At 62.0% G+C, this 115343-nt stretch carries 98 protein-coding genes, 3 tRNA genes, 2 rRNA genes and 3 pseudogenes (1 of these 106 running past the window's edge); 54 read left to right on the plus strand and 52 right to left on the minus strand.

Going from position 1 to position 115343, the window contains the following annotated elements; translation table 11 throughout:
• From WA145_RS03555 to WA145_RS03575, 5 genes are all read left to right on the plus strand, one after another.
• Positions 1-116 (plus strand): 23S ribosomal RNA (locus tag WA145_RS03555); the annotation flags it as partial.
• Between the two features lie 141 nt (positions 117-257).
• Positions 258-373 (plus strand): 5S ribosomal RNA (gene rrf, locus WA145_RS03560).
• Between the two features lie 146 nt (positions 374-519).
• The gene (locus WA145_RS03565; RefSeq protein ID WP_422580245.1) at positions 520-1179 is read left to right on the plus strand and encodes a paraquat-inducible protein A; all 660 of its coding nucleotides are present in this window, start codon (positions 520-522) and stop codon (positions 1177-1179) included.
• Complete coding sequence (locus tag WA145_RS03570; RefSeq protein WP_422580246.1) at positions 1166-1786, plus strand: paraquat-inducible protein A; 621 nt, start codon at positions 1166-1168, stop codon at positions 1784-1786. Before WA145_RS03565 ends, WA145_RS03570 begins: the two co-directional genes overlap by 14 nt.
• Positions 1779-4082 (plus strand): MlaD family protein, encoded by a 2304-nt coding sequence (locus tag WA145_RS03575; RefSeq protein ID WP_422580247.1) that lies wholly within the window; start codon positions 1779-1781, stop codon positions 4080-4082. The genes WA145_RS03570 and WA145_RS03575 overlap by 8 nt, the downstream gene beginning before the upstream one ends.
• Positions 4083-4209: 127 nt before the next feature.
• Here the strand turns inward: WA145_RS03575 and mksF are convergent, their stop codons facing one another.
• Genes mksF through mksB form a run of 3 tightly spaced genes read right to left on the minus strand, consistent with a single transcriptional unit; the run spans position 4210 to position 8980 of the window.
• A complete protein-coding gene (gene mksF / locus WA145_RS03580; RefSeq protein ID WP_422580248.1) occupies positions 4210-7044 on the minus strand; it encodes an Mks condensin complex protein MksF in 2835 nt (944 codons plus the stop codon).
• Entirely contained in the window at positions 7041-7736 is a 696-nt protein-coding gene (mksE, locus tag WA145_RS03585; RefSeq protein ID WP_422580249.1) for an Mks condensin complex protein MksE, read from the minus strand. Before mksE ends, mksF begins: the two co-directional genes overlap by 4 nt.
• Positions 7733-8980: an Mks condensin complex protein MksB gene (gene mksB / locus WA145_RS03590; RefSeq protein WP_422580250.1), complete on the minus strand. Its 1248-nt coding sequence runs from the start codon at positions 8978-8980 to the stop codon at positions 7733-7735. The genes mksE and mksB overlap by 4 nt, the downstream gene beginning before the upstream one ends.
• A gap of 270 nt (positions 8981-9250) precedes the next feature.
• Here mksB and WA145_RS03595 point away from each other — a divergent pair, with 270 nt between their 5' ends.
• The 11 genes from WA145_RS03595 (at position 9251) to WA145_RS03645 (ending at position 21978) form a co-directional block, all read left to right on the plus strand.
• The gene (locus tag WA145_RS03595) at positions 9251-10357 is read left to right on the plus strand and encodes a DUF6160 family protein (RefSeq protein WP_422580251.1); all 1107 of its coding nucleotides are present in this window, start codon (positions 9251-9253) and stop codon (positions 10355-10357) included.
• A gap of 2 nt (positions 10358-10359) precedes the next feature.
• On the plus strand, positions 10360-11922 hold the full coding sequence (locus WA145_RS03600) for a hypothetical protein (protein ID WP_422580252.1): 1563 nt from the start codon (positions 10360-10362) through the stop codon (positions 11920-11922).
• 11 nt (positions 11923-11933) lie between these two features.
• Positions 11934-12434, plus strand: coding sequence for a DUF6160 family protein (locus WA145_RS03605; protein WP_422580253.1), 501 nt, complete (start codon positions 11934-11936; stop codon positions 12432-12434).
• Between the two features lie 299 nt (positions 12435-12733).
• A complete protein-coding gene (locus WA145_RS03610) occupies positions 12734-13831 on the plus strand; it encodes a carboxynorspermidine decarboxylase (RefSeq protein WP_422580254.1) in 1098 nt (365 codons plus the stop codon).
• 136 nt (positions 13832-13967) lie between these two features.
• Positions 13968-15212, plus strand: coding sequence for a saccharopine dehydrogenase family protein (locus tag WA145_RS03615; protein WP_422580255.1), 1245 nt, complete (start codon positions 13968-13970; stop codon positions 15210-15212).
• A gap of 247 nt (positions 15213-15459) precedes the next feature.
• Entirely contained in the window at positions 15460-17007 is a 1548-nt protein-coding gene (locus WA145_RS03620) for a 2-isopropylmalate synthase (RefSeq protein WP_422580256.1), read from the plus strand.
• Positions 17004-17822, plus strand: a complete 819-nt coding sequence (locus WA145_RS03625) for an energy transducer TonB (RefSeq protein WP_422580257.1) — start codon at positions 17004-17006, stop codon at positions 17820-17822. The genes WA145_RS03620 and WA145_RS03625 overlap by 4 nt, the downstream gene beginning before the upstream one ends.
• The gene (gene rimI / locus WA145_RS03630; protein ID WP_422580258.1) at positions 17819-18271 is read left to right on the plus strand and encodes a ribosomal protein S18-alanine N-acetyltransferase; all 453 of its coding nucleotides are present in this window, start codon (positions 17819-17821) and stop codon (positions 18269-18271) included. The genes WA145_RS03625 and rimI overlap by 4 nt, the downstream gene beginning before the upstream one ends.
• Positions 18272-18411: 140 nt before the next feature.
• Complete coding sequence (locus WA145_RS03635) at positions 18412-20322, plus strand: bifunctional metallophosphatase/5'-nucleotidase (protein WP_422580259.1); 1911 nt, start codon at positions 18412-18414, stop codon at positions 20320-20322.
• Between the two features lie 87 nt (positions 20323-20409).
• Positions 20410-21054: a carbonate dehydratase gene (gene can / locus WA145_RS03640; RefSeq protein ID WP_422580260.1), complete on the plus strand. Its 645-nt coding sequence runs from the start codon at positions 20410-20412 to the stop codon at positions 21052-21054.
• Positions 21055-21057: 3 nt separating this feature from the next.
• Entirely contained in the window at positions 21058-21978 is a 921-nt protein-coding gene (locus tag WA145_RS03645) for a DMT family transporter (protein WP_422580261.1), read from the plus strand.
• Positions 21979-22257: 279 nt separating this feature from the next.
• Here the strand turns inward: WA145_RS03645 and WA145_RS03650 are convergent, their stop codons facing one another.
• The 3 genes from WA145_RS03650 to WA145_RS03660 form a co-directional block, all read right to left on the minus strand.
• Positions 22258-22842: a hypothetical protein gene (locus tag WA145_RS03650; protein ID WP_422580262.1), complete on the minus strand. Its 585-nt coding sequence runs from the start codon at positions 22840-22842 to the stop codon at positions 22258-22260.
• A 92-nt stretch (positions 22843-22934) separates the two neighbouring features.
• Positions 22935-23011: transfer RNA gene (locus WA145_RS03655), tRNA-Met, on the minus strand.
• Positions 23012-23407: 396 nt separating this feature from the next.
• Positions 23408-24112, minus strand: a complete 705-nt coding sequence (locus WA145_RS03660; RefSeq protein WP_422580263.1) for a DUF6901 family protein — start codon at positions 24110-24112, stop codon at positions 23408-23410.
• Between the two features lie 156 nt (positions 24113-24268).
• Here WA145_RS03660 and WA145_RS03665 point away from each other — a divergent pair, with 156 nt between their 5' ends.
• From WA145_RS03665 to WA145_RS03705, 9 genes are read left to right on the plus strand one after another with little or no spacing between them, the layout of a single operon-like run.
• Complete coding sequence (locus WA145_RS03665) at positions 24269-25564, plus strand: ATP-binding protein (RefSeq protein ID WP_422580264.1); 1296 nt, start codon at positions 24269-24271, stop codon at positions 25562-25564.
• Positions 25561-26907 carry an HD domain-containing phosphohydrolase gene (locus WA145_RS03670; protein WP_422580265.1) on the plus strand — a complete coding sequence of 449 codons (1347 nt, stop codon included), beginning with the start codon at positions 25561-25563 and terminating at the stop codon, positions 26905-26907. The genes WA145_RS03665 and WA145_RS03670 overlap by 4 nt, the downstream gene beginning before the upstream one ends.
• Entirely contained in the window at positions 26908-27453 is a 546-nt protein-coding gene (locus WA145_RS03675) for a response regulator (protein ID WP_422580266.1), read from the plus strand.
• On the plus strand, positions 27446-28114 hold the full coding sequence (locus WA145_RS03680; RefSeq protein WP_422580267.1) for a GTP-binding protein: 669 nt from the start codon (positions 27446-27448) through the stop codon (positions 28112-28114). Before WA145_RS03675 ends, WA145_RS03680 begins: the two co-directional genes overlap by 8 nt.
• Positions 28107-29240 carry a sensor histidine kinase gene (locus WA145_RS03685; RefSeq protein WP_422580268.1) on the plus strand — a complete coding sequence of 378 codons (1134 nt, stop codon included), beginning with the start codon at positions 28107-28109 and terminating at the stop codon, positions 29238-29240. Before WA145_RS03680 ends, WA145_RS03685 begins: the two co-directional genes overlap by 8 nt.
• Positions 29241-29249: 9 nt before the next feature.
• On the plus strand, positions 29250-31490 hold the full coding sequence (locus WA145_RS03690) for an ATPase, T2SS/T4P/T4SS family (protein WP_422580269.1): 2241 nt from the start codon (positions 29250-29252) through the stop codon (positions 31488-31490).
• Between the two features lie 3 nt (positions 31491-31493).
• The gene (locus WA145_RS03695; protein WP_422580270.1) at positions 31494-35267 is read left to right on the plus strand and encodes a PAS domain S-box protein; all 3774 of its coding nucleotides are present in this window, start codon (positions 31494-31496) and stop codon (positions 35265-35267) included.
• On the plus strand, positions 35264-35722 hold the full coding sequence (locus tag WA145_RS03700) for a response regulator (protein WP_422580271.1): 459 nt from the start codon (positions 35264-35266) through the stop codon (positions 35720-35722). The genes WA145_RS03695 and WA145_RS03700 overlap by 4 nt, the downstream gene beginning before the upstream one ends.
• Positions 35719-38925: an EAL domain-containing protein gene (locus WA145_RS03705; RefSeq protein WP_422580272.1), complete on the plus strand. Its 3207-nt coding sequence runs from the start codon at positions 35719-35721 to the stop codon at positions 38923-38925. The genes WA145_RS03700 and WA145_RS03705 overlap by 4 nt, the downstream gene beginning before the upstream one ends.
• A 144-nt stretch (positions 38926-39069) precedes the next feature.
• Here WA145_RS03705 and ychF read toward each other — a convergent pair whose 3' ends face one another.
• The 9 genes from ychF to WA145_RS03750 all read right to left on the minus strand — a co-directional run bounded on the left by ychF (position 39070) and on the right by WA145_RS03750 (position 46031).
• Complete coding sequence (gene ychF, locus WA145_RS03710) at positions 39070-40170, minus strand: redox-regulated ATPase YchF (protein WP_422580273.1); 1101 nt, start codon at positions 40168-40170, stop codon at positions 39070-39072.
• Positions 40171-40203: 33 nt separating this feature from the next.
• Complete coding sequence (gene pth, locus WA145_RS03715; RefSeq protein ID WP_422580274.1) at positions 40204-40794, minus strand: aminoacyl-tRNA hydrolase; 591 nt, start codon at positions 40792-40794, stop codon at positions 40204-40206.
• A gap of 69 nt (positions 40795-40863) precedes the next feature.
• A complete protein-coding gene (locus WA145_RS03720) occupies positions 40864-41472 on the minus strand; it encodes a 50S ribosomal protein L25/general stress protein Ctc (protein WP_422580275.1) in 609 nt (202 codons plus the stop codon).
• Positions 41473-41586: 114 nt separating this feature from the next.
• Positions 41587-42528 carry a ribose-phosphate pyrophosphokinase gene (locus tag WA145_RS03725; RefSeq protein WP_090251437.1) on the minus strand — a complete coding sequence of 314 codons (942 nt, stop codon included), beginning with the start codon at positions 42526-42528 and terminating at the stop codon, positions 41587-41589.
• Positions 42529-42573: 45 nt separating this feature from the next.
• A tRNA-Gln gene (locus WA145_RS03730) sits at positions 42574-42648 on the minus strand.
• A gap of 50 nt (positions 42649-42698) precedes the next feature.
• Positions 42699-42773, minus strand: a tRNA-Gln gene (locus WA145_RS03735).
• A 38-nt stretch (positions 42774-42811) separates the two neighbouring features.
• Positions 42812-43687, minus strand: a complete 876-nt coding sequence (gene ispE, locus WA145_RS03740; RefSeq protein WP_422580276.1) for a 4-(cytidine 5'-diphospho)-2-C-methyl-D-erythritol kinase — start codon at positions 43685-43687, stop codon at positions 42812-42814.
• Positions 43684-44301 (minus strand): lipoprotein insertase outer membrane protein LolB, encoded by a 618-nt coding sequence (gene lolB, locus WA145_RS03745; RefSeq protein WP_422580277.1) that lies wholly within the window; start codon positions 44299-44301, stop codon positions 43684-43686. The genes ispE and lolB overlap by 4 nt, the downstream gene beginning before the upstream one ends.
• On the minus strand, positions 44301-46031 hold the full coding sequence (locus WA145_RS03750) for a tetratricopeptide repeat protein (RefSeq protein ID WP_422580278.1): 1731 nt from the start codon (positions 46029-46031) through the stop codon (positions 44301-44303). The genes lolB and WA145_RS03750 overlap by 1 nt, the downstream gene beginning before the upstream one ends.
• 183 nt (positions 46032-46214) lie before the next feature.
• Between WA145_RS03750 and hemA the strand changes: the two genes are divergently transcribed.
• The 6 genes from hemA (at position 46215) to WA145_RS03780 (ending at position 51631) form a co-directional block, all read left to right on the plus strand.
• Positions 46215-47510 (plus strand): glutamyl-tRNA reductase, encoded by a 1296-nt coding sequence (hemA, locus tag WA145_RS03755; protein WP_422580279.1) that lies wholly within the window; start codon positions 46215-46217, stop codon positions 47508-47510.
• A gap of 9 nt (positions 47511-47519) precedes the next feature.
• The gene (gene prfA, locus WA145_RS03760) at positions 47520-48602 is read left to right on the plus strand and encodes a peptide chain release factor 1 (protein ID WP_422580280.1); all 1083 of its coding nucleotides are present in this window, start codon (positions 47520-47522) and stop codon (positions 48600-48602) included.
• 13 nt (positions 48603-48615) lie between these two features.
• Positions 48616-49449, plus strand: a complete 834-nt coding sequence (gene prmC / locus WA145_RS03765; protein ID WP_422580281.1) for a peptide chain release factor N(5)-glutamine methyltransferase — start codon at positions 48616-48618, stop codon at positions 49447-49449.
• Positions 49450-49468: 19 nt separating this feature from the next.
• Positions 49469-50224 (plus strand): molybdopterin-synthase adenylyltransferase MoeB, encoded by a 756-nt coding sequence (locus WA145_RS03770; RefSeq protein WP_422580335.1) that lies wholly within the window; start codon positions 49469-49471, stop codon positions 50222-50224.
• Complete coding sequence (gene murI / locus WA145_RS03775; RefSeq protein WP_422580282.1) at positions 50214-51026, plus strand: glutamate racemase; 813 nt, start codon at positions 50214-50216, stop codon at positions 51024-51026. The genes WA145_RS03770 and murI overlap by 11 nt, the downstream gene beginning before the upstream one ends.
• Positions 51027-51115: 89 nt before the next feature.
• Positions 51116-51631: an acyloxyacyl hydrolase gene (locus WA145_RS03780; RefSeq protein ID WP_422580283.1), complete on the plus strand. Its 516-nt coding sequence runs from the start codon at positions 51116-51118 to the stop codon at positions 51629-51631.
• A gap of 3 nt (positions 51632-51634) precedes the next feature.
• On the opposite strand, the gene WA145_RS03785 is transcribed toward WA145_RS03780, so the two are convergent.
• From WA145_RS03785 to WA145_RS03845, 13 genes and pseudogenes are all read right to left on the minus strand, one after another.
• Complete coding sequence (locus tag WA145_RS03785; RefSeq protein WP_310289193.1) at positions 51635-51946, minus strand: YkgJ family cysteine cluster protein; 312 nt, start codon at positions 51944-51946, stop codon at positions 51635-51637.
• A 127-nt stretch (positions 51947-52073) separates the two neighbouring features.
• Complete coding sequence (locus tag WA145_RS03790) at positions 52074-52601, minus strand: DUF2878 domain-containing protein (protein WP_422580284.1); 528 nt, start codon at positions 52599-52601, stop codon at positions 52074-52076.
• The gene (locus tag WA145_RS03795) at positions 52594-53868 is read right to left on the minus strand and encodes a class I SAM-dependent methyltransferase (RefSeq protein WP_422580285.1); all 1275 of its coding nucleotides are present in this window, start codon (positions 53866-53868) and stop codon (positions 52594-52596) included. Before WA145_RS03795 ends, WA145_RS03790 begins: the two co-directional genes overlap by 8 nt.
• Positions 53855-54655 (minus strand): DUF1365 domain-containing protein, encoded by an 801-nt coding sequence (locus WA145_RS03800; protein ID WP_422580286.1) that lies wholly within the window; start codon positions 54653-54655, stop codon positions 53855-53857. The genes WA145_RS03795 and WA145_RS03800 overlap by 14 nt, the downstream gene beginning before the upstream one ends.
• Positions 54655-54960, minus strand: a pseudogene (locus WA145_RS03805) (FAD-dependent oxidoreductase); the annotation flags it as partial. The gene WA145_RS03800 and the pseudogene WA145_RS03805, both read right to left, overlap by 1 nt.
• Positions 54961-55101: 141 nt before the next feature.
• Positions 55102-56043 (minus strand): annotated as a pseudogene (locus WA145_RS03810) (NAD(P)/FAD-dependent oxidoreductase); the annotation flags it as partial.
• Positions 56040-56819 carry an SDR family NAD(P)-dependent oxidoreductase gene (locus WA145_RS03815; protein WP_422580287.1) on the minus strand — a complete coding sequence of 260 codons (780 nt, stop codon included), beginning with the start codon at positions 56817-56819 and terminating at the stop codon, positions 56040-56042. The pseudogene WA145_RS03810 and the gene WA145_RS03815, both read right to left, overlap by 4 nt.
• Positions 56816-57238: a nuclear transport factor 2 family protein gene (locus tag WA145_RS03820; protein WP_422580288.1), complete on the minus strand. Its 423-nt coding sequence runs from the start codon at positions 57236-57238 to the stop codon at positions 56816-56818. Before WA145_RS03820 ends, WA145_RS03815 begins: the two co-directional genes overlap by 4 nt.
• The gene (gene phrB / locus WA145_RS03825) at positions 57235-58674 is read right to left on the minus strand and encodes a deoxyribodipyrimidine photo-lyase (protein WP_422580336.1); all 1440 of its coding nucleotides are present in this window, start codon (positions 58672-58674) and stop codon (positions 57235-57237) included. The genes WA145_RS03820 and phrB overlap by 4 nt, the downstream gene beginning before the upstream one ends.
• Before the next feature lie 14 nt (positions 58675-58688).
• Positions 58689-59627, minus strand: coding sequence for a MerR family transcriptional regulator (locus WA145_RS03830; protein WP_422580289.1), 939 nt, complete (start codon positions 59625-59627; stop codon positions 58689-58691).
• A complete protein-coding gene (locus tag WA145_RS03835) occupies positions 59624-60589 on the minus strand; it encodes a YbgA family protein (protein ID WP_422580290.1) in 966 nt (321 codons plus the stop codon). The genes WA145_RS03830 and WA145_RS03835 overlap by 4 nt, the downstream gene beginning before the upstream one ends.
• 125 nt (positions 60590-60714) lie before the next feature.
• Positions 60715-60960, minus strand: a complete 246-nt coding sequence (locus WA145_RS03840) for a TIGR02450 family Trp-rich protein (RefSeq protein ID WP_422580291.1) — start codon at positions 60958-60960, stop codon at positions 60715-60717.
• Positions 60957-61949 carry an NAD(P)/FAD-dependent oxidoreductase gene (locus tag WA145_RS03845; RefSeq protein ID WP_422580292.1) on the minus strand — a complete coding sequence of 331 codons (993 nt, stop codon included), beginning with the start codon at positions 61947-61949 and terminating at the stop codon, positions 60957-60959. The genes WA145_RS03840 and WA145_RS03845 overlap by 4 nt, the downstream gene beginning before the upstream one ends.
• 195 nt (positions 61950-62144) lie before the next feature.
• Here WA145_RS03845 and WA145_RS03850 point away from each other — a divergent pair, with 195 nt between their 5' ends.
• From WA145_RS03850 to WA145_RS03860, 3 genes are all read left to right on the plus strand, one after another.
• Positions 62145-63050 carry a TIGR01777 family oxidoreductase gene (locus WA145_RS03850; protein WP_422580293.1) on the plus strand — a complete coding sequence of 302 codons (906 nt, stop codon included), beginning with the start codon at positions 62145-62147 and terminating at the stop codon, positions 63048-63050.
• 8 nt (positions 63051-63058) lie between these two features.
• Positions 63059-64081, plus strand: a complete 1023-nt coding sequence (gene hemH, locus WA145_RS03855; protein ID WP_422580294.1) for a ferrochelatase — start codon at positions 63059-63061, stop codon at positions 64079-64081.
• Between the two features lie 156 nt (positions 64082-64237).
• Positions 64238-65569, plus strand: a complete 1332-nt coding sequence (locus tag WA145_RS03860; RefSeq protein WP_422580295.1) for a spinster family MFS transporter — start codon at positions 64238-64240, stop codon at positions 65567-65569.
• A 19-nt stretch (positions 65570-65588) separates the two neighbouring features.
• Here WA145_RS03860 and sstT read toward each other — a convergent pair.
• A pseudogene (gene sstT, locus WA145_RS03865) lies at positions 65589-66803 on the minus strand (serine/threonine transporter SstT); the annotation flags it as partial.
• Between the two features lie 273 nt (positions 66804-67076).
• On the opposite strand from sstT, the gene WA145_RS03870 reads away from it, so the two are divergent.
• Complete coding sequence (locus tag WA145_RS03870; protein WP_422580296.1) at positions 67077-67736, plus strand: YceH family protein; 660 nt, start codon at positions 67077-67079, stop codon at positions 67734-67736.
• Between the two features lie 52 nt (positions 67737-67788).
• Here the strand turns inward: WA145_RS03870 and WA145_RS03875 are convergent, their stop codons facing one another.
• On the minus strand, positions 67789-68181 hold the full coding sequence (locus WA145_RS03875; protein ID WP_422580297.1) for a phage infection protein: 393 nt from the start codon (positions 68179-68181) through the stop codon (positions 67789-67791).
• Between the two features lie 446 nt (positions 68182-68627).
• On the opposite strand from WA145_RS03875, the gene WA145_RS03880 reads away from it, so the two are divergent.
• From WA145_RS03880 to WA145_RS03895, 4 genes are read left to right on the plus strand one after another with little or no spacing between them, the layout of a single operon-like run.
• Positions 68628-69869 carry a glutamine synthetase family protein gene (locus tag WA145_RS03880; RefSeq protein ID WP_422580337.1) on the plus strand — a complete coding sequence of 414 codons (1242 nt, stop codon included), beginning with the start codon at positions 68628-68630 and terminating at the stop codon, positions 69867-69869.
• A 54-nt stretch (positions 69870-69923) separates the two neighbouring features.
• Positions 69924-71252 (plus strand): MFS transporter, encoded by a 1329-nt coding sequence (locus tag WA145_RS03885; RefSeq protein WP_422580298.1) that lies wholly within the window; start codon positions 69924-69926, stop codon positions 71250-71252.
• Complete coding sequence (locus WA145_RS03890) at positions 71252-71941, plus strand: TIGR04283 family arsenosugar biosynthesis glycosyltransferase (RefSeq protein ID WP_422580299.1); 690 nt, start codon at positions 71252-71254, stop codon at positions 71939-71941. Before WA145_RS03885 ends, WA145_RS03890 begins: the two co-directional genes overlap by 1 nt.
• Positions 71938-72549, plus strand: coding sequence for a TIGR04282 family arsenosugar biosynthesis glycosyltransferase (locus WA145_RS03895; protein WP_422580300.1), 612 nt, complete (start codon positions 71938-71940; stop codon positions 72547-72549). Before WA145_RS03890 ends, WA145_RS03895 begins: the two co-directional genes overlap by 4 nt.
• On the opposite strand, the gene WA145_RS03900 is transcribed toward WA145_RS03895, so the two are convergent.
• The 4 genes from WA145_RS03900 to flgA all read right to left on the minus strand — a co-directional run bounded on the left by WA145_RS03900 (position 72546) and on the right by flgA (position 75184).
• The gene (locus tag WA145_RS03900; protein ID WP_422580301.1) at positions 72546-73295 is read right to left on the minus strand and encodes a flagellar brake protein; all 750 of its coding nucleotides are present in this window, start codon (positions 73293-73295) and stop codon (positions 72546-72548) included. The two genes, WA145_RS03895 and WA145_RS03900, sit on opposite strands and share 4 nt — an antisense overlap.
• An 81-nt stretch (positions 73296-73376) precedes the next feature.
• Positions 73377-73844: a flagella synthesis protein FlgN gene (locus WA145_RS03905; RefSeq protein WP_422580302.1), complete on the minus strand. Its 468-nt coding sequence runs from the start codon at positions 73842-73844 to the stop codon at positions 73377-73379.
• 85 nt (positions 73845-73929) lie between these two features.
• Complete coding sequence (flgM, locus tag WA145_RS03910; RefSeq protein WP_422580303.1) at positions 73930-74274, minus strand: flagellar biosynthesis anti-sigma factor FlgM; 345 nt, start codon at positions 74272-74274, stop codon at positions 73930-73932.
• Positions 74275-74425: 151 nt separating this feature from the next.
• The gene (gene flgA / locus WA145_RS03915; protein WP_422580304.1) at positions 74426-75184 is read right to left on the minus strand and encodes a flagellar basal body P-ring formation chaperone FlgA; all 759 of its coding nucleotides are present in this window, start codon (positions 75182-75184) and stop codon (positions 74426-74428) included.
• A gap of 73 nt (positions 75185-75257) precedes the next feature.
• Here flgA and WA145_RS03920 point away from each other — a divergent pair, with 73 nt between their 5' ends.
• Positions 75258-76190: a chemotaxis protein CheV gene (locus WA145_RS03920; RefSeq protein WP_422580305.1), complete on the plus strand. Its 933-nt coding sequence runs from the start codon at positions 75258-75260 to the stop codon at positions 76188-76190.
• A gap of 43 nt (positions 76191-76233) precedes the next feature.
• Complete coding sequence (gene cheR / locus WA145_RS03925) at positions 76234-77061, plus strand: protein-glutamate O-methyltransferase CheR (protein ID WP_422580338.1); 828 nt, start codon at positions 76234-76236, stop codon at positions 77059-77061.
• 72 nt (positions 77062-77133) lie between these two features.
• Here the strand turns inward: cheR and WA145_RS03930 are convergent, their stop codons facing one another.
• Positions 77134-80217, minus strand: a complete 3084-nt coding sequence (locus tag WA145_RS03930; protein WP_422580339.1) for a transglycosylase domain-containing protein — start codon at positions 80215-80217, stop codon at positions 77134-77136.
• Positions 80218-80518: 301 nt separating this feature from the next.
• On the opposite strand from WA145_RS03930, the gene WA145_RS03935 reads away from it, so the two are divergent.
• Positions 80519-81205 carry a class I SAM-dependent methyltransferase gene (locus tag WA145_RS03935; protein ID WP_422580306.1) on the plus strand — a complete coding sequence of 229 codons (687 nt, stop codon included), beginning with the start codon at positions 80519-80521 and terminating at the stop codon, positions 81203-81205.
• 31 nt (positions 81206-81236) lie between these two features.
• Here WA145_RS03935 and WA145_RS03940 read toward each other — a convergent pair whose 3' ends face one another.
• The 4 genes from WA145_RS03940 to WA145_RS03955 form a co-directional block, all read right to left on the minus strand.
• Positions 81237-81977: a glutathione S-transferase family protein gene (locus tag WA145_RS03940; RefSeq protein ID WP_422580307.1), complete on the minus strand. Its 741-nt coding sequence runs from the start codon at positions 81975-81977 to the stop codon at positions 81237-81239.
• A 316-nt stretch (positions 81978-82293) separates the two neighbouring features.
• Complete coding sequence (locus tag WA145_RS03945; RefSeq protein WP_422580308.1) at positions 82294-85440, minus strand: efflux RND transporter permease subunit; 3147 nt, start codon at positions 85438-85440, stop codon at positions 82294-82296.
• 1 nt (position 85441) lies between these two features.
• Positions 85442-86524 (minus strand): efflux RND transporter periplasmic adaptor subunit, encoded by a 1083-nt coding sequence (locus WA145_RS03950; protein ID WP_422580309.1) that lies wholly within the window; start codon positions 86522-86524, stop codon positions 85442-85444.
• 5 nt (positions 86525-86529) lie between these two features.
• Positions 86530-87186 (minus strand): TetR/AcrR family transcriptional regulator, encoded by a 657-nt coding sequence (locus WA145_RS03955; protein ID WP_422580310.1) that lies wholly within the window; start codon positions 87184-87186, stop codon positions 86530-86532.
• A gap of 330 nt (positions 87187-87516) precedes the next feature.
• Between WA145_RS03955 and WA145_RS03960 the strand changes: the two genes are divergently transcribed.
• From WA145_RS03960 to WA145_RS03985, 6 genes are all read left to right on the plus strand, one after another.
• The gene (locus tag WA145_RS03960) at positions 87517-87846 is read left to right on the plus strand and encodes a hypothetical protein (RefSeq protein ID WP_422580311.1); all 330 of its coding nucleotides are present in this window, start codon (positions 87517-87519) and stop codon (positions 87844-87846) included.
• Positions 87847-87943: 97 nt separating this feature from the next.
• Positions 87944-89194 (plus strand): TolC family protein, encoded by a 1251-nt coding sequence (locus tag WA145_RS03965; protein ID WP_422580312.1) that lies wholly within the window; start codon positions 87944-87946, stop codon positions 89192-89194.
• Positions 89191-90714, plus strand: a complete 1524-nt coding sequence (locus WA145_RS03970) for an efflux RND transporter periplasmic adaptor subunit (RefSeq protein ID WP_422580313.1) — start codon at positions 89191-89193, stop codon at positions 90712-90714. Before WA145_RS03965 ends, WA145_RS03970 begins: the two co-directional genes overlap by 4 nt.
• On the plus strand, positions 90711-93842 hold the full coding sequence (locus WA145_RS03975; protein WP_422580314.1) for an efflux RND transporter permease subunit: 3132 nt from the start codon (positions 90711-90713) through the stop codon (positions 93840-93842). Before WA145_RS03970 ends, WA145_RS03975 begins: the two co-directional genes overlap by 4 nt.
• An 83-nt stretch (positions 93843-93925) precedes the next feature.
• Complete coding sequence (locus WA145_RS03980; protein WP_422580315.1) at positions 93926-94663, plus strand: helix-turn-helix domain-containing protein; 738 nt, start codon at positions 93926-93928, stop codon at positions 94661-94663.
• A gap of 137 nt (positions 94664-94800) precedes the next feature.
• Positions 94801-95691, plus strand: a complete 891-nt coding sequence (locus tag WA145_RS03985; RefSeq protein ID WP_422580316.1) for a sterol desaturase family protein — start codon at positions 94801-94803, stop codon at positions 95689-95691.
• A gap of 36 nt (positions 95692-95727) precedes the next feature.
• Here the strand turns inward: WA145_RS03985 and WA145_RS03990 are convergent, their stop codons facing one another.
• Both WA145_RS03990 and WA145_RS03995 read right to left on the minus strand, forming a co-directional pair.
• A complete protein-coding gene (locus WA145_RS03990) occupies positions 95728-96279 on the minus strand; it encodes a DUF2231 domain-containing protein (RefSeq protein ID WP_422580317.1) in 552 nt (183 codons plus the stop codon).
• Positions 96276-97706, minus strand: a complete 1431-nt coding sequence (locus WA145_RS03995) for an ethylbenzene dehydrogenase-related protein (protein ID WP_422580318.1) — start codon at positions 97704-97706, stop codon at positions 96276-96278. The genes WA145_RS03990 and WA145_RS03995 overlap by 4 nt, the downstream gene beginning before the upstream one ends.
• Positions 97707-97892: 186 nt before the next feature.
• On the opposite strand from WA145_RS03995, the gene WA145_RS04000 reads away from it, so the two are divergent.
• Positions 97893-98777 carry a prenyltransferase gene (locus WA145_RS04000; RefSeq protein ID WP_422580319.1) on the plus strand — a complete coding sequence of 295 codons (885 nt, stop codon included), beginning with the start codon at positions 97893-97895 and terminating at the stop codon, positions 98775-98777.
• A gap of 94 nt (positions 98778-98871) precedes the next feature.
• Here WA145_RS04000 and WA145_RS04005 read toward each other — a convergent pair whose 3' ends face one another.
• The 7 genes from WA145_RS04005 to metR form a co-directional block, all read right to left on the minus strand.
• Positions 98872-100011, minus strand: coding sequence for a cytochrome D1 domain-containing protein (locus tag WA145_RS04005; protein ID WP_422580320.1), 1140 nt, complete (start codon positions 100009-100011; stop codon positions 98872-98874).
• 201 nt (positions 100012-100212) lie between these two features.
• Positions 100213-100647: a hypothetical protein gene (locus tag WA145_RS04010; RefSeq protein WP_422580321.1), complete on the minus strand. Its 435-nt coding sequence runs from the start codon at positions 100645-100647 to the stop codon at positions 100213-100215.
• Positions 100648-100666: 19 nt separating this feature from the next.
• Positions 100667-103054, minus strand: coding sequence for a heavy metal translocating P-type ATPase (locus WA145_RS04015; RefSeq protein ID WP_422580322.1), 2388 nt, complete (start codon positions 103052-103054; stop codon positions 100667-100669).
• On the minus strand, positions 103051-103722 hold the full coding sequence (locus WA145_RS04020) for a methyltransferase family protein (RefSeq protein WP_422580323.1): 672 nt from the start codon (positions 103720-103722) through the stop codon (positions 103051-103053). The genes WA145_RS04015 and WA145_RS04020 overlap by 4 nt, the downstream gene beginning before the upstream one ends.
• Positions 103723-103738: 16 nt before the next feature.
• On the minus strand, positions 103739-104005 hold the full coding sequence (locus WA145_RS04025) for a DUF2933 domain-containing protein (protein WP_422580324.1): 267 nt from the start codon (positions 104003-104005) through the stop codon (positions 103739-103741).
• A gap of 51 nt (positions 104006-104056) precedes the next feature.
• Positions 104057-104428, minus strand: coding sequence for a hypothetical protein (locus tag WA145_RS04030; RefSeq protein WP_422580325.1), 372 nt, complete (start codon positions 104426-104428; stop codon positions 104057-104059).
• Between the two features lie 231 nt (positions 104429-104659).
• Positions 104660-105577, minus strand: coding sequence for a transcriptional regulator MetR (metR, locus tag WA145_RS04035; RefSeq protein WP_090248427.1), 918 nt, complete (start codon positions 105575-105577; stop codon positions 104660-104662).
• 150 nt (positions 105578-105727) lie between these two features.
• Between metR and metE the strand changes: the two genes are divergently transcribed.
• Both metE and WA145_RS04045 read left to right on the plus strand, forming a co-directional pair.
• Positions 105728-108034 (plus strand): 5-methyltetrahydropteroyltriglutamate--homocysteine S-methyltransferase, encoded by a 2307-nt coding sequence (metE, locus tag WA145_RS04040; protein WP_422580326.1) that lies wholly within the window; start codon positions 105728-105730, stop codon positions 108032-108034.
• Between the two features lie 147 nt (positions 108035-108181).
• Positions 108182-109171, plus strand: coding sequence for an alpha/beta fold hydrolase (locus WA145_RS04045; protein ID WP_422580327.1), 990 nt, complete (start codon positions 108182-108184; stop codon positions 109169-109171).
• A gap of 14 nt (positions 109172-109185) precedes the next feature.
• Here WA145_RS04045 and WA145_RS04050 read toward each other — a convergent pair whose 3' ends face one another.
• Positions 109186-110184, minus strand: coding sequence for a GlxA family transcriptional regulator (locus WA145_RS04050; protein WP_422580328.1), 999 nt, complete (start codon positions 110182-110184; stop codon positions 109186-109188).
• 136 nt (positions 110185-110320) lie between these two features.
• On the opposite strand from WA145_RS04050, the gene WA145_RS04055 reads away from it, so the two are divergent.
• Positions 110321-111151, plus strand: a complete 831-nt coding sequence (locus WA145_RS04055) for an alpha/beta hydrolase family protein (RefSeq protein WP_422580329.1) — start codon at positions 110321-110323, stop codon at positions 111149-111151.
• A 37-nt stretch (positions 111152-111188) separates the two neighbouring features.
• Positions 111189-111983, plus strand: a complete 795-nt coding sequence (locus WA145_RS04060; RefSeq protein WP_422580330.1) for an acyl-CoA thioesterase — start codon at positions 111189-111191, stop codon at positions 111981-111983.
• A 79-nt stretch (positions 111984-112062) separates the two neighbouring features.
• On the opposite strand, the gene WA145_RS04065 is transcribed toward WA145_RS04060, so the two are convergent.
• From WA145_RS04065 to WA145_RS04075, 3 genes are all read right to left on the minus strand, one after another.
• A complete protein-coding gene (locus tag WA145_RS04065; RefSeq protein WP_422580331.1) occupies positions 112063-112569 on the minus strand; it encodes a DUF1993 domain-containing protein in 507 nt (168 codons plus the stop codon).
• A gap of 157 nt (positions 112570-112726) precedes the next feature.
• Entirely contained in the window at positions 112727-113197 is a 471-nt protein-coding gene (locus WA145_RS04070; RefSeq protein ID WP_275961166.1) for a MaoC family dehydratase, read from the minus strand.
• Complete coding sequence (locus WA145_RS04075) at positions 113194-114156, minus strand: alpha/beta hydrolase (protein ID WP_422580332.1); 963 nt, start codon at positions 114154-114156, stop codon at positions 113194-113196. Before WA145_RS04075 ends, WA145_RS04070 begins: the two co-directional genes overlap by 4 nt.
• 272 nt (positions 114157-114428) lie before the next feature.
• On the opposite strand from WA145_RS04075, the gene fadD2 reads away from it, so the two are divergent.
• A protein-coding gene (gene fadD2 / locus WA145_RS04080; RefSeq protein ID WP_422580333.1) for a long-chain-fatty-acid--CoA ligase FadD2 crosses the window boundary here: on the plus strand, positions 114429-115343 show its 5' portion. It continues 774 nt past the right edge of the window; the window shows 915 of its 1689 coding nt (coding positions 1-915); it begins with the start codon at positions 114429-114431; its stop codon lies beyond the right edge, outside the window.

The following is a 115343-nucleotide window of genomic DNA, read 5'->3' on the forward strand; positions in this document are numbered from 1 at the left end:
CTGGAACCTTGAGTTCCCTAAAGGGCCGTCGAAGACTACGACGTTGATAGGTTGGGTGTGTAAGCGCTGTGAGGCGTTGAGCTAACCAATACTAATTGCCCGTGAGGCTTGACCATATAACACCCAAACAATTTGATGTTTGCGTGTCTCTATGAAGACTGCAACAGCCGAAAATTTGCACAACTACAAGCCAACACATCACATACCCAATTCGAGGTAGCGAGCCGCGCAAGCAGCACGACATCTCTGCTGAATCGCTTGACGACCATAGAGCATTGGAACCACCTGATCCCATCCCGAACTCAGTAGTGAAACGATGCATCGCCGATGGTAGTGTGGGGTTTCCCCATGTGAGAGTAGGTCATCGTCAAGCACCTATACCAAAACCCCCGATCGTGAAAACGGTCGGGGGTTTTACTTTGTATCGCGAAAAACAAGCCGGCCTGGGATGAGCCTTTGATAGGCAACTAAACAGCGCGTGGCTATGATGCCTAGGCGTACTTTTATCAGGGTTCTTCTATGGCCGGTCCGGCACTCTCTGAACCATTTTCCGAGCATGAGCTTAAGCAACTGATTGCCTGCCATGAATGCGATCTGTTGTTGCGCAAACCCGAAGCTGCCGCAGGTGAGCGGGTTGAGTGCCCACGTTGCGGCTATGAACTGTACACCCATCGCGCGCAGGTCGTGCGGCGCAGCATGGCATTGGTGATGGCTGCGTTATTGTTGTACGTGCCGGCCAACTTCTTACCGATCATGCAGCTCAACCTTCTCGGGCAGGCGACCGAGGACACGGTCTGGACGGGCGTGCTCGGGCTGTATAACAGCGGTATGCAGAGCGTGGCCGTGGTGGTATTTCTCTGCAGCATGGCGGTGCCGTTGCTCAAGTTGTTGTGCCAGTTCGCTGTGCTGCTGACTATCCGCCTGGATATTGGTCGTAGTTATGGCCTGCTGCTTTATCGCATTTATCACCAAATGCGCGAGTGGGGCATGCTTGAGGTCTACCTGATGGGCATCTTGGTGGCGATTGTGAAGTTGCTCGATTTGGCCGACCTGAGCCTTGGTCTGGGGCTGTTGTGCTTTGTTGCGCTGTTACTGGTGCAGGTCTGGTTGGAGGTGACGATGTCGCCGCATCAGATCTGGGAAGCCTTGTCGGGAGAGGATACGCATGCGGGCGATTGATGCCGGCTTGTTGATTTGCCATGAATGTCACCAGCTCAATGCGCAGCAGGGCAGCAACAAGCAGTTCTGCACGCGCTGTGGTGGGCACCTGCATGCGCGTCGCCCCAATAGTTTGGTGCGAACCTGGGCGTTGTTGCTGACGGCTGCGGTGCTGTATATCCCGGCCAATCTGCTGCCGATCATGACGGTCAACTCGCTGGGTAGGGGTCAGTCCGACACCATCATGTCGGGGGTTATCGAGTTGGTGAACTACGGCATGCTGCCGATTGCTGCGGTGGTGTTTATCGCCAGTATCGTGGTGCCAACGTTCAAGTTGGTGGGCATCGCCTTGCTACTTTACTCGGTGCAGCGCCATCAACCGATGTCGGCGCGTCAGCGTGTGTTGATGTACCGCTTTATTGAATGGATCGGGCGCTGGTCGATGCTGGATATTTTCGTCATCGCGATATTGGTGGCCGTGGTCAATTTTGGCAGTTTGGCGAGCATTGTTCCCGGCTATGGCGCTACCGCGTTTGCCAGTGTGGTGGTGTTGACCATGCTGGCCGCTTTAACTTTTGACCCCCGCTTGATTTGGGATAACACGGACTCGGATGACCACCATGAATGACCTGCCGTTGGCTAAAGCGCGCCCTGCTTCGAACTGGTCGGCTATCTGGGTATTGCCGTTGATTGCGCTACTTATCGGTGGGTGGCTGGGTTGGCGTGCTTATAACGAAGCCGGTATCGAGATTCAGGTGATGTTTGCCAACGGCGATGGCATTCAGCCGGGCAAGACTGAGGTGATCTTCAAAGGCATGCCGATTGGCAAGGTCACGGCTCTGGAACTGGATGACAGTGGTGAACAGCGTGGCGTGCGCGCGACCCTGGAGATGGATAAGCGGGTTGAGCATCACTTGCGTAGCAATACCCGCTTCTGGCTGGTCAAACCGAGCGTTTCGCTGGCCGGCATCACGGGGCTGGAAACTCTGGTGTCGGGTAACTACATCACGGCGAGCCCTGGTGATGGCGAGCCTACACGTAAATTCACGGCGCTGAGCGAGCCGCCACCATTAGCCGATACCGAGCCTGGTTTGCATCTGACCCTCAAGGCTGAGCGTCTGGGTTCGCTCAACCGTGACAGTCCGGTGTTCTACAAGCAGATCCAGGTGGGTCGGGTGAAGAGCTATGCCTTGGTTGAGAAGCAGAACCTGATCGAGGTAAAGGTATTCATCGAGCCGCAGTTTGCCTCCCTGGTGCGCAAACACACGCGTTTCTGGAACGCCAGCGGCGTCTCCATCGATGCGGGGTTGTCAGGTGTGACGGTGCGCACCGAATCATTGGCGAGCATTGTTGCGGGCGGGATTGCCTTTGCCACGCCAGAGCACCGTATTGACAGTCCGCCGACTGATCCGAACCTGCCATTTCGTCTGTATGAAGACTTCGACAGCGCCCAGGCCGGCATTCGCGTATCGCTCAAGCTGCATGAGTTCGAGGGGTTGGAGCCGGGTCGTACACCGGTGATGTACAAGGGCATCCAGGTCGGTCATATGAAGGCCTTTAAGGTTGATCAGGATCTCAGCGGTGCGTGGGTGGAGTTGATGCTGGACCCACGTACCGAGGACTATCTGGTTGAAGGCACCGACTTCTGGGTGGTCAAACCATCGATTTCCCTGGCTGGTATAACCGGGCTGGAGGCGCTGGTTAAGGGCAATTACATCGCCATCCGGCCCGGTGAGGCCGGTAACCCTCCGCTGCGTGATTTTGTCGTCAAAGCCAAAGCCCCTCCACTCGATTTGTCCGCGCCGGGTTTGCACCTGGTGTTGTTCAGCGACACCCGAGGCTCTCTGGAGGTTGGCAGCCCGATACTGTTCAAGCAGGTCAAGGTCGGCACGGTGCAGAGTTTCCAGCTGTCGCGTGATGACAAACAGGTGGCGTTTGGCGTGCACATCGAGCCTGAGCATGCACATTTAGTAAACAGCAGTTCGCGCTTCTGGAATGCCAGCGGTATTACGCTGAAGGGCGGGCTGTCCGGCGTTGAGGTCAAAAGCGAGTCATTGCAAACCTTACTGTCCGGTGGCATTGCCTTTGAAACACCAAACCCTAACGCACCCAGAGGCAGTAAGCAGGGCGATCGCTTTAGCCTGCACAGCAGCCAGGAAGTGGCCCTGCAGAAAGGCGTAGAGCTGACTATTCGCCTACCCAGTGGCGATGGTCTGAGCCCAGGTACGGCGATTCGCTACAAGGGGTTGGATGTGGGTAAGGTGGAGCGCATCGAACTGACGGATGATCTGCAGGCGGTGATTCTGTATGCGCGGATTACCCAGGCGACGCAGCAGATCGCCCGCGTAGGCACGCAGTTCTGGGTGGTCAAGCCCGAGGTCAGTCTGACCCGTGCGGCCAATCTGGAAACCCTGGTTAGCGGGCAGTACCTGGAGGTTCGGCCAGCGAGCAAGCCTGGCGCGGCGCAAGTGAATTTTACGGCGGCCGAATCGGCCCCTACGCAGAACGCCCGTGAGCAGGGGCTGCGCTTGGTGCTGAGTGCGGCGCGGCGTGGTTCGATCAAGCCCGGTGTGCTGGTCAGCTACCGTGAAGTGCCGGTGGGTAAGGTGACTGATTTCGAGCTGGGGCCGACCTCGGATCGGGTGCTGATCCATATCTTGATCGAGCCGCGTTATGCGCCTTTGGTGCGCAGCGGCAGCCGCTTCTGGAATGCCAGTGGCATAGGCGTAGACGCCGGCCTATTTAGCGGGGTGAAGGTGCGCACCGAGTCGCTGGAGGCTTTGCTGGAAGGCGGGATCGCCTTCGCCTCACCGGATAACCCGCAGATGGGTGGGCCGGCGCAGCCAGGACAGACCTTCGCGCTGCATGACGAGGTTCTGCCTGAGTGGCTGGCTTGGGCGCCGAAGATAGCGCTGAAGCAATAACGATAAGGGCCGCATTAGCGGCCCTTAGCATTTCTGGCAGTTGGCTTAGCGTTCGCTTGGTGGGTTACGCGGCGGTGGGACTCTTCGTTGTATCGACGATACGCGTGCCGCTAACCCACCCTACGCTTTAGGCCGGTTCGGCTGTTGCGGTTGCCTGCTCGACTTTGGCCTTGGCGCTGTCGCGGCGTTGGATATATTTCCAATCCGCTTCATCGATATAGATGCCGTTCGGCCCGCTGCCGCCCTCCAGATCGATGGCCACATGGGCCGAGACCTGCGGTTTCACAGACGCCAGGATCGGCACGAAGCCGAGCTGCAGGCTGGTTTCGATCAGCGCCTGCTGATTCTTCTCGTCGATATCCGCGGCCTCGTCCAGGTAGTAAGGCAAACGCACCTTGCCGGCCTGGTCGCGGTCCATCAGGTGCAGCAACAGGTACATGTTGGTCAGCGCCTTGATGGTCATGGTGGTGCCGTTGGAGGCGGCACCATCGATATCGGTGTGGATCACCGGCTGGCCATGCACCTTGGTGATCTCGAAGGCCAGTTCAAACAGGTCCTTCAAGCCCAGCTGGTTGTGGTTGGCGGCAACCAGGCGCGACAGGTAGTCCTTGGCTTCCTCGTTCTTGCTGTCCTGCTCGCTGCTCTGCTGCAGGTCGAACACCGAGAGGGTTTCGCCTTCTTCGTACTGGCCGGCGCTGTGGATGATCTGGTCGATATGCTTGAGCGCGTCCTTGTTCGGAGCGAGGACGATGCGGAAGCTCTCCAGGTTGGACACCTGGCGCTTGTTGATCTCGCGGTTGAACAGCGCCAGCTGGTGTTCCAGGTTGTCGTAGTCGCTGCGGATATTGCGCAGGGTGCGGGCGATATCGGTAACCGCGGCGCGGCGCGCCTTGGCCAGGGTGATGGCTTCGTCCTGGCGGTGGGCGTAGGCGTTGACCAGCAGGTGCAGGCGGCGCTCGACGTCGTCTTCGCTGTCGAACTTGGCCACGCCTTTCAAGCGCACCTGGGCGTACAGCGCCTCGATCTGCCCGTCGATACGCTGCAGACTCTGCCAGGCGTCCTGGTAGTCGTTAAGCAGCGGCAGCAGGTTGTCCAGCGAGTCGTCCACCGGGTCGGTAAAGGGCGTGCCGAACGGCAGGTTGGCCGGCAGCAGTTGGCGACGGCGCAGGGCGTCTTCCAGGGTGCGTTCCTTGGCTTCCAGATCGGCGAGCTGACGGCCCACCAGTTGCAGCTTGGCGGAGAGCTGCTGCACGCGTTCGGTAAAGGCGTCCGATGCGCGTTTGAGTTCATCCTGGGCGGCTTCCAGCTGGGCCAGCTGCTCCAATTTCTGCGGCTCTTCCACGGCCAGGGTCTGGCTCTTGCGGAAGTCTTCCAGAGCTTTCTGCGCATCCAGCACGGCCTGGTAGAACTGCTCGGCCTGGGCCTTGCTCGCGGCGCGGTCGGAGGCTACCGCCTGCTGAGTTTTCAGTTGCTTGTATTCGCGGTCGAGGCGGTCCTTCTGGTCGCGCAGGGCCGCGCGGTCAGCCAGGGCCTGCAGGGCGGGAGGCTCGATATGACTGAGGTCGATGGACAGGCCCGGCACCTCGAAGTGCTCGCCTTTAAAACCGCCGAGAATGGTTTCCAGGGATTTGACCCAGGCATCGCCGTCGGCCACTTGTATGCCTTTTTCTCCCAGCGGCAGGCTGAACAACTGGCCGTTAAACAGGCGCATTAACCTATCAACATCCTGCTGGCTGAATTCTTCGCGCAGGCGTGAATAGCTGTTGTTGTCGGCGTGTTCGAGCTGCTGTTTCACCGATTTCAGACGTTTATCCAGATCACGCAGGCGCTCATCCAGATCCTCGGCGGAGAACTGCCGCGACTGCGCCAGGGCGCCGGCCAGTTCGTCGTGGGCATCCTTGGCGGCCAGCAGCTGCTCTTCCAGCACCTTGGCGTCGTTGACCAGGGCGAAGCGGTTTTTCAGTACCGACAGCTCGCCGAGCCAGCGCTGGATTTCGCTGATCTCGCGCTCCATGCGCATCAGTTCCTGGGTGCCGCCGCGTTGCTCCTGCTGCAGGCCGTCCTGCTCGCCGCGGTAGTGTTCGGCCTGGATCACCAGTTCCTCGCGGCGCGCGCCGGCGTAGTCCTGCCAGGTGCCGAGCAGGGAGTCGAGCAGCGGCGAGAGGCGATGCAGCTTGCCGCGCAGCAGTTCGCGCTGGGCCACACCGGCGGCCAGTGCCTCAATCAAGGGGCCGGCGGTCACCAGGGCCTGGTAGTCCTGCTCCATGCGCCGCACATCGCGGAAGGCTTCTTCGGTGGCGGCGATATAGTCGACGCTGCCCGAGCGCAGGCTGTGCTCGAAGGCATCGAGAAACAGCTGCTTAAGCTTGGCGGCGGTAATCTCGCGCATATGCAGCAGGTTGATAAACAGCGCGCGGAAGGTCTTCAGGCTCTGCTCGCTGGTCGAACGCAGCGGGATCAGGGTGAGGTCCAGCGGAATCGAGGTGTGCCCACCGACCAGCAGGCGGCGCAGTTCTTCCGGTTTTAGCTCGTAGGCCTTGATGCCGTCGCGTTCCAGGGCGTTGAACAGTTCGCGCTGGCGCAGGCAGGTGCCGTTCTTCTGGTAGTGCTCCAAATCCAGGGTGCCCTGGTAGGCAAAGAACTGGTGGCCGAAGCCGCCGCCCGGGCCGCGCCCGGCCACGCCTATTACGTGCGGGCCATGGGGCAGGGCGACTTCGACGAGGATATAGCTGGTGTCGCTGGCGAAGTAGAACTTGCGCGACTGCTCCAGGCTGTACTTGCCGAAGCTCATGTCCGACATGCGCGCCAGGATCGGGAACTGCAGGGCGTTGATCGAGGCGGACTTACCCAGGTTGTTGGCCCCGTAGACCGACAGCGGGTTTTCCAGCGGGAACAGGCCGAGGCTGTAGCCGGCGGTATTCAGTAGGGCGAAGCGGCGGATGCCGTAGCGTTCCTGGCTCATGCGAGGGTCTCCTGGGCGTCACGTTCTTCGGCCATGGCACGGGCCAGGGCGTCTTCTGCGGATTCGTCGGTGTCTGTCTCGGCGAGGCTGATGATCTCGTCTTCGGCCTCCTCATCCAGCAGCACCGGCGTTGGCAGCGGCAGGGCGCTGTGCAGGGTGGCGGCCAGGTCACGGTCTTGCTGCACGGAGAGGCACACGTCGAGGAAGCGGTGCATCGGCGCGAGAAAGCGGTAGATGCCGTTGTCTTCACTGGCAAAACCGAGCTGCGTCAGGCGGCGCATGACTTTCTCTTCCAACTCCTCAACGCTGGTGACTTCGGCCTGGAGGAACAGGTCGCGGTATTTCTCCAGCAGCGCCGGCAGCTCGTCGCGGCCCAGGCTGCCGCCATCCAGCACGGCAAGCGGGTCGCGGCCCTGATCGGCGAGGTGCTCGACCAGAATAAAGGTGAACAGCGCCAGGCGCTGGGCGGTCTTGTTGACCTGGGCGCCCATCTGCTCGGGGACGAAATAGTAGAAGCCGCGGCTGTCGCAGGTCAGCTCATAGCCCAGGGCCTTGAACAGGCCGCGGTACTGATCCTGCTGGCCGGCCAGTTGGCTGTAGAGCTCCGGGTTGCTACGGCTGATGTGGTAGCCCTTGAACAGCTCGCGGAAGATCGGCGCGAGCTGGGTCAGTTCTTTTAGGTCGATATTCATATGGTAGTCCCGGCCGGCTTGATCAGGGCAAAGGAGCTCAGGCTGACCTGATGCTCGCGGGTGAGGTAGTCGCGGCGCTCCAGGCGCTCACGCTGAAAGCGGCCATCGCGGGACAGGCGCGAGAACCAGTAGAGCAATTCGTCGGTGGCGCCTTCTGGCTCCTGTTCCAGCAGCCAGACCATCAGGTCCGGCAGCGGCAGGGCCTGTTCGCAGCGTTCGATCATCTCCCGCGCTGTGCGTGGCGCGCGCGGGGCTTCGCCTTTGCGGCTGGCATGCGCCTTGGGGAACTGCGCCGGCTTGGGCTCGAAACGGGCCAGGGCATATACATAGGCCTCGACCTGCGAAGCGGTGCCGAGGAAGGTGCTTTGCGGGCGACTGAACAGCGGCAGCGATGCCTGCGGTACGGCGTCCAGGCCCTTTTTACGGATTGCCGCGAGGGCCAGGGCCGCACCACGGGTCACGGCGTTGTGCCTGCGGGCTTCCTCGCGCAGCGGCAACAGCAGCTCGCGGGCGCGGCGCAGGGTCAGCTGGGCGGTGGTCTGCATTTCCAGAATGCGCGCATGGGTGCGTAGCAGCAAGTCATCGTCCACCAGTTGGCCGAGGCGCTGCTGTTCGCCTAGCAGGCGCAGCAGCACGTGTTCGACGCGGTAGACGCCTTGCTCGAAGGCACCGTCGGCGGCCACCAGCTGGATCATCGGCTCGACGTATTCGTCCCAGGTGGCCAGTACTTCGGCGTAGCGCTGACGCAGCGGAATCTGCCTATCGCTGGTCTTGGCCCGATCGGCCACGGCGACCAGCGCCTGCTCGTCGTTGGCCAGCTTCTTCAATACATCGCGCACGCGCATATCGAGCAAACGCAGCTGCCGCGCCAGATCGGCGGCGTCGCGTACCTCGAAGGCGTCCTTGATATAGCCGGCCAGGCGCTCCAGATGGCGCAAATAGGCTTCGATCTCCAGGCACAGGCCCAGGCGGTGTTCGCGGCGCAGGTAGGCGAGGAAGTCGTGAATCTGCGCGTTCAGCTCGAAGCGATTGGGGCTCTTGGCCACCGGCACCAGGATATCCAGGCGAATCCACTGGTCGAGCAAGGCAGTGACATCGGTGGGCGTGCCTTCGGGCAACTGCGCGGCGAGCTGGTTGCGTAGCTCCACCAGGCTCAGGGTGCCCGCATCGAAGCGCTCGCACAGTGGCTCCAGCAACGTCCAGTGTTCGGCAAGGGCGCGCAGTACGCGCTTGGGATCAATCATCGGGGCATCCGCTTTGCGAGCATTTTGCAAAAATGCCGATTGTACTGCATGGTGCGGCCAAGGCTTGAGTGTCAGTTATCGTCTGTTGCGTTGCTACGTCGCCTGTAACCGTCGGTGTGACGATGGGTAACAGGCCAGGGCTGGCCGCAGAATGATTTCTTCGGATTTTCTCGACTATGGGTCGGCCCGCTCTGTACCTGGGCTTTTTATAGTGGCTATCAAGGGCTGGTGTCCGCAGGACGCCGCCACCATAAGAATAAGGAACTCGTCATGCGCCCGACCTGCCATCCGCTCAAGTCCTTACTGACCCTGCTCTGCGGCAGTCTGTTCGTCTGTGTGGCCCAGGCCGAGTTGAAACCCATGGCGGATAGCGAACTGGCCGAGATTACCGGCCAGGCACTGGTGACCCTCGACGGCCTGACTTACGGCGGTTTCGAGTACACCCGGGTCAACCTGGGGGCCGAGATCGACCTGCTGACCAATATCGATGAGCTACGCCTGGGCAATTATTCGCGCAATGATCCCAATACCGTATCCGATCAACCGTCAGATATTCTCATCAACAATTTCGCCCTGGGCCGAGTGGATAACGCCAATTCCAGCAGCGCCGCCGTGGTGCCGTTTCAGGTGCGCGATCCCTATCTGGAGTTTGCCTTCAAGGTCAACGGCCAGGGCATCCGCGAGGTGGCCGGCATCCGCCTGGGATTCGGTCGCGCCCGGGGCGACCTGTCTGGCGATATTCACGCGCTGACCGGCAATATGCAGGGGTTGGTAACTGGCTCGGCGGCGACCGCCCGCGAGTACTACATGCAGCAGAATGGCCTGAATGGCTTTACCTGCACCTTCGACTTCAACTGCCTGGCGCTCAGCCTGGCCGGAAACTCCGAGATATTCAGCCAGGTCGAGCTGGTCAAGAGCGGCACCGGTGACACCATGATCAATGGCCAGCCGATCAACCGGGCGACCCATATCGGCGTGCCCAATGGCGAGTCATTCCATACCGACAATGCCCTGCTCGAGCCTCTGCTGCCGGCGATAGCCAGCAACAATGGCGACTGCACCGCGTCGGGCCTGCCTGCCTGCTTTTCCCTGCTCAACTACAAGAGCATTTTCGTTGGCGACCGCACCCAGGCCGACCTCAGTGTCGGCGGAGCCCAGGGGGTGTTCTTTTCCCTGCAAAACCAGAATGTACCCTGGCAGGACCTGGCCTCGGCGAATAATCAGTTTGTCGCGACCCAGGCCGGGGCCTTTGCCAACTTCGCCAAGACGGGCGAGGGCGCCAATACCATCTATCCCTTTATCGTGTCCTTGTACGAGGCCCTTAATGGCGCCGCGCGCGTACCGACCTGTATCGGCGATCTAGCCAAGGGCTGCTGATCATGAACCGTTATCTGTGGGCTGTATTGCCAGCCTTGCTGGCTCTGCCGGGGCTGAGTACGGCCATGGAGGCACTGGATGACCGCGAACTGGGCGAGGTCAGTGGGGCCGGGGTCGGTTTCTTTCTGGACAACTTCTACTACGACCAGGGCAGTGCCAGCGCGCAGGTAAGCGGGCTTAAGGACAGTCAGGGCAATGCCCTGACCATCGACCTCGAACGGGCCTATATCAAGGGTGAGGGCAGCCAGCGCGGTGCAGTGGACAGCCCAGCACAAGTGGGGACGCCGCTCCACCCCTTTACCCTGAAAGTGGTCAGCGGGGCTGCCGCGCCGACCCTGCCGAGCGGCACTCAGGCTCTGCAGTTGACCACGCCAACCTGGGACGACCCGCTCAACGATACTCATCAGTACGGTATGTGGTCTTTCTATCAAGGCTGTCTGTACGGCGAGGCTGGCTGTACCGACCCAACCCTGGCCCAGGGGGCTATCGACACTGAATTGGGCGGCCTGGAAACGACCCGTGATGCGCTATTGGCGCGTTATCAGAGTGTTGGCTTCCTTACCCTGAAGAGCGGCATCGACCAGGATATGCTGGTGGTCGAACAGCGCCGCGCCGAAGTGACGGTGGAAACCAACGATGTTCAGGGTGCCTACAGCACCATGGAAACCCGCTATGCCGCGGCCCCGGCAACCGCCGACCTGTTCTATTCGAAGCCAGCGTTTGGCGAGAAATACGGCTGTGGCGATATCTGTATCAACTCGGCGGCGCGCGCCTATAACACCTCGGTCGATAGCTATCAGACCCAGCTGGATGAACTGGCTGCCGCGCAGAAGGCCCTGGGCGAGGCCTGGAGTGCGGAGCGTGACGGCTACAGCCTTAACCAGCGAGCCACCGATTACGACGAGTTTTCCAGCCTGTGCGGTGTACCCACCGCGGAGTCGCCGACCTGCGTGGTCGGGCGTATCCAGAAGACCAAGGACAACCGCACCTCGGTGGTCCTGGTGGCGACCACCCTGCAAAACGGCGGCACCCGCTTCAAGGGGTTGGATGTTGGTGTCGAGGCCACCTTCAGCCTGCCCAGCACCGCCTATAGCGTGGATGGCAACGGCAATATCATCAAAGGTGCCACCACCACCCGCAGCGATTTCTTTTCTATCAATCTGGAAGGCTTCACCCTCAATGGGGCTTACCTTCATCTGTGGGGCGACAGCGCCGGGCTGCAGGGCGAGGCGAGCCTGCAGATGTATGCCGACAAGCTGGTCATAGGGACCTGCCGCAACTGTACCGATGCCAATCGCGCCGTGGCCAAGAACCTGTATTTCGATATCAACCTCGGCCAGGCCAGCCTGCAGCCGCTTAGTTTTTCAGTATTGTCCGACGGTGAGCTGCGGCTGTCCCTGCCCAGCGTGACCTGGAGCAACCACCAGGCCTTCTACCAGCAGGTGCCGAAGAGCAATATCAGCATCGGTAACCTGAATCTCGGCGGTGTCGATCTGGGTTCGCAAGTCGTGCGTGGCATGCGTGTGGATTATCTTGAAATGCGCACCGTGAACCTGCCGCGATGAGGAGAGTCAGCATGCGCAGTACATCCCTAGGGTTGGCCCTGCTGTTTATGGCGTGGCCCGTGTTGGCTGAGTTGCGACCGCTGGCCGAGGATGAGTTGCAGGGGATAAGCGGGCAGGCAGGGCTGAGTATCAGCGCCAGCCTGAACTTTGCCGCCAACCCCGCGCAGACCCGTTGCCCGGGTGGTTGCGGCACGCGGGTGGCGATACAGCCGGCCAACAGCAGCGGTTTTATCGTGCTGGACAATATCCAGGGGGCCTTCAGCTTCGAGGGGCTGAGTGTCGATATCGTCACCATCGACAGCGGTTACGCCGGCGATGGTGCGGCCTTCAATGCCTCGGCCATGCGCCTGGGCCTCGCCAATGCGAGCTTTAGCAATGCCCGCGTTACCCTGGCTGGCTCCAACAGCGCCGCCTCCGGTGGCGCGGGCTTCCAGCAGACCGACCTGCTGACCTATCGGGTCAATGGCGATGTGCGCTTGAGCGGCAATCTCTACCTGTTCGCCGCGCCCTGAGAGGTCCCGTCGGCTACGTGGCGAGTCTGATCTAGCTTCCTGTCATCTGGTGGTCATTGCGCTGCCATTTTTGTCGTCCATCCTGGCAGGCATAGTCGCCTCTGCGCGGCGGCGGCGATGTTCGGTGGACTGCGCGACTACAGTCACCAGTGGTCGCTGATTCGAGGAAATATCCCCATTGCTCTTTCGATATGCGCCGGTTATCGGCACAATTCGCCTCCACTTTTTTGGGGAGGGGGTCGGCACTGCTGATTTCCTGCCGGCCGACCTTGCATAGCACTCGGGGCATAGACACGCAGATGATCAAGACGCCGTACTACCTCATCGACAAACAGAAGCTCTTGGTTAACCTGGAGAAGATCGCTTATGTACGCGAGCACTCCGGCGCCAAGGCGCTGCTGGCGCTCAAGTGCTTTGCCACCTGGTCGGTGTTCGACCTGATGCAGCAGTATATGGACGGCACCACGTCCAGCTCGCTGTACGAGCTCAAGCTCGGTCGGCAGAAGTTCGCCGGCGAAACCCACGCCTACAGCGTGGCCTGGGCGGATGATGAAATCCCCGAGATGCTCGCCAACTGCGACAAGATCATCTTCAACTCCATTGGCCAGCTCGAGCGCTTCGCCGAAGCCTCCGCCGGCAAGGTGCGCGGCCTGCGCGTTAACCCGCAGGTGAGCAGTTCCGATTACCTGCTGGCCGACCCGGCTCGCCCATTCAGCCGCCTCGGTGAGTGGGACCCGGAGAAGATATCCGCGGTGATGGATAAGGTCAGCGGCTTTATGTTCCACAACAACTGCGAGAACGCCAGCTTCGAGCTGTTCGAGCAGATGCTGAGCACCATCGAGGAGCGCTTCGGCCACCTGCTGGAGCAGGTCGAGTGGGTCAGTCTGGGCGGCGGCATTCACTTCACCGGCGACGACTACCCGCTGGATCAGTTCTGCGCGCGGCTCAAGGCCTTCTCCGAGCGCTACGGCGTGCAGGTGTACCTGGAGCCGGGCGAGGCGGCGATCACCCTGAGTTCCTCGCTGGAAGTCACGGTGCTCGACACCCTCTACAACGGCAAGCATCTGGCCGTGGTCGACAGCTCGATCGAGGCGCATATGCTCGATCTGTTGATCTACCGGCTCAACGCCAAGATGGAACCCAGCAGCGGCGAACATACCTACATGGTGTGCGGCAAGTCCTGCCTGGCGGGTGACATTTTCGGTGAGTACCAATTCGACAAGCCACTGGCCATCGGTGATCGTCTGTCGTTTATCGACGCTGCGGGTTACACCATGGTCAAGAAAAACTGGTTCAACGGCCTGAAAATGCCGTCCATCGTGGTGAAGCAGCTCGACGGCAGCGTCGAGGTGGTGCGCGAATTTGGTTTTGACGATTACCTGTCAAGCCTCTCGTAACTCCGTAGGGTGGACGGCGCTTTTTCCGTCCACCACCGGGTAATTGGTCAGGTGGATGAAAACAGCGTCATCCACCCTACGTGTTGTAAACCCGTAACACCTGTCTCTAAACCGCAGCACCCAGGAGGTGAAACAATTGAAGAAGAACGTTCTGATCATTGGTGCAGGAGGTGTCGCCAAGGTGGTGGCCCACAAGTGCGCGCAGCACAACGACGAACTCGGTCGAATTGCCATCGCGTCGCGCAACATCTCCAAATGCCAGGCCATCATCGATAGCGTAAAGGCCAAAGGCAGCTTGAAGCAGCCGGCTGAAATCCAGGCCTATGCCCTGAATGCGCTGGATATTGAAGCAACCAAGGCACTGATCCGCGAAACCGAAGCGCAGATCGTCATCAATGTCGGCTCGGCCTTCCTCAATATGTCGGTGCTGCGCGCCTGCATCGATACCGGCGCCGCCTACCTCGACACCGCCATCCACGAAGAACCGGGCAAGGTCTGCGAAACGCCGCCCTGGTACGGCAACTACGAGTGGAAGCACCTGGCCGAATGCCAGGAGCAGGGCGTGACCGCCATCCTCGGCGTCGGTTTCGACCCGGGCGTGGTCAATGCTTACGCCGCATTGGCGCAACAGCAGTACTTCGACAGGATCGAGTCGATCGACATCCTCGACGTCAACGCCGGTTCCCACGGCAAGTACTTCGCCACCAATTTCGACCCGGAAATCAACTTCCGCGAATTCACCGGTCAAGTCTGGAGCTGGCAGAACAGCCAGTGGACCAGCAACAGCATGTTCGAGGTCAAGCGCACCGACGACCTGCCGGTGGTCGGCGAACAGAATCTGTACCTGACCGGGCATGACGAAGTGCATTCCCTGTCCAAGCACCTGGACGTACCCAATGTGCGTTTCTGGATGAGCTTCGGTGAGCACTACATCAATGTGTTTACCGTGCTCAACAGCCTCGGCCTGCTCTCCGAGCAGCCGGTAAAAACCGCCGAAGGTCTCGACGTGGTGCCGTTGAAAGTGGTCAAGGCCGTACTGCCCGATCCAGCCTCGCTGGCGCCGGGCTATAGCGGCAAGACCTGCATTGGCGACCTGGTCAAAGGCAGCAAGGACGGCAAACCGGCCGAGCTGTTTATCTACAACGTTGCCGACCACAAGGACGCCTATGTCGAAACCGACAGCCAGGGCATTTCCTATACCGCCGGCGTACCGCCGGTCGCGGCTGCCTTGCTGGTCGCCCGTGGCGGCTGGGATGTGGCACGCATGGCCAACGTTGAACAGTTGCCGGCCGAACCGTTCCTCAAGCTGCTGGATCAGATGGGCCTGCCCACCCGGATCAAGGACGCCAATGGCGACCGCCCCTGGGATCAGGCCCTCTGATTGGCTGCGCCTAGCCTAGCCCGCTGAATCAGGCCGTAGGATGGGTTGAGCGAAGCGATACCCATCAGCTGTGCTAAGCAAACGCCCGCCACTTTGGCGGGCGTTGTGCTTTCTGGCCCGTGGACGGGGCTTTAGCCGTGATGTGCGCCACGCTTCCCGCCCGTGGCATTTCACGCGACAATCAACCCTTATCGACACGCGCCCCAACGTCGGGTGCGTGCTACGGCGACTCCGTGAGGAAACCAGCATGAGCAGCAACGATCGCGTCATTATTTTCGATACCACCCTGCGTGACGGCGAGCAGAGCCCCGGCGCCTCCATGACCGGTGAAGAAAAGCTGCGCATCGCCAAGGCCCTGGAGCGTTTGCGTGTCGACGTGATCGAGGCCGGTTTCGCCATCGCCAGCCCCGGCGATTTCGCCGCGGTCAAGGCGATTGCCGACAGCATCAAGGACAGCACCGTGTGCAGCCTGTCGCGCGCCCTGGATGCGGATATCGACCGCGCCGCCGAGGCGCTCAAGGGCGCCAACTCCGGGCGCATTCACACCTTTATCGCCACCAGCCCGATTCATATGCAGTACAAGCTGCGCATGCAGCCGGATCAGGTGGTCGAGCAGGCCGTGCACGCGGTCAAGCGCGCGCGCAACCTGTGCAGCGATGTCGAGTTCTCCTGCGAGGACGCCGGTCGTTCCGAGCTGGATTTCCTTTGCCGCATTATCGAAGCAGCCATCGATGCCGGCGCGCGCACCATCAATATCCCCGACACGGTCGGCTACGCCATTCCGCACCAGTACGCCGAGACCATTCGCCAGCTGCTCAACCGCGTACCCAACGCCGACAAGGCGGTGTTCTCCGTGCATTGCCACAACGACCTGGGTCTGGCCGTGGCCAACTCCCTGGCCGCCGTGGTGGCGGGCGCCCGTCAGGTCGAGTGCACCATCAACGGCCTCGGTGAGCGCGCCGGCAACGCCGCGCTGGAAGAGATCGTCATGGCGATCAAGACCCGTGAAGACCTGCTCGGCGTGCACACCCGTATCGACACCCCGCATATCCTCAGCACCTCGCGCATGGTCTCCGGTATCACCGGTTTCCCGGTGCAGCCGAACAAGGCCATAGTCGGCGCCAACGCCTTCGCCCACGAATCCGGTATTCACCAGGACGGCGTGCTCAAGCACCGCGAAACCTACGAGATCATGTCCGCCCAGTCGGTCGGCTGGAACGCCAACAAGATGGTCATGGGCAAGCACTCCGGGCGCGCCGCGTTCCGCTCGCGCCTGGACGAACTGGGTATCGTCCTGGCCGGTGAGACGGAGCTGAACGCCGCCTTCGCCCGCTTCAAGGACCTGGCCGACAAGAAACACGAAATCTTCGACGAAGACCTGCAGGCCCTGGTCTCCGACAGCCTGGCCGAAGAGGCGCCGGAACACTTCAAGCTGGTCACCCTGGAAGTGGCGAGCAAGACCGGCGAAGTGCCGCAGGCCAAGCTGGTGGTCAGTGTCGACGGTGTTGAACAGCATGCCGAGGCCCAGGGCTCCGGCCCGGTGGACGCCACCTTCAAGGCCATCGAATCGATTGCCGGCTCAGCTTCTAGCCTGCAGCTGTACTCGGTCAACGCCATCACCGAGGGCACCGATTCCCAGGGCGAGGTCACCGTGCGCCTGGAGAAGGCCGGGCGTATCGTCAATGGCAATGGTGCCGACACCGACATTCTGGTGGCATCGGCCAAGGCCTATATCAATGCGTTGAACCTGATGCAGGCCGGGCAGAAGGCTCACCCACAGGCGGCTGACGTTTGATTGCAGAACTGCGCCGGCGTGCTTACCTGAGCGCCATGCAGGTGGCCAGTTGGCTGCCGCGTGTGGAGCTGCCGTTTGCCGCGCCCTCACGCCCGGAGCTGCTGCAACCGCCCGCTGAGCCTGAGCCTGAAGTAGCCGCAGCGATACCGCGGGCGGTGGCTGAGGCGGCCCCGGCCGATAAATCACCGCTTGCCGACACACCGATTGTCGCGCCAATCACTCGACCCAAGATCGAGGTCCCACGCCCGGCGCCCCAGGGGCGCATGGCCAAGGTTGAGCCGGTTGTCGCCGATGCCGAAGCGCAGGTAGCGCCCCAGCCAGCCTCCGTCGCCCCACCACGTTTTGCCCTGCAATTGCTGCGCGCCGGCGCCTGTGCGGTGCTGGTCGAGCTGCCCACCGGCGAGCCGCTGCAAGGCCGTGACCCGGCCTATCTGCTGCTCAAGGACCTGCTGCGCGCCGCCGGCCTGCCAGACAGCCCGCAACTGATCGGCGAGCCGGTGCGCTGGCCGCTGCTGGTGCGCGGGCAGATCGACCAGGGCCCGCACGCGGCGCTGGAATATGTACAGAGTTTTGTCGGCGCACGCCTGGAAGAGCAGGAACCCTGCAGTTGCCTGTGGCTGGTGGGTTTGCCGGCTATTCGCTTTGCCGGTGAGGCCACTGCCGAAGCCTATAACCGTGAGTTGCAGGTTGAGGGGCTGGGCGCGGCCTGGGCGCTGCCCGGCCTGGAGTTACTGATGGATGAGCCCGAGCGCAAGCGCGAGCTGTGGCAGGCCATGCGCCGGGTGCGGCAGCGCTGGATGAGTGTGTCTGAATGAGTGATGCCATCAGCTTCCGCCCGATGACGGCGGCGGATATCGATACCGTGCTGAAAATCGAATACGCCGCGTTCAGCCATCCCTGGACGCGCGGCATCTTTACCGACAGCCTGACCGCCTACAACTGCTGGGTGATGTTCGAAGGCGAGCAGCAGGTCGGCCACGGCGTGATCCAGATCATCATGGATGAAGCGCACCTGCTGAATATCACCGTCAAGGCGCAAAGCCAGGGCCGCGGCCTGGGTTTGAAACTGCTCGAACACCTGATGCAGGAGGCCAAGAAGCAGGGCGCCAATGACTGTTTTCTGGAAGTGCGCGCCAGCAATCAGGTGGCCTACCGCCTGTATGAGCGCTACGGCTTTAACGAAGTCGGTCGGCGTCGCGATTACTACCCGGCTGTGGGTGGCCGCGAGGATGCGCTGGTGATGGTCTGCCCGCTGTTCGATTAGATTCTTGCCCAGCTGCGTGCTGACCCGATTGGCTACCGCCCACGGCGCTATTCGCCGCTGACCTGACGCAGGGCGTGTCGCATACTGGCGTGCGCTGCCCCGCGGCAGTGGTGTTCGGCCCATTGCCCTAAGGATTTGTCATGCGCCTGTCTGCCTGGTTGCTTGCGGTGTTTTGCCTATTCAGCGCCGCTCAGGCCTTCAGCGCCGAACGCAGCTTTACCATTCTGCACACCAACGACTGGCAATCACGTCTGCTCGGCTTTGGCCCGAACAACGAATATTCCCCCGCCACGACGGGTGATGACGACACAGTCGGCGGTGTCGCGCGCCTGGCCACCTTGCTTGAACAGCGCCGCGCTGCGGCGGGCGAGCAACCGGTGCTGCTGCTCGACGGCGGCGATTTCAGCATGGGCACGCTGTTTCATAGCGTGACCCGCGAAACCGGCGGCGAGCTGCGCCTGATGAGCGAGCTGGGTTATGACGCGGCGACCCTGGGCAACCACGAGTTTGATTTTCGTCCGGCCGGCTTGGCCGCGATGCTCAGTGCGGCGCACAGGATCAAGGGCGATGCGCTGATGCCGCTGCTGTCGAGCAACCTCGGCTTCGACCCCGCGCGCACGGAAGATGACAGCCTGCAGGCCCACTATGAGGCCGGGCGCATTGCGCCGTACAAGCTGATCGACAAGGGCGGCATTCGTTTTGGCCTGTTCGGCCTGCTCGGCAACAACGCCGTGGCGGTCAGCCCGATGATCACGCCGGTGCTGTTTGCCGATCCGCTGGTGACCGCCAAAGCCATGGTTGCCAAGCTGCGCGAGGAGGGCGCCGAGGTGATCATTCTGCTTTCGCACATGGGTGTGGTGCAGCAGGAAGACGGCAGCTGGCGCGGCGAGGAAGTCGAGCTGGTCGAGCAGGTGCCGGGCATCGATATCGTCGTCGGTGGTCACTCGCACACGGCGTTGGCGCAGCCTGTGCTGGTGGGTGGGCGCACGCCGGTGATGCAGGCCGGCTCCGAGATCCAGCACCTGGGCGAGCTGCGCATGCGCCTGCCGGCGGATGGCAAGCCGCAGGTGGTCGACTACCAATTGCACCCGATCAATGACCAGATTGCCGGCAGCGCCGCGATCACCGCCCAGGTCGAGGACTTCAAACAGGTGGTCAGCGCGCAGATGCTGGCGCCCAAGGGCTACGCTTTCGATCAGCCGCTGGCCAGGGTCGACAAGACCCTGACCCGCGCGTATGCCGACCCGATTCTCGGCAACCTGGTCACCGACGCCCTGCGCCACGCCACGGGCAGTGATGTGTCGTTCACCGGCAACGGCACCATCCGCGACAACCTGATCATGGGTCGGCATGGTGTGCAGGCGGTGTCCGACCTGTTCCGCATCGCTCCGCTGGGTGTTGGCGAGCTGGATGATGCGCCGGGTTATCCGCTGATCAAGGTGTATGTCAGCGGCCAGGAGCTGAAGAGCCTGCTCGAAGTGCTGCTGCTGGCCTATCAGATGCGTGAAAGCCAAAGCTACTACCCGCGCGTGTCGGGCCTGCGCTTCAGCTACAACCCCTGGCGCGTGCCGTTCGACCGGGTCAGCCGGATTGAGCTGGGCGACCCGATCAACGGCTATACGCCGCTGGACCTGGCCGATACGCGGCTCTACAGCATCGGTACCACCAGCTATGTCGGCAGCTTTACCTGGCTGGTCAGTGACCTGACCAAGGGCCTGCTCAGCGTGCAGCCCAAGGATGCTCAGGGTCAGCCGCTGGCGGCGATCACGGACGCAATCATTGACGCCGACCCGCAGCAGCCCGGCGTGCAGGAATATAAAGAGTGGCAGGGCCTGCTCGACCATATTCGCGGCCTGCCGGACCTGGACGGCGACGGTCTGGCCGATATCCCGACCCAGGGCGCGGCAGCCGAGCAGCGCATGCTGCGTGCGCCCAGCCTGCAGCCTGCTGAGCTGTATCGCTACGCCGGGCCGCTGCAGTGGGGCGTAAGCCTGGTGCTGTTGGCAGGCCTGCTGCTGATTCTCTGGTTGTGGCGCCGCCGCCGCGCCTGAACAGGCTGCCGTGCTTGAGCGCCGCGCGTGCTTGTCAAAAGCCCGCAGCGCTCCTATGGTGCGCATCGACGAACCTGGGAGTGACGCATGAGCGATCTACAACACCTCTTCGATAACAACGCACGCTGGGCCGAGGCAATCAAAGAGGAAGATCCCGAGTTCTTCGCCAAGCTGGCCCAGCAGCAGGTGCCGGAGTACCTGTGGATCGGCTGTTCCGATGCGCGGGTGCCGGCCAACGAGATTGTCGGTCTGCTGCCGGGCGATCTGTTCGTCCATCGCAATGTCGCCAACGTGGTGCTGCACACCGACCTCAACTGCCTGTCGGTAATTCAGTACGCGGTCGATGTGCTCAAGGTCAAACATATCCTGGTCACCGGCCACTATGGCTGCGGCGGTGTACGCGCCTCCATGCAGGACACCCAGTTCGGCCTGATCGACGGCTGGCTGCGCAGCATCCGTGACCTCTACTACGAGCACCGCGAGCATCTGGGGCAACTGCCCAGCGAGGAAGAGCAGGTTGACCGCCTCTGTGAACTCAACGTGATCCAGCAGGTGGCCAACGTCAGCCACACTACCATCGTGCAGAACGCCTGGCATCGCGGTCAGCCACTGGCGGTGCATGGCTGTATCTACGGCATCAAGGACGGCCGCTGGAAGAACCTCAACGTCACCGTCAGCGGTATGGAGCAGCTGCCGCCGCAATACCGCCTGCGCCCGCTCGGGCAGAGCTGAGGTATGCATTCCTCCGTACGTGTCGCGCTGGCCGGGCTGCTGCTGGCAACGCTGTGCTGGTCCGGCAATGCCCTGGTGGCTCGGGCCTTTGCCGGTGATATCCCGCCGTTCGCCTTGTCATTCTGGCGCTGGAGCCTGGCCCTGGTTCTGCTGTTGCCCTTTGTGGCCAAGCCGCTGTGGCAACACCGCGCGGCATTGCGTGCGGCCGGCTGGCGCTTGCTGGTGCTCGCCAGCATCGGCATTGCGGGCTACAACAGCCTGCTGTACGCCGCCGCGCAAACCACCGCAGCGATCAATATCACCCTGGTCAATACCTGCCTGCCGCTGATGACCTTTATTGGCGCCGGCCTGCTACTCGGCGAGTGGCCGCAGCGCCGCGCCTGGTGGGGTATGACAGTGGCCGCAGGCGGACTGCTGGTGCTGATCAGCAAAGGCAGCTGGGCCAGCCTCAGTGGCCTGGCATTCAATCAGGGCGATCTGATCATGCTGCTGGCGGTGGCCGACTGGGCGCTCTACTCATTGCTGCTGCGGCGCTGGGCCAGCTACCTGCTGCCGATTCCAGCGCTGGCCCTGCTGGGCGTGCTGATGCTGTTAGGGGTGCCGCTGATTCTGCCGTTCTACCTGTACGAGCTGTCCCGGGGCGCACACTTCAACCTGACCGCAGAGAACTTGGCCGCCATCGGCTACACCGCGATCTTCGCCTCACTGCTTGCCTACCTCGCCTGGAACCACGCCATCCGCGTACTCGGCGCCGCCAAGGCAGCGCTCTCCAACTACCTGATGCCGGTGTTTACCGCCATATTGGGTTGGCTGTTGCTGGGGGAGGGCTTGCAGAGTTATCACTGGCTCGGCGCCGCATTGATCTTTGCGGGCTTGCTGCTGGGTACGCAGGGGTGGGCGAAAAGTCGGCAAGCGACTCAGTAGCGCGCGTCATCCCTTCGTCAGTCATCCACCATTGCGGTTTGTCGGTAGACCGCCATGGTGGGTTACGGCGCGTTGAGCGTCGCTGGGGCTTTGCTGATTCCGGTTTGCGCAATCCCCATGGGTGGGGTAAATGCCGCAAACCCGCCGGGAGCGGGCGCGGCCTATCTACCCCTAGGTATTACCGCGCTTTATGCATCGTATAGTCGTTCGGGACGACTCAACACATAACTAAAAACCTATGAGCCGCTGCGGCTGCAAGGTGATTCAGTTTGATTCTTACTAGCGGCGTAACTGATACCCGCTCCACAATATTATGGGGTTCTGCCCTGGGGTATCTGCTGCGGCAGCGGTGATTAGCCCTTCCTTTACTCGCCATACGACTAGTTTCTTGCCGAATGGATCAGTGCCAAATTTGGCACCTGGCATCTGGTCTAGACGCGGATAGTCGGCAAGCTTTCGCAATAGGTAGTCATCTAGACGCTCAAAACTTCCGGCCGCAAACTCGATGCGTACGTTGGTTAGCTTATTCTTGGAGAAGAAAAAAGTTACCAGGCGAGCCGGAATGTTGTCGTAGGCATTGCTGATGTTTGCTGAGCAAAGGTAGTCATTTTGCGCGTTAATACGTTCCGCAGGGCCCAGGTTGCCATAGCACTTCAACTTGTGACCGCGAGCCTGATTCTCGCTAATGACTGCGGCTTGATCTCGCATGGAATAATAATCCGGCGATTCTGAATAAGTGGGTGTGCCCAGGCGAGCATACCAGTCGTAAATTGCGTGCTGGTAATGCAGAGGAAGTGCGGGGTAGAGGAGTTTTGCGACGCCACACAACACGACTATAACGAAGATCGGTTTTAGGAGTTTCATTGGCATCCTGCCTTTTGAGGGAGTGGGCACGCTGTAGTTGTCACTCGCGCGCACAAAAAAGGGCTTAGCTTTCGCTAAACCCTTGTTTTGTTTGGTGGCTACGCAGGGACTTGAACCCCGGACCCCAGCATTATGAATGCTATGCTCTAACCAGCTGAGCTACGTAGCCAAGTGGCGCGCATTATTCGCGTCTTGGGGGTGGGTGTCAAGCCTGTTGAGTGAAAATTTCTGCGCGTGATCAAGCGCTTAGGTGTTAGGCGGGAAGTTCAGTGCTAAAGGTAAGTTATTGAGGCAGTGGCCCGGGTTTCGTTGTTTTTATTCCCGGGTTTGGCTCCGTGCCATTCATGCCGAGCATGGTGATGCGTTGCCGCCATCGAAGCGGAACGCTTATGGCTCGGCAGTGGAAAACCAATTTCACACTGGGCCCGATCAGTGGGCTTGTTCGAGCCATTGTCGGCAATGGTAGCAGGGCTGCCTACTCGCTAAGGGGGCGGTAACAGATGCCGTTCCGGTCTCAAGTCTGGGGGCGCAACCCATCAGCCAGGCGCTCTACAGTCGCTGTGAATTACCCCTGTTGTTGAGTAGGCAGGTAGTCCGAAAAGTACCTGTCGAGCTCGCCTTCATACTGATCAAGGGAACTTAGAGCGGAGGATGCAAGCAGATCCAGGAGGATCAGCCCATTTACGCTGGAGTCTTCTTGAGCGGCCGAGCGCAGGCGCTTGGCAATTCCTTGGTTGATCACGCGAAGGTTTTTATACCCTTCTCGAAGGCCAGTCAGGGACCAGTCAGCAGGCAGTCCCTGGATGGCCCTTAGGTGCTGGCCGAGCAGGTAGGTGCCAATCGCGCGGAATAATGTCTCATCGTTATCGCTGAATGGCTGGTGGAACCAGGCCATCGCCCTGAGAAACGCCGTGTGTGGACAGCCACTCGTTGCCCCGATAGCTCCCAGCATGGAGCCGACAGCGCGTTGCAGTGTTGTGTGCTGGTGGATCTCGCGGCCTCGATGAGTCACCTGGACATCAACTTCGGTATGAGAAAGCCGTTCTCCCAAAAAACGTACGGGTGCCTCGAGTGCTGTGGCGAACGGGCAGTGGCTTACTGCGTCGACGGAAAGAGGGCAGTTCGGGCATTGGTGGAAGCCTAATCGAGTCCACTCGGCATGCTCGGTTGCCGGTGGCGTTTCAGTCAGGGCTATGGTGTGTTCGGCTGACTGGCCATCGGCAAAGAGGAGGCGGTAGACAATGAAACTTTCATTCAGATTTTGCGTCATCAGCTAACCTGACCTTAGCATTTGGCTCTGCAGAATATGGCCAAATGCTATTGCGTTATAATTGTGGCGCCCGAATTTTGACGTCATACTCTGGTAAACGGATTTAGTGTTCGTCGGCCATTTTGGCGAACCTGACGAATGCTTCGGGAGTATGCGATGGACAATTTTTCCCCAGAGCTTTTCAGTTCCCTGGTCGAGCGGATCGACCTAGGGGTCATCGTTCTGGACTCCGACCTGTGCATCCTTCGCTGGAATGGCTTCATTAGCCAGCGTAGCGGAAAGAATCAGTCACTGGCTAGCGGTCGACCCTTCCTTGAAGTCTTTCCAGATGCAGATACGCAGTCGTTCGCCAAGATTGTTGAGTTGGCGCGAGATCGGGGTATTCATGTCTACAATCACTGGCTTGAACAGGCCCCCCTGGTTCAGCTGCGCGCTGAGGCAGCTGGCGAAGCAGTTGATGATGCAGGCCTGCACCTGCAGAGCAGCTTGTTTTTCCCGTTTGAGGGGCCGGGCGGTGAGCTCTATTTTGGTCTGGTGCTGTTTGACACCGGCTCCATCGCCAAGTCCAGCGCCCACCTGGAGTCTGCCCTCAAGGCTCTTCGCTCGAAGCAGGTGGAGCAGAATAACCTGCTGCGCAAACTGGAAGCAGCCAACAACCAGCTGCTGCAGTCGGAGAAGCTGGCGGCGATTGGCCAGTTGGCGGCTGGCGTTGCCCATGAAATCAACAACCCCATCGGCTTTGTGTTCTCCAACCTGAAGACCCTCAGTGGTTATGTGCAGGATCTGCTGAAGATCATCGATGCAGTGGACGCTGTGGCTGACCTGGATGAGTTGCGCCAGCTCAAGCGTGGTCTGGAGTACGACTATATTCGCGGCGATGTAGGGGCTCTGATCGATGAGTCTGAGGATGGCATCGACCGGGTCAAGCGCATCATCAGCGCGCTTAAGGACTTTTCCCATATTGAAGAGGAAGAGTTCCGCCCTGCGGACCTGCATCGTGGCCTCGATACCACGCTTAACGTGGTCAACAACGAACTTAAATACAAAGCCGAAGTGGTCAAAGAGTACGCGGACCTGCCTGAGGTTGAGTGTATTGCGTCGCAGATCAATCAGGTGGCCATGAACCTGCTGGTGAATGCCGCCCATGCTATCGAGAAGTTCGGTCGAATCACCCTGCGCACCGGTCTTGAGTATGACGAGGTGTGGCTGGAGGTAGAGGACACGGGCAAGGGCATAGAGCCGAAAGTCCTCAACCGCATTTTTGAGCCCTTCTTCACCACCAAACCGGTTGGCAAAGGGACGGGGCTGGGGTTGGCACTGTCCTACACCATAGTGCAGAGGCATAACGGCCGCATTGAAGTGAAGAGCGAGGTTGGTACTGGCACGCGCTTCCGGGTCTATTTACCCATAAAGCAACCTGTTGAGCGTCCACAGCCGGAGATCTCACCGTGAGTGATGTGGGGCGCGAGTCACTGACCCTGCTGCTGGTGGATGATGAGGAAAATATCCTTAATAGCCTGCGGCGGGTCTTGCGTGGGGAGTCTTACAAGCTGCTGACCGCTGCAAGTGGCGAGGCCGCATTGGAGCAATTGCAATCGGTGCATGTCGATCTGGTGATTTCCGATGCGCGGATGCCGGGCATGGATGGCGCCACTCTGTTGGCTGAGGTGCAACGGCGCTGGCCTGGCTGTGTGCGTATCCTGTTGACCGGGTACGCCGATTTAACCACCACGGTTAAGGCAATCAACGAGGGGCAAATTTACCGCTACATCAGCAAGCCGTGGGACGATGACGAGCTGCGCCTGATCATTCGTCAGGCGCTTGCCTTTCAGCACTCCGAGCGTGAGCGTAAGCGTCTAGAGGCACTGACTCAGGAGCAGAATATACAGCTGCAGGAGCTTAATGCCTCCTTGGAACAGCGTGTTGTCGCGCGTACCGCAGAGCTACAACAAACCGCCGATATGCTCGACCTCGCCTATGAGGAGTTACGCAATAGCTACGTCACCGCAACCGAGGTGTTTGCCAATCTGGTGGCTCAGCGTCTGAGCAAGGAGCGGCAGACCAATACCCAGGTCATTGCGTTGGTCAAAGCCTATGCCGAGCACTATGGCCTGGCCGCGCGGCTGAGCAACGATCTGGCCATGGCGGCCGCGCTATACAACATTGGCAAACTCGCCTGGGACGATCAGCTACTCACCCGGCCCTCCGATCTGCTGTACAAAGAGGAAAGGGCGCGTTACCGCAAGTATCCAGAAATCGGTGAGAGCCTGCTGATGACCCTTGAGCCTATCCAGGATGCAGGGCTCATCATCCGTAGTCATCAGGAGCGCTGGGATGGCCAAGGGTATCCTGACCGGCTCACGGGCGAAGATATCCCTGTCGGCGCACGTATTCTTAGATTAGCTGTGGATTTCATCGAGCTGCAGCGCGGCATGATCCTTGAGCGCAAGCTCAATCGTGACGAGGCGCTGCTGCTGATCAAGAAATATGCCGGACGTTTGTACGATCCACAGATCTGTGAATGCTTTATCGAGTTGTGTACCACGCTCGCGCCCGATCTGGTTCTCGCTGACAACAGCATCATTGCTTTGGATATCCGCCGCCTGGAGCCGGGTATGGTACTGGCACGCAACCTCTATGCAGAGAACGGCATGTTGCTGCTGAACGAAGGCAAGCCACTGACCCGCCCATTGATAGACAAGTTAGCCGCTTTCGAAGCTTCTGAGGGCGCGCGTTACACCCTCTTCGTGCGTAAGTCCGAGGCCGATAGCGGCGTTCTCACAGGAGTGTCCTGAATGGTCAAAATTCAGCTGGTGGATGATGAGCCGAACATCCTTGCCGCGCTGCAACGGCTGCTGCGTCCCTATCACTGGGAGTTGCATGCCTTTACTGATGCCCAGGAGGCGTTGCTCGCGCTCACTGAGCATGAGTACGCGGTGATCATTTCGGACTACAAGATGCCCAACCTCGATGGCATCACCTACCTGCAGTTCGCCAAACAGCGCCAACCGCACGCTATGCGGATGGTGCTCAGTGGCCATGGTGACCGCCAGTCGATGATGAAAGCGATCAACCAGGCGGAAATTTATCGCTTCCTGTCCAAGCCCTGGGAGGACTATGAAATCGAGACCGCCCTAAAAGCGGCCATCGACCTTTATTTGTTGCGCTCAGAAAACCAACGTCTGGTTACCCAAGTGCGTAATCAAAAGAACGCACTGGAGCGCCAGCGGCAGGAATTGTTGCGTTTGGAAGCAGAGCATCCTGGCATCACCCGGGTGCTGCGTGATGCCGAGGGCGCACTGGTCTTGGATGACGACGTCGACGAGAGTACGCATGGCTGAGTACTTGGCGCTTGAGCGCAAGCTCATGCTCAAGGTGGTGTATTACGGGCCGGCCTTGAGTGGCAAAACCACCAACCTGATGCAGCTGCATACCTTATTGCAGCCGCAGCGCAAAGGTGAGCTGATGGTGCTCGAAACCCGTGATGACCGTACTCTGTTTTTCGATGTGCTGCCCATCGGCCTGCACAGCCAAACCGGCCTGGATCTGCGCCTGAAACTCTACACCGTGCCCGGTCAGGTGCAGCATGACAGTACGCGCAAGGCGGTATTGTCGCGTGCCGACGGAGTGATTTTTGTTGCCGACTCACAACCGGCCCAGCAGGACAACAATGCCAACGCATTCGATAACCTGGCCGATAACCTGCAGAAGCTGGGCATGGATATCGAGCGCCTGCCGCTGGTGGTGCAATTCAATAAGCGCGACATCCCCGGAGCAGTGGCTGAAGACGAACTGCAGGAGCGCTGGGGCGCTACACCCTGGGCGCCGTTGAGCATGGCGTCCGCCTTGAATGGCCTGGGGGTGGTGGAAAGCTTTCGCCAATTGCTGCATCGCCTCTATCCACAGCTGGATGCCGAGTTCCATCTGGCTGAGCGCGAAGGGCTACCGCTGGACGAGTTCGTCCGGCAGTTGAGCAGCCTGGATGGGGCCTCCCATGCGTAAGTTCGATGATGATCCGTGTCTCGACGATCTACTTGATCGCGAGCGTCGTGCGCGCTTGCTCGAGCTATTGCAGTCACTGTGTGGCGAGAGTTTCCGCCTAGACACTGAGCGACAGAGCGGCGCAGAGCCGGTTGAGTTCAACCTGGACACCCTCGCCTGGTTGAGTTGCGCCACGTCACCCCTTCGGCAAGCCCCGGCGGCACGCCTGCTGGAATTCATCCTCTACTACGTTGCCAAGTACCGCCTGGCCGCCAGCTTGCACCACGACACTACCGAGGCCAGTTTCGCCGAACTGCAACGCCAGCATGCTGCGCTGCAGGAGTCGCAGGCCCTCTACAAGGCGTTGTCCGAGCACCTGCAGTCGCGCGTGGATGAGCAGGTCAAAGTTATCGAGGGGGCGCAGCAGCAGCTCTACGAGAGCGCTCGCCTGCGCGCCATCGGCCAGCTGGCTGCCGGTGTGGCCCACGAAATTAACAACCCCATTGGCTTTATCTCCAGCAACCTGAGGGCGGCCGGCGAGTATCTTGACGAGCTGAGTTGCAAGCTGCCAGACGAACAGGACACCGGGGCCGTATTAGACGATTTTCGCGCTCTGCTGCAGGAATCGATCAGTGGGGCTCAGCGTATCGCGGCCATCGTTACCGACCTGAAAACCTTCTCCAATATTGATCAGCAGGATTTTGTGCCCTGCGACCTTAACCGGCTAATCGCCACCACCTGCCATCTGATTGAGGCCGAGTGCAGCCATGGCTTAACCATTGCGCAGCGGCTGGAGCCACTGCCGCAGTTGGCGGGCTATCCGGCGAAGATATCTCAGGCGCTCTACAACGTACTCGACAATGCCATAAAGGCAATTTCTGGCCCTGGGGGGCGGGTGCGTATAGCCAGTCGAGTGGCCGAAAGCGGCTGCAGTGAAGTGCTGATCGAGGACAACGGCTGTGGCATTGCCACCGAGCATCTTGACTGCCTATTCGATCCTTTTTTCACCACCCGCCCGGTAGGCTCAGGCACCGGGCTGGGCTTGAGCGTAGCCCGCGACATTATGACCGCCCATCGTGGGGAGATCCTCGTGCGCAGCAAGCTGGGTGCTGGCACGCGGGTGACCCTGCGCTTTCTGAGTCAGTAAGGAGCTGTAGTGGCCAAACAATACGCGTCACTCTTCGTTGGCAAGGCGCCCATGAGCGACATGCTTGATGCAGTGCCTACTACGCCATACCAGCTGCTATTGGTGGACGACGAGCCCAGCATCCTGGCGGCACTGCGTCGAGTCTTCCAGCGCGAGAATTATCAGCTGCACTTCGCCCGCAATGGCGTCGAAGCCATAAAAATTCTCGCCAGCCAGGATATTCATCTAATCATCAGCGATTTCATGATGCCGGAAATGAACGGCAGCGAACTGCTGGCCCAGGTGCGCGAGCGTTGGCCGGCGACTATTCGCATCATGCTCACCGGGCATGCCAACACGGACGCGGTGATGGGCTCGATCAGAGATGGGGCGGTCTATCGCTTTATCCTCAAACCCTGGAACGACGATGATCTGCGCCTGACCATCGCCCTGGCTCTTGAGCAATATGCATTGCAACAACGTAACCGCGCCCTGCAGCAGCAGAACCAGAAGCAACATCGGGATCTGGAAACGCTGGCCAAACTGAGTGTGACCAACCGCAGCCAATTGGCCATTCTGTTGCACAAAAAGGGCCTGCTTAACGCTCAGCAGATCCAGCAGCTGCACAAGGAAATGCAAACCCATAAGACGCCAGTACTGCGTCAGTTGATGCAGCACGACTGGATCGACAGCGCCAAGATTCATGAGCTGTTGCGTAAAGATTTGATGTTTGAGGAGATCGACCTTCGCGAGTTCGAGGCGGACCCATCACTGCTCGCCCTGGTACCTCAGGCCGTGTGTGTACGGCAGTTGGTTTTACCCTTGCGCGTGCTGGATAAACGTATGCGCCTGGCTATGGCTGATCCGCTCGATCAAGGCCTGATCGACGAGTTGGGCTTCATTACCGGGCTCAGCATTCATCCCATTCTGTGCGATTTGCCGCAGTTGCAAGCCAAGCTGGGCGAAATATTCGGCGACTCGGAACGGCTGGAAGATCTTGCCACCGTGGTGGGCAGCAGCGACCCCTACGAGGGTATCGAGATCGTCCTTGAGGATGATGGCAGTGGTGAAAGCCTGGAGCAGTTGCTGGGCAGCTCGGAGGAGCCGCCGGCGATTCGCCTGGTCAATGCGGTGATTCTCGAAGCCCTGCGCCTGGGGGCCAGTGACATCCATATCCATCCGCGTACCAAGCACGTTGTCGTGCGCTATCGTATCGATGGGGTATTGCGCGACACGATCCAGATTCCCAGCACCCTGTTGATGTCGTTGGTCTCGCGTATCAAGATCATGGCTGAAATGGACATCACTGAGCGGCGCCGCCCTCAGGATGGGCGGATCACCGTCAAGACTCCGATGCGCATTGTCGACTTACGCATTTCTACCTTACCGACCATCAACGGCGAGAAAGTGGTGATGCGCGTGCTGGAGCGCCAATCAGCAGCCCAGTCGCTAGAGGAGCTAGGGCTGTCAGCCAACAACTTGCGTCGCCTGCTGCACGTGGTGAGCAAGCCGCAGGGCATCATCCTCGCCACAGGGCCTACTGGCAGTGGCAAAACCACGACCCTGTTTGCCCTGCTGCAGCATGGGGCTTCGCCGGAGAAGAACTACGTCACCATCGAAGACCCGGTGGAGATTCACGTAGACCTGGCCGGCCAGGTACCGGTGCGCGATCGTATCGGCCTGAGCTTCGCCAACATCCTGCGCGCCATCCTGCGCCAGGACCCTGACGTCATCTTGCTCGGTGAAATCCGCGACGAGGAAACCGCCGATGTGGCCTTTCATGCCGCTCTGACAGGCCATTTGGTGTTCTCCACGTTACACACCAATTCAGCCTCGGCGACCATCGCACGGCTTTTCGACCTAGGACTAAAGCCCTATGTATTGGCCTCGGCGCTGGAGGCCATCATCGCCCAGCGCCTGGTGCGGCGGATTTGCGCCTTATGCCGCGCGCCCGTGCAGCCGCCCCTTGAGCGCCTGCGCAGCCTCGGCCCGGAGTTTCTCGAGCCGGGCATGCAGTTCTTTCAGGGCACAGGCTGCAACCAATGCAACCAGGGCTACAAGGGGCGGGTCGGCATCCATGAAGTGCTGACCATGAGTGACCTGTTGCGCGATGCCATCGCCCAGGGCGCAGGTGTTACTCAACTGCAGGCCATCGCCCGCCAGCAGGGCATGACCAGCCTGCTCGACGACGCCCGTGAAAAGATCAATCAGGGCCTCACTACCGTGGAAGAGGTGTTACGCCTGCTCGGTCCCCAGGACCTTCAGGAATAAATCATGAAAATGCGCCACTTGCTTGTCGAAGCCTACCTGCACGTACTGGCCTTTGCCTTACTGTGCATGGGCGCGGTCAGCCTGGTGGGGTTTTTCCTGGTCGATGAACCCACCCAGCACAGCGTGGTGCTGCTGCCGGACAGCGCACTGCTGGCACTTTTGACCGGAGCACTGTTGCTCGCCGCGAGTCGCCGTGCCTGGCGCAGCCTGCTGCTCAGCGGCGCCCTGCTTATTGCACTAATCGTCTATACCCTGCTGCACAACTACCTGGCCGCTGGCGCTGATCAGGGCCAGTCGCTGGTCAGTGGTTTTTTGCGCGTGCGCAGCAGTTTGGCTGTAACCCTCTTGGCGGTTGCCGCCGCCATCTGCCTCGGTCTTGGCTCTAAACCTGCACGCTGGCTGGCGCAATTGATCGGTGCGGCGGTGATGCTGCTGGCAGTGGTCGCGCACCTCGGCGGTCAACAGCCAGGCGCGAGCCTGTTGAGCCTGGGCTTCAAATATTCCGCCTCGCATATCGCCAACCTGTTTATTCTGTCGCTCGGGTTGGCGGCGATCCTCCATAGCCGCTTGCCGATAGACCAGCGCGGCACACTCGACCGTATGAGCCAAAGTGCGGGGCTATTTGGCATACTGCTGACCTGCATCGGTTGGTACCTGCTCAGTGTGCAGGCCATCGAGGCGATCAGCCGCGAGAGCGATCTGCTTTTGTCCAAGGTGCAAACGGCGACCACCCGAAGTCTGGACGGGCACATGGCGTTGATCCAGCGCCTTGCAGAACGCTGGCAAGCCATGGGCACATTACCCTCGCCACGACTTTGGCAGCAGGAAGCAGACAGCTACCTGCGCGACTTCCCCGGCCTGGAGTCGCTGGCCCTGCTCGACCCCGCGCAGCAGCCACTTTTGCTCAAGTCGCGCGGTGAAGGCGAGAGCATGTGGCTAAGTCAGTTTCTTGCCGCCAGCGACAACCGGGCCTGGTTAAAGCACGTGCTGGAAGACGGCCACGTGCACCTGAGCAACAGCTACCGGCACGAGGCAGCGACCAAGCCCAGGGTGCTGATTGGCGTGCCGCTGTCACTGCCGGGCGCACCAATCCGCCTATTGGTAGCCAGCCTCGATGTGCAGAGCGTCATGGCCAGTGTGCTGGGCATGACGCTCAGTGGCTTTATTGTGCGGGTTTATGAGCGCGACCACGCGCTGTACGACTCTAACCAGAACCAGCAAGCCAGCTTCAATACGCCGGTGGGCGAACGCCTGATTCCCATCGCCGAAAGCCACGGCTGGCGAATAGTGGCCTATCTGAATCGACCCGGCATCTACAACCGCTCGGGCTATCTGCCAACCCTGGTCATGCTGTTTGGCCTGACCCTGAGTTACCTGCTGATGCTCAGCCAGCGTCTGGCCTGGCTGGCTCACGAGCGCTCGCATAAACTGGCGTCGATCAACGACCAACTGCAGTCCAGCCTGGCCGGCCAGGCGCGGGTTCAGCGGCTCAATCGGCGCATCATGCAATTTACCCTCGATATGCTGTGCTCGATCGATGCTGAGGGGCGTTTTCGCGAGGTCAGTCCGTCCTGCGAGAAGCTATTGGGCTATAAGCCTGAGGAGTTAATCGGTCGTCACTACATGGAGCTGGTTCTCCCAGAGGATCACGCGCTGACCGAGGCTAAGGCCGCGGCCATCATGGCTGGGCAATCCACTCACTCGTTCCGCAACCGCTATCGCCACCGCGACGGGCAAGTGCTGCACATCCTCTGGTCAGCCGACTGGTCGCAAGAAGAGCAGACCCTGTTCGCAGTGGCGCATGACATCACCGCGCTGGTGCAAAACGAGCGCTATACGCAAACCCAGCGCGATATTCTCGGCATGATCGCCACCGAGCAACCGCTGCACGACATACTCGAAGCCATCTGCCTAATGGTGGAGGCTCAGCAACCCAAGGTCATCTGCTCAGTACTCCTGCTTGATGCCGATGGCCGATGCCTGCATACCGAAGCCGCGCCCAGCCTGCCAGCGGCTTACAACCATGCTATCGATGGCACTGCCATCGGCCCGCATGCCGGCAGTTGTGGCACGGCGGCTTACCGCCAGACCCTGGTGGTGGCCGAAGACATCCAGCTTGACCCACTCTGGCAGGATTACCGCGAGCTGGCACAGGCGCACGGTCTCAGAGCATGCTGGTCATTTCCACTGCTATCCCAGCAGGGGCATGTGCTCGGCACCTTGGCCATTTATCTGCATATGCCTGGCCGGCCGAGTAGCGAACAAACTCATCAGCTGGCTAACGCCGCCCAACTCGCCGCCATCGCCATCGCCCGCAGCCAGGATCGTCAGCGCTTGCAAGAGAGCGAGCAACGCTTTCGTTCATTGTTTACCTTCAATCCGGATCCGGTGTTTTCTATTGACCTGGCGGGGCGATTCGTAAGCATGAACGGCGCCGGCATCCAGCTAACCGGCATCAGCGAGCCGGATATTCTCGGTCGGTACTTCGCCGACTTGATCGTTGCAGAGGACCGCGAGCGCACAGAGCAGCACTTCGCCAACGCCTGCCTCGGTATACCGCAACGGTACGAGACGAATATTCTTGCCCAGGATGGTCAGCGGTTGGCCCTGGATGTGACCCATCTGCCGATCATGGTCGAGGGGAAGATTACCGGCGTCTTCGGTATCGCCAAAGACGTCAGCGAGCGCGAGCAGGCGCTGCAGCAGGTGCAGCGTTTGGCTGAGCGCCTGAGCACGACCCTGTCGAGCATCAGCGATGCCTTCTTCACCCTCGATAGCGAGTGGTGTTTCACCTACATCAACCCCGAGGCCGAGCGACAACTGGATATCAGTGCAGCAGCAACCCTGGGGCAGTGTGTGTGGACCGTCTTCCCCGGCTCCTTCGACAGTGAGTTCGGCCAGCGTTACCGACAAGCCCTGCAAGACAATCAACCCTGTCATTTCGAAACCTTCTATAAACCCTTCCAGAAGTGGTTCGAAATACATGCCTACCCCTCCGAAGAAGGCCTGGCCGTGTACTTTCAGGACGTTAGCGAGCGTCGCCACACCCAGGAGCGCCTGCAGCAAACACTGCTTGAACTGGAGCGCAGCAACCGCGAACTGGAAGAGTTCGCCTTTGTCGCATCACACGACCTGCAGGAGCCTTTGCGCAAGATTCAGGCCTTTTCCGAGCGCCTTGGCACGCGCAGCGACAGGCTTGACGCCGATGGTCGCGACTATTTACAACGCATGACCGCCGCCGCCGCGCGCATGCAGGCACTGATCATCGATCTACTCGACTACTCACGCGTCAACAGCCGCGGCCTGCCGCTGCAGCAACTGCAGCTCGACAAACTGCTTGATGAGGTGCTGCAAGACCTGGAAGCAGCCTTGGAGCAAAGCCATGCCGTGATCCAGCGCGGGCCCTTGCCGCAGGTGCTAGGTGATGCGAGCCAGTTGCGCCGGGTACTGCAGAACCTGCTGAGCAACGCGCTAAAGTTCCAGAAACCCGGCGAGCATCCACAGATTAGTATCTATGCCGAATACTCGACAGGCGCCCGCTGCACGCTGTGTATCGCGGATAACGGCATCGGTTTCGAGGAAAAATACCTGGACCGCATCTTCAACCCCTTCCAACGTCTTCACGGCCGTGAGGCCTATGCCGGCACCGGTATAGGCCTGGCCATCGTCAAGAAAATTGTCGAGCGCCACGGCGCCTATATAACTGCCAGCAGCGAACCGGGTGCCGGCAGCATTTTCCGCATCACCTTCCCGGCCATGGCAAGGAAAACCCCGTGAACGCACCACTACCCATACCAATCCTGATCGCCGATGACGACCAGGACGACTGCCTGATGATGCAGGAAGCTTTCAACGAATGCCGTGTCAGCAACCCGCTACACTTCGTACACGATGGCGAGGCCCTGCTGGGTTATCTGCAGCGCCGCCCACCCTATGATGATGAGGCGCGCTACCCCTTGCCTGGCTTGATCCTGCTGGACCTCAATATGCCGCGCATGGATGGTCGCGAAGCGCTCCAGGCCATCAAGTCGGACGCCCAGCTACGCGCCATCCCGGTGGTGATCCTGACCACCTCCTCGGCTGAGGAAGACATCCTGTATAGCTACGACATGGGCGGTAATTCCTTTATCACCAAGCCCGTGACCTATACCGGCCTGCTTGAAGTGGTGAAGACCCTCGGGCACTACTGGCTGGAGATCGTCGAACTCCCCATGGATAGCAAGCGCATATGACCCAACCGGAAACCTGCTGGCGTTTACTACTGATCGACGATGATGAAGATGACTTTATTATCACCCGCGACCTATTGCGTCAGGCGACGAGCGAGCAAGTACAGCTGGAATGGTGCCCCGCTTACCAACAAGGTCTAAGCAGTCTGCTTGAGCAGCGTTATGACCTCTATCTGGTGGACTACCGCCTGGGCGCGGAGTCGGGCCTGGAGCTGATCAGGCAGGCCCGCCAGGCCGCTGTCACGCGGCCGATCATCCTGCTGACGGGGCAGGGCGACGCGCGCTTGGATGTCAGTGCTATTGAGCTGGGCGCGGCAGACTATCTGGTCAAGGGCGCTTTCGACAGTGCCCAGTTGCTGCGCAGCATCCGCTACGCCATCGACCGCAGCCAAGCCACTGCGCTAATGACTGCAAGCGAGCAGCGTTACCGCCTGCTCTTTGAGGCCAACCCGGAACCGATGTGGGTGTTCCAGAAAGATACGCTGCAGCTCATCACCATCAACCCAGCCGCCTGCCGCTTTCTCGGTTACTTGCGCGAAGAACTCCTGAGCATGACGTTACTGGACTTCCGCAGTGTTGAAGAGGGTGAGCGTTTCCTTGCGTATTACAACGCCACATTGCGCAACCAGCCCGTAATCGAGCCGCACGCCGGGCTATGGCGCTATCAGCACAAGCAAGGGCATGAGGTGCTCGCCGACGTGCTGGTGCATGACTTCGAACTCGACAACCAGCCCTGCTTTCTGGTGTTGGCCATCGATGTCACGGAAAAGAGCCTGGCCCACGAGCAGGCCGCACGCCGCGAACAATCGTTCCGCAAACTGCTCAACGATACCCGCGACGCCCTGCTAGTGATCGATGCAGCAGGCGTTCTGCATTACGCCAACCCGGCGGCCGAACAGCTGTTCAGTGCCAGCCAGGTGCAGCTCAAACAGCTGCACTTCGATCTGCCGCACATCAGTGAGGATCTTTTTGAATGGAGCCTGTTAAACCCGGCCGGGGACGAGTTGCAGGTGGAGATCATGCTCGCCGAAACCGACTGGGAGGGGCAGCCGGTTCGGCTGCTGTCACTACGCGATATCAGCGAGCGTAAAGAGTCGGAGAAGCAGCTACGCCTGCTCAAGCGCAGCCTGGAGGCCAGTTACAACGGGGTGGTGATTGTCGATGCCCAGGCGTTTGACCAGCCGATCATCTACGTCAACCCGGCCTTCGAACGCATAACCGGCTACCCGCCAGACGAGGTGCTTGGGCGCAACTGTCGGCTGCTACAGCGCGGTGAGCGCGACCAGGCTGCACTGGATATTATTCGCCATGGCCTGGCCCACTCGAACGAGGCCCATGTGGTGCTGCGCAACTACCGTAAGGACGGCAGCATCTTCTGGAACGATCTGTACATCTCACCCGTACTCAACGAGCGCGGCATGCTGACCCACTTCGTCGGCGTGCAGAACGATATCAGCGAAGAGATGCGCTACAAGGACGAACTGAGCTTCAGTGCCAGCCATGACGTACTCACCGGTTTGCCTAACCGCGCCGTATTGGAAGACCGCCTGCGCCAGGGCTGTCAGATTTCCCAGCGCTACCAGCGCAGCCTGGCGGTGATGTTTATCGACCTGGATGAGTTCAAGCCGATCAACGACTCCATGGGGCATCATTTCGGCGACCAAATTCTTATAGAAGTCGCCCGTCGCCTGGAGGCTCAGGTGCGCCCCGGCGATACCGTGGCACGCATGGGCGGCGACGAGTTTATCGTCCTGCTGCCGGATCTGGCGCGCGAGGAGGACGTGTTGCAGGTCGTCGAACGCGTGCTCGCCGATATCGCCCGCCCTTACCGCGTTGAAGGTATCGATCTGCACCTCACCGCGAGTATCGGCATCACCCTTAGCGATGGCCAGCTGGATCAACCCATGCAGCTGATCCAGCAAGCTGACCTGGCCATGTACAAGGCCAAGCAAGAAGGCCGTAACAACTACCAGTGGTTTACCAACGACCTCAACCAGCGCATTGGTGATCGGGTGGAGCTGCGCAACGAGTTGCAGAAAGCCATCGAGAACCAGGACTTTACCCTTTACTACCAGCCGCAGATCGACGCCCTCAGTGGGCGCGTTGTGGGCTTCGAAGCCCTGCTGCGCTGGCCACACGCCAGCAAAGGCTTTATCCCGCCCGCACTGTTTGTGCCTATCGCCGAAGACACTGGACAGATTATTCCGCTCAGTGAGTGGGTGCTGGATACGGCCTGCCGGCAGCTCAAAGAGCTTTGCGATCAGGGCATGACCGGACCCGTCGTCGCGGTCAATATCTCGCCTACGCACTTTCAGCGCAGCAACTTCGTCGCGGGTATCAGTGCCATCCTGAGTAAATACGCGCTGGATGCCGGCTTGCTGGAGCTGGAAATCACCGAAAGCGTACTGCTGCACAACGCCGATAGGGCCATCGAGACGCTGCATCAGCTCAAACAGCTTGGCGTCAAGATCGCCATCGACGACTTCGGTACGGGCTTCTCCAGCCTCAACTACCTCAAGCGCCTGCCGATCGACAAGGTGAAAGTCGATCGTTCATTCGTCCAGGAGATCATCAGCGATAGCCATGATGCCGCGATCACCCAGGGCATTATTTCCATGGCCCATCATCTGGGCCTGAAGGTGATCGCCGAAGGTGTGGAGACCGAGCCGCAGGTGGCCTTTTTAAAGAAGAGCCACTGCGACGAGTTTCAGGGCTACTATTTCGCCAAACCCATGCCCTTTGACGCGCTACAGACCTTCCTGCGCGAACGGATGCTGACCCGGGCACCCGATCAGCCTCTCGACAATAGCCAAGAGCAGCTGCAGACCATACTTTTACTAGACGACGAAGAGAACATCCTGCGTGCGCTCGCCCGTCTATTACGCCGTGATGGTTACAAAATCCTCATGGCCACTCGCGCCCAAGATGCCTTTGAACTGCTCGCCAAACACGATGTGCAGGTCATCATCTCCGACCAACGGATGCCGGAAATGAGCGGGACTGAATTTCTCAGCCGGGTCAAGGATCTGTATCCAAACACTATCCGCATCGTGCTGTCGGGCTATACCGATCTGAAGTCGGTCACTGACGCTATCAACAAGGGGGCAATTTATAAGTTTCTCACCAAGCCTTGGGATGACGAACAACTTAGGCAAAGCATCTCTCAGGCATTCAGAGAGGTGAGGGTCAATCGCAATGATGAGTAAGTCCCAGCAGCCATTGCCACAGGGGCGCATCACCCACCCTGCAACATCTGACTGCAACACATAACGGGTACATAGCAAAAACCCCTTGAAGCGGCGAGACTCAAGGGGTTTGGCGTCCTGCAAGATCCGTTAGGATCTGAATGTCTAGACGTTGAAGCGGAAATGCATGACGTCGCCGTCTTTCACGATGTAGTCCTTGCCTTCCAGGCGCCATTTACCGGCTTCTTTGGTACCGGCTTCACCCTTGTATTGGATAAAGTCGTTGTAGGCGATGACTTCGGCGCGGATAAAGCCTTTTTCGAAGTCGGTGTGGATCACGCCGGCGGCCTGCGGGGCGGTGGCGCCGACGCGGACGGTCCAGGCGCGGACTTCTTCGACGCCGGCGGTGAAGTAGGTCTGCAGGTTGAGCAGTTCGTAGCCGGCGCGGATGACGCGGTTCAGGCCGGGTTCTTCGAGCCCCAGGGCTTCGAGGAACATGTCTTTTTCTTCACCGTCGTCGAGCTCGGCGATTTCTGCTTCGATCTTGTTGCATACCGGTACCACGGGAGCGCCTTCGGCGTCGGCAATGGCCTGGACGATGTCGAGCAGTGGGTTGTTCTCAAAACCGTCTTCGGCGACGTTGGCGATGTACATCACCGGCTTACTGGTGAGCAGGTGGAAGCCGCGTACCAGTTGCTTCTCGTCGTCTCCCAAGGTCTTCATCAGGGTGCGCGCTGGCTTGCCTTCGCTGAAGTGGGGGATGAGTTTTTCCAGCAGGGCTTTCTGCGCAACGGCTTCTTTGTCGCCGCCCTTGGCATTACGGGTGGTCTTCTGCAGTTGCTTTTCGCAGCTGTCGAGGTCGGCGAAGATCAGTTCCAGGTCGATGATCTCGATATCGCGCTTGGGGTCGACGCTGTTGGCAACGTGAATCACGTTGTCGTCCTGGAAGCAGCGCACCACGTGGGCGATGGCGTCGGTTTCGCGAATATTGGCGAGGAACTTGTTGCCCAGGCCTTCACCCTTTGATGCGCCTTCCACCAGGCCGGCGATGTCGACGAATTCCATGGTGGTCGGCAGGATGCGCTTGGGGTTGACGATGGCCGCCAGCGCCGCGAGGCGTGGGTCGGGCATCGGCACGATGCCGCTGTTGGGCTCGATGGTGCAGAACGGAAAGTTCTCGGCCGCAATCCCGGACTTGGTGAGGGCGTTGAACAGGGTGGACTTGCCGACGTTGGGCAGGCCGACGATGCCGCAGTTGAATCCCATGGTGTTGTCCCTCGCGCGAATGGCGGTAAAGAGTTAGGAGGTGGCTTTCTGGCTGTGCAGCTTGTGCATGGCCTTGCTCCAGTCGCCTGCGAGTATTTCCGGCAGGCTGCCTAGGGCAAAGTCGATGCTGGTATCCAGCAGGTCCTGTTCGCTGCGGGGGGCGCGGCCGAGGACGAAGTTGGAGACCATGCTGCTGTGCCCGGGATGACCGATGCCAAGCCGCAGGCGGTAAAAATTATTCTGATTGCCGAGCTGGGCGATGATGTCGCGCAGTCCGTTATGCCCGCCGTGCCCGCCACCCAGTTTGAGTTTGGCGACGCCGGGTGGCATGTCGAGTTCGTCGTGGGCCACCAGAATGGCTTCCGGCGGGATGCGGAAGAAATTCGCCAGTGCCGCGACGGCCTGGCCGCTGCGATTCATAAAGGTGGTGGGGATCAATAGGCGAACGTCGCGGCCCTGATGGCTGAACTTGCCCACCAGGCCAAAATACTTTTTGTCGAGGCTCAGGTTGATGCGCTGGCTGTCGGCCAGGCGCTCAACGAAAAGGGCCCCTGCATTATGCCGGGTCTGGTCGTATTCGGGGCCGGGGTTACCCAGGCCAACGATCAGTTGTACGGCAGTCATGTCAGGAGCCCTTTTGTGGAAATAGCTCGGCAGAATCGCATACCGAGCTGGTTTCCGACGCTGCGAGGTTTACTCGCCAGCGCCTTCTTCTGCGTCTTTAGCCACGCGGGAGGCGTGGATGTTCGCCACTGCCAGGTCGTTACCGTGAGCCAGTGCAACCAGCTCAACGCCTTTCGGCAGTTTCAGGTCGGCCAGGTGCACGATCTGACCGATTTCAACGGCAGCCATGTCGACTTCGATGAATTCCGGCAGATCTTTCGGCAGGCAGGACACTTCTACTTCAGCCAGCACGTGGGAGACTTCGCCGCCTTGCTGCTTCACGCCAACCGAGGTTTCCTGGTTGATGAAGTGCAGCGGTACGTGAGCGGTCAGTTTCTGGCCAGCCACTACGCGAACGAAGTCAGCGTGCAGCACATAGCCTTTGGCTGGATGGCGCTGCAGGGCCTTGATGATCACGCTTTCGTTGCTGCCGGCAACGTTCAGGCTCAGCACGTGGCTGTAGGCGGCATCGTTTTCCAGCAGCTTGGCCAGTTCTTTGGCCAGCAGGCTGATCGATTGTGGGGCTTTTTCGCCACCGTAAATTACGGCAGGAACCATGGCAACGTTACGACGCAGGCGGCGGCTCGCACCTTTCCCCAGGTCGGAACGCACTTCGGCATTCAGGGCAAATTCAGTCATTTCACTTCTCCAAAATAACCAAACCGTCCGTTACGCTTGCGACCAGCGACGGGACAGTTGGTTGAAAGGCCTTGCCATCAGGGCAGGGCGTTTGCGCTCAGGGCGTATTCCGAATTAACGGAACATCGCGCTGATCGATTCTTCATTGCTGATGCGGCGTACCGCTTCAGCGACTACCGGGGCGATATCCAGCTGGCGAATACGCGAACAGGATTGCGCAGCGGCGGACAGCGGGATGGTGTTGGTCACCACCAGCTCGTCGAGTACGGATTTTTCGATGTTTTCGATGGCGCGGCCAGACAGTACGGCGTGCGTGGCATAGGCGAAGACTTTCGAGGCGCCATGTTCTTTCAGCGCTTTGGCGGCGTGGCACAGGGTGCCGGCGGTATCCACCATGTCGTCGACCAGGATGCAGGTACGGCCTTCCACATCACCGATGATGTGCATCACCTCGGAGTGGTTGGCTTTTTCGCGGCGCTTGTCGATGATCGCCAGGTCAACACCCAAGGACTTGGCCACGGCGCGAGCACGCACCACGCCACCGATATCCGGGGAGACGATCATCAGGTTTTCAAAGCGTTGGTCTTCGATATCGTCCACCAGTACCGGGGAGCCGTAGATGTTGTCTACCGGGATATCGAAAAAGCCCTGGATCTGATCCGCGTGCAGGTCGACGGTCAGAACCCGGTCGATGCCTACTACGGTGAGCATGTCAGCCACAACTTTGGCGCTGATGGCCACGCGAGCGGAACGCGGACGGCGATCCTGGCGGGCATAGCCAAAGTAGGGGATAACTGCAGTAATTCGGGTCGCTGAGGAGCGGCGGAAGGCGTCGGCCATCACTACCAGTTCCATCAGGTTGTCATTGGTTGGCGCACACGTCGGTTGAATCAGGAAGACGTCTTTACCGCGGACGTTTTCGTTGATTTCAATCATGATCTCGCCGTCGGAAAATTTACCGACAGAAGCATCACCGAGGGGAATGTGCAGCTGACGTACGATACGTCGCGCCAGATCGGGGTTAGCGTTCCCCGTAAAGACCATCATCTTGGACACGCGCAGTACCTGCCGGCTGAGGGTATACCTGGATGAGTACAGAAATGGCAGGGGCGGCTGGATTCGAACCAACGCATGCCAGGATCAAAACCTGGTGCCTTACCGCTTGGCGACGCCCCTGTATCTGTGTAACCGAATGCGTTGAGTTGTGTATCCGCTCCAGGACGGAATGGCAGGGGCGGCTGGATTCGAACCAACGCATGCCAGGATCAAAACCTGGTGCCTTACCGCTTGGCGACGCCCCTACATACAACCCGATGCTTTTACTACGTACAACGTGCACTCACTTCCCGATCCATGTTTCCAGCTTGCGGTGCAACATCGAGATGTTACGGCCTTGGGCTATAAAACTTGGCAATGTGGCCGGAAGTTGGCGGGCGACTTTATCAGCATCGTCCTGGTTTGGGAAGCTCCCAAACACACAAGCTCCAGTGCCGGTTAATCGAGCCTGAACAAATTTGTTCAGCAAGATCAAAGCGTTACGAACTTCTGGGTAACGCTTCGTGACCACCGGCTGGCAGTCATTACGACCACCCCCCTCAAGAAGGCTGCGAACTTTAATGGGCGGCGTATCCCGTGTCAACTCAGGGTCGGAGAAAATTTCCGCTGTGCTGACAAGTACTTGCGGAATGGCGACAAGAAACCAGGGTTCGCTCAGGGTCACCGGTTGCAGCTTCTCCCCCACGCCTTCGGCAAAGGCGGCGTGGCCGCGCACGAACACCGGCACGTCCGCACCCAGGCTCAGGCCCAGGCTGGCCAGTTGATCTTCAGTGCAGTCAAGTTGCCACAGATGCTTGAGACCGAGCAGGGTGGTGGCGGCATCCGAGCTGCCGCCGCCGATGCCGCCGCCCATGGGCAGGCGTTTGTCCAGCCAGATATCGGCACCCAGCGCGCAGTTTGCGTGTTGTTGCAGCAGGCGCGCGGCGCGCACGATCAGGTTGCTGTCGTGCGGTACGCCGTCGATGGGCGTATGCAGGCGAATTTCACCGTCGGCGCGTAAGGCAAAGCCCAGCTCGTCGCCGAAGTCGAGAAACTGAAACAGCGTTTGCAGTTCGTGATAACCGTCGGGGCGGCGGCCGAGGATATGCAGCATCAGGTTGAGCTTGGCCGGTGCCGGCAGAATCAGTTCGGCAGCGGCGGGGATTGCCGGGGCGCTCATTGACCGAGCTGGCGTGGTTGCCAGTCCTTGATCACCAGGGTGACTTGCAGATCAAAGCCGCTGAGCTTGATCCGCTCCGGCAGCCAGAAGCCGTTCTGCTCGGCATAGCTCAGGTACTCGACGTACCAGCCGTCCTGGCTCAGTTGCGCCAGGTGGCTTTGGGCATCCAGGTTCAGGCGGCTTTTGCTGTCCGGCGAGGGCAGGCCACGAATCCACCAAAGCAGGTGGGAAACCGGCAGATTCAGGCCCAGTTGATCTTGCAGCAGTTGTTCCGGTGACTCGGCCTGGTAGCGGCCCTGGTTGGCCACTTCCAGTTGGATGGCGCCGGGGCGGCCGGTCAGCCTAGCTGCGCCGCGACCCAGGGGGCCGGACAGGCGGATGTCGTAGTAGTCCTGGCGTTGCAGCCAGAACAGGGTGCCGCTGCCGGAGTCTTGCGGCGCGCGGATGCCGACCTTGCCATTGATCTGCCAGGCGTCGAGGCTGCTGATCTGCTGCTTGTGGGCTTGCCAGCTTTGCGCATCGCCCTGGCCTTCGAGGGCTTCGCGGGAGGTCAGGCCGGCGCAGCCTGCCAGTAAGGTGATCAGGCTGAAAACTATCAGGTGGCGGGCAAACATCAGAGTGTCTCTGCTCCGGTCAGGCGCAGCAGGGTGCTGCGCAGGATTGTGCTGTCGGGTTGCTGTTTCAGGGCGTCACGCCAGAGTTTGCGTGCTTCTTTCTGCTTGCCCTGCGCCCACAGCACCTCGCCCAGGTGGGCGGCGACTTCATGGTCGGGGAATTCCTGCAGCGCTTGGCGCAGCAGGCGTTCAGCCTCGTCCAGATTGCCCAGGCGGTAATTGACCCAGCCCAGGCTGTCGAGAATCGCCGGGTCCTCTGGGTTGAGTTGGTAGGCCTGCTCGATCAACTGTTTGGCTTCGGCGTAGCGCGTGGTGCGGTCGGCCAGGGTGTAGCCCAGGGCGTTTAGGGCCATGGCATTGTCCGGCTCGCGCTCGAGAATGAAGCGCAGGTCCTGCTCCAATAGGGCCAGGTTGTCGCGTTTTTCCGCGAGCATGGCGCGGGTGTAAAGCAGGTTGAGGTCTTCCGGGAACTGCTCCAGGGCCTGCTGGATCAGCTGCCAGGCGCGCGCGGTGTCCTGCTGCTTGGACCAGGCCTCGGCCTCGATCAGGTACAGCTGGATGGCGTAGTCGGGCTGGCTTTCGCGGGCCTGGCGCAAGCGCTGGGCGGCTTCCTCGGCGCGTTGCGCGTTGAACAGCAGGTCACTCTGCCGAGCTTGGGCCGGCAGGTAGTCATTGCCGGGACCGACCAGGGCGTACTCGATCAGCGCACTGGGGATATCGCCGAGCTCTTCATAGGCGCGGGCCAGGTTGTAGTGCGCCGCTTCACTGTGGCTGCCGCGTTCGATCAGTTCTTCCAGGTAGACAATCGCCTCTTTCCAGGCCTTGGCTTCCAGGCAGACCAGCGCCAGAGAAAAGCGCAGGTCATCGTCATTGGGGTGTTGCTGCAGCAGCGAGGCAAACTCGCCCTTGGCTTCATCCAGGCGGTCTTCGGCCACCAGCAAGCGGGCGTAGGTCAGGCGCAGGCGTTTGTCGTCCGGGTGTTGCGCGATGCCTTTTTCCAGTAGCGGCAGGGCCTCGTCGTTGCGCTCAAGGCTTTGCAGCAGGCGTGCGTGCAGCAGGATCGAGGCGATGGGGCGGTCTTGGCTGGGTTGCTGTTCCAGCAGCTCCAGGGCTTCCTGAGGGCGGCCGTCCTGTTGCAGCAGCAGGGCTTTGCCAAATTGCAGCTGGCTGTTGTCCGGGTATTTCGTCTGCAGGCGGTTGAAGCTTTGCAGCAGGCCGGCGCGGGTGTCGGGGTCGGTTTCGGCGGCGGACAGGGCGAGGAAGTCGAAATGGGTGTCGCCCTGACGCTGCAGCACCTGCTCCATAAATGCCATGGATTCGTCATAACGGCCGGCGCGGGCCAGTTGCACGGCAGCGGCGCGCTGCGCGTCGATATTTTCGGGGGCGTTCTTGGCCCACAGCAGGCTGGTTTCCAGCGCGGCTTGTTCGGCTCCCAGGTATTCGGCTATGCGAAAGCCGCGCTCGGCGACGCCAGCATCCTGGGTGGCATTGGCCTGCTCTACATAGTTTTCCAGGGCAATATCGAAGCGGTTGCGTTGGCCGGCCAGTTCCGCGATCAGCAGCGACAGCAGGGTTTCCTGGCTAAAGGCGCGGTAGACCGGTGGCTGCGCTTTTGCGGCGACGACAGCGGGGTCTTCCACCGGTGGTGTGCCATCCGGGGCAGAGGGGGCAAAGGTCTGGCAGCCGCTTAATAAGGCAGCGGCAGTCAGCAAGGCGAAGGATCTATTCATAGGAAGAGTATGTGGCCAACCTGCGGTTTGGGCATCATGACACAAGCACTGGGGCAAGCCCATGGGCGGCAATAATGCGGATTAAGAGATAAACCTGGCTATTGGGACAATAGGCCGCAGTGGTTGTTCTCGCTTTGCCGAAGTAGGACAATTGCCGGCTTCCACTCCCTGTCAGCGACGTGCATGGCCTTTATTGCCCTCGGTATCAACCACAAGACCGCCTCGGTGGATGTCCGCGAACGCGTGGCGTTTACTCCCGAGCAGTTGGTTGAGGCATTGCAGCAGCTGTGCGAGCGCACCAGCAGCCGGGAGGCGGCGATCCTCTCGACTTGCAACCGCAGCGAGTTGTACCTCGAGCAGGACAGCCTGAGCGCCGATGAAGTGTTGGCCTGGCTGGCCAATTATCACCAGTTGAGCCTCGACGAGTTGCGCGCCTGCGCTTATATCCACGCCGACGACCAAGCCGTGCGGCATATGATGCGCGTGGCCTCGGGGCTGGACTCCATGGTGCTCGGCGAGCCGCAGATTCTCGGTCAGATGAAATCGGCGTTTGCCGTGGCGCGTGAGGCCGGCACCCTCGGCCCGCTGCTCGGGCGCTTGTTCCAGGCCACCTTCAGCACCGCCAAGACCGTGCGCACCGACACTGCGATTGGCGAAAATCCGGTGTCCGTAGCCTTCGCTGCCGTCAGCCTGGCCAAGCAGATTTTCGCCAACCTGCACCGCAGCCAGGCGCTGCTGATCGGTGCAGGCGAGACCATCAGCCTGGTCGCCCGTCATCTGCACGATCAGGGCATCAAGCGCATCGTAGTGGCCAACCGTACCCTGGAGCGCGCCAGCAGCCTGGCCGAGCAGTTCGGTGCGCATGCTGTGCTGCTTTCGGAAATTCCCGACGAGCTGGTCAATAGCGATATCGTTATCAGTTCCACCGCCAGCCAGCTGCCGATTCTCGGCAAGGGCGCGGTGGAGCGGGCGCTGAAGCAGCGCAAGCACAAACCGATCTTTATGGTCGACATCGCCGTGCCGCGCGATATCGAGCCAGAAGTTGGCGAACTGGACGACGTCTACCTGTATACCGTCGATGACCTGCACGAGGTGATCGCGGAAAATCTCAAGAGCCGCCAGGGTGCGGCCCAGGCTGCGGAGGAACTGGTGGCGGTCGGCGCCCAGGACTTTATGCAGCGCCTGCGCGAACTGGCCGCGGTGGATGTGCTCAAGGCCTACCGCCAGCAGGCCGAGCGTCTGCGCGATGAGGAGCTGAACAAGGCCCTGCGTCTGCTCAATAACGGCAGCTCGGCCGAGGATGTGCTGGCGCTGCTGGCTCGCGGCCTGACCAACAAACTGTTGCATGCACCCAGCGTGCAGCTGAAAAAATTCTCTGCTGACGGCCGCGTCGATGCGCTGGGCGTGGCGCAGGAACTGTTTGCTCTCGACGAGGGCGCGCCGCCTGCTTCTACCCATAGCGGCTCGGCCAATCACTAAAGGTCTGCAATGAAAGCGTCACTGATCAATAAACTCGACCTGTTGCAGGATCGTTTCGAAGAGCTGACCGCGCTGCTCGGCGATGCTGAAGTGATCGGCAATCAGCCGCAGTTTCGCGCCTATTCCAAGGAATACGCCGAGCTTGAACCGGTGTACCAGGCGTTCGGCGCGTTCCGTAAAGTCCAGGCCGACCTCGAAGGCGCCCAGGCGCTGCTCAAAGACAGCGACCCGGACATGCGCGCGATGGCCGAAGAAGAAGTTGCCGAGGCCAAGCAGCAGCTGATCGAGCTGGAAGCGACGCTGCAACGCATGCTGCTGCCCAAGGACCCGAATGACGGCCGCAACGTGTTCCTCGAAGTGCGCGCCGGTACCGGTGGCGATGAGGCGGCGATCTTCTCCGGCGATCTGTTCCGCATGTATTCGCGCTATGCCGAGAAGCAGGGCTGGCGCATCGAGGTGCTGTCGGCCAGCGAAGGCGAACATGGCGGTTATAAGGAAGTGATTGCCCGGGTCGAGGGCGACAACGTCTACGGCAAGCTCAAGTTCGAGTCTGGCGCGCACCGCGTACAGCGCGTGCCGGAAACCGAATCCCAGGGCCGCATCCACACCTCGGCCTGCACCGTCGCGGTGTTGCCCGAGCCGGATGAGCAGATGGCTATCGATATCAACCCAGCCGATTTGCGCGTGGATACTTACCGCAGCTCCGGTGCCGGTGGCCAGCACGTCAACACCACCGACTCGGCGATCCGCATCACCCACATTCCCACCGGTACCGTGGTCGAGTGTCAGGAAGAACGTTCGCAGCACAAGAACCGCGCCAAGGCCATGGCCTGGCTCGCGGCGAAACTGAAAGACCAGCAGGAAGCTGCCGCGCACAAGGAAATTTCCGATTCGCGCAAACTGTTGGTGGGTTCCGGTGACCGCTCCGAGCGCATCCGCACCTACAACTTCCCGCAAGGCCGGGTCACCGATCACCGCATCAACCTGACCCTGTATTCGCTCAATGAAGTGATTGCCGGCGGCGTCGAGGCGATTATCGAACCGCTGCTGGTCGAGTATCAGGCCGATCAGTTGGCGGCATTGGGCGATTGATAGGGTAAAGCCCATGGCCACCATCGAATTCCTGCTTAACACCGCCGCACTACCCGACTCGCCCACTCCGCGCCTGGACGCCGAGCTATTGCTCGCCCACGCCCTGGGCAAGTCGCGCAGTTATCTGCACACCTGGCCGGAGCGGGAACTCGAAGCGGCGCAGCTTGAGCGTTATCAGCAGGCCCTGGCGCGGCGGCAGGCTGGCGAGCCGGTGGCCTATATCCTCGGTCAGCAGGGCTTCTGGAGCCTGGAGCTGGAGGTGGCGGCGCATACCCTGATTCCCCGTCCGGATACCGAGCTGCTGGTGGAAAACGTGCTTGCGCTGCTGCCGGCCACACCTGCCGCGTTGCTCGATCTGGGCACCGGCACGGGAGCGATTGCCCTGGCCTTGGCGAGCGAGCGCCCGGCCTGGCGGCTGACCGGCGTCGATCGCGTACCCGATGCAGTGGCCCTGGCCGAACGCAATCGCGTGCGGCTCAAACTAAACAATGCCCGCTTTGTCACCAGCCACTGGTTTAGCGCCCTGGCCGGACAACGCTATCGGCTGATCGTCAGCAACCCGCCGTATATCGCTAGCGATGACCGGCACCTGGCCGAGGGCGATGTGCGCTTCGAGCCGAGCAGCGCGCTGGTGGCGGGCGCGGATGGGCTGGACGATATCCGCCTGATCATTGCCCTGGCGCCGGACTATCTTCAAGCGGGAGGCTGGCTGCTGCTGGAGCATGGCTTCGATCAGGCGGCAGCGGTGCGCGAGCTGCTCAGCGCGCGCGGTTTTAGCGCGGTGCAAAGCCGGCGTGACCTCGGCGGCCATGAGCGCATCAGTCTGGGACGCTTCGATAATGAGTGACGCCATGAGTCCGCATGACATGCTGAATGACCAGGAACTGCTGCGCTACAGCCGGCAGATCCTGTTGCAACAGATCGATATCGCCGGCCAGCTACGGCTGAAACACAGCCGTGCGCTGATCATCGGCCTGGGTGGCCTGGGTTCGCCGGTGGCGCTGTATCTGGCGGCAGCCGGGGTCGGCGAGTTGCATCTGGCGGACTTCGATACGGTTGATCTGACCAACCTGCAACGGCAGATCGTCCACGACACCACCAGCATTGGCCTGAGCAAGGTCGACTCGGCGAGCAAGCGCCTGCTGGCGATCAACCCGCAGCTGCGCCTGCAAGCCCATGGCCAGGGCCTGGACAGCGATTCGCTGGCCGCCGCGGTGGCGGCGGTGGACCTGGTGCTGGATTGCTCGGATAACTTTGGCACCCGCGAGGCGGTCAACGCCGCCTGCGTCGCGGCCAAGGTGCCGCTGGTCAGCGGCGCGGCGATTCGCCTGGAAGGCCAGCTGTCGGTGTTCGACCCGCGCCGCGAGGACAGCCCCTGCTATCACTGCATCTACGGCCACGGCAGCGAAGCCGAGCTGACCTGCAGCGAAGCCGGTGTGGTTGGTCCGCTGGTCGGCCTGGTTGGTAGTTTGCAGGCGCTGGAAGCCTTGAAACTGCTGGCGCAGTTCGGTGAGCCGCTGGTTGGGCGTTTGCTGCTGATCGATGCGCTGGGCAGCCGTTTCCGTGAGCTGCGGGTCAAGCGCGATCCGGGCTGCAGTGTTTGTGGCAGCCATGCCCCTTAACACATCAAAAGGCGCGCCGATTGGCGTATTCGACTCCGGCGTCGGTGGCTTGTCGGTGTTGGGTGAAATCCGCGCGCTGCTACCGAATGAGTCGCTGCTCTATGTGGCCGACAGCGGCCATGTGCCCTATGGTGAAAAAAGCCCGGAATTTATCCGCGAGCGCTGCCGGGTGCTGGCCGAGTTTCTCCTGAGCCAAGGGGCCAAGGCGCTGGTGCTGGCCTGCAATACCGCCACGGTGGCGGGGGTGGCCGAGTTGCGTGAGCTGTACCCGCAACTGCCGATTATCGGCATGGAGCCGGCGGTAAAGCCCGCTGCTGCTGCGACCAAAGCCGGCGTGGTTGGCGTGCTGGCCACCACCGGCACGCTGAAAAGCGCCAAGTTCGCCGCCTTGCTCGACCGTTTTGCCAGCGATGTACGGGTGATTACCCAGCCCTGTCCAGGACTGGTCGAGCGTATCGAGGCCGGTGAGCTGGATAGCGCCGCCACTCGCGAGTTGCTGCAGGGTTTTGTCGCACCGCTGCTGGCCGAGGGCTGCGACACGTTGATTCTCGGCTGCACCCATTACCCCTTTATCAAACCGCTGCTGCGCAGCCTGGTGCCGGACTCGATCAGCCTGATCGACACCGGTGCGGCGGTGGCGCGGCAAGTCCAGCGTTTGCTGACCAGCAATGATCTGCTGGCCCGCAGCGCGGCGCAGCCGGCGCAGTTCTGGTCGAGTGGTGATCCTGCGGCCATGCAGCGGGTGTTACCGCTACTGTGGGGTGAGGCGGCGCTGGTCAGTGGCCTACCCGGTGCGGTTTAACCATAAGTCGGCTTTCTTAGTGGTTTAAGGCTTCTATACTCTCAAGCAGCGTCAGCAGGCTTCTATTTGAGTGCATAAGGATGATTACCATGAGAAAAATCGTGACCCTGGCCGCGTGTGCGGCCTTAGCCTTGGGCCCGGTGAGTGCGCTGCAGGCAGCGGATCTAAGTGTGGCGGTCGGCCAGACAGGCGACTCGACCATGACCTACCGCCTGGGCACCCAGTTCGATTTCAACCGCAGCTGGTTTGTCAGTGATGTCGGTCGCCTGACCGGCTACTGGGACGCCGCCTACACCTACTGGGACGGTGATGAGGCCGCGAGCAACCACAGCCTGTCGCTCAGCCCGGTGCTGGTCTATGAGTTTGCCGGTGAGCGCTTCAAACCCTATATCGAGGCCGGGATTGGTATCGCGGCCTTTAGCGGCACCGAGCTGGAAGACAACGACCTGGGCTCGTCTTTCCAGTTTGAGGACCGCATCGGCTTCGGGGTGCGTTTCGCCGGGCAGGAAGTCGGCGTGCGTGCCCTGCATTACTCCAACGCCGGGCTTAAACAGCCCAACGACGGGGTGGAGAGCTATAGCCTGCATTACCGCATGCGTTTCTAGCGCTTAGCGGTAGATGCTGCTCATACCCTTGCGCTCGTCCAGGCATTCGGGGGAGGCGGTTTCGAATTCGCGGCAGATCAGTGGGCGCACTTCGTAGATGGTGCAGCGCATGCTGTCGCGGTCCAGCGCGGCGCACCAGCCGTCGTCCAGACGCAGCATGACTTCGCCGCCCCAGTCATCGGTGTCGATATAGCGCGGCGGCACCCCGGTGTCGGTGATCAGCATGACTTCCAGCTGGCAGCAGCAGGCCGCGCAGTTGCTGCAGCTGACTGCGGGTTCGTCCGCAAGTTGGGTATGGGGGATGTGCTGACTCATGCCGCACAGTGTACGCCATAGGCGGTGTGCCGGCGTTTGCGGCCGACGTAGGGTGGATGGTGCGTTACCCATCCACCATGGCTGTTAGGCGCTGGGTTGGTGGAAAACCCGTACGGGGGCAATCCACCTACACCGACTGGCGTGTGCGCAGGCTCTGTTCGTACTGGCTGCGATAGAGCTTGGCGAAGCCATGCAGTACGGGCATCACCAGCGCCCAGATCGCGCCGATCAACAGCAGGCTTTGCCAGGTGCCATGGGGCAGGCCGACGCCGGCGATCTGCGCGCCGCCGTAATAGGACAGCGGCGCGGCGATGGCGCCGAGCAGGCTGCCGCGCCACCAGGGTTGCGCGGTCCAGGCCAGACAGTGGTTGAGTGTGCTGGCCAGCAGCAGCCACAGGCAGGCCAGCCACAGCGGGATCAGTGTGCGTGGCGTGCCAAAGTCGAACACGCCGAGGTTGAGCAGAAAGCTGTCCAGCGCGCTGCCGGCGAGAAACACTGTGATCAGCAGTTTGCCTTCCGCCGCCCAGCTGCTGGTCCACAGCAGATGCACCGCCAGCACCGCTGCGACAATCAGCAGCCACAGGCTGTCGCCGCCGAACACGCAGGCGAACCAGCCGAGCTGAAACAGCAGGGTGTTGACGATCAATTTAGGCATTCAGGTTTCCCAGTAACGGTGCAGGACGTGCCGCCGGCTTAGCCAGCAGCAATTGCGCGGTGCCGATGGTGCGCTCGATAAAGCCACCCTCGCAATAGCACAGGTAGAACTCCCACAGGCGGAAGAAGTAATCGTCGTAGCCCTGCTGCTCCAGCTTGTGCCGCGCGTGGCGCAGGTTGTCGTGCCAGATGCGCAGGGTGCGGGCGTAGTGCAGGCCGAAGTCTTCCATATGGTGCAGGTTCATATCGGTCTTGGCGCTGATGATTTCCAGCATCTTGTTCACCGAGGGCAGGGCGCCACCGGGGAAGATATAGCGCTGAATAAAGTCCACGGCGTTTTTCGCCTGTTCATAGCGCTGGTCGCGGATGGTGATGGCTTGCAGCAGCATCAGACCATCGGGTTTGAGCAGGCTGGCGCATTGTTCGAAATAGGTGGGTAGGAAGCGATGGCCCACCGCTTCGATCATTTCGATCGACACCAGCTTGTCGTACTGCCCGGCCAGGTCGCGGTAATCCTCCAGCAGCAGGGTGATCTGCCCCTGTAAGCCCAGTTCGGCAATGCGCTGCTCGGTGTAGACGAACTGTTCGCGCGACAGGGTGGTGGTGGTGACCTTGCAGCCGTAATGAGTGGCGGCGTAGATCGCCATGCTGCCCCAGCCGGTGCCGATTTCCAGCAGGTGGTCGCTGGGTTTCAGCGCGAGCTTCTGGCAGATACGCTCGAGCTTGTTCAGCTGCGCCTGCTCCAGGCTGTCGTCGGCGCTTTGGAACATCGCCGCCGAGTACATCATGCTCGGGTCGAGGAACTGCTCGAACAGCTCATTACCCAGGTCGTAATGCGCCGAGATGTTCTTGCGCGAACCCTTGCGGGTGTTGCGGTTCAGCCAGTGCAGACCCTGAATCAGCGGACGGCCCAGCTGGGCCAGGCCGCTTTCCATGGCGTCGAGCACCTCCAGGTTGCTGACGAATACGCGGACCACCGCGGTCAGGTCCGGGGTGCTCCAGTAACCGTGGATATAGGCCTCGCCCGCCCCGATTGAACCGTTGCCCGCCACCAGCCCCCAGACTGCGCCATCCTGCACCTGGATCTCGGCGCTGAGGCTGGAGTGGGCATCGCCAAACTCCAGGCGTTCGTCACCTTCGACTATCACCAGTTGGCCATGGCGCAGCTGTTTCAGCTGGCGCAGTACTGCACGGCGTAGCAGGCTGGCACCGATGCCGCTGCCGGCACGCACCACATGTTTGGCGGAGGTCAGGCTAGAGCTTTTCATGGGGGACTTCCTTTGATACGGGGCGAGCGACGCGCAAATCACCTTCAGCGGCCCGATGGGTGAACAGGGGGATGCGTTTGAGCAGCAGGCGCAGGGCCTGCCAATAGATGGCAGCAAGGGTTTTGCCGGTCATCCAGGGAAACTGCAGCAGGTAGCGATGCAGGCTGGCGCGGTTCAGTTCACTACGTTGCAGACTGAGGCTGGCGTCGAAGACTTTCTCGGTCGCGGTCCAGTCGGCCATATAAATGCCCAGGCGTTCGCCGGTCGGGCTAAAGCTCATGCGGTATTCCAGGTCGCGCGGCAGAAACGGCGAAACATGGAACGCCTTGGCCACGGCGACGTGCTGGTGGCCTGGGCCCTCGGTCGGCAGCACGTAGTGGTAGCGTTCACGGAAAGGCGTGTTGCTCACCTCACAGAGAATCGCCGCCAACTGCCCATCCGCCTCATGGCAATAGAAGAAACTCGCCGGGTTGAAGGCCAGGCCCCAGCTGCGTGGCTGGGTCAGCAGGCAGATATGGCCCAGCGGCGTGCGGCCCAGCGCTTCAGTAACGCGCTGGCGCACGGCGTCGATCAACTTGATGCCGGCGCCGGTGAGCTGCGGCAGGTAATCGGTCTCGCGAAAGGCAAAGGGCGCAAAGCGCCCGCGCCCGGCCAGCGGCGACAGCGCGAGCACCGCCTCCTGTTCGCTGAGGTCGAGATAGAGCAGGCCCATGCGATAGCGGAAGTTGTGCAGGCGCGGGGCGAAGCGCCGGTGCTGCACCCAGCCGCTGTACAGGGCGCTATTCATCACAGTGCTTCACCGAATTGACGGGCCACGCGCAGGGCGCTGACTACGCCATCCTCGTGGAAGCCATTGGCCCAGTACGCACCGCAGAAGTAGCTGTGGTTGGCGCCGAGCAGCTCTTCCCAGCGCGCCTGCGCGGCCATGCCGGCCAGGCTGTATTGCGGGTGGGCGTAGGTGTAGCGCGCGAGAATCTTGCTTGGGTCGATGGCGGCGGTCTGGTTCAGGCTGACGCAGAAGGTGGTGTCACTCTGAATACCCTGCAGGATATTCATGTTGTAGGTAACAGCCGCCGGCTGATCGGCAGGCCCCTGCAGCGCTACTGCGCTCGGCCTGGCGGCGTTGAGATCAGGCTCGGAATGCTCATTTACGCCCAGTAAACTGCGCTTCCTCGCCTGATCTCGCCTTGCCAGTCCTTCGCTCGCTACGCCCTGCAGCGGTCTGCCCGGGCCGCCGAGGCGATAGTTCCAGCTGGCCCAGGCCAGGGGGCGCTTTGGCAGCAGGCGGGTGTCGGTGTGCAGCACCACATCGTTGTCGGCGTAGGGCAGGGCGCCGAGGATCTCCTGCTCGACCCGAGTGGGTTCGGCCAGCAGGGCCAGGGCCTGGTCGCTGTGGCAGGCGAAGATCACCTTATCGAAGCGTTCACTGCCAGCCGCGCTATGCAGGGTCACGCCATCGGCATCACGCTCGACGCGGGTTACCGCGCAGTTAAGGCGAATATGCTGTTTAAAGGATGCGGTCAGCGGCGCCACATAGCTGCTGGAGCCGCCCTCGACCACGCACCACTGCGGCCGATCACTGACCGAGAGCAGGCCGTGGTTCTTGAAGAAACGCACGAAGAACTGCAGCGGAAAGCCGAGCATGTCGTTCAACGACATCGACCAGATCGCCGCGCCCATCGGCACGATGTAATGCTGGATAAAGCGCTCGCTGTAGCCATTGGCCTTGAGGTAATCACCCAGGGTCATGCTGCTGGCGATGCGCTGCTGGTTGAGGTCGTTCAGCGCCTCGCGGTTAAAGCGCAGGATATCGCGCACCATGCCGATAAATTTCGGCGAGATCAGGTTGCGCCGCTGGGCAAACAGAGTGTTGAGGCTGTGCCCGTTGTACTCCACACCGGTCAGCGGATCGCTGACCGAGAAGCTCATTTCGGTGTCCTTGAAACCCACCCCCAGCTGGCCCAGCAGGCGAATAAAGTTGGGGTAGGTCCAGTCATTGAACACAATAAACCCGGTGTCCACAGCATGGCTCCGGCCGTCGACTTCGACATCCACGGTATGGGTATGCCCGCCAATCCAGTCGCCAGCCTCGAACACGCTGATCTCGTGGTTGCGGTTAAGCAGGTAGGCGCTGGTCAGGCCGGCGATACCGCTGCCGATAATGGCGATCTTCATGGGCTGTCCTTGGTCTTGGCTTCAGTGCGGGCCATGCGGGCGCCGATGGCCACCTGCAAGCGCTTGGGCAAATGGCCGAGCAGCTTGAGCATGGCGATAAACGGGCCGGGGAAGGTTATTTCAAAGGGCTGCTGATGCAGGCGTTCGGCGATATGCCGGGCGGCTTTGTCCACCGGCCAGCGCATTGGCATGGGGAAGTCGTTTTTTTGCGTCAGCGGGGTGTCGACAAAGCCGGGGCTGACCAGGGTGACGGCAATGTTCTCGGCGTACAGGTCGATGCGCAGGGCTTCCAGCAGGTAGCGCAGGGCCGCTTTGGAGGCGCCATAGGCTTCGGCGCGCGGCAGCGGCATAAAGGTTACCGAGCTGCCGACCCCGACCAGATGCGGCCGGTTGCCCAGGCGCAGCAAAGGCAGAGCGGCCTCGATGCAGTAACTGGCGGAGAGCAGGTTGGCGCGCATGACCCGCTCAACCATGTCCGCCTCGAAGGCGCTGACCTCGACATATTCACAGGTGCCAGCGTTGAGGATGACGCAATCCAGCGCGCCCCAGACCTGGCCGATATGCTCGCCGATGGCCCGCACCTGGGCGGCATCACCGAGGTCGCCGGCGACCACCAACACCTGCTGCGGATAGCGCTTGGCCAGCGCCTGCAAAGGTTCGATGCTGCGGGCGCTAAGGGCCAGGCGGTGACCCTGTTCGAGCAGTTGTTCAGCCAGTGCCGCGCCGATGCCACTGCTGGCACCAGTGAGCCAGATACGCCGTGCGTTCGCGTTCATGCCAACCTCCGTTTCAGCCAACGAATTGCCGAGCCGAGTAAGGGCAGGTGCTCATAGAGCAGGCTGCCGGCGTCGAAATAGTCACGGTGGCGATAGACCTTATCCTGCCACAGCAGGTGCGAGCAGCCTTCCACACGAATCAGCTGGCCGCCGGCCAGGCGCGGGTGGCGGTAGCTCATGGTCCAGCGCAGGTAGCCTTCGCCGTCGCGCACCTGATCAAAGCCGTAGAAGTCGAAGCGCAGTTCGCTGACGTTGGCGTACATCTCGGCGAAGTAGCGCTGCATATTGGCCAGCCCACGCACCTCATGCAGTGGGTCGCAGAACACTGCGTCGTCGCTGTAGAGCCTGCCCAGGCGGTCGAGATTATCTTTGTTCAAGCCGGCAAAGTCCTGGGCGAATTGGCGTAGAAAGTCGCTCATAGCACCTCCTCGCCGGCAAACTGCGGCAGGCTCTTGAACGCCGCCAGCGCGCGCGTACGGCTCTTGCTCAAGTCGACAATCGGCGCCGGGTAATCGGCGATACCGAACAGCCCGCCCATGGCCGCCGGGTTATGAATATTGGTTTTGTTCAGGCCGACCAGCTCGGGCAGCCACTGGCGGATAAAGCGCCCGTCCGGGTCGAATTTCTGCGACTGGCTCAGCGGGTTGAAAATGCGGAAGTACGGCGCCGAATCGGTGCCGGTGGAGGAACTCCACTGCCAGCCACCGGTGGTCGCCGCCAGGTCGCCGTCACTCAGGTGGCGCATAAAGAAGCGCTCGCCTTCACGCAAGTCGCTCAGCAGGTTCTTGGTCAGGAACATCGCCACGATCATGCGCAGGCGATTGTGCATCCAGCCGGTGGCCAGCAGCTGACGCATGGCCGCATCGATAATCGGAAAACCAGTACGGCCTTGCTGCCAGGCTTTCAGCTCCAGCGGCGCAGTGCGCCAGGCCACGGCCTCGGTTTCCGCGCGGAAGGCGCGGTGCATCGACACGCGTGGGTAGCCGACCAGGATGTGTTTGTAGAACTCACGCCAGAGCAGCTCGTTGATCCAGGTGATGACCCCGACATTGCCGCTGTCGAACTCGCCCTGGTTGACCTGCAAGGCCGCATGCAGGCACTGGCGCGGCGAGATCACCCCGGCGGCCAGGTAGGCCGACAGTTGGCTGGTGCCGGGCTGGGCGGGGAAGTCGCGAGCGCTCTGGTAGCAATCGATCTGCTGTGCCGCGAAATCCTCCAGGCGCCGCGCGGCCTCCGCTTCACCGGCCGGCCAGAGTTCACGAATGGCCGCAGTCGGTGGGGCAAAACCTGCAACCTGTTCAGGAATGGCATCGCTTTGGATCGCCAGCGGCGCCTGGGCCTTGGGTGTGGCCATCAGCGCCGGCAGGGCCGTATGCAGACGCTGATAGCAGACCTTGCGGAACTGGCTGTAGACCTGAAAGTAACCGCCGGATTTGGTCAGCACGCTGCCGGGTTTGAAGAACAGCTGATCCAGATGGCTGCGAAAATTCACCCCTAATCCGTCCAGTGCCTCGGCCACGGCCTGGTCCCGGCGGCTTTCATGCACGCCGTACTCTTGGTTGACCTGCACCGTGCCGATCTGCAGTTGCTGGCACAGTTCGCCGATCACCTGCGGCGCGGCGCTCCAGTTATCGGCTTCACGCACCAGCAGCGGCACGTTGAGTTTGCCCAGCTCGCTGGCCAGTGCCCTGAGGTTGCGCAACCAGAAGTCGACCTTGCTCGGCGCGTCATCGTGGGCCAGCCACTGGCCGGGGCTGAGCAGGAACAGTGCCACGGTCGGGCCGCTGCTGAGGGCGGCGGCCAGAGCGCTATTGTCCTGCACGCGCAGGTCGGTACGAAACCACATCAGTTGCAGCATGGTATTTCCCATCAGCTGTGCAGCAGGTTGAGGTCGGTAAGGCTGTGCCAGGCGGCCAGCGGGTCGGCGGCCAGGCTCAGTTCGGCGTTCTGTGCGGTGATGGTGGCTAATTCTTCGGCGTGGATCTGTACCACCTGGCCGACCAGCAGGCAGGGGCAGTCATAACCGCCGAGTAGACGCTGCAGATGGGTGCTGTTCAGTGCCTGGCTGGAATACAGCAGTACCGCGCGCGGTTGAATATGCTCGACCGCCAGGGCCAGTTCGGTCGGCGATAGCGGCCAGTCGAAGACCTCCACCGGGCAGCCGGCGCTGCTCGCCAGCCAGGCGGTGAGCCACAGGCCGGGAGCCATCGGCAGGTCGGAGACGTTGATCAGTAGCAGTGACGCGCCGTTGTACTGGCGGTTGTTGTGGTACAGCCGTGCACCGAATTTGCTGCGCAGCCAGGAATAAAAGAACACCCGCTCGGCCTGGGCGCCGAACTGGTTACGCCAGCGCAGCTCGAGCTCTTCGAGCAGCGGCAGGAGCAACTGCTGGCACAGGGTATGCGGCGGGTAGAGCGCCAGTTCGCTGTTGAAACAGTCATCCAGGCGCCGTTCGTTGAGGTTGCAGATGGCTTCCTGCAACTGCTGGCGCTTGCTTTCCCACTGCGAGCTGGTCTCGGCAAACGCTGGCTGGCCTGTACGCAGCAGCCCCTTGACCTGACTGACTGAAACGCCGCGGTTAAGCCAGGTAAGAATCGCCTGAATGCGCAGCACATGCTCATCGGCATACAGCCGATGGCCCTTGGGCGTGCGGTGCGGCACGATCAAGCCGTAGCGGCGTTCCCAGGCGCGTAGGGTTACGGCGTTGACCCCGGTGATGCGCGCCACATCGCGAATCGGCATAAAGCCCTGGGCGATGGCTGCCTGGTAATCGTCGGCGGCGCCGTCGCTGATTGGTTCAAGGCTCATAGGGCATTACGCAGGCTGAGATTTTCCGGGTGCGGCTGCAGGTAGACCTGCTGCGCAATGTAGTGGTCCGGATGGCGGCGGAAGTGGTGCTTGAGCAGGGTCATGGGCACCACCAGCGGCACCACACCATGGCGATACTGGCCGATCAGCTGCTGCATTTCCTGTTTCTCTTCGCTGCTTAGCGCTTGCTTGAGGTAGCCGCTAAGGTGCTGCAGCACGTTGCTGTGGGTGCGGCGGGTGGCGCAGCTTTTCAGCGCGCTCATCAGTTCACTGAAATAGCGCGGGGCCAGTTCATCCAGGTCGTGCTGGCCAAGGTTGCCGAGCATGCGCCCGAGCAGTTTGTACTGCATGGGATTGGTGGCCATCAGCAGGTATTTGTAGCGCGAGTGGAAGTCGATCAGGCGCTTGCGGGTCAGGCCATCACGCAGCAACTGTTGCCATTCGGCATAGGCAAACACACGGGTGATAAAGTTCTCGCGCAGGATCGGATCGTTGAGGCGGCCATCCTCTTCCACCGGCAGGTTGGGGTGGCGGGCGCAGAAGGCCTGGGCAAAGATGCCACGGCCCGGTTCACTCGGCCGGCCATTGTCTTGGTAAACCTTGACCCGGTGCAGGCCACAGGACGGTGACTGTTGCATAAAAATGTAGCCGCAGATATCCGTCAGCTCGCCAGCCATGCGCTCGCCGTAGGCGGCCAGCGGCGCGGTGACATCGACCTGGCGGTTGACCGTGCCTACAGCGTGCGGCGCCAATGGATCGCCGACCAGGCGAATCGGTTCACGGGGGATGCCCATGCCGATGGCCACTTCCGGGCACAGCGGGGCGAAGTCGAAATACTCGCTGAGGGTGCGGCTGCACAGGCGTGATTCCTTGTGGCCGCCGTTGTAGCGCACCTCGGAACCCAGCAGGCAGGCGCTGATGCCCAGTTTGGGTTTGCCGTTGACGTTTGTGGGTGGGCTCATGGGCAACCTCTGATGTACGACTTGTACAGATCCTGATGGATGTACAACTTGAGTTCATCATAGGTTTGTAATTGTACAAGTCAATATATTTGTACAACTACTGTAGGGTTTTGTGTGTGGACCTGTTACTTCCAGCCCATGCGCCAGTGCTCGGGGTTTTCCAGCACGCGCCAGTCCAGGCGTTGGCAGCGCTGGTTAAGCACGGCTTGCAGCTCAATCTGCAGTACCGTGCCGTCTTCGTCGCAGAACAGCTCGGTGACGAGAAAGTGCTTCTCGCGGTTCTGCGGCTGCGTTGCTGTCCATTTCGACAGCAGCAGCTTGCGCGGGTTGAGCCGGTGCCGGGCTGGTGCAGGGTGGGGCTGAGCGTTCATTGCAGATGTTCGAGCAAGCGCCGCGCTGCTTCCTGGCCGCTGAGCCAGGCGCCTTCCACCCGGCCGGACAGGCACCAGTCGCCGCAGGCATAGATGCCCAGGTCGGCATCAGCCAGTACCCCCCATTGGTGCGCGCTGGCCGGGCGGGCGTAAAGCCAGCGGTGCGCCAAGCTGAAGGCCGGGGCGGGCACGGCGCAGCCGATCAGTTCGGCGAAGGCGCCATGCAGCTGTTCGATCACCGCTTCCTTGGGCATGTCCAGGTGCTGCTTGGTCCACTGGCTGCTGGCGTGTAGCACCCAGGTGTCGAGGTGGGTATCGCGGCCGGGTTTGCTGCGGTTGCGCGCCAGCCAGTCGAGCGGGCTGTCCTGCACGAAGCAGCCTTCGACGCGGGTCTCCAACGGATTGGCAAAGGCCAGTGCCACCGCCCAGGTTGCGTCCATGGCCACACTGGCGGCGGCGCCGGCCAGTTTCGGTGCGCTGGACAGCAGGGTGGTGGCCTGTGGCGCCGGGGTGGCGACTATCACATGGCTGAACGGGCCGTGGTTATTGCCTTCGGCATCTTGCAGATGCCAGTGCTGCTCGCCGCGAAATACCTCGGTGATACGGCAGGAGAAGGTCACCGGCAAGGCGCCGAGCATGGCGCGGGTGATCGCGCTCATGCGTGGGCTGCCGACCCAGCGCACCTGTTCATCCGGCGAGGCGCTGAGCTGGCCGTTAGTGAAGTTGTAGAGGCTGGGGGTCCATTCGGCGACCCAGCCACGGGCCTGCCACTGCTGCACCACCTCGACAAAGCGGCGGTCGCGGGCGGTGAAGTACTGCGCGCCAAGATCCAGCGCGCCGGCATCGCTGCGCTTGCTGGCCATGCGGCCGCCACTGCCGCGGCTCTTGTCGAACAGTTGCACTGGATGCCCAGCGGCATGCAGCGCCTGTGCGGCAGACAGCCCGGCAATGCCGGTACCGATGATGGCGATGGGGTGAAGAGCGGTCATGGTCTACCTCGTGTTTTCAAGCGTTAGGCTACGCTTTAGACAAAAGCTATACAATATGGTTTTTGTGTATAAGCTATGCCGGATTCGATCCAACCTTCCTATAGTTAAGACAACCTGCAGCCAGATTGAAGCCACAAACAGCGACAAATCAGCCAGTGGTTGCGATTTATAGACCGCTCACATGAGGGCAATCAAATGCACATACTCCTGACAGGCGGCACCGGTTTGATTGGGCGGGCGCTGTGTCGGTACTGGTTGCAGCAAGGTCACCAGCTGACGGTGTGGAGCCGTCGCCCCGAGCAGGTTGCGGCCCTTTGTGGTGACGCGGTGCGTGGTATTGGCCGGCTTGAGGAGCTGGCCGAGGAGCCGCTGGATGCCGTGGTCAACCTGGCCGGCGCGCCGATTGCCGACCGGCCCTGGACGCGTAAGCGCAAGGCGCTGCTGTGGGCCAGCCGGATTGGCCTGACCGAACAACTGCTGGCCTGGCTGCAGAGCCGCGAGCACAGGCCGCAGGTGCTGCTATCCGGTTCGGCGGTGGGCTGGTACGGCGATGGTGGCGAGCGCGAGCTGCATGAGGACTCGTCGCCGGTCAGCGAGGATTTCGCTGCGCAGCTGTGCGGCGCCTGGGAAGAAACCGCGCAGCGCGCCGAAGAGCTGGGCATCCGCGTGGTGCTGTTGCGCACCGGGCTGGTGCTGGCCGCCGACGGTGGCCTGCTCAAGCGTCTGCTGCTGCCGTTCAAGCTCGGGTTGGGCGGCCCGTTGGGCAATGGTCGGCAGTGGATGCCGTGGATTCACCTGGCGGATCAAATCGCCCTGATTGATTTTCTCCTGCAGCAGGAGCAAGCCAGCGGTCCTTATAATGCCTGCGCGCCAACGCCTGAGCGTAACCGCGCCTTCAGCCAGGCCCTGGGCCGCGAGCTGCATCGGCCGGCCTTTATGCCCGCCCCGGCCTTTGCTCTGCGTGTGCTGCTGGGTGAGTTGTCGGTGCTATTGCTCGGTGGCCAGCGCGCGCTGCCGACGCGCTTGCAAGCGGCTGGTTTCAGTTTTCGTTTTACTCATTTGGATGTGGCCCTGGCAGATCTGCTGGGTCAACCGGACTAGGACTTTGCATGACCGATCACGCCTTGCTGTTGGTAAACCTGGGCTCGCCGGCCTCCACTGAGGTGGTCGATGTGCGCCGTTACCTCAACCAGTTTCTGATGGACCCCTATGTTATCGACGTGCCCTGGCCGCTGCGCCGGTTGATCGTCTCGCTGATCCTGATCAAGCGCCCGGCGGCTTCGGCGCATGCTTATGCCTCGATCTGGTGGGAAGACGGCTCGCCACTGGTGGTGCTGAGCAAGCGTCTGCATCAGGCGATGCAGGCGTCCTGGAACCACGGTCCGGTGGAGCTGGCCATGCGCTATGGCGAGCCATCGCTGCAGACCGTGCTGACCCGCCTGGCTGATCAAGGCATCAAGCAGGTCACCCTGGCGCCGCTGTACCCGCAATTTGCCGACAGCACCACCACCACGGTGATCGAAGAAGCCAAACGGGTGGTGCGTGAGCAGCAGCTGCCCATACGCTTTGCCATCCTGCCGCCGTTTTATGATCAGCCGGAATACCTGGACGCCCTGGTCGACAGCGCCAAGCCCTATCTGGAACAGGATTTCGACCATCTGCTGCTGAGTTTCCACGGTCTGCCGGAACGCCATCTGCACAAGCTCGACCCCAGCGGCCATTGCCTGAAAGGCGCCGATTGCTGCCGCACGGCCGCGCCCGAAGTATTGGCCAGCTGTTACCGCGCCCAGTGCCTGCGCAGCGCCGAGCTGTTTGCCCAGCGTATGGGGCTTAAGCCTGAGCAGTGGTCGGTGGCGTTCCAGTCGCGCCTGGGCCGTGCCAAGTGGATCGAACCCTACACCGAAGCGCGCCTGGATGAGCTGGCCAAACAGGGCGTGAAGAAGTTGCTGGTGATGTGCCCGGCCTTTGTCGCCGACTGCATCGAAACCCTGGAAGAAATCGGCGACCGCGGCCGCGAGCAGTTTGTCGAAGCCGGTGGCGAGAGCCTGCAGTTGGTGCCCTGCCTGAATGATCACCCCAGCTGGGTCGGCGCATTAAAAACCCTGAGCGAGCGTGCACCCTTGATGCTTTAACCGAGTGCGACGCGGCGGTCATTCGCTCGAAGGGATGCCGCGCATTCGCCTCACTGATAACACCTAAGGGCGATATTCATCGCCCTGTATATCGGCCTAAGCTGGCAGTTCTTTCAACCGTCGTGCACCGCACCAACGGTGCCGAGGAGACTGCCAGTGCCCAACAACAATAACGGCTATCCCTCTGCTACCCGCGCCTGGGTAACTGTCGCCATCCTGATGGTGGCGTACGTGCTGTCGTTTATCGACCGGCAGATTCTCAACCTGCTGGTGGGGCCGATCCGTCGCGACCTGATGATCAACGATACGCAGATGAGCCTGCTGATGGGCCTGTCGTTTGCGCTGTTCTATACCGTCTGCGGCATTCCCCTGGGCCGACTGGCCGATACCAAGAGCCGCCGTGGGCTGATCGCCATCGGCGTGCTGTTCTGGAGTGCGGCCACTGCGGCCTGTGGCATGGCCAAGCTGTACTGGCAATTTCTGCTCTGCCGCATCGGTGTGGGTGTCGGCGAGGCGGCGCTGTCGCCGGCGGCCTATTCGCTGATTGCCGACAGCTTCCCGGCCGAGCGCCGCGCCACCGCCATCAGCGTGTATTCCATGGGGGTTTACCTGGGCTCCGGTCTGGCTTTTCTGCTCGGTGGCCTGGTGATTCAGTTCGCCTCGGCCCAGGGCGATGTGCTGCTGCCGGTACTGGGTGAAGTGCGCCCCTGGCAGCTGATCTTCCTGCTTCTTGGCGCCGCCGGGGTGCTGTTTACCCTGTTGATGCTGGCGGTCAAGGAGCCGGCGCGGCGCGGCGTTGGCGCCGGTGTGGCGGTGCCGCTGGCGGATGTCGGGCGTTATATCCGCGCCAACCGGCGTACCGTGCTGTGCCATAACTTCGGCTTTGCCGGCCTGGCATTCGCCGGTTACGGCAGCGCGGCCTGGATTCCGACCTTCTTTATCCGTACCTACGGCTGGGACGCTGGCCAGGTCGGCATCGTCTACGGCAGCATCGTCGCGGTGTTCGGTTGCCTGGGCATCGTCTTCGGCGGCCGCCTGGCGGACTGGATGGCCAAACGCGGCAGCAGCGACGCCAATATGCGTGTCGGTCTGTATGCCGCCATCGGCGCGGTGCCTTGCGTGCTGGCCTTCCCGTTGATGGAAACGGCGCTATGGGCGGCGATCCTCACCGCACCGGCGGTATTTTTCCTGAGCATGCCGTTTGGCGTCGCGCCGGCGGCGATTCAGGAAATCATGCCTAACTCGATGCGCGGCCAGGCGTCGGCGATCTACCTGTTTGTGATCACCTTGATCGGCCTGGGCATCGGCCCGACGGCGGTGGCCTTGGTGACCGATTATGTGTTTGCCGATGACATGGCGCTGCGCTACTCACTGCTGATCGTCACCAGCATCGCGGTGTTCAGCTCCATCGTGCTGCTGAGCATGAGCCTTAAGCCTTACCGCGAGAGTGTGGTGCGGTTGCAGGGGTGGTCGGCCAATCCTGCCTGAGCTCTGCTCTGCCGAAATTGCGTTGTTGCTCGGCCTGGCAGGCGGCTGCGGTGAACAGCACATCGGTGGAGGAGTTCAGCGCGGTTTCCGCAGAGTCCTGGACGATGCCGATGATAAAGCCGACCGCTACCACCTGCATGGCCACCTCATTGGGAATGCCGAACAGGCTGCAGGCCAGCGGGATCAGCAGCAGTGAACCACCGGCCACGCCCGACGCGCCGCAGGCGCTGATCGAGGCAAGCAGGCTGAGCAGCAAGGCTGTCGGCAGATCGACGGCGATGCCCAGGGTGTGCACTGCGGCCATGGTCAAGACGGTGATGGTGATCGCCGCGCCGGCCATGTTGATGGTCGCGCCCAGGGGGATCGACACCGAGTAGGTTTCCTCATGCAGGCCCAGGCGCTGGCAGAGCTGCAGGTTGACCGGAATATTGGCCGCCGAACTGCGGGTGAAGAACGCCGTCAGGCCACTTTCGCGCAAGCAGGTCAGCACCAGCGGATAGGGGTTGCGACGGGTCTTGAAATAGACAATCACCGGGTTGCTCACCAGTGCAACAAACAGCATGCAACCGACCAGTACCAGCAACAGGTGCAGGTAATCGAGCAGGGCGGACATGCCCGACTCGGCCAGGGTGGCGGCAACCAGGCCAAACACCCCCAGTGGCGCCAGGCGAATCACCAGTTTGACGATGCTGGTAACACCATGGGAAAGGTCGGCGAGCATCTGTTTGCTGCTCGGGTTGGCGTGCCGGAAGGCAAAGCCCAGGGCGATGGCCCAAGCCAGGATGCCGATAAAGTTACCTGTCAGCAGGGCGTTAATCGGGTTGTCCACCACGTTCAGCAGCAGGGTTTTCAGCACTTCGCTGATGCCGCCGGGTGGCGACAACTCGGCGCTGTTGCTCACCAGGGTCAGGCTGGAGGGGAAGGCAAAGCTGGCGGCTACCGCGATCAGCGCCGCGCTAAAGGTGCCGATCAGGTACAGCAGCAGAATCGGTTTGATATGGGTCTGCTGGCCTTGTTGATGGTTGGCGATCGACGCCGCCACCAGTACGAATACCAGCACCGGAGCTACGGCCTTCAGCGCCGAGACGAACACCGTGCCGAGGAAGCTGACGCTCGCCGCAGCTTCAGGCAGGAACAGTGCCAGGGCGATACCGGCAAGCAGGCCGATGGCAATTTGCAGCACCAGGCTGGTGCGGTTGAGCAGTTGCAGAAGCGGGTGTTGGGCAGTGGTCATGACATGCATCTCTACTTGGCGGGCAGGCCTGCGATCTCTTTCTATTGCCGACCGGGCTCGGGGCGCCGGGGCTGGATGCATGGCTGCGGTGCGCGTTATGAGGCTTTTCGCGGGCGCTGAAACAAGGCCACGCTGAAAAATAGCGCGCGACTCTATCACAGTGCTCAGGTGTTACGCGCAGTGGGCGTACCTGTGTGGCTCAGTCGCGCTTATGCCTATCAACCGCTAGTCAGGCGGGCTAGGCTAGAGCCTTTGCGAGGCCATGAGGTGGTTATGTCCAACGAAGATACGAGCGCACCGGCGGTTGAAACCCTGACGACCGTCGAGGCGCGGGTGCTGGGTTGCCTGATTGAAAAGCAACTGACCACCCCGGAAGCCTATCCCCTGACGCTGAACGCCCTGGTGCTGGCCTGTAACCAGAAAACCAGCCGCGAGCCGGTGTTGAATCTGACTGCCAGCCAGGTTGGCCAGGCCCTGCGCAGCCTGGAAGGGCGGCAAATGGCGCGTCTGGTGATGGGCAGCCGAGCCGATCGCTGGGAGCACCGCGTCGACAAGGCGCTGGAGCTGGTGGCGGCGCAGGTGGTGCTACTGGGGCTGTTGCTGCTGCGTGGTCCACAGACCCTCAACGAACTGCTGACGCGCAGCAGCCGCATGCATGACTTTGATGATACCGAGCAGGTGCAGCATCACCTGGAGCGCCTGGTCAGCCGTGAACTGGCTTGCCTGCTGCCGCGCCAGCCTGGGCAGCGTGAAGACCGTTATATGCATGTGCTGGGTGATCCGGCGGACCTACAGGCGGCGTTGGCAACCAGGGCCAGCGAGCCGCAGCGCGCGACAACGGGCGGTCAGCAGGATGAGCGCCTGGACGCTCTGGAGGCGCGCATCGCGGCACTGGAGGAGCGCTTGGCGCAATTGGAAGCGCCGGCGCAATAAATAACCAAGGTGCTCGATTGAGCACCTTGGTTGTGTTGCCTGTTAGCTGTGATCAGCTAACGCGCAGGCCTGGTGTGTGTTCTGCGCCACCTTCAGCAACGCGGTTCGCACCAGCCCGCTCTGCACCGCCTTCGGCCACGCGCAGGCGCTCTTGCAGGCGCTCGGCACCGCCTTCGGCGACGCGGTTCGCTCCCGTCCGGTCGGCACCGTCTTCGGCTACACGCAGGCGCTCTTGCAGGCGCTCGGCACCGCCTTCGGCGATGCGGTTGGCGCCTGTGCGATCAGCGCCACCTTCGGTTTGCAGCTTGCTCCCAAAGCCCATCAGGGTTTTTACGCTGCTGTCCTGCATTTCACCCAACAGTGGCTGCGGGTTGTGCTGTGGCAGGGCGAAGGCGCTGATGGACAGGCTGCTCAGGATCACGGCGGTAAGAATGTGCTTTTTCATGTTCAGGCTCCTCGTAAGGGCGGGTGTAAGTGAGTACGGAGCCAATGATACGGATGAAAATTTGATGAAGAAGTGCAGGTGGGGCATGGTAATCATCGATGCTATCGATAGTGGTGATAATTATTTATTAATCAAGTGCTTAGTTAATTGTTTAGGCGTATATAGAGCGGTTTCAAGGACGGTTATGCATGATCATTAGGATCAATTTATTCGATATATTTTGCGGGCATGCGCTAACCCTTGGCTGTCAGCCGGGCTTTGCTTGAAATATCGAACGACTGGTGCGTATTTTGTACGTCTCGTCGTTCTGCCACGGCCGCTTGCATTCATAAGGACAACCGCAAATGACTACCCTCGACCGCGCCGCCCTGGCTGAACTGCTGCGTGGTGTAGATGAAATCGACTGCGTGACGCCGGATCTCAACGGCGTGCCGCGCGGCAAGGTGATGACGGCCGAGGGTTTTCTCGAGGGGCGGCGCTTGCAGTTGGCGCGCGGGGTGTTGCTGCAATGCATCATGGGCGGCTATCCGGCACCGCGTTTTTACGGCAGCGACGACGGTGACCTGGCGTTGAATGCCGAGCCGACGCAGATTTATCGCCTGCCCTGGAGCGAAACGCCGCGGGCGTTGGCCATCTGCGATGCCGACGAACTGGATGGACGCAGCTCTGGCCTGTCCACCCGCGGCCTCCTTAAGCAGGTGATTGCGCGTTACGCTGCGCACGGCTGGCAGCCGGTGGTGGCAACCGAACTGGAGTTTTTTGTATTTGCCCACAATGCCGATCCTTTGCAGCCGTTTCAGCCGCCGCTGGGTCTGGATGGTCGGCGTGAAGACGGCAGCTCGGCCTTTAGCCTGAGTTCCAACAACGGCCTGCGCCCGTTTTTCCAGGAGGTCTATCAGTGCATGGCGGCCCTGGGCTTGCCGCGCGATACCTTTATGCATGAGATGGGCGTCAGCCAGTTCGAGATCAACCTGCTGCACGGCGATCCGCTGCTGCTGGCGGATCAGACCTTTCTGTTCAAGCACCTGCTCAAGGAAGTTGCGCTCAAGCATGGGCTTGCTGTGGTGTGCATGGCCAAACCATTGGCGCATACCCCGGGCAGTTCCATGCATATTCATCAGAGCGTGGTGGAGCAGGGCAATGGGCAGAATATCTTCAGCGCGGCCGATGGCCAGGCGACGCCGGCGTTCTATCACTTTATTGCCGGTCAACAGGCGGCGCTGGGCGATTTCACCCTGCTGTTTGCCCCGCATGTGAATTCCTACCAGCGCCTTTGCCATCCTTATGCGTCGCCGAACAACGCCTGCTGGTCGGAGGATAATCGCGCCGCAGGCCTGCGGATTCCGGCCAGTGCGCCGGTGGCGCGGCGGGTAGAGAACCGTTTGCCGGGCGCCGATGCCAACCCTTATCTGGCGGTGGCGGCCAGCCTGGCGGCAGGCCTGCATGGGATTGAGCTGCAGCTGCAGCCCAGTGCGCCGATCCATGGTGAGTTCGAGGTGCCGGATGAATTGGCGCTACCCTGTACCCTGCATGCCGCGATCGAGCGGCTCAAGCGCAGCAGCTTGGCGCTGGAACTGTTCGGCAAAGAGTTTATCGAAGGCTACATTGCCAGCAAGACGCTGGAGCTCAGTAGCTTCTTCGACGAAATTACCCCGTGGGAGCGCCGCGTACTGGCGGCCCACGCCTAAAGTCTGCTCGCCGGGTATGGTCTCGGCGGCCCTGATGGAGCCATGTGCCACCTCATGTCTGTGATCCTCAAGTCATTCCGTTCGCTGTATTTCGCCACCCTGTTGATGCTGTTGGGCTCGGGTTTGTTGAGTACTTACCTGGCGTTGCGGCTGGCGGAAACGGCCGATGGCTTGTGGGTTGGCGCGCTGATGGCAGCCAACTACCTGGGGCTGGTACTGGGCGGCAAGATTGGCCATCGCTTGATTGCCCGGGTCGGGCATATTCGCGCCTATGTCGCCTGCGCTGGCGTGGTCACGGCGGCGGTGCTTGGGCATGGCTTAAGCGATTGGCTGCCCAGTTGGCTGCTGCTGCGCATGCTGGTCGGCCTGGGCATGATGTGTCAGTACATGGTGATCGAAAGCTGGCTCAATGAGCAGGCCGAGACCAGCCAGCGTGGCCAGGTGTTTGCCGGCTATATGGGGGCTTCCTACCTCGGCTTGATCCTCGGTCAGCTGGTGCTGGTGGTGCACCCAGCGCTCGGTCTTGAGCTGTTGATGCTGGTGGCGCTGTGTTTTGCCCTGTGCCTGGTGCCGGTGGCCTTGACCCGCAAGCTGCACCCCGCACCTTTGCACCCGGCGCCGCTGGAAATGCGCTTTTTTATCGAGCGTGTGCCGTTGTCGCTGACCACCATTGTCGTGTCAGGGCTGCTGATCGGTTCGTTCTACGGCCTGGCGCCGCTGTATGGCATGCGCATGGGCTTGTCCACCGAGCAGATCGGTCTGTTTATGGGCTGCTGCATCATCGCCGGCCTGGTGGTGCAGTGGCCATTGGGTTGGCTGTCCGATCGATATGATCGCGTGCAGTTGATTCGTGGTTGCGCCGCTTTGCTGGCGCTGGCTGCGCTGCCCCTGGCGATTCTGCCGCAGGCCAGTTTGCCGCTGTTGTTTGCCGGCGGCTTTGCGGTGTGTGTCTTGCAATTCAGTCTCTACCCGCTGGCGGTGGCGCTGGCCAATGACCATGTCGAAGCCGAGCGGCGGGTATCACTGACGGCCATGCTGCTGGTGACCTTCGGTGTTGGCGCCAGTATCGGGCCGCTGCTGGCGGGCGTGCTGATGCGCTTTCTCGGTGCCAACATGCTGTATGCCTTTGTCTGCGGCTGCGCCTTGATTCTGGTGCTGCGTATCCGCCCGGAGCGCGTCACCCATCTGCATCAGGTCGACGATGCGCCGCTGCACCACATTCCCATGCCGGACAGCACCACCAGCTCGCCGCTGACGGCGGCACTCGACCCGCGTGTCGATGAACAGGTGGTGCACGAGCAGATGCACGATAACAGCACGCTGCAGGAACCGAGCGCCGAACCTGCAGCTGAGTCACCCGTTCAGCCAGAGGTGCGCGGGTGATGCCGCTGCTTAGCGTGGTGATCCCGGTGCGCAATGAGGCCCAGGCGCTGCCGGGCTTGCTGGATGATCTGGCAGAGCTGCGCGCTAGCGGTGCCGAGTTGATCCTGGTCGATGGTGGCAGCCGCGATGGCACCTGCGAGCTGGCGCTGGGGCGGGTTGATCAGTTGCTGAGAACGGCCCCTGGCCGCGCACTGCAGATGAATACCGGCGCAGTGGCGGCCCGCGGTGCATACCTGTGGTTTGTGCACGCCGATACGCGGATCAGTGCCGAGGCCCTCAGAAGTCTGCAGGAGGCGTTGAGCGAACGGCCACTGTGGGGGCGTTTCGATGTGCGACTGTCCGGGCCGGGACTGGCGTTTTGGGTGATCGGTGCGATGATCAGCCTGCGTTCGCGCCTTAGTGGTATTGCCTCGGGTGATCAGGGTATTTTTGTTGCTCGCCAGCATTTCGAGGCCTTGGGTGGTTACGCGCCGATTCCGTTAATGGAGGATGTACAGCTGTGCCGTCGGCTTAAGGCGCTGGCTCGGCCATGTTGTCTGCGTCCGCCTTTATCGACCTCCAGTCGGCGCTGGGAGCAACATGGAATCTGGCGTACTGTGGTGTTGATGTGGTGTTTGCGGTTGGCCTACTACTGTGGCGTCAGCCCGGAAAAACTGGCGCATCAGTATCGTCGAGGGTCGCTGCTATGAAACTGTCGATCTCATTGCATATGCTCGCGCGTGCCCCAGTGGCCGGGCGGGTGAAGACTCGCCTGATCCCGGCGTTGGGGGCTCAGGGTGCTTGTGATTTGCAGCAGCTGCTGCTGGAGCGTGCACTGCAGTTACCGGCTCATGGTTTTAGCGAGCGCTTTCTGTGGCTGGACGATTTGCCCGCTACTGATTTGCAGCAGATGGCGCAACGCCTTGGCTGGACACTGGTCGAACAACCGGCGGGCGATCTGGGTGAGCGCATGCGCCGTATTGCCACCCTGGGGCTGGCGGAAAGCGATGCGGTGATTCTGATCGGCAATGACTGCCCCGCGCTTGATGGCGGTTACCTGGAAGCAGCTTGCGGCGCGCTGCAAGAACAGTCCGTAGTGATCGGCCCTGCAGAAGATGGTGGTTACGTGCTGCTGGGCCTGCGTAGCATGGCTGCCAGCTTGTTCAGCGACATGCCGTGGGGTACTGAGCGCGTCTTCGATCTGACGCTGCAGCGCTTGCAGCAGCTGGACTGGCGTCCGGTGCTGCTGCCTGCGTTATGGGATGTGGATCGGCCTGAGGATCTGTCGCGCCTGGCGGCGTTAAATATCCTGATCTAGAACAGCCCGTCGCTTTCAAAGCGGCGCGCTTCACGTTGTAATTGATAGACGAAGCGTTCGACCAGGCGCTGTTCCTGGCCGCTGATGCGGTGAAAGCGTGCACCAATAAAGGTGGTGTCGACCTTCTCCTCGTACTGCACATGCCGCATCTCAATGGCGGTGGTCATGGCGCCGAAAGGAAAGCGCGCGGTGAAACTTTCGTATACCTGGCCGGCTTGCAGGCTACCGCTGATATTGCCGGGAAAGCGCAGTTTGCAGCCGGTTGCGGAGATATCCAGCAAGTGTCCAGCGTGGACCGTACGTAGTTTGTCACCAGCCAGCTCGATCTTGATCAGTTCGGTCTGTTTGAGTGGTGCGCGAAAGGCGCTGCGCCGTTGGTGGTAGGTCACCTCAAGCGGCATCGGGCTGAAGTAGCAGCGTGCACCTTCATGCTCGGCGATGCGCACGCTCTGCTGGCATTGCCAGGCCACGCGCACGCCTTCGTGGAAGGCCTCGACATTGAATGCTTCACCACTGGTCAGGTAGCGTTCGCCGTCGCTGGGCATCAGTTCATCGAGGATCAGCAAATTTTTCTCGCGATCAACCTCGATCACGTAACTCTGGAAACGTTGGTTCCGTTCGTGAAAGGTGATGATCAGTGGGTCATGGTGTTGTTGCAGTTGGCGCAGGTTGGCAACTATTTCCACCGGTGCCTTGAGCACCTTGGGTGGCTGCGGGCCATCTTCCTGGCTAAAAGGACTGGACACGGTCCATAACTCTCCGAGCAAATGCTATGGCACTAGCATACTGGCGATATGACAGTATGTCCCCTGTGCCTTTTATAGGTTTCAGGCCTGGCTGAGCGGGCGCTGCTGGCTGATTCTAGCGGCACTGCCACGGCTGTCATAGAGGCTGGGCGTCTCGTTGCCACGCAGAATGCCGAGCATACTGTTGGCTGAGGCCTGGCTGGAGCGAATCAGTCGGCCATTGCGCAGGTTGGCCGCTTGGCAGCGTTCGAGCAGGGCGTTGAGCTGATCACCGCGCTCCAGCAGCCGTTCGCCCTGGCTGGACTGTGCGGCAAGCGCTTGCAAACCAATGCGGTCGGGGCTGAGGTTGAGGCTGGCGAGCAGTTGACTGCGCTGCTTGCCGTGCTGGTCGAGCAGGCTAAGCAGCGGCAGCTTGTCAGCCAGAATACTCTGCAGGCGGGGGAGGTCGCGGTCGCTGAGGGCTTGGAATTCGGAGTCGATCAACTCAAGCAACTGCTCGGCGGTGCCGATATCGTGGGTGAACAGTTCAAGCAGGCTGGTGTCGTGCATTGCGGGCTCTTCGGGGTAATAGGCACTTCAGCGCGTGGCATGCAGTGCCTATTGGGCGGCCAATTACCCCAGCGTAGCCCGGTGACTAGCGCTGGGATTCGAAATTAAGCAGTTTGCTGGCGACGCGCTGGCTGTCGACTTGGTAGCTGCCGTCATCGATCGCCTGCTTGAGCTGGGCGACGCGTTCTTTATTGACGGTCGGCTGATCGCGCAGCTTTTCGCTGACTTTTTGTAATTGCTGGGCCTCACGGCTCAGCTGTACCGATTCGCCGCTCTTGCTGGCTTGTTGCGCCTGCTCGACGGGGCTGGGTGCGTTGCCAGGTTGCTTCGCGCCGATGGCTTCGTTCTGGCCGCCTGCCTGTGCACTACCGGTTCGCCCCGAATTGGCTGGCGATGCGGCATTGTTGAGCCGGTTGATATCAATGACCATGATGCAAAACCTCGAGCTGTTTGGACGCTTGCCTAGTTTGTCGGCATCACCCTGAAAAACTTTAGGGCAAAAATGTGCGTCAGTAGCAGTCTAAACACAGTGCGAATAATCGTCAGCTCCTGCGTGCACAAAGTTAAAACAAGAATCATGCCTACATGGCTACTTCTACCTGTCCAGGCCCAACTACACGGGCCCTGATCACCCGGTTTGAACGTTGATTGCGCACACTGATTTGCTTGCCAATTGTGCCATCTGACAAGGCTTCGCCCGGCATCCGCACACTGATACCGCCGCTGCGGGCGCTGATCACTACTTGATCACCTTTGCGTATGGCTTCAGCCATTTGCACATGAATCGGCGCAAGCACCTGGTCTGGCAGCAGTGGGCGCGTCAATTTTTTGCCGATTGCCTGCTTGAGGGTCGTGAGATAGCCCTGGTTGAGTAGGCCCACATCTCGCTCGGCTAACAGCACATCCATATCCGTCAGCAGATTGTCGCGCTTGAGCGGGCGACTGGCGATCACCACTTCACGGTACAGGCGCACTTGTCCAGGCACGAACACTGTCCAGGGTGCAGCGCCGTCACAGCGTACGCGCAGGGTCACGCGGCCAATAGGCTCGGCAGGGCTTTCCAGGGTAGTGGTCAAAGGTTGTGGGCACAGCGGCAGGCGCAGGCGTGGGTCGAGCCGATTGATTTGAACCTCATGACGGCCGGCGATGTTGCTACGCTGTAGGTAATTGCTTACCGCATGCTCAAGAAAAGCTTCGCCAGCGCCGATAAGCTGCTCAGGCCGTGTGGCGTCCGCTGTTGCCAAGGCGCTATAGCCGAGTGCCAGCAAAGCGGGTACAACTGCCAGCCAGTAGCGGCACTTTGCCAGTGAGTGTCGGTTAGTTGTCGTTTCAGTGTTCATATGGGTTGGATAGCAAGGCGCGTGCCGCCTGCTACGCTGACAGCAATCTGTTATTCAAATAAGGAGTTTGGGTATGGCCGGTGTGATGGATTCGGTTAACCAGAGAACTCAGTTGGTTGGGCAGAATCGTTTGGAATTGCTGCTGTTTCGTTTGAACAGCAACCAGCTTTACGGCATCAACGTATTCAAGGTTAAAGAAGTGCTGCAGTGCCCCAAACTCACCGTCATGCCCAAATCCAGTCGGGTCGTTCGCGGTGTGGCCAATATCCGTGGCGGCACCATCCCGATTCTCGATTTGGCCATGGCAACGGGCAATGCACCGCTGGAAAATATCGAGAACAGTTTTGTGATCATTACCGAGTACAACACCAAGGTGCAGGGATTTCTGGTGCACTCGGTCGAGCGTATCGTCAACATGAACTGGGAGTCGATTCATCCGCCACCCAAGGGCACGGGGCGTGATCACTATCTGACAGCGGTGACTCAACTGGATGACAAGATGGTTGAAATCATCGATGTCGAAAAAGTCCTGGCTGAGGTGGCGCCGACATCGGAAGTGATCTCCGCAGGCGTCTTGGACTCCCGCACCCAGGCCCGTGCGGTAAGCAAACGCGTACTGACCTGTGATGATTCCTCAGTGGCGCGCAAGCAGGTAACCCGTTGCCTGGAGACTGTTGGCGTGGAGGTGGTGGCGCTGAACGACGGGCGTCAGGCGCTGGATTATCTGAAGGCGATGGTTGAAGAAGGCAAAAATCCTGCAGAAGAATTTTTGATGCTGATTTCCGACATCGAAATGCCGGAAATGGATGGCTATACGCTGACGGCGGAGATTCGTGCCGATCCGCGCATGCAAAAGCTGCATATCATCTTGCATACTTCGCTTTCTGGCGTGTTCAACCAGGCTATGGTGAAGAAAGTGGGGGCAGATGATTTTCTCGCCAAGTTTCGCCCGGATGACCTGGCTGCGCGGGTAGCTGAACGCATCAATATTGCGGCAGGGGACTGAGGGGCAACCCTCAGTGAAAGGTATGTTTGTCGAGGCCTCGCGAGTGTCTACAGGTAATTTGGATTTCGAACAGTTCCGGACTTTCCTGGAAAAAGCTTGCGGCATCCTGCTTGGCACCAACAAGCAGTATTTAGTTTCCAGTCGGCTTAACAAGTTGATGGAGCAGAACAGCATCAAGACCCTGGGTGAGCTGGTGCAGCGCATGCAGACGCAGCCACGCAGCGGTTTGCGCGAGCAGGTGGTCGATGCCATGACCACCAACGAAACCCTGTGGTTTCGTGATACCTATCCGTTTGAAGTGCTGAAGAACCGCGTACTGCCGGAAATGATCAAAGCCAGCCCCGGTCAGCGCCTGCGTATCTGGTCGGCGGCCTGTTCCTCGGGTCAGGAGCCTTATTCGCTGTCGATGACCATCGACGAGTTCGAGAAGACCAATATCGGTCAGCTCAAGGGTGGCTTGCAGATCGTGGCCACCGACCTTTCGCCGACCATGTTGGCCAACTGCAAGTCCGGTGAGTACGACAGCCTGGCGATGGGTCGTGGCCTTTCTCAAGAGCGGCTGCAGCGTTATTTCGACCCCAAAGGGCCGGGGCGCTGGGTGATCAAGTCCGCCATCCGCAACCGCATCGAGTTTCGTCCACTGAACCTATTGGACAGTTACGCCAGCCTCGGCAAGTTCGACGTGGTGTTCTGCCGCAACGTGCTGATCTACTTCTCGGCCGAGGTGAAGAAGGACATCCTCACGCGCATTCATGCCATGTTAAAACCTGGCGGTTATCTGTTTCTCGGGGCTTCTGAAGCGCTCAACGGCCTGCCTAACCACTACCAGATGGTGCAGTGCAGCCCTGGGATCATCTACAAAGCGAAGTAATAGTCGCAGGGTTGAAAAAAACGGGAGGCCATCGGCCTCCCGTTTTTATTGTCGGCAGCTTTGATTCTGACCCTACAAGGTGCTGGCCTGGGCTGCGGGTATGGGCGGCAGGCACTGGCTGTAGGTATCCGGCTCAAGGTAGGGTTGCAGAATTGGCGCCATGCCTTTGAGTACCTGCACCGGCAGCGCGGAGGTGAAGCGGAAGCTTTCTGCGGCGCGGCCGGGGACGAAGGCGGTGAGGGTGCCGTAGTGGCGCGGGCCGAGGTAGAAGACAAAGGTTGCGGTGCGGTTCATCGCCCGCGAGCTGAGCACCCGGCCGCCCGCGCCGACGGTTTCGATGCGGTTATCACCAGTGCCCGTTTTGCCGCCAACCTTGAGCGGTTGGCCATCGGCCTGGGTAAAGCTGCCGAGTAGGCGCCGCGCGGTGCCGGCTTCCACCACATCGGCGAGGGCGCTGCGCAGTGCGGCCGCGACCTCCGAGGCCATGACGCGCTTGCCCTCGGTATGGTCGCGTACCACCAGGGTGTCGTAGGGCGTATCGGCGGCAAAATGCAGGCTGTCGATGCGTGCGGTGGGTTGCCGAATACCATCGTTCTGGATAATTCCGACCAGTTCGGCCAGCGCCGCCGGGCGGTCGCCGGAGCTGCCGATGGCGGTGGCCAGCGACGGCACCAGATGGGCAAAGGGGTAGCCGAGGTTTTGCCAGCGCCGGTGAATATCGAGGAAGGCTTCGACCTCCAGCATGATGCGGATGCGGCTGTCGCGCGCGCTCTTGTGCCGGCTGCGGAACAGCCAGCCGTAAACTTCCTGGCGTTCGTCCTGGCTGGCGGCCACCGCGTTGCTGAAGCTGGCTTGCGGTTGTTCGATCAGATAACCCAACAGCCACAGTTCAAGCGGGTGGACGCGGGCGATATAGCCCTGGTCCGGCAGGCTGTAGGCGCCGGGGCCGTAGGTTTTATACAGCTCGGCGATGCGTTTATCGCTGAGTTTTTCCTGTGGCAGGTACTTGCGCAAAAAGGCGGCGAAGCTGGTTTCGTCGGCCTGCGGCATCAGGTAGCGGTGCACGGCGGCGAGGCGTACCGGGCTGTGGCGCAGGCCATTGAGAAAGGTATCGAGGCGTTGTTGTTCAGGTTGATCCTGGTATTTACGCCAGAAGCGCAGCAGGAAGGTGGTGCCTTCGCGGTCAGCGAAGTCTTGCAGATAGGCCTGGCGGCGCGGGTCTTTGTCGTCCTTGAGCAGTTCGGCGCTGTTGTTCGGGCCCTGATAGGTGCTGTAGCGCACCAGGTCACGCATCAGGCGAATAAACGGCAGGTTGAGCGACTCGCGCAGGGCTTCGCGCATGCTGGCGATGCGCTGGTTATCCTCACGGCGGAAGTTGGCGAAGGTGTGAATGCCGCCGCCGGTAAAGAAGCGCTCGCCTGGGCTGGCTGAGTATTTGCGCTCCAGCGCGGCATCCAGCATGGCCGGCAGGCTGGCGTTGGGGGTGCTTTGCAAATAAGCGATGGCCCAGCGCGTGATGTTGTCTTCGGCGTTGACCGCGCGCAATTCGCTGGCGCTCTGCCCCGCGTGGCGCTGGTGCAGTTCGGCAATGATTTCCAGGTAGGTGGCCAGCACCCTGAGCTTGGCGGTGGAGCCCAGCTCCAGCTTGCTGCCTTCGTTGATGTCGAACGGCTGGTCGGTGCTGTCGGTCTGCACGCGCACCACGCTGCCGTTACTGGTGCGTTCGAACAGGGTGAAGCTGTAACGCACGTCTGCGGTTTTTTCCGGGGACAGCAAGCGCTCGCCAAACAGGCCGATCTGCCCGGCAAATTCCGGGTCGGCCAATTGCTGCAGGTAGTGGCTGGCGGCTTGCTGTAACTGGTTGTTCAGCGTGCTGGTGGCGCTTAGGTCGAGGCGATCCAGGTCATACAGCGGCATGTTGAGCATGGCGGACAGTCGCGCCCGCGAAACGCTGATGCCCTTGTTGCTGTCCACCGGTTGCAGGTTGGGCTCCAGGGCCCAGTCGCGGTAGCTGAGCGTCTGCTGCAGGGCCGCATCGCGCAGCGCCGCGTCAATCAGGCCGCCGCCCGCGAGCAGGCGGATATGGCTGTCAGTCAGCTCGGCCAGGTCATTACGGCCCTGAGCCAGGTAATAGGACGGGCGGCGCTGGGCAATCATCAGCGCCAGCACCTGACGCAGGGCCAGTCCGCGTTCGGCCAGGCTGGCATCCGGCGAGCGAGTGGGGTCGAGCAGCAGATTGACCCGGGCAAAGTCCGCACCGAACCAGATGCGCAAGCCATCGGCCAGACCATGCACCTCACCATGCCCTGGGGCGGCAGAGAGCGGCACGCTATTGAGGTAGTCACGCACGATATTTTCCCGCGCGGCCAGTGTCTGCGGGCCGCTCTGGTAAGCGCGCACACTGGCGGAAAACATCTGCCGCAGTTTCTCCGTGGCCGACGAGGTCAGGCCGTCCGGGGAGTGGCGATATTTCTCCAGCTGGGTGGCCAGGGTGCTGCCGCCCGCCGATTGATCCTGCATATCCAACAGCTTGCCGACCTGGGAGATGGCCGCCATGACAAAGCGCGGCCAGTCCACCGCGGGGTTGGCCAGCGGCTGCTCGGCGTCGAGCAGCTTGCGGTTCTCGATAAACAGCAAGCTGCCGGCTACCAATGGCGGGATAGCCTTGAAGCTTGGGTAGCGTTGCTGCGGATAGCGGAACTCGTAGAAGGGCGTACCGCTACAGTCACTGATGCGCAGGCCGCTCTGGATTTTCTCCGGGTAGGGCACAAACAGGCCGCGCTGGGCATAGTCGAGCAGGGCGGGGGAGAACTGCGCCTGTTGCTGCACGATAAAACTGCGCTGGCTAAGGCGTTCCAGCATCAAGGGCAGGTAGGTATAGCCCTGGCGCTTATCGAAGGGGCCTTCCTTGGGGTAGATGATCGATGGGCTGGGCCCCGGCTTGACCCGGTAACTGAGGGTTTGTGCGTAGCGGCTGAGTTCCTGGGCCTGAAAGCGCGAGGTCCGCGCTTCCTCAACAAGCAGTAGGCCCGCGACGATGCACAGCAGCAACACCAACAGCCAGAAAGTGACCTTCAGTTTACGGGTGCGTTTGCGCGGGCTGGGTTGCTCGCCGGCCGGCAGGGTGGTGATGTCGAGTTGCCAAGGTGCGCCCATATTCATTTAGCCTGATGTACTCATCCATAGGTTTGACAGGTTGCTGAATAACATCAGCGGGCTTGAACACTGAGTTTCTCTCAGCCGGCCACTGTTTGCAGTTTAGCCGCTGGGACATGGGGCCGGCAGGGATAGGCTTGGCAGACAGAGAATTTTTCGCAGATTTTTATGCGTTGGCGCGTGGATTAACTGATCAGCGGCAATATGGATGCGTGCTAACTGGCGCAGGATTGCCCCTGGCGCTGTGTGCATCCACAGATTGCTAGAATTGTGCCGTGACGCAACAGGCGACGAGTGAGCTATGCAGCGCGACCATCGGGAGCAACTTAACCTCAGCTGGCAGGCCAATGCCGACGCCTGGACCGCGGCCGTGCGCGAGCAACGCATCGAGAGTCGCCGGCTGGTGACCGATGCGGCGATCATCCAGGCGATTCTCGCCCTGGCGCCCAAGCGCGTGCTGGATCTGGGCTGTGGCGAGGGCTGGTTGTGCCGTGGGCTGCTCGAGTATGGCATTGAGGCTATCGGTGTGGATGCGTCCGCCCCGCTGATCGCCATGGCGCAACAGGCGGCCGGCGGCGCGTCGCAGTATCGGGTATGCGGCTATGCCGAGCTGGAAAGCCAGGCTGCGCAGCTGGGGCGTTTCGATACGCTGGTGGGTAATTTCGCCCTGCTGGAAGAGCCGCTGGCGCCCACCCTGGATGCTCTGCATGGCTTGCTGGCAGAAGATGGCCGGCTGCTGATCCAGACTCTGCATCCTTGGCGTGCCTGCAATAACGCGGGTTATCGCGACGGTTGGCGGGTGGAAACCTTTGCCGGCTTCGGCGAGGGCTTTGCCCAGCCGATGCCCTGGTTCTTTCGCACGCTGGAGTCCTGGCTGGGGCTGTTCAGCGAAACCGGCTGGCGCCTGCAATGGCTGCAGGAACCGTTGCACCCGGAGAGCGAACAGCCGGTGTCGCTTCTGATGTTGCTAAGTTCCGAGCGCAACTGAATTCGGCAGCCCAGCACAGGGCCCAAACGACTTAGGCGCGGCGCTGACGGTCTTCGGCATAGCGGCGCAGTACCCATTGGCCGGCCGGGTGGGCGTGCAGCTCATCGAGGAAGGCCTGGGTTTTCTCATCATGCCCGGCGATGTGCTCCCACGGCGTGCCCGCCGGGGTGAACAACGGAGCGAACAGGGCGGCGGCGCTGATGTCGGCCAGGCTCAGTTGCTCACCGACCAGATAGCGTGATGGATCGCCGTGAATGCGCGACTCGATCAGCGCCAGGCCTTCGAGCAATTCGGCCTGGGACTTCGCCACCCGCGGCGGGGTCACGCCATACAGGCGCTGCACACCGTTGATCAGCACCGGCTTCATCAGGTCGCGCAAGCCCAGCAGTGGGCGGTAGACCTTGAGCATGGCGTGCATCACCGAGTCCCACTGCTTGATCTGGCCATAGAGCCAGCGGCGTACGTGTACACCGAGGCGGTCGAACTGTTCTTCCAGCTCCAGTACCTCGGCGCGTTGTGCGGCGTCGGTCGGCAGCAGTGGGCGCTCTGGATAGCGCTGTTCCAGGTACAGGGCGATCTGCGTGGAATCGCCGATTACGCGCTCACCATCCTTGAGGATCGGCAGGGTGACGATGCCCGCCATACGCTTGCTCTTCAGCCGATGCAGGCCGGGGAACAGATTGTCTACCTGAAAATCGAGGCCCTTGTGATCCAGGTGCCAGCGGGTTTTTTCGCAGTAGTGGGAAATTGGGAACTGATAAAGCGTACGCATAGTGGACCCTCAGCAATGATCTGCCGAGTGTACGGGCTGGCGGCCTGACTACCCAGTCGCAACCGGCAGTCCAGGCTTTCGTTGGGGGAGAATGCAATGCTGACCCGGGGCGGTACAACTAAGAATCTGCTTACGATCCTGCGAGCTAGAGTCCTGCAAGGCAAAAACAGGCGAGGAAGCGGAGTGCACTGTTGTACATGAGCATTACTCGCTTCACTCGCCCTTCGGGCCGCGCTAAAGCGCGTTAGCCACAAGTGGCTTGCCGAGCCTGTTTTTAACGCAGCAGGGCCGACGCGCAGCTGATCGTAAGTAGATTCTATGGCGTGCGTTGCAACTCGACCTTTCTGCTGGCACTGGCCAGCAGGTGTTCCGGCAGGTCAAGCAGGTCGTCGTCGAAGGTCTCCAGCGGCGGTGGGCGACGCTCGAAGCGCGCGCCCAGTACCAGCAGGCAAGGCGTCAATAACAGGGTCAGCACCGTGGCGAAGCTCAGGCCGCCGGCAATCGCACTGGACAGCTGGGTCCACCACTGGGTCGACGGCGCGCCAACGCCCAGGCTGGGGGTGAGCAGGTCGACGTTGACCCCGATCACCATCGGTACCAGGCCCAGCACCGTGGTTACGGCGGTCAGCAGTACCGGGCGCAGGCGCAGGCTGCCGGTTTCCAGCGCCGCTTCGCGCGGTTCCAAACCCTGGCGACGCAGTTGGTTGTAGGTGTCGATCAGGATGATGTTGTTGTTCACCACGATGCCGGCCAGGGCGATCAGGCCCATGCCGACCATGACGATGCCGAACGACTGGTCGTTGATCAGCAGGCCCATCAGTACCCCGGCGGTGGACAGGACGATGGCGGAGAGCACCAGCAGCGATTGATAGATGCTGTTGAACTGGGTCACCAGGATGATAAACATCAGGAAGATCGCCACCGCAAAGGCGCTGCCGAGGAAGGTCGCGGCTTCACGCTGGTCGGCATCCTCGCCGGCGAACTTCACCTGCACATCGCTGGACACCTCGCCCATGGCCTCACGCAGGGCTTGCAGCCGTTCGTCCAGGCGTGCGCCTTCGGCCAGGTCGGCCTGCAGGGTGATGGTGCGGTTGCCGTCGACCCGGCGCAGGGTGCCGACCTTCGGCGCCTGTTGCAGCGAGACGAAGTTGCTCAGGGGAATCTGCCCGGCCGGGGTGTTCAGGGTCAGCCGGCCGAGCTGGTCGAGGGAGCGCCAGTTGGCCGGCAGGCGCACGCGGATATCCACCTCGTCAGTGGCGTCTTCGGGGCGGTAGGTGGCCAGTTTCAGGCCGTTGGTGACCATCTGCACGGCATTGCCCACGCTCAGCACGTCCGCGCCGAAGCGTGCCGCCGCCTCGCGGTCGACCTTGATCCGCCATTCGATACCCGGCAGGGCGCGGTCATCCTCGATATCCTTGAAGCCGCCCAGGCGCTGCATATGGGCGCGCACCTGCTCGACCGACTGTTCGGCCTTGGCCGGGCTCAGTGAGCTGATCTGCAATTTCACCGGCTTGCCGCTGCTCGGGCCATCCTCCTGTTCGCGGAACTCCAGGACGATGCCCGGGATATCCGCAGTACGCGTGCGCATGTCCGCAAGAATCTTGCCGGCCGAACGCCGCTCGTGCCATTCGACGAACTGGAACTGCAGGGTGCCGATCACATCCGCACCGAGCTGGCCGTCCGGCTGCGCCAGGGAGCGGGCATACAGTGCCTTGACCTCGCTCATGCCGAGCAGGCGGTTTTCCACCTGCTGCAGCAGGGCGTCCTTCTCCTGCACCGACAAATCGCCACGGGCGCGCAGCCAGATTTGCGCGCTCTCCGGTTCGACTTCGGGGAAGAACTCCACGCCATGGTTAAAGCGGCCATAGGCGGTGTAGATCAGCGCGATCAGCGCGAGCAGGCCCAGCAGGGTCAGTCCTGGGCGCTTCAGCAGCGTGCTCAGCAGGCGGCGATAAGCGACGGCGCCACGGCCAGGCTGGGCCGACTGCGGCAGTGGCTGGCCACCGGTGACTGCACCCAGTACTGGCAGAAACACCAGGGCCATGGCCAGCGAGGCGAGCAGGCAGACGATCACCGTGGCCGGCAGGTATTTCATAAACTGGCCGACCACCCCTGGCCAGAACAGCAGCGGCAGAAACACCACCAGGGTGGTGGCGGTGGAGGCGATGACCGGCCAGGCCATCCGCGTGGCCGCATTGGCCCAGGCCTGGCGCGGCGTTTGCCCCTGGTGCAGGTAACGGTCGGCCAGCTCAGACACCACAATGGCACCATCCACCAGCATGCCGGCCACCAGAATCAGGCTGAACAGCACGACGATATTGAGGGTGAAGCCGAGCAGCCAGATCAGCAGAATGCCGGTCAGAAAGGCCCCCGGAATGGTCAGTCCGACTAATAGCGCCGAGCGCAGGCCCATGCTCGCCACCACCAGAATCAGCACCAGCACGATGGCGGTCATGACGTTGTTGAGCAGGTCGCCAAGCATGCTCTTGACCTCCTGCGACTGATCCATGATGTAGCTGACTTCCAGCCCTTCGGGCAGCAGCGGCTGGGCCTTGAGCAGCAGCGCCTTGACCTGCTCAATGGTGTCGATGATGTTGGCGCCGCTGCGCTTGGCCACTTCCAGCACGATGGCCGGCTGGCCGTTGATCCGCGCGTAGCCGGTGGGATCCTTGAAGGTGCGGTGAATGGTGGCGACATCGCCGAAGGTCACCACGCTGCCCGCCACCACCTTGATCGGCAAGCTCAGCACGTCTTCGAGGTCTTCGATCACCCCGGGCACTTTCATGCTCATGCGCCCGGCGCCGGTGTCCAGGCTGCCGGCGGCGACCAGGCGGTTGTTGCGGCTGACCAGGTTGAACAGCTCGTTGTAATCGATGCCGTAGCTGTCGAGCACCTGCGGGTCGACAACGATTTCCAGCAGGTCTTCGCGATCGCCGCCGATTTCCACCGAGAGCACCTCGGCGATGCCTTCGACGTTCTCTTTCAGGCGGCGGGCGATATACACCAGCTCGGTTTCGGCAATCGGCCCGGACAGGCCAATCGACAGCACCGGAAACAGCGCCACGTTGACTTCATTGACCGTGGGTTCCTCGGCCTCTTCCGGCAGTTTGCTGCGCGCGGTATCGACCTTCTCGCGCACATCGGCCAGGGCCAGCTTGGCATTGAAGCCGGCATCGAATTCCAGGGTTACCGAGGCATGGCCCTCGCTGGCCATGGAGCGCATTTCCTTGACCCCTTCGAGGCTGCGCAGCTCCTGCTCCAGGGGCCTTACCAGCAGGCGCTCGGCGTCCTCCGGGCTGATGCCTTCGAGGGTCACCGAAACATAAATGATCGGGATGCTGACATCCGGGTTGGCTTCCTTGGGGATGGCGACATACGCCGCCAGGCCGCCGAGCATCAGAAACAGCAGCAACAACAGGCTGGTGCGGCTGCGATCCAGCGCCGCAGCGATCAGGCCATGCATATCAGCTCCCCCCTTTGGCCAGCTGGCTGATCACCTGCTGGCCCGGCTCGACAAAGCCCTGGCCGAGAGTGATCAAGGCCACCCGGTTGGGCAGGCCGCTGACCCAGGCGCCCTGGTTGTCGACGCTGATCAGCTGTACCGGGGTGAACTCCACCTGTTGCTGCTCGTTGACCCACTTGACGCCATGCCGGCCGGCTTTATCCAGGCTCAGCAGGGCGGGTGACAGGCGATGGGCCAGGGCTTCGCCGGTCTGTACATGCAGGGTCGCGCTGGCACCGGCCAGACGCAGGGCCTGCGGGTTGGCAACCTTGACCTCGATACGGAAGCTGCGTGAGCCGGGATCGGCGGCGGCGGCGATAAAGTGCAGCTCGCCCTGTAGCTCGCGGCCGTCGAGTAGTTCAACCTTAACCGGCTGACCCAGCTTGAGCTGGGTGACTTCCTGCTGGGCGATCTGCGCGCTGACCTTGAGCTGGCTGATGTCCACCAGGGTCAGCAGACTCTGCCCGGGCTGGACGAAATCGCCCAGCTCGACCATGCGCTGGTCATACACCCCGGCAAAGGGCGCGTTGATCTGCGTGTTGCCCAGCTGGATGCGCGCCAGGTCGAGTTCGGCGCGGGCCTTGGCCAGTTCGCTCTGCAGGCGAATCAGCTCGTTGCTGGAGACCAGGTTGCGTTCACGCAGGCGTTCGGCCGCGCTGGCATCGGCGGCGCGCTGGCGTACATCGGCCTCACCCTTGGCCACCTGGGCCGGGCGGTTGTCCGTGGACAGGCTGAGTAGCAGCTGACCTTGCTTGACCGGCTTGCCTTTGTCCTGATCCAGGCGCGTCACCGTGGCGCTGAGCTGCGCGCGCAATTCGACCCGGCGCCAGGCTTCGATCTGCCCCTGCACCACATGCTGGCGCTGCATCGGGCGGGCTTCCAGCCACTGCACTTCGACCTTGGTCAGGCCCGGTTTTTCCGCCGGCGCATCGGCCGTGGCGGTTGCCTGAGCCTTGAACAGCGAGCCGCTGATTAGCCAGAGCGCGAGCAGCAGACTGATGGCGATGGCGATCAACCAGGGACGTTTGGACAACTGACTGAACATGGTGGCTACTCGTGGCGAATGGGTTGAGCAAGCAGTTCGGCGGCCTGGGTACGCAGGCCGGCAATGATGAAATCGGTGACGCGGGCGAAATAGTCATCCAGGGCAATCGGTTCGGCCCAGTGGGCAAAGCCACCGGAGGCGATGCGCGCCATTACCCCGTTGACGCAGGCTTCGACGCCCCACAGCAGGTTCTGGCAGTCGCTTTGCTCGAGGGCTTGGGTGCCCAGGGTCTCGTTGAGCATCTCGGCGAAGAAACGCTGATAGTCGCGCTCCAAGTCGAGGAACTGCTGGCGCGAGTGGGCATCCAGGCGTTCCTGGAATTCCGGCCGGTCACAGTGCAGGCACAGCTGCGCCTGGATCGGATTGCTCAGCATCTGCTCGAAGGCGCGCAGGATCACCTGGCGCATGGCCTGCTGTGGTGCATTGGCGGCATGCAGGGCGCGCAGTTCGGTCAGGTCGGCGCGGGAGCGATCCAGCACCAGGCGCGCATACAGTGCCTCCTTACTGGGGAAGTGCTTGTACACTGTGCCCTTGCCGATAGCGGCGGCAATCGCCACCTCGGCAATGGTTACCCGGTCCCAGGGCTGTTCACTGAACAGCTGGCGCGCGGCGGCGAGGATGGCGTGCTCGCGCTGCCCGAAGAGTTGATCCTGTAGGCGCATGGTGATTCGATTTCAGATGTGTGACCGCTGGTCATGCTATGACTCTTGGTCATGATGGGCAAGCGGGTAGATGTAACAATGCTTGGCACCGTGTTTTTCAGGGGGCATGTCCCTACGCGACCTGGCTCTGGTAGCCCGGATGCAATCCGGCAGCGGTTTAAAGGCTGTTAGCGCTGCCCGCGGATTTTATCCGGGCTACGACAGCGACACCACGTAAGCCGTGAACGAACGGGCGCAGCCAAGGCGCGTTGCGCTAACCACGGTATTTCCAACCCTGGAACTGATTTCCAGCAATTGTTATCCGCCAGGCAGGGAGCTAGACTGCCAGCCATGAACGCCTTCCCTCGCCTGTGTCTGCTGCTGTTGCTGGCCCTGGTTCTGCCCTTGCAGAGCCTGGCGAGTGTGCTGCCGACCGGCGAACCCTGCCCCATGAGCCAGGACGCGCCGCAGGCGAGCGACTGCTGCGACGAGGCGGCGATGCAAGTCAGCGGTCAGCTGTGCCCGGATATGAGCAAATGCCCCAGCGCCGGCCTGCCCTTGGCCGATGGCTACGGCTTGAAACTCAAGCTGTTGCCGGCTGCCAGCAACGCCCCGTTGTATAGCCAAGCCGAACCCCTGTCCCGCCCCTCCCTTGCCCCCTGGCGCCCCCCCCGCGGCTGATTCCCGTCCCGTTGCAAACCCCGTCGTGCGGCCCCCGGCTGCGCGGTGGCCGTTGCGCGTCCCGCTGGGGTGCGCGATATCGACAGGAATTATCGCCATGTGCCATTTTCTCTCCATCTGCGCACGCCTCGCGGCCGCTGTATTGGGCGCGCTTGCGCTGAGCCTGCCAGCGGCGGCGCTGACCCTCGAGGAAGCGCTGCGCCAGGCCGAACGCGAAGCCCCCTCGCTGCTGGCCCAAGCCGCCGAGGTCGAGGCCGCGCGCAGCTTGGCCATACCCGCCGGCGAACTGCCCGACCCCAAGTTGCTGCTGGGTGTGCAGAACTTCCCTATCGGCGGGCCGGATCGCGGCAGCCTCGACGACGACTTTATGACCATGCAGATGATCGGCGTGATGCAGGAGGTGCCCAACCGCGCCAAGCGTCGCGCCCGCGTCGCAGTGGCTGAGGCCGGCGTCGAACGCGCGGCCGCGCAGCAGCAGGTCGAGCGCCTGCGGGTACGCCGGCAAACCGCGTTGGCCTGGATTGCCGCCCGCGCCGTCGAGCAGAAGCTGAGCCTGTTCAAAGACCTCTACGGCGAAAACGAGCTGCTGGCCAAAGCGGTGCGCGCCAGCATTGCCGGTGGGCGCGGCCAGGCGGCCGACAGCGTCGGGCCAAAACTGGAAGCGGCGTTGCTCGCCGAGCAGGAAGACCAGCTGCTGCAGCAACTCAGCCAGCAGCGGGCGGCGTTGCGCCGTTGGGTCGGCGCCAAAGCCGATGAGCCCCTGTCCGGTCGCCTGCCGAACTGGCCGGTGGATGCCGAACACTATCGGCAGAGTCTGCAACGTCATCCCGAGCTGGCGCTGTTCGAGCCCATGACGAATGAGGCGCAAGCCCAAGTGCGTCAGGCCGTGGCGGACAAGCAAGCCGACTGGAGTTGGGAGCTGGCCTATCAGAAACGCGGCCCGGTCTTCGGCGACATGCTCTCGTTGCAATTGAGCTTCGATCTGCCGCTGTTCCCGGGCTCGCGGCAGAACCCCAGGATCGCCGCCAAGCAGGCCACGCTCAGCCAGTTGTACGCCGAACGTCAGGCGGCCGAGCGCGAGCAGGCGCAGCAGTTGGCTGACGACCTGGCCGAGTACCAGCGATTCGACCGCGCGCTACGCCGCAGTGAGGACAGCCTGCTGCCGCTGGCCGAGGAAAAGGTCGCGCTGACCCTGGCTGGCTATCGAGCTGGCGCGAATGAATTGACCAGCGTGATCGCTGCCCGCCGCGAACGGGTCGAGGCGCGCCTGAAACACATCGACTTCGCCCAAGCGCGGGCGCAGAGCAGCGCCCGCCTGCATTTCGCTTATGAAGAGGTGAGCCAATGAGTGCTCGACTGGTAAAAAGTACGTTGTTGGCCACGCTGGTATTGGCGATAGGCGCAGCCGGTGGTTACTGGTTTGCCCAGCAGTCGGCCAGTGCCGTGCATAACCCGGCCAGCGCCCAGGCGGGAGCCGCTGCGGCAGATGAGCGCAAGGTGCTGTATTGGTACGACCCCATGCTGCCGCAGCACAAGTTCGACCAGCCGGGCAAGTCGCCCTTTATGGACATGCAATTGGTGCCGCGCTATGCCGACGAGGGCGGCGACAGCGCCGCCGTCAGCATCGACGCGAGCATTACCCAGAACCTCGGCATGCGCCTGGTCCCGGTGACCCGTGGGGCGTTGGCCAACAGCCTGGAAGCGGTCGGCAATCTGACCTTCAATAGCCGTGATATCGCCGTGGTGCAGGCGCGTACGGGCGGCTTCGTCGAGCGGGTCTACGCCCGCGCGCCCGAGGATCTGCTCGAAGCCGGCGCGCCCCTGGCCGACCTGTTGGTACCCGCGTGGGTCAGTGCCCAGGAGGACTATCTGGCCCTGCGTGACGCTGGCGACTCCGCCCTGCTGGCGGCCGCGCGTCAACGCCTGCGTCTGGCCGGCATGCCAGCAGCATTGGTCAGCCAGTTTGAGCGCAGCGGCAAAGTACAGGCGCTGTGGACGGTGACCAGCCCGATTGCCGGCGTGCTGCAACAGCTCGATGTACGCGAGGGCATGACCCTGATGGCGGGTGACACCCTGGCCACCATCAATGGCTTGCGCAGTGTCTGGCTCGATGTGGCGGTGCCCGAGGCCGAAGCCCAGGGCCTGGATCCAGGCCAGGTGGTCGAGGCGCGCTTGCCGGCGTTCCCCGGCGAGGTACTGCAGGGCAGCATCGACGCCATCCTGCCCCAGGCCAATCTGGACAGCCGCACCCTGCGCGTACGGGTCGTGCTGGACAATCCCGATGGCCGCCTGCGGCCAGGGCTGACTGCCCAGGTACGGCTGGCTCGCCCGGCCGAGGCCGATGTGTTGTTGCTGCCGAGCGAGGCGGTGATCCGCAGTGGCCGCCGCGCCCTGGTGATGCTCGCCGAGGGCGAGGGGCGTTTCCGCCCGGTAGAAGTGCGCCTGGGCCAGGAAGCCGCGGGCAACACGCAGATACTCGAAGGCCTGGAGGAGGGCCAGCAGGTGGTCGCTTCCGGACAGTTCCTGCTCGATTCCGAGGCCAGCCTGCGCGGCATTATGGCTCAGGAACTGGGCGCGCCGGCGGCCGAGGTCAAGCTGCAACCGGCCCTGCATGAGGCCGAGGGACAGATCGACGGCATCGAAGCCGATGGGGTGATGCTTACCCACGGCCCGTTCAAGACCCTGGGCATGCCGGGCATGAGCATGCTCTTTCCGGTCGCCGATGAGGCGCTGCTGGAGGGTTTCAAAGCCGGCGACCGGGTGCGGGTCGGGGTGCGCGCCGACGATGACGGCATGCAAATCGAACGTATCGAGCATCTGGCGCCGGCGCCACATGGCGAGCATTCCGATCAGGAGGCGCAGCCATGATCGCCGCGTTAATTCGCTGGTCGGTGGCCAACCGCTTTCTGGTGCTGCTGGCGACGCTGTTCGCCACCGCCTGGGGTATCTGGTCGCTGCAAAATACGCCTATCGATGCGCTGCCGGACCTGTCCGATGTGCAGGTGATTATCCGCACGCCCTATGCGGGCCAGGCGCCGCAAATCGTCGAAAATCAGGTGACCTATCCGCTGGCCACCACCATGCTCTCGGTGCCGGGAGCGAAGACCGTGCGTGGTTACTCGTTCTTCGGCGACAGCTTCGTCTATGTCTTGTTCGAGGACGACACCGATCTCTACTGGGCGCGTTCGCGGGTATTGGAATACCTCAGCCAGATCCAGAGCCGCCTGCCGGCCAGCGCCAAACCGTCATTGGGGCCGGACGCCACCGGGGTCGGCTGGATCTACCAGTACGCCCTGGTCGATCGCAGCGGCAAGCATGACCTGGCGCAGCTGCGCGCGTTGCAGGACTGGTTCCTCAAGTTCGAGCTGAAGACCCTGGCCAACGTCGCCGAGGTGGCAACCATCGGCGGCATGGTCAAGCAGTACCAGGTGCAACTCGATCCGATAAAACTGGCCAGCCTGGGTATCACCCAGGCTGAGGTGACGGACGCCATCGGCCGCGCCAACCAGGAAACCGGCGGCGCGGTGCTGGAGCTGGCGGAAAGCGAATTTATGGTGCGCGCCTCGGGTTATCTGCAGACCCTCAACGACTTTCGCGCCATCCCGCTACGCCTGGACGCCGGAGGCGTGCCGGTGACTCTCGGCGAGGTGGCGCATATCCAGCTCGGCCCGGAGATGCGCCGCGGCATCGCCGAACTGGACGGCGAGGGCGAGGTGGTTGGCGGTGTGGTGATCCTGCGCAGCGGCAAGAACGCGCGCAGCACCATCGATGCGGTCAAGGCCAAGCTTGAGCAACTCAAGGCCAGCCTGCCCGAGGGGGTGGAAATCGTCACCACCTATGACCGCAGCCGCTTGATCGACCGCGCGGTGCGCAACCTCGGCGAAAAGCTGGTGGAGGAATTTATCGTCGTTGCGCTGGTCTGCGCGGCCTTTCTCTGGCACCTGCGCTCGTCCTTAGTGGCGATTGTTTCTTTACCGGTCGGGGTATTGATCGCCTTCGCCGTGATGCAGCAGCAGGGCATCAACGCCAATATCATGTCCCTCGGCGGCATCGCCATCGCCATTGGCGCCATGGTCGACGCCGCGGTGGTGATGATCGAGAACGCGCACAAGAAGATCGAGGCCTGGCGCGAAGCGCACCCCGGCGAGGAGCTCAAGGGCGAGCATCACTGGCACGTGATTACCGATGCGGCGGTGGAAGTCGGTCCGGCGCTGTTCTTCTGTCTGCTGATCATCACCCTGTCGTTTATTCCGGTGTTTACCCTGCAAGCCCAGGAAGGCCGGCTGTTCGGCCCGCTGGCGTTCACCAAGACCTATGCCATGGCTGCGGCGGCGGGGCTGTCGGTGACCCTGGTGCCGGTGCTGATGGGTTACTGGATTCGCGGGCGGATTCCCGATGAGGCGCGCAACCCATTGAACCGTGGGTTGATCAGGATCTACCAGCCGGCATTGGATGCGGTATTGGCGTGGCCAAAAACCACCCTGGCGGTTGCCCTGCTGATCTCGCTCAGCACCCTATGGCCGCTGTCGCAGCTGGGCGGCGAGTTCCTGCCGCCGCTGGACGAGGGCGACCTGCTGTATATGCCCTCGGCCTTGCCCGGCCTGTCCGCGCAGAAGGCCGCGCAGTTGCTGCAACAGACCGACCGGATGATCAAGACCGTGCCGGAAGTCGCCCATGTGTTCGGCAAGGCCGGCCGCGCCGAGACCGCCACCGACCCGGCGCCGCTGGAGATGTTCGAGACCACCATCCAGTTCAAGCCGCGCGAGCAATGGCGCGCCGGCATGACCGCGGAAAAACTGGTGGAGGAACTGGACCGGGTGGTGCAGGTGCCGGGGTTGACCAATATCTGGATTCCGCCGATCCGCAACCGCATCGACATGCTCGCCACCGGGATCAAAAGCCCGATCGGGGTCAAGGTCGCCGGCAGCGACCTGGCACAAATCGATGCGACCACCCAGGCCATCGAAAAGGTCGCCAAAGACGTGCCCGGGGTGAGTTCTGCCCTGGCCGAGCGCTTGACCGGCGGGCGCTATATCGATGTTGATATCGACCGCGCGGCGGCCGCGCGTTATGGCCTGAATATCGCCGACGTGCAGGCGATAGTCGCCAGCGCCATCGGCGGCGAGAATGTCGGCGAAACCATCGAGGGGCTGGCGCGTTTTCCCATCAGCGTGCGTTACCCGCGTGAATGGCGCGACTCGCTGAGCGGCCTCGAACAGCTGCCGATCTACACCCCGGCTGGTAGCCAGATCACCCTGGGCACGGTGGCGCGGATCAAGGTCAGCGACGGCCCGCCGATGCTCAAGAGCGAGAATGCACGGCCCTCGGGCTGGGTCTATGTGGATGTGCGCGGCCGCGACCTGGCCTCGGTGGTGGCCGATCTGCGCGCCGCCATCGAGGCGCAGGTCACCCTGCAACCGGGCATCAGCCTGAGCTATTCGGGGCAGTTCGAGTTTCTCGAACGGGCCAACGCGCGGCTCAAGCTGGTGGTGCCGGCCACCCTGCTGATCATCTTCGTCTTGCTCTACCTGTGCTTCGCCCGCTTCGGCGAGGCGCTGCTGATCATGGCCACGCTGCCGTTCGCCCTGACCGGCGGAGTCTGGTTCCTCTACCTGCTCGGCTATCACCTGTCGGTGGCCACCGGGGTCGGCTTTATCGCCCTGGCCGGGGTAGCGGCGGAGTTCGGCGTGATCATGCTGCTCTACCTGAAGAACGCCTGGGCCGAACGCGAGGCAGCCGGCGAGCGCAGCGAGCAGGCGCTGCTTGCGGCGATCCGCGAAGGCGCGGTGCAGCGGGTACGGCCCAAGGCCATGACCGTGGCGGTGATCATCGCCGGCCTACTGCCGATCCTGCTGGGCGGCGGCACCGGCAGCGAAGTGATGAGCCGCATCGCCGCGCCCATGGTCGGCGGCATGCTCAGCGCGCCGCTGCTGTCCTTGCTGGTGCTGCCGGCGGCTTATCAGTTGCTGCGGATGCGCGAGTTGCGTAACGGCTAGAGTGCGCCGTGCGCACCGATGCCTCGTGCGAACGTCGGTGCGCGCGGCGCACTCTACTAGGCTGGTTATCCGGGAGTATCGGGATGAATACACAGGGGCATATCGCCTGGGTCGGCCAGGCCTGGATCGGTCCGGGTCTTGGGCTGTTCCTGGGGCAGGCGGGCAACAACCAGTGCCACCGGCATATGGCTGTGCAACTGGCCATCGGTCTGCAGGAACCGGTACGGGTGGTCACGTCGGACGGGGAACTGTGCGCGCCGGCGGTGGCGATCCGCGCCGGGTTGGAGCACCGCATCGAGGCGAGTCGGCTGCTGTCGATCTACCTCGACCCGTTCTGCGCCGAAGCCCGTGCTTTAAGTCTGAACGAGCCGCTGCAAAGCCTCGCCCTGGGCGATCCTGGGACCTTGCTACAGGCCCTGCAGCGAGTGGACAGCCCGGCAGCCGATCTGCGCCAGGCGCTCAACCTGCTGCTGCGGCTGCCACCGCCAGTTCCCCTTGACCCGCGTCTGCAGCGGCTACTGCCGCTGCTGGACGATCTCGACTGCAGCCTGCAGCAGCTGGCACAGCAAGCACATCTTTCGCCCAGCCGCTTCTCCCACTGGTTCAAAGCGTGCAGTGGCCTGCCGCTGCGCAGCTACCGCAAGTGGCACCGCTTGATCCGTGCCCTGCAGGCCGTTGCCGCCGGGCATAACCTGACCACAGCCGCCCATGCCGCCGGTTTTGCCGATGCGGCGTATTTCTCCCGCAGCTTTCGCAGTCTGCTGGGCCTCGACCCTTCCTCGGCCCTGGAGCGGGTGCAGCTGTATTCGCGCAGCAGCTAAGGTGACTCCGCTCCGTAGGGTGCGCCATGCGCACCATGCCCCGCCCCGTCTGCGCGGTCACAACTTAGCCGTTTTGTTCAAGCGCTCCGGACCTCGCCGGCTGCACAGTGGCCACAGTCACTTGCGAGGAGTCCGCCATGTCCAGTATCCCCACCCCATGCAAACAGCTGATCCGTTGGGGCAGCTATCCGCTGATCTTTGGCGGCAGCGCCGCCCTGTTGCTGAGTCTGCTGTATCGCGGCATCCCGGCCTGGCCGGCGAGCCTGCCGATTGTTGCCCTGGCCTTGCTGGCTGTTGCCCTGCTGGAGCGCCTGCAGCCCTTTCGCCGGGCCTGGCTGGAAGACCATGACGACAGCCTGACCGATTTAATCCACCTGCTGGTCAACCTCAGCCTGATTCAGCTTGGCAGCCTGCTGCTGGGCCTGTTCGGGCCCTGGTTGAGTCTGGAGCTGTTTCCCCTGCACTGGCCCTGGTGGGCGCAGTTGCTGCTGGTGGCGCTTGTGATCGATTGCGGTCTGTACCTGATGCACCGCGCCAGCCACAGATCCGCCTGGCTATGGCAGCTGCATGCCCCGCACCACAGCGCCGAGCGCCTGTATTGGGTCAACGGCGAGCGCCGCCATCCGCTGAGCGCCTTGTTGCTGGCCGGTCCCGGCCTGTTGCTGCTGGCCCTGCTCGGCGCGCCGGCCGAGCTGAGCGCCACCTGGTTTGCTCTGCTCACCGTGCACCTGGCTTTCCAGCACGCCAATCTGGACTACGACCTCGGCCCGCTGCGGCGGCTGCTAGCGGTGGCACAGATGCACCGCTGGCACCACAAGCGCGACTTCGAGGACGCCCAGGTCAATTTCGGCGAGTTCCTGCTGCTCTGGGACTGGTTGCTGGGCAGCTACCACGACAGCGCCGACCAGCTCGGCGAGGCCGAAGTCGGGCTGCTCGAGCGCGACTACCCCAGGGGTTACCTGGGTCAGTTGCTGCAGCCCTTTCGTCGAGCGTCACAGGCGCACGGCGCTGAGTCGCCCGAAGCCTGATGCAGGTATGTCCATGTGGTCGGCTGTGGTACCGCTTCAGCCGCCGCGTCGACGACCTGCAAGGCCCAGTAGCGCGCAGCCGAGGCCGACCAGGGCCAGGATCAGCAGCGCCCAGCTGGGCAGGTAGAAGGTGGTGTAGAGCTTCCAGCCCAATGCCGCGATAAGCTGGGAGAACGCGGTGGGAGCGCCGGCCAGGTGGCCGCCCAGGGTGCCGGTAATGGCAAACAGCCCACCTCCGAGCAGGGCCAGAAAGATCAACGCCCAGCCTTGCCTGCCGCTGAAAGCGGCCTTGCCAGCGCGCCAGAGCAGCACGGCGAGCATGCTCCACACAGCCAGCGCCCAGAACGCCATCAGGATATGGTTGCGCACCATGGGGCTGTACAGGTTGGCCTGCCAGGGCCAGACCAGAAAACCACTGACGATGGCCGCCAGGGCACCGAGCAGGCTCAGCACCAGCAGCGGCAGCAGGCTGGCCTGGGCGATATCCGCTGCGCGGCCGCGGCCCATAACCCCCAGCAGCACCAGCAGGGTGGCCAGGGCCCAGAAGGCGATGGGAAAATGCACGAGCATATGATGGATGCCAGTCATGGGCGGTCTCCTTGGCGAGCGGGGGAGAAGCTGAACCACAGCCCGATCAGCGCACCCGCCAGCAGCCACAGGCCGGCGAGCAGGGTCAGGCTCCACTGGCGGATGATGGCGGCGTTGAATTCCATTTCCACGCCATAGTGGGCGAGTTGTTCTTCGCTGTGCCGAGGGCGTACTGGTTTGCCTTCGGCGATGTCGATGCTGCCGGCGTGGGCCCGGCTGTTCAATAGCGGCCAGTTCACCTGGCCCGGGTAGAACAGGGTGGTTTCGAACCAGCTCTGCGACCAGGGCGGCTGCTCGCTGGTGAAGGCCAGCGCCTGGATATCGGCGTTGCGGCCCAGGCCCAGGCTGTAGGGCTGGGAGACATAGTGCCAGCGGCTGCCGCTGGCGTTGCGGTGCACGGCAAAGCCGACATCGTAGCGGCCCTGGTCGAGAAACATCTTGTCCTCCAGGGGCTGGCCGGTATCGCGCTCGCGTACCAGGGTCACGTCCCAGTAACCCTCAGCCCAGCGCGCGGGGCCGTGTACGCGGATATCGCCGCGTGAGCCGCTGCCTTCGCGCAGCAGGTTGCGCGGTATGACGTCGCCGTTCTGCCACTTATGGCTGGGGTCGAAGGGAATGGCGAAGGTTTCGGCCAGGTAGTAGATGCCATCGAAGTCGACGCGCTTGGCTTGCACATCTTCCCAGCGCAGCGCGTGGCTGGGGCGGATATGCGCGGCGAACATCCACAGCGGTTGTTTGCGCTCGGCATCCCAGTTGTCGGTATAGGGCCCGCGGCCGCCATCGGAGAGGCGGTGTTCGGCGATCAGTTGGTCATCCGACAGGCCCAGGGCGTTGGCGCGGCCGGCGCGCCAGTGCCAGAGGTCGAGGAAATAGCCCGCCTTGCGCTGTTCCTGCAAGGCGGCGGCATCCACCACGCTGCGCCAGTCGGCGCTGTCGTGGCGGCTGGCGGGTAGATACTTGCGTACCTCCGATTCGCCAAGGGTCTGGCCCAGGTGCGGGTGAGCGGCCACCTCGGCCGGTTTGGCTTCATCGCTAAAGAAACGGGCCTTGGCACCGGCGGTGATATAGCCGCCGTAACGGCCGAATTCGGGCACGTTGCCGTCGTCCACCAGCATGGTCACGCGGTCCTCATAGGTGCCGTCGGGATCGGGGCCGACGCGCGAGGCCCCATGGCGGACCCACTCGCCGTCGGCAAAACGCAGCATGTCGTGGTAGACATGGGCCTGCTCGGCCGGCCAGCGGTAACGAAAGAAGATGTGCTGCGGGTTGTAGGCCACCTGAATCTGCAGGGGCATGGTCAGTTGCTCGGGGATATAGAGATTGCGGGCGGGGTCGTTATGCACCACCCCGCTGCCCTGGGTCAGCCAGGCCAGCCCCAGAGCCAGGATCAGGCTCGCGAGAACCGCTGGAATCCGCCAAGTGTTCATATCCCTTACCCTCCGGCATGATTGTCAACCGAGTGTGGTCGGACCAACCGGATTGCGCTAATGACCTGGATCAATGCAAGGGGCAAAACCCCCAGTGCTTGTACGCAACCGGTGTCGCCCTCGGCAGGGGGTTATGCCAAGGTGCCGGGAGTTTCACCCACCTACCGAGAAAAGCCGATGTCAGGCATGCCCCTGCTCAGGGCCACCCGCCCTAACTTTCTCCTGCTGGCGCTGCTGTGCGTGGCCCTGGCGATTGCCTTGAGCGGGCGGCAGTTGCCGCTTGTGCAAGGGTTGCAGTTGGTGTCGGTGGTGCTGGGGGCGGTGCTGGCCCATGCAGCGGTCAATCTGCTCAATGAATATCAGGATTTCCGCTCCGGGCTGGACCTGATCACCCAGCGCACGCCGTTTTCCGGCGGCAGTGGTGCGCTGCCGGAAAATCCTGAGGCGGCGGCGCAGGTGCTGGTTGCGGCCCTGGCCGCGTTAGCGCTGGTGGTGTTGATTGGCCTGTATTTCCTCTGGTTACGCGGCTTGCCGATACTCGTGCTCGGCGTCGCCGGGCTGCTACTGGTGATCACCTATACAGGCTGGATAACCCGTTCGCCCTGGCTGTGCCTGCTGGCACCCGGCCTGGGTTTTGGGCCGATCATGATCCTCGGAGTTCAGCTGGCCCTGGGTGGCAGTCCGGATACGGCCACGGTTGTGGTGGCCCTGCTGGTGCTGCTTCTGGTCAGTGAACTGTTGCTGATCAACCAGATCCCGGATGTCAGCGCCGACCGTAAGGTCGGACGTCGTCACCTGCCGATAGTGCTGGGCCTGCACAAGGCCGCGTGGATAGTGGCGATCTTGTTGCTGGGTGCCTACCTGTTATTGGCGGGCGCGCTCTGGCTGGGGCTGCTGCCCATGGCCTACGCACTGGCCGGGCTGACCTTGCCCGCCGCGCTCTGGGTCAGCTGGCGCTTGCCGCAGGTGCTCGACAGGCCAGAGCAACTGCCTCAGGTATTGGGGGGCAATGTGGCTAGCCTGCTGCTTACGCTGGCGCTGCTGGCCTTGGGGCTGTGGCTCGGCGACTGATACGGCCCATAACGCACAGGTTTCGGCGCTGCCTGATGCCGGCTATCAGGCTCCTAACGCTGGGGCACATCAGCCCGTACGCTTACAGGCCCGGTCAATCCTGCTGCGCAGTCGGGGCCCAGGTCACGCCATTGGGACCGCGCCCGGTGGCGTAGGTCGTGATGACCTTGCCCGCCTGCAGGTCGATCACCGACAGGCTGTTGTCATGGATATTGGTGACGAATGCGAAGCTGCCACTGTCGTCCACCGCAACGCCATGCGCGCCCTGGCCAACCTGGTAGGTGGCGACGACCTCGAGGCGTTCGCTATCGATGACCGATACGCTATTGTCCGGCGCGGCCTTGCTGCCTTCATTGGCCACCAGAACCAGGCGTCCGTCCGGGGTGGCATGCACCTGGATAGGTATCCGGCCGACCGCCACCTTCGCCAGCACCTTGCGGGTCTGGCTGTCGATCACCGCGACACTGTTCTCGTCGCGCAGCGATACGAACACCCGCTTGCCATCGGGGGTAAAGCCTACCTGCACCGGTGCCTTGCCCACCGCAATGCGGGCGACCTCCTGGCGTGTGTTCACATCCAGCACCGATACGCTACCGTCCTGCACGTTGGCGACGTAGAGTTCCTTGCCATCAGGGCTGAGACGCAAGCCATGGGGGGATTTTCCGGTGGCGATGCTGGCGATGCTCTTGCGCGCTTGCAGGTCGATCACGGAGACGCTGTTTGCGCCGGCGTTGGTGACGAATGCATGGCGACCGCTGAGGTCGCTGACCACATGGGCCGGATGAGCCCCGACGGCAATTTCTGCCAGCAGCCCCTGCTGAAAGTCATCGATCCGGAACAGTTGCAGGAAGCCTGGCGTGGCTTGCTTGCCATGCCCGTGGTCTGCGCCGCTGCGCTCACCAACTGCCAGCAGATAGCGGCCATCGGCGCTGGCCTGGACGTTGTGCGGCGAGATGCTCAGATCCAGCGACAGGCGCTGGCCATCCTCGAGCAGGATGCGGGTCAACGAGGCGCCCTGTTCGTCGGCGCTGAAGACCTGCCCGCCCGGATTGGCCTGAACCGAGGCGAGGGCAAAAGTGCAAACCGTAGCCAGCAGCCATTGTGGCCACAGAGCGCGCCCCCAGACGGCCGCGGGTTGCTTTGCTTGTGGCAGTCCCTGGCAGTCCTGTGCGCTGGTGCCTGACCAGCGGGTGAGCAGATCAGCAATGCCGCGGCTGAGCGTAGAGGTGGGCATGATGAAGCTCCTGAAAAAGTTGGCGGGTCGCCGGAATGTCGAACCACAGCAAGGACTAGGCGTTTTCCTCGCCCCTACAAGCACGACATCCCCCAGCGAGCGGCGCTTGATCGGGGAAACGATTGCTATGGCTGGGTGGATCAAGCGTTATCCACCCAGCAAAGCCTGTCCGGGTGCCATCAGGGGATGGCCCGGCCCGAGTTACTGGCCGTTCGGCATGGCCTGACTGTCCATCATCTGTTCCATCATTTGCAGCATGTCCTGCATGTTTTCGCCCATGGCCTTTATGCATTGCTGCTGGGTGGCGTCGTCCTTGGCCATGGGGCACTGACTGTTTTGCATGCCCTGGCGCATCATGCCCAATTTGTCCTGCATGGCCTTATGGTGCTCGGCGCGGAATTTCTGGCGTTCCTCGGGCGTCTTGGCGCCATGCATCTTCTGCATCATCTCGTGCATCTTGGCCATGTCCATGTCACCCATCATGCCCATTCCCGCACCAGCAGGGGCAGGGGCGGCCTGTTTGCTTGGCGCGGTTGTGGCGGCGTCTGCCTCGGGGTGATGGGCCTCCTCGGCGAACGCCGGGGCGATCAGCAGCGTGCCGATGAGGGCGAAAGTGCTCAGCGATTTGTAGTTCATGGTGTCTCTCCTGCCTGGTTTAAGGGGTGTTGCGGATAGCGCTCAGGGGAGCGCGCTTGAGCAGTGCGGAATTGACGATCACCGACAGCGACGACAAGGCCATGGCGGCCGCCGCCACAATCGGGTTGAGCAAGCCGAATGCCGCGACTGGAATGCCGATGCTGTTGTAGATAAAGGCCCAGAACAGGTTCTGCTTGATCTTGCGCATGGTCGCGCGCGACAGCTGGATCGAGGCCACCACGTCGCGCACGTCGTTACGGATCAGGATGATGCTGCCGGTCTCCTTGGCCACGTCGGAGCCCGAGCCGATGGCGATGCCGATGTCGGCGGCAGCCAGGGCCGGGGCATCGTTGACGCCGTCGCCGACCATGGCCACCACCTGGCCCTCGCTCTGCAGCTGGCGGATCACCGCGACCTTGTCGTCCGGCAGCACCTCGGCAATCACCCGGCCGATCCCGACCTGGCGTGCCACGGCCTCGGCGGTGCGCCGGTTGTCGCCGCTCAGCAGCACCACCTGGATGCCATTGGCCAGCAGCGCCGCGACGGCCTCGGCGGCTTCCGGCTTGACCGTATCGGCCACGGCGATTACCCCGAGCAGGCGCTGCTCGACGCCAACCAGCATGGCGGTCTTGCCGTCGGCCTCCAGCGTCACCAGGCTCGCCTCGGCCGCGTCGATAGCGATGCCCTCGCGGGCGAACAGGCGCCGGTTGCCCAGCCAGACCCTGCGGCCCTCGACCGTGCCGGCGATGCCATGGCCGGCGATGCCTTCGATCCCGTCGGCCTTCGGCAGGCGCATGCCGCGCTGGCGGGCGGCACGCACTATGGCTTCGCCCAGCGGATGTTCGGAGCCGGACTCGACGGCGGCGGCCAGCTGCAGGACCTCGTCCTCGGTGGCGCCGAAGGCCAGCAGGTCGGTCAGCTCGGGTTCGCCGCGGGTGATGGTGCCGGTCTTGTCGAACACCACGGTGGAGAGTTTTTCCGCCCGCTCCAGCACTTCGCCGCCGCGGATCAGGATGCCCTGGTCGGCGCCCTTGCCGACGCCGACCATCAGCGCGGCAGGCGTTGCCACGCCGAGCGCGCAGGGGCAGGAGATGATCAGCACGGCGATAAAGGCCATCAGCCCCTGGGGAAAGCTGCCGGCCAGCCACCAGCCGAACAGCGCCAGAAAGGCCACCGCCACCACCGCCGGGACAAAGTAGGCGGTGACCTGGTCGGCCAGGCGCTGGATCTGCGCGGTGCTGCCCTGCGCCTCTTCGACCATCTTGATGATCTGCGCCAGCGCCGTGTCGGCGCCGATCCGGCTGGCCCTGAAGCGGAACACCCCGCTGCGGTTGAGGGTCCCGCCGATCACCGTGCTGCCCGGACGCTTGTCGACCGGCATCGATTCGCCGGTCAGCATCGATTCGTCGATGCTCGTCTGGCCTTCGCTGACCTCGCCGTCGGTGGGGATCTTCTCGCCGGGTTTGACCACCAGCAGCTCGCCGACCATGACACTTTCCGCCGGCAGCTCGACCTCCTCGCCATCGCGGATTACGTGGGCGATCGCCGGCTTGAGGTCGAGCAGGCGGCGCACCGCGGCCGAGGATTTCTTCTTGATGATCTCCTCCATGTACTTGCCCAGCAGGACGAAGGCGATGATCACCGCCGACACCTCGAAATACACCTCGCGCTCGCCCACCTTGACTGGCAGCACCTCGGGGAAGAACAGCACCGCCACGCTGTAGAAGTAGGCCACCGAGGTGCCCATGGCGATGAGGAAGTCCATGTTGATATTGCGCGTGCGGATGGCATTCCATGCGCCCTGGTAGAAGCTCCAGCCGCCGATAAACTGCACCGGCGTCACCAGCAGGAACAGCCACATGCCCCAGGTGAAAAACGGCAGCGCGTCGAACGGCACCCAGGACATCAGCATGGCGCCGGTGGCCAGGCCGATAAAGGCGCCGGCGCGCAGCAGGGCCAGGGCCAGCACCCCGGTCAGGGCGATGGCCACGCGGGTCTGCATGGCTTTCAGCTCGGTTTCCGGGGACTCGAAGGTGCGCACGCAGCTGTCGCTGCAGAAATAGTAGGTACGCCCGCCGCGCTCACGCGACAGCGCCGTGGCCTTGTCCACCATCATCCCGCAGATCGGGTCCTTCGCCAGTTGCTTGCCCGCCGTCGTGGCTGCGGGCATGGCGGCAACCGGCGCAGGTTGATGGCTGTGCTGGCACGCCTGGGCGGCCGCGCCTTTGGCGTAACGCGGCGCATCGCCCAGGAATTCTTCGCGGCAATGCGCCGAGCAGAACCAATAGTGTTTGCCGGCGAACTCGACGCTGGCGCCGGCCGTGGCCGGGTTGACCGCCATTCCGCATACCGGATCGAACAGGCGCTCTTCGGTATCCGCGACTGGCGTCATGGGCAAAACCTTCATGGTTGTTTCCTCGTGTCAGCGGCGGCATTCGGCTGGGGCGTTGGCCAGGGCAGGAACGCCGGCGTGGCGTCGCGGTAGCGGCGATAGGCCTGGCCAAACTGCACGCGCATTTCCTGCTCTTCGCGCTTGGCCAGTTGCGCGTACATCAGCAGCAGCACCGGGAACATCAGCAGCGTCAGCAGGGTTGGCCACTGCAGCAAAAAGCCCAGCATGATCAGTACGAAGGCCACATATTGCGGGTGGCGGATGCGTGCGTAGGGGCCGCTCTGGGCCAGTTCGCCGGCCTGTTGCGCGCGGTAGAGCACGCGCCAGGCGCTGGCCAGCAGCCAGAAGCCGGCGACGATCAACAGGTTGCTGAGGAGATGCAGTGCGCCGAAGTGCGGGTCGCCCTCGCTGCCCAGCAGGCTGTACCACAGGTGACCGGCGTTGTGCGACAGCGGGTCGAGCTGCGGGTAGCGGCTCTGCAGCCAGCCGGCCAGCAGGTAGAGGGTCAGCGGCACGCCGTACATCTCGACGAACAGCGCGACGATAAAGGCCGCGAAGGTGCCGAAGGTGCGCCAGTCCCGTGGGCTGCTGGGCTTGAAGAAGCTGAAGGCGAACAGGATAAACACCAGCGAATTGATTATCACCAGACCCCACAGGCCGTAGGCCGAGCTTGTATGTTCCATAGGTTGTGCCTCCCTATCAGTGGTGGTCGTGGGGGCCGTCTTTTCCCCGGCCATGGCCGTGATGCATAAACAGATGCATGAGCGGGCAGAGCAGGACGATCAGATAGGGCAGGGCGCCGAGTAGATGGGCCTCATGCTCTTCCCAGAGCAGCAGCAGGGCGATGGCGGCAAAGACCACCAGGGCCGGCCAGAAGCGCCAGGGATTGTTGGCCGCTGGGGCGTTATGCGGGTCATGGGCCATGTCGGCACTCTCCAGAAAACCGAGGGGCGCAGCGCTATGCACGGCATGGCGCCGGCGCAGCGCGGCTGCGGGTTTTAGTCGGGGGCAGTGGTGCTATTCGTTATAGCGATGCAGTTGCTTGCGAATCGGCGGGGGCTGGCCGGGGCTGAATATCGCCAGGCGCTGCAGGCTGCTGATACGCCGCTGCAGCTCGGCAAGCAGGCCAAGGCTGCCGGCCAGGGCGAACAGGACGGTCAAGGCCAGCAGCGTGAGCAGTTGCTGGTTGAGCGGGGCGTTCTGCATGGCGTTGCAGCTATCCGCTGTGCCTTGCTCCTGGGTGGCCTGTTCGTGGCTGCTGTAGCTGGCGACCACGGTGTCGTCGTGTATGTGGGGGATGACCTGAATATGGGCAAAGGAACAGGCGATAAACAGCGCACACCAGAGCGCCAGCAGAGGTCTACTGAGGGCTCTATGGCGGCTACGCATCGCCTGGATCATGGGTTCGCTTTCCGCGTCTATTGAACATCGACGCTTCGATTAAAACTCGGTTGCAGTCAGGCGCTATTGATCCAGATCATGCTGTGCCGCGCTTTTTCACTGGCGGTGTGCGCAGGTTCGGGCCCAGCGTAGGCGTCATGCGCACCGGGGCGTTTATTGCGGGCAGGCTCATATACCTCGGTAGCCAGGCGCGCCTGGCCTGCAGGGCTGAGAGGCCGTTTAACGCGCCACGCTGACCCCTTCCAGATTGGCGAAGGAGGTGTCCTTGGCGGTGAGCAGGAAGTCGCGCATAAAGGGCGCGTCGAGCATATCGGTGCGGATGCCGGCATACAGGGTGGCGAACAGGCCCTTGTCGCCCAGGCGCTTGGCGGTCACGTAGCCGCGCGAGCTGTATTCGTGCAGCGCCCAGTTGGGTAGGCCGCACACGCCACGGCCGCTGGCCACCAGCTGCATCATCATCACCGTCAGCTCCGAGGTGCGCACCTGCGCCGGTTCGACATCCGCCGGTTCGAGGAAACGGGTGAAAATATCCAGTCGGTCGCGCTCCACCGGGTAGGTGATCAGGGTCTCGGTAGCCAGGTCCTGCGGTTTGATGCACGGCTTGCTGGCCAATGGATGCTGATTGGCCACCGCCAGCATGGCTTCATAGGTGAACAGCGGCACATAGGTGATGCCGGCCAATTCCAGTGGGTCGCTGGTCACCACCAGGTCCAGATCACCGCGGGCCAGAGCCGGCAGCGGGGCGAAGGAGAAGCCCGAGGCCAAGTCCAGCTCCACTTCCGGCCAGGCATCGCGGAACTGGTCGATGGTCGGCATCAGCCACTGAAAGCAGCTGTGGCATTCGATGGCCATATGCAGGCGGCCCGCGGTACCGCCGGCCAGGCGCGCCAGATCGCGCTCGGCGCCGCGCAGCAGCGGTAATACCGTGTCGGACAGTTGTAGCAGGCGCAGGCCGGCGCTGGTAAAGCGCACCGGCTTGGTCTTGCGCACGAACAGTGGCATGCCCAGGCGCTCTTCCAGCTCCTTGAACTGATGCGACAGCGCCGATTGGGTCAGGTGCAGACGCTCGGCGGCGTCCACCAGGCTTTCGCTTTCGCGCAGGGCATGCAGGGTTTTCAGGTGACGCAATTCGAGCATGGCGGGCCTCGGTGTTTGACAGGGCAGCTTTCTGGCGATTAGCAGAACATGAGTAAAACTATAGATCAAGGCGAATAGATTGAGTTTGTTTCACTCAGGATGCTTGCCGAGAATAGCCAGCATCTTATTGATCTGCTGGAGTGTTCTGCCATGGCCCTGTCCCATTCCCTGGGTTTTCCGCGTATCGGTCGCGACCGCGAACTGAAAAAAGCCCTGGAGGCCCACTGGAAGGGCGAGCTGGATCAAGACGGCCTGCAAGCGGTGGGGCGCCAGCTACGTGCGGCCCACTGGCAGCTGCAGAAGGACGCCGGCATCGACCTGCTGCCGGTTGGCGACTTCGCCTGGTACGACCAGGTGCTCACCCACTCGCTGACTTTCGGTGTAATCCCCGAGCGTTTCCGCCCGCACAGTGGCAAGCCGACTCTGGATACCCTGTTTGGCATGGCGCGCGGGGTTTCTGGAAGCAAGAGCAGCCACAACAGCTGTTGCGGTGGTGCCCATGCGCAAGAGATGACCAAGTGGTTCGATAGCAACTACCACTATCTGGTGCCGGAGTTCACGGCCGATCAGCAGTTTCAGCTGAGCTGGGAGCAGCTGTTCGAAGAAGTAGAAGAAGCGCGCGCCCTGGGTCACAACGTCAAACCGGTGCTGATCGGCCCGCTGACCTATCTGTGGCTGGGCAAGGCCAAGGGCAGCGATTTCGACAAGCTCGACCTGCTCGAACGTTTGCTGCCGGTTTACGGCGAAATCCTCCAGCGCCTGGCCGCTCAGGGCGTGGAGTGGGTGCAGATCGATGAGCCGATCCTGGTGCTGGATTTGCCGCAAGCCTGGAAAAATGCCTTCGAGCGCGCCTACAACCTGCTGCAGCGCGAGCCGGGCAAGAAGCTGATCGCCACCTATTTCGCCGGCCTGGAAGACAACCTCGGCCTGGCCGCCAGCCTGCCGGTGGATGGTCTGCATATCGATCTGGTACGCGCCCCCGAGCAGTTCCCGAGCATTCTCGACCGCCTGCCGGCCTACAAGGTGCTGTCGCTGGGCGTGGTCAACGGCCGCAATATCTGGCGCACCGATCTGGAGAAAGCCCTGGCCATCCTGCAACAGGCTCAGGAGCGCCTGGGCGAGCGCCTGTGGGTAGCGCCGAGCTGTTCGCTGCTGCACAGCCCGGTCGATCTGAGCCGTGAAGACCAGCTGGATGCCGAACTGCAAAGCTGGTTGGCCTTCGCCGTGCAGAAGTGCGCGGAAGTCGCCCTGCTGACGAAGGCACTGAATGATCCGCACAACGCCCAGGTACAGGCCGTACTGGCGGCAAGCCAAGCCGTGCAGGCCAGCCGTGGGCAATCGCCGCGTATCCATAAACCGGCGGTGCAGGCCCGTTTGGCGGCCATTAGCGCCGCCGACAGCCAGCGCCAGTCGCCGTTCGCCGCGCGCATTGAGCAGCAGCGTGCGCGCCTGCAACTGCCGGCGTTCCCCACCACCACCATCGGCTCGTTCCCGCAGACCGCCTCTATCCGTCTGGCGCGCCAGGCGTTCAAGGCTGGCAAGCTATCCGCCGCCGAGTACACCGAGGCCATGCACAGCGAGATTCGTCACGCCGTCGAGGTGCAGGAAAATCTCGGCCTGGATGTGCTGGTGCACGGCGAGGCCGAGCGTAACGACATGGTCGAGTATTTCGCCGAGCAGCTCGACGGCTACGCCTTCACCCGCTTCGGCTGGGTGCAGAGCTACGGCTCGCGCTGCGTTAAACCGGCGCTGATCTATGGCGACCTGAGCCGGCCCAAGGCCATGACCGTGGCCTGGATCGGCTACGCCCAGACGCTGACCAACAAGGTGATGAAAGGCATGCTGACCGGCCCGGTGACCATGCTGATGTGGTCTTTTGCGCGTGATGATATTTCCCGCGAGCAGCAGGCGCGGCAGCTGGCCCTGGCGATTCGGGACGAGGTGGTTGACCTGGAAACGGCCGGCATCAGGATCATCCAGATCGACGAGGCGGCGTTCCGCGAAGGCCTGCCGCTGCGCCAGGCGCAGTGGCAGGGCTATCTGGACTGGGCCAGCGAAGCGTTTCGCCTGGCTGCCAGCGGCGTGCGTGACGAAACGCAGATTCACAGCCATATGTGTTACAGCGAGTTCAACGATGTGATCGAGTCCATCGCCGCCATGGATGCCGACGTCATCACCATCGAAACTTCGCGCTCGGATATGCAGCTGCTGGCGGCCTTCGAGCGCTTCGACTACCCCAACGACATTGGCCCCGGCGTGTATGACATCCACTCGCCACGGGTGCCGGACAGCAGCGAAATGGTCAAATTGCTGCGCAAGGCCGCGCAGCGCATTCCGGTCGAGCGGCTCTGGGTCAACCCGGACTGCGGCCTGAAAACCCGCGCCTGGCCGGAAACCGAGGCAGCGTTGATCAATATGGTGGCGGCGGCACGCCAGCTGCGCACTGAACTGGCCTGATCGGCGCCCTGTCATGGCTGCAAGGGAGACCGCTCGTCTCCCTTCATCAAACTGTCACGCTTGTGTGGCAGCGCGCTCGCACAAACATCACCACACTCGCGGCTTAATGGGGTGCTGCGTTCTGCTGTCCCGGCTCTGGGTGATGTTATGCGTGGGTTGATGCTTCTCGCTGCACTGGTGTGCGGCCTGCCGGTTTTTGCGGCGCAGCGGTGTGATGTGCAGGTGCCGACGCACACAGCGGCTGTGGGCGAGGTGCGCCTGGCCTATCAGAGCATTGGCCGGGCCAGTGATCCGGCACTGCTGCTGGTGATGGGCCTGGGTGGGCAGCTGATCCACTGGCCGGATGAAGTGGTGGCGCGCCTCTGTCTGCAAGGCTTTCGGGTGATCCGCTTCGATAACCGCGATGTCGGTCTGAGCACGTGGGCCGGTACGCCGCCGACAATCAATCTGACCTTTGAGGCGCTGCGTTATCGCCTCGGCCTGGCGGTAGCCGCGCCCTATGGGCTGCGCGATATGGCGCGCGATGCCTTGGGTCTGCTGGATGCCTTGGCGGTGGATCAGGTGCACGTACTGGGGGCGAGCATGGGCGGGATGATTGCCCAGCATATGGCCGACCTGGCGCCTGAGCGGGTGCAGAGCCTGACCTTGATCATGACCAGCTCCAGCGCTCAGGGTTTGCCGGCGCCAAGCAGCGCGCTGCTGAACCTACTGGCCAAGCGTGAAGCACCCAACCGCGCGATAGCCCTGGAGCAGCAGGCCGACCTGCTGGCGGCTTTGGGCAGCCCCATGGTCAGCGATGATCGTGAGCTATTGCTGCAGCAGGCGCAGCTTGCCTACGACCGGGCGTTTAACCCGGACGGTGTGCAGCGTCAGTTGTTGGCGATTCTGGCTGAACCCAGTCGGGTCGAACTGCTTAACCGCCTGCGTGTGCCGACTCTGGTGGTGCATGGCACGGCCGATCCGCTGCTGCCGGTGATGCACGGAGTGCATGTGGCCGCGCATATCAAAGACAGCGAGCTGAAACTGATCCCCGGCCTGGCCCATCGCTTTCAGGAGGCGTTCAAGGAGCCGCTGCTGGCGGCGGTATTGCCGCACCTGCTGGCCCATCGCAACGAGGTCTGGTGGGCGCGGCTATAAGCACCCGTGCGGGATCAGGGGCGCTGAGCACTGAAACGTTTGCGGTAAGCGCTGGGCGCCAGGCCCACCCGCTGTTTGAACAGGCGGCGGAAGGAGTTGCCGTCTTCGTAGCCCACCTGCAGGGTGATTTGATCGAAGGCCGTCTGGCTGCTCTCCAGCAACAGCTTGGCTTTTTCGATACGCAGCTCCTGCAGGTACTGCATGGGCGTTTGCTCGGTGGCGTCCTTGAAGCGGCGGATCAGGTTGCGCAGGCTCAGGCCGAATTGCTCCGCCAGCTGCTCCAGCAGGATGGGGCTGGTCAGATGACGTTCCAGCCAGATCTGGATTTTGAGAATCTCGGCGTCGTTGTGGTTCTTCTTGAAGGTGGTGCTGGCGTAGGGCGTCTGGCTGCGGGCGGCGACGTCCACCAGCAGCTTCTTGGCGCATTCGGCCGCCAGCTGCGGTGAGGCGAATTTGCGGATCAGGTGCAGCAACAGGTCGCTGCTGCTGGTGGAACCGCCCGAACACAGCAGCTGACCGTCATCGGTGACGGTGCGTTCGGTGTGCAATTTGACCAGTGGGAAGCGCCGGGCGAACTGCTCGCTAAAGGCCCAGTGAGTGGTGGCGCTGCGCCCGTCGAGCAAACCGGTCTGAGCGGTGACGAAAGCACCGGTGCACAGGCTGGCGATATAGCGGCCCTGCTGATGCTGCTGGCGCAGCCACTCGATCATGCCGCCCAGCTGCGGCAGCACGCCGAGGATATTGAACATAAAGCCCGGCACCACAATCAGCTCGCAGGGCGGCAGATCGGCGACGGCCAGCTCCGGGGTCAGGCGCAGGCCGCCGGTACAGCTGACCGGCTTACCGTCCATCGATGCCGTGTGCAGGCGAAATAGCGGCGTAGCTCCGGGCTGCTGACGCGCCTGCTTATCCTGCGCGTAATGCTGCAGCACATTGGCCGTTTCGAAGAACTCCAGGGCGGCAGCCACGCTGGTGGATGAACACTGATCGGCCATTAGCAGCGCCACATTCATAGCAAGGGTTCCCTGTGTCGTCAGGCTGCGAAAACTCGCATGTTATTTGGCATTTCTCGCCATGGCTGCCGCAGCGGGGGCTGGATAGCCTGCATGGACTCGAGACGATAGCAAATAATTCAAGGGAGTTACCCGCATGAAGCACGCAGCATACCGGCTGTTCAAGAAACCCTTCTTCGGTCGTTTTGTCCGCCCCTGGCGCTGGCCGGCCGAGGCCGAACCGGGGCAGTGGCAGCCTTTGCGCATCTCCAGCGGTTCCGGCGCGACGCTGCGTGGGTTGCTGGCCAAGGCCCATGCCGGGCCGGCCAAGGGCGCGGTGCTGATGTGCCATCCCATGGGCGTGGTGGCCAAAGGTTTCTGGATGAAATACGGCCACGCCGAACTGCTGCGTCAGGCCGGCTACCACGTGATGCTGTTTGACCTGAACGGCTTTGGCGAAAGCAGTTCCAGCACCATGGATTTTCATCTGGACGTGCTGGCCGCTGGCCAGGCGCTACAGGCCGAATATCCGCACCTGCCGGTGGCGGTGCTGGGTGCCTCCATGGGGGCGGCCATGAGCCTGTGCGCCATGACCCAGGCCGAGCATCCCTTCAAGGCGGCGGTGCTGGAGTCCGCTTTCCCGACTCTGCTGCACTTCTGGTCCCGCTATCCCATTCCCCGTCTGGGCATTCAGTTGTCGCGCCTGCTTTACCCGGCAGGCGAGCGGCGTTTGCGTCCTCTGCATGCCGCCGAGCATTTGCAGGGCAGCCCAGCGCTGTTGCTGATCTATGGCGAGGCCGATGAATTAACCCCAGTGCATGACGGCCAACTGCTCTGGCAGGCGTTGCATGGGCGCACCGAGACCCATTTCTGGCAGGTGCCCAAGGCTCAGCATACCCATGCCTATGCCGCCGAACCCGAAGCCTATGCGCAGCGGGTTATCGGCTTTCTTGACGCGCAATTGGGCGGCCAGCTGCGGGTTGCCTGAGCACAAGGGCCATTTGGACAAAGCAACGGAGGCAACTATGGATTTTCACGATGTGCTGGTGGCGGTACGCGATAGCGCCGGGCAGAACCTGGATATTCCGGAGAAATGGGGGCAGGGGCGGGCCACCTTTGGCGGCCTGGTGGCTGCGCTGATGTTGCAGCGCATAGAGGTCGAACTCGGTGTTCAGCGGCCACTGCGTTCGCTGTCACTGTCCTTTGTTGCCCCGGTGGCGCCAGGGCCACTGCAGGTGCAGGTGCGGCTTCTACGTGAGGGCAAGGCAGCGATTCAGGTGCAGGCCACGGCCATTCAGCAGGAACAGGTGTGCGCCGTGATGCTGGCCAGCTTCGGCAGTGATCGTGAGTCCGTGGTGCAGGTGGAACATGCCGGCGCACCGGTCTTTATGGCGCCCGATGAGGTGCAGGCCTTCCCCTTTATCCCCGGCCTGACGCCGGACTTCACCCAGTATTTCGACTACCGCTACACCCTGGGCAAGATGCCCTTTATGGGCGGTCAGCAGACTGAGATGGGCGGCTGGATTCGCCTGCGCGAGGCATCGCCGGCCACGGTTTCTCTGGCCGCGCTGCTGGCCCTGATGGATGCCTGGCCGCCAGCGGTGTTCAGCCTGTTGAAAAAGCCCGCCAGCGGCAGCTCGCTGACCTGGACCTTGAGCGTGCTGCAAGTGCCGCAGGACTGCAGCGGCAATGACTGGTGGCAATACCGGGCAGCGATTCAAAGCTCGGCCAATGGCTACAGCCATATCGATGCGACTTTGTGGGACAAACACGGCCGGGCCTGTGTGCTGAGTCGGCAGACGGTCAGTGTGTTTGCCTAGGAGCCTGCAGACGATCTGCCACTGGGCGCTGTATGGCGCTAGTGGCGCGATGGCGAGCAGGCGCTGAGGCGGGCCGTGCTTAGCGGGTGCCGAGGAAGTCGCGCTTACCGATGGCTACGCCGTTATGGCGCAGGATGGCGTAGGCGGTGGTGAGGTGGAAGTAGAAGTTCGGCAGCACGTGATCAAGCAGGAAGGCTTGGCCCTGGAAGTGGGTTTCCTTGTCGCGGCGCTTGAGCGTCACGGTGCGGGCTTCGCTGCCGTCGATCTGCGCGGCGTTCAGGCTGGCGAGAAAGCTCAGGGTCTTGGCGATCCGTGCTTGCAGTTCGGCGAAGCTGGTTTCGTCGTCGGCATGGCTCGGCGCTTCCACTTCAGCCAGCAGCGCAGCACCGGCTTTGGCAGTGTCGCAGGCGATCTGCACCTGGCGGCTTAGGGGGAACATATCGGGTGCCAGGCGCGCGTTGAGAAATACGCTTTGTTCGATGTTCTTCTCTTCGGCGTGGGCGGCGGCGATGCCGAGGATGGTTGAGAGGTTGTTCAACTGACGGGTAAACACCGGGATGGATGCTTGGTACATGGACAGGGACATGGGTATCTCCAGAAGCGCCGAAACGGATTGCCCGGGCGCGGTTATGTAGAAGGGCAGGGCACCGCTGCAGGCTGCGGCGGTGACTTGGGCTAACTAGCTTAGAACCTGTTGAGGATCTTGCCGCAGATGCGACGTGCAGCAGAACCTAGGCAAGCTCTTAGCCGATGGTGATCGGCGGCAACTTAGTCAGTTCAACGGTCTGTGCTTTGCGCGGGGCGAGGATTTCCGCTTCGCCGTCGACCACCAGTTCGTCATTCTGATTGAACACACGAGTGGCCACGCGCACGCGGAATTTCGGCAGTTTTTCGAGGATTTCCAGGCGCACGGTGAGGGTGTCGCCGAGTTTTACCGGTGCGGTAAAGCGCATGCTCTGGCCGATATAGATGGTGCCCGGGCCAGGCAGCTCGCAGGCCACGGCGGCGCTGATCAGCGCACCGCTGAACATGCCGTGGGCGATACGTTCCTTGAACATGGTGGTGGCCGCGTATTCGGCATCCAGGTGCACCGGGTTGTGGTCGCCGGAGACTTCGGCAAACAGCTGGATATCGCGTTCGCTGACGGTCTTGCTGTAGCTGGCGGTCTGGCCGACTTCAAGAACGTCGTAGGGCGTGTTGCTGCTTTGGCTCATGGATGACTCTCTTGGCTCTGTAAATGGCGCTGGCGCGGTTGGCTAAGGGCCTGTTGCAGCCAGTCGATGATGTAGGCGGTCACTTCGTCGCGGTTGCTCTCGTTGAGCAGCTCGTGGCGCGCGTCCGGGTAAATTTTCACCTGCACATGCGGGTTGCCGGCGGCTTGCAGGGCATTGCCCAGGTCTTGCTGACGATGGCCGTCGCTGACTGGGTCACAGGCGCCGCCAATCACCAGCAGCGGCAGGCTGTTGTCGATTTGCGCCAGGTTGTGCAGCGGGGTGATCTGTTGCAGGCCGCCGAGCAGGTCGACCCACAGCTGGTTACTGCAGCGAAAGCCACACAGCGGGTCATTGATGTACTTGTCGACTTCCAGCGGGTCGCGGCTCAGCCAGTCGAAGGCGGTGCGGTTGGGTTTAAAGGCCTTGTTGAAGGAGCCGAACGACGTCAATTCGAGCAAGGTGCTGTAAGCCTGCGGACCTAGTCGCCAGCGCTCGAAGCGCGCCAGCAATTGGCCGATGCGGTACAGCGCCACGGGCTGGTAATTGGAGCCGGAGAGAATTGCCCCCTGCAGGCTGCAGCTGTGTTGCATCAGGTAGGCCTGGCTGATGTAGCTGCCCATGCTGTGGCCGAGCAGGAAGATCGGCGTTTGCGGATGGGTCTGGCGCATATGGTGGTTGAGGCTGGCCAGATCATTGACCACTAGCTCCCAGCCGTTGCTGTCGGCGTAGTGGCCGAGCAGGCCGTGTTCGGCGGTCTTGCCGTGGCCGCGCTGATCGTGGGCATAGACCTCGAACCCCTGCGCCACCAGCGCTTCGGCCAGGCGTGCATAGCGCCCGCTGTGTTCGGCCATGCCATGGGCCACCATCAGCAACGCCTTGGGCGGCTGTTCGGCATACCAGCGATTTACATAGAGGGGCGCTGCATCGGTGCTGTTGAGCCAGAACGCTTGGTGGAGCATGGCGAATCCCTTAGGCCTGCAGAAGCTGCGCATTGTGCACCCCGCACGGCGCGGCGCAAAGTCCGTGGGCTGCAACTTTCAGCTGCGCTGAACAGGAAGCCGGGCTGCAACCAAGGTTGTCGGCAGCGCGTCAGGATAGTTCTACACGGAGCGACAAGATTCAGTGCGTCAATGACGCTGCCCGGCTATTTGCCTGCCAGACGTTAGCTGTTACTTTCCAGCCAACTCCGCAGCGCGGATTAGGATCATTTCAGGGCAAGGGGATAAAAATAATGCAGCCTGATTTCTGGAGCGACAAACGCCCGGCCGGCGTACCCAATGACATCGATCTGGGGGCTTACAAGTCGGTGATCGAGGTGTTCGAGCGCTCGTGCAAGAAGTTCGCCGACCGGCCCGCTTTCAGCAACCTGGGCGTGACCCTGACCTACGCCGAGCTCGATCGGCTCTCGGCGGCCTTTGCCGCCTACCTGCAAAAGCACACCGATCTGCAGCCCGGCGAGCGCATCGCCGTGCAGATGCCCAACGTGCTGCAGTACCCGATTGCCGTGTTCGGTGCCATGCGCGCCGGGCTGATTGTGGTCAACACCAACCCGCTGTACACCGCCCGCGAGATGCGTCACCAGTTCAAGGATGCCGGCGTGCGCGCCCTGGTGTACCTGAACATGTTCGGCAAGCTGGTGCAGGACGTGCTGCCGGATACCGAGATCGATTACCTGATCGAAGCCAAGATGGGTGACCTGCTGCCGAGCCTCAAGGGTTGGCTGGTCAACACCGTGGTGAAGAAGGTCAAGAAGATGGTCCCCGATTACCACCTGCCGCAGGCGGTGGCGTTCAAGGATGCGCTCAAGCAGGGTCATGGCCATGCGCTAAAGCCGGTCAAGGTCGGCCAGGAAGACATCGCCGTGCTGCAATACACCGGCGGCACCACGGGTGTGGCCAAGGGCGCGATGCTCACCCACGGCAACCTGGTGGCTAATATGCTGCAGGTCGATGCCTGCCTGTCGCAGCTGGGCAACGATGGCGCCCCGCTGATGAAACAGGGCCAGGAGATCATGATCGCGCCGCTGCCGCTCTACCATATCTATGCCTTCACCGCGAACTGCATGTGCATGATGGTCAACGGCAACCACAACGTGCTGATCACCAACCCGCGCGACATCCCAGGCTTCGTCAAGGAGCTGGGCAAG

The organism is Pseudomonas sp. (assembly GCF_049301935.1).
GTDB lineage: Bacteria > Pseudomonadota > Gammaproteobacteria > Pseudomonadales > Pseudomonadaceae > Aquipseudomonas.

What these genes read in the sequence shown, in the direction of transcription:
- WA145_RS03750 (WP_422580278.1), bottom strand. Translation starts at nt 46,031, where the DNA reads ATGAATAGATCCTTCGCCTTGCTGACTGCCGCTGCCTTATTAAGCGGC.
- WA145_RS03885 (WP_422580298.1), top strand. Translation starts at nt 69,924, where the DNA reads ATGTCTGTGATCCTCAAGTCATTCCGTTCGCTGTATTTCGCCACCCTG.
- WA145_RS03935 (WP_422580306.1), top strand. Translation starts at nt 80,519, where the DNA reads ATGCAGCGCGACCATCGGGAGCAACTTAACCTCAGCTGGCAGGCCAAT.
- WA145_RS03785 (WP_310289193.1), bottom strand. Translation starts at nt 51,946, where the DNA reads ATGAGTCAGCACATCCCCCATACCCAACTTGCGGACGAACCCGCAGTC.
- WA145_RS04045 (WP_422580327.1), top strand. Translation starts at nt 108,182, where the DNA reads ATGCGTGGGTTGATGCTTCTCGCTGCACTGGTGTGCGGCCTGCCGGTT.
- WA145_RS03895 (WP_422580300.1), top strand. Translation starts at nt 71,938, where the DNA reads ATGAAACTGTCGATCTCATTGCATATGCTCGCGCGTGCCCCAGTGGCC.
- WA145_RS03850 (WP_422580293.1), top strand. Translation starts at nt 62,145, where the DNA reads ATGCACATACTCCTGACAGGCGGCACCGGTTTGATTGGGCGGGCGCTG.
- WA145_RS03800 (WP_422580286.1), bottom strand. Translation starts at nt 54,655, where the DNA reads ATGAATAGCGCCCTGTACAGCGGCTGGGTGCAGCACCGGCGCTTCGCC.
- WA145_RS03565 (WP_422580245.1), top strand. Translation starts at nt 520, where the DNA reads ATGGCCGGTCCGGCACTCTCTGAACCATTTTCCGAGCATGAGCTTAAG.
- metR (WP_090248427.1), bottom strand. Translation starts at nt 105,577, where the DNA reads ATGCTCGAATTGCGTCACCTGAAAACCCTGCATGCCCTGCGCGAAAGC.
- WA145_RS04060 (WP_422580330.1), top strand. Translation starts at nt 111,189, where the DNA reads ATGGATTTTCACGATGTGCTGGTGGCGGTACGCGATAGCGCCGGGCAG.
- WA145_RS03790 (WP_422580284.1), bottom strand. Translation starts at nt 52,601, where the DNA reads ATGCCTAAATTGATCGTCAACACCCTGCTGTTTCAGCTCGGCTGGTTC.
- WA145_RS03705 (WP_422580272.1), top strand. Translation starts at nt 35,719, where the DNA reads ATGACCCAACCGGAAACCTGCTGGCGTTTACTACTGATCGACGATGAT.
- WA145_RS04015 (WP_422580322.1), bottom strand. Translation starts at nt 103,054, where the DNA reads ATGAAGGTTTTGCCCATGACGCCAGTCGCGGATACCGAAGAGCGCCTG.
- mksB (WP_422580250.1), bottom strand. Translation starts at nt 8,980, where the DNA reads ATGATTGATCCCAAGCGCGTACTGCGCGCCCTTGCCGAACACTGGACG.
- WA145_RS03795 (WP_422580285.1), bottom strand. Translation starts at nt 53,868, where the DNA reads ATGAAAAGCTCTAGCCTGACCTCCGCCAAACATGTGGTGCGTGCCGGC.
- WA145_RS03975 (WP_422580314.1), top strand. Translation starts at nt 90,711, where the DNA reads ATGATCGCCGCGTTAATTCGCTGGTCGGTGGCCAACCGCTTTCTGGTG.
- WA145_RS03595 (WP_422580251.1), top strand. Translation starts at nt 9,251, where the DNA reads ATGCGCCCGACCTGCCATCCGCTCAAGTCCTTACTGACCCTGCTCTGC.
- WA145_RS04075 (WP_422580332.1), bottom strand. Translation starts at nt 114,156, where the DNA reads ATGCTCCACCAAGCGTTCTGGCTCAACAGCACCGATGCAGCGCCCCTC.
- WA145_RS04005 (WP_422580320.1), bottom strand. Translation starts at nt 100,011, where the DNA reads ATGCCCACCTCTACGCTCAGCCGCGGCATTGCTGATCTGCTCACCCGC.
- WA145_RS03965 (WP_422580312.1), top strand. Translation starts at nt 87,944, where the DNA reads ATGTGCCATTTTCTCTCCATCTGCGCACGCCTCGCGGCCGCTGTATTG.
- WA145_RS03970 (WP_422580313.1), top strand. Translation starts at nt 89,191, where the DNA reads ATGAGTGCTCGACTGGTAAAAAGTACGTTGTTGGCCACGCTGGTATTG.
- hemH (WP_422580294.1), top strand. Translation starts at nt 63,059, where the DNA reads ATGACCGATCACGCCTTGCTGTTGGTAAACCTGGGCTCGCCGGCCTCC.
- WA145_RS03940 (WP_422580307.1), bottom strand. Translation starts at nt 81,977, where the DNA reads ATGCGTACGCTTTATCAGTTCCCAATTTCCCACTACTGCGAAAAAACC.
- WA145_RS04065 (WP_422580331.1), bottom strand. Translation starts at nt 112,569, where the DNA reads ATGTCCCTGTCCATGTACCAAGCATCCATCCCGGTGTTTACCCGTCAG.
- WA145_RS03890 (WP_422580299.1), top strand. Translation starts at nt 71,252, where the DNA reads ATGCCGCTGCTTAGCGTGGTGATCCCGGTGCGCAATGAGGCCCAGGCG.
- mksF (WP_422580248.1), bottom strand. Translation starts at nt 7,044, where the DNA reads ATGAGCCAGGAACGCTACGGCATCCGCCGCTTCGCCCTACTGAATACC.
- WA145_RS04055 (WP_422580329.1), top strand. Translation starts at nt 110,321, where the DNA reads ATGAAGCACGCAGCATACCGGCTGTTCAAGAAACCCTTCTTCGGTCGT.
- WA145_RS03830 (WP_422580289.1), bottom strand. Translation starts at nt 59,627, where the DNA reads ATGAGCCTTGAACCAATCAGCGACGGCGCCGCCGACGATTACCAGGCA.
- WA145_RS03780 (WP_422580283.1), top strand. Translation starts at nt 51,116, where the DNA reads ATGAGAAAAATCGTGACCCTGGCCGCGTGTGCGGCCTTAGCCTTGGGC.
- murI (WP_422580282.1), top strand. Translation starts at nt 50,214, where the DNA reads ATGCCCCTTAACACATCAAAAGGCGCGCCGATTGGCGTATTCGACTCC.
- WA145_RS03610 (WP_422580254.1), top strand. Translation starts at nt 12,734, where the DNA reads ATGATCAAGACGCCGTACTACCTCATCGACAAACAGAAGCTCTTGGTT.
- WA145_RS03665 (WP_422580264.1), top strand. Translation starts at nt 24,269, where the DNA reads ATGGACAATTTTTCCCCAGAGCTTTTCAGTTCCCTGGTCGAGCGGATC.
- WA145_RS03650 (WP_422580262.1), bottom strand. Translation starts at nt 22,842, where the DNA reads ATGAAACTCCTAAAACCGATCTTCGTTATAGTCGTGTTGTGTGGCGTC.
- WA145_RS04000 (WP_422580319.1), top strand. Translation starts at nt 97,893, where the DNA reads ATGCCCCTGCTCAGGGCCACCCGCCCTAACTTTCTCCTGCTGGCGCTG.
- WA145_RS03695 (WP_422580270.1), top strand. Translation starts at nt 31,494, where the DNA reads ATGAAAATGCGCCACTTGCTTGTCGAAGCCTACCTGCACGTACTGGCC.
- WA145_RS03635 (WP_422580259.1), top strand. Translation starts at nt 18,412, where the DNA reads ATGCGCCTGTCTGCCTGGTTGCTTGCGGTGTTTTGCCTATTCAGCGCC.
- WA145_RS04070 (WP_275961166.1), bottom strand. Translation starts at nt 113,197, where the DNA reads ATGAGCCAAAGCAGCAACACGCCCTACGACGTTCTTGAAGTCGGCCAG.
- ispE (WP_422580276.1), bottom strand. Translation starts at nt 43,687, where the DNA reads ATGAGCGCCCCGGCAATCCCCGCCGCTGCCGAACTGATTCTGCCGGCA.
- prmC (WP_422580281.1), top strand. Translation starts at nt 48,616, where the DNA reads ATGGCCACCATCGAATTCCTGCTTAACACCGCCGCACTACCCGACTCG.
- WA145_RS03820 (WP_422580288.1), bottom strand. Translation starts at nt 57,238, where the DNA reads ATGAGCGACTTTCTACGCCAATTCGCCCAGGACTTTGCCGGCTTGAAC.
- WA145_RS03960 (WP_422580311.1), top strand. Translation starts at nt 87,517, where the DNA reads ATGAACGCCTTCCCTCGCCTGTGTCTGCTGCTGTTGCTGGCCCTGGTT.
- WA145_RS04030 (WP_422580325.1), bottom strand. Translation starts at nt 104,428, where the DNA reads ATGCGTAGCCGCCATAGAGCCCTCAGTAGACCTCTGCTGGCGCTCTGG.
- WA145_RS03815 (WP_422580287.1), bottom strand. Translation starts at nt 56,819, where the DNA reads ATGAACGCGAACGCACGGCGTATCTGGCTCACTGGTGCCAGCAGTGGC.
- WA145_RS03680 (WP_422580267.1), top strand. Translation starts at nt 27,446, where the DNA reads ATGGCTGAGTACTTGGCGCTTGAGCGCAAGCTCATGCTCAAGGTGGTG.
- rimI (WP_422580258.1), top strand. Translation starts at nt 17,819, where the DNA reads ATGAGTGATGCCATCAGCTTCCGCCCGATGACGGCGGCGGATATCGAT.
- WA145_RS03875 (WP_422580297.1), bottom strand. Translation starts at nt 68,181, where the DNA reads ATGAAAAAGCACATTCTTACCGCCGTGATCCTGAGCAGCCTGTCCATC.
- WA145_RS03905 (WP_422580302.1), bottom strand. Translation starts at nt 73,844, where the DNA reads ATGCACGACACCAGCCTGCTTGAACTGTTCACCCACGATATCGGCACC.
- WA145_RS04010 (WP_422580321.1), bottom strand. Translation starts at nt 100,647, where the DNA reads ATGAACTACAAATCGCTGAGCACTTTCGCCCTCATCGGCACGCTGCTG.
- hemA (WP_422580279.1), top strand. Translation starts at nt 46,215, where the DNA reads ATGGCCTTTATTGCCCTCGGTATCAACCACAAGACCGCCTCGGTGGAT.
- WA145_RS03660 (WP_422580263.1), bottom strand. Translation starts at nt 24,112, where the DNA reads ATGACGCAAAATCTGAATGAAAGTTTCATTGTCTACCGCCTCCTCTTT.
- WA145_RS03980 (WP_422580315.1), top strand. Translation starts at nt 93,926, where the DNA reads ATGAATACACAGGGGCATATCGCCTGGGTCGGCCAGGCCTGGATCGGT.
- pth (WP_422580274.1), bottom strand. Translation starts at nt 40,794, where the DNA reads ATGACTGCCGTACAACTGATCGTTGGCCTGGGTAACCCCGGCCCCGAA.
- WA145_RS03840 (WP_422580291.1), bottom strand. Translation starts at nt 60,960, where the DNA reads ATGAACGCTCAGCCCCACCCTGCACCAGCCCGGCACCGGCTCAACCCG.
- mksE (WP_422580249.1), bottom strand. Translation starts at nt 7,736, where the DNA reads ATGAATATCGACCTAAAAGAACTGACCCAGCTCGCGCCGATCTTCCGC.
- WA145_RS04050 (WP_422580328.1), bottom strand. Translation starts at nt 110,184, where the DNA reads ATGAATGTGGCGCTGCTAATGGCCGATCAGTGTTCATCCACCAGCGTG.
- WA145_RS03570 (WP_422580246.1), top strand. Translation starts at nt 1,166, where the DNA reads ATGCGGGCGATTGATGCCGGCTTGTTGATTTGCCATGAATGTCACCAG.
- WA145_RS03675 (WP_422580266.1), top strand. Translation starts at nt 26,908, where the DNA reads ATGGTCAAAATTCAGCTGGTGGATGATGAGCCGAACATCCTTGCCGCG.
- WA145_RS03995 (WP_422580318.1), bottom strand. Translation starts at nt 97,706, where the DNA reads ATGAACACTTGGCGGATTCCAGCGGTTCTCGCGAGCCTGATCCTGGCT.
- WA145_RS03870 (WP_422580296.1), top strand. Translation starts at nt 67,077, where the DNA reads ATGTCCAACGAAGATACGAGCGCACCGGCGGTTGAAACCCTGACGACC.
- flgM (WP_422580303.1), bottom strand. Translation starts at nt 74,274, where the DNA reads ATGGTCATTGATATCAACCGGCTCAACAATGCCGCATCGCCAGCCAAT.
- WA145_RS03605 (WP_422580253.1), top strand. Translation starts at nt 11,934, where the DNA reads ATGCGCAGTACATCCCTAGGGTTGGCCCTGCTGTTTATGGCGTGGCCC.
- WA145_RS03575 (WP_422580247.1), top strand. Translation starts at nt 1,779, where the DNA reads ATGAATGACCTGCCGTTGGCTAAAGCGCGCCCTGCTTCGAACTGGTCG.
- WA145_RS03620 (WP_422580256.1), top strand. Translation starts at nt 15,460, where the DNA reads ATGAGCAGCAACGATCGCGTCATTATTTTCGATACCACCCTGCGTGAC.
- WA145_RS04020 (WP_422580323.1), bottom strand. Translation starts at nt 103,722, where the DNA reads ATGGAACATACAAGCTCGGCCTACGGCCTGTGGGGTCTGGTGATAATC.
- WA145_RS03950 (WP_422580309.1), bottom strand. Translation starts at nt 86,524, where the DNA reads ATGTTCAGTCAGTTGTCCAAACGTCCCTGGTTGATCGCCATCGCCATC.
- WA145_RS03955 (WP_422580310.1), bottom strand. Translation starts at nt 87,186, where the DNA reads ATGCGCCTACAGGATCAACTCTTCGGGCAGCGCGAGCACGCCATCCTC.
- WA145_RS03645 (WP_422580261.1), top strand. Translation starts at nt 21,058, where the DNA reads ATGCATTCCTCCGTACGTGTCGCGCTGGCCGGGCTGCTGCTGGCAACG.
- WA145_RS03720 (WP_422580275.1), bottom strand. Translation starts at nt 41,472, where the DNA reads ATGACTGAATTTGCCCTGAATGCCGAAGTGCGTTCCGACCTGGGGAAA.
- WA145_RS03845 (WP_422580292.1), bottom strand. Translation starts at nt 61,949, where the DNA reads ATGACCGCTCTTCACCCCATCGCCATCATCGGTACCGGCATTGCCGGG.
- WA145_RS03990 (WP_422580317.1), bottom strand. Translation starts at nt 96,279, where the DNA reads ATGACTGGCATCCATCATATGCTCGTGCATTTTCCCATCGCCTTCTGG.
- WA145_RS03930 (WP_422580339.1), bottom strand. Translation starts at nt 80,217, where the DNA reads ATGGGCGCACCTTGGCAACTCGACATCACCACCCTGCCGGCCGGCGAG.
- WA145_RS03600 (WP_422580252.1), top strand. Translation starts at nt 10,360, where the DNA reads ATGAACCGTTATCTGTGGGCTGTATTGCCAGCCTTGCTGGCTCTGCCG.
- prfA (WP_422580280.1), top strand. Translation starts at nt 47,520, where the DNA reads ATGAAAGCGTCACTGATCAATAAACTCGACCTGTTGCAGGATCGTTTC.
- WA145_RS03985 (WP_422580316.1), top strand. Translation starts at nt 94,801, where the DNA reads ATGTCCAGTATCCCCACCCCATGCAAACAGCTGATCCGTTGGGGCAGC.
- WA145_RS03835 (WP_422580290.1), bottom strand. Translation starts at nt 60,589, where the DNA reads ATGAGCCCACCCACAAACGTCAACGGCAAACCCAAACTGGGCATCAGC.
- lolB (WP_422580277.1), bottom strand. Translation starts at nt 44,301, where the DNA reads ATGTTTGCCCGCCACCTGATAGTTTTCAGCCTGATCACCTTACTGGCA.
- can (WP_422580260.1), top strand. Translation starts at nt 20,410, where the DNA reads ATGAGCGATCTACAACACCTCTTCGATAACAACGCACGCTGGGCCGAG.
- WA145_RS03920 (WP_422580305.1), top strand. Translation starts at nt 75,258, where the DNA reads ATGGCCGGTGTGATGGATTCGGTTAACCAGAGAACTCAGTTGGTTGGG.
- flgA (WP_422580304.1), bottom strand. Translation starts at nt 75,184, where the DNA reads ATGAACACTGAAACGACAACTAACCGACACTCACTGGCAAAGTGCCGC.
- WA145_RS03880 (WP_422580337.1), top strand. Translation starts at nt 68,628, where the DNA reads ATGACGGCCGAGGGTTTTCTCGAGGGGCGGCGCTTGCAGTTGGCGCGC.
- WA145_RS03770 (WP_422580335.1), top strand. Translation starts at nt 49,469, where the DNA reads ATGCTGAATGACCAGGAACTGCTGCGCTACAGCCGGCAGATCCTGTTG.
- WA145_RS03685 (WP_422580268.1), top strand. Translation starts at nt 28,107, where the DNA reads ATGCGTAAGTTCGATGATGATCCGTGTCTCGACGATCTACTTGATCGC.
- metE (WP_422580326.1), top strand. Translation starts at nt 105,728, where the DNA reads ATGGCCCTGTCCCATTCCCTGGGTTTTCCGCGTATCGGTCGCGACCGC.
- WA145_RS03945 (WP_422580308.1), bottom strand. Translation starts at nt 85,440, where the DNA reads ATGCATGGCCTGATCGCTGCGGCGCTGGATCGCAGCCGCACCAGCCTG.
- ychF (WP_422580273.1), bottom strand. Translation starts at nt 40,170, where the DNA reads ATGGGATTCAACTGCGGCATCGTCGGCCTGCCCAACGTCGGCAAGTCC.